At 45.3% G+C, this 115,343-nt stretch carries 93 protein-coding genes and 1 pseudogene (2 of these 94 cut by a window edge); 57 read left to right on the top strand and 37 right to left on the bottom strand.

Annotated elements, in window-relative coordinates:
- From ACLHR0_RS29815 to ACLHR0_RS29790, 6 genes are all read left to right on the top strand, one after another.
- Positions 1-1,043 carry the 3' end of a SusC/RagA family TonB-linked outer membrane protein gene (locus ACLHR0_RS29815; RefSeq protein ID WP_436491473.1) on the top strand. It extends 2,050 nt beyond the left edge of the window, so the window shows 1,043 of its 3,093 coding nt (coding positions 2,051-3,093); its start codon lies beyond the left edge, outside the window; it ends in the stop codon at positions 1,041-1,043.
- Positions 1,044-1,072: 29 nt separating this feature from the next.
- Positions 1,073-2,485: a RagB/SusD family nutrient uptake outer membrane protein gene (locus tag ACLHR0_RS29810; protein WP_436491472.1), complete on the top strand. Its 1,413-nt coding sequence runs from the start codon at positions 1,073-1,075 to the stop codon at positions 2,483-2,485.
- Positions 2,486-3,078: 593 nt separating this feature from the next.
- Positions 3,079-6,159, top strand: coding sequence for a SusC/RagA family TonB-linked outer membrane protein (locus tag ACLHR0_RS29805; RefSeq protein WP_436491471.1), 3,081 nt, complete (start codon positions 3,079-3,081; stop codon positions 6,157-6,159).
- Positions 6,160-6,170: 11 nt separating this feature from the next.
- The gene (locus ACLHR0_RS29800; protein ID WP_436491470.1) at positions 6,171-7,601 is read left to right on the top strand and encodes a SusD/RagB family nutrient-binding outer membrane lipoprotein; all 1,431 of its coding nucleotides are present in this window, start codon (positions 6,171-6,173) and stop codon (positions 7,599-7,601) included.
- Between the two features lie 635 nt (positions 7,602-8,236).
- Positions 8,237-11,368 (top strand): SusC/RagA family TonB-linked outer membrane protein, encoded by a 3,132-nt coding sequence (locus tag ACLHR0_RS29795; RefSeq protein WP_436491469.1) that lies wholly within the window; start codon positions 8,237-8,239, stop codon positions 11,366-11,368.
- 12 nt (positions 11,369-11,380) lie between these two features.
- Positions 11,381-13,009 (top strand): RagB/SusD family nutrient uptake outer membrane protein, encoded by a 1,629-nt coding sequence (locus ACLHR0_RS29790; protein WP_436491468.1) that lies wholly within the window; start codon positions 11,381-11,383, stop codon positions 13,007-13,009.
- 76 nt (positions 13,010-13,085) lie between these two features.
- On the opposite strand, the gene ACLHR0_RS29785 is transcribed toward ACLHR0_RS29790, so the two are convergent.
- Positions 13,086-14,246: a redoxin domain-containing protein gene (locus tag ACLHR0_RS29785; RefSeq protein ID WP_436491467.1), complete on the bottom strand. Its 1,161-nt coding sequence runs from the start codon at positions 14,244-14,246 to the stop codon at positions 13,086-13,088.
- A 67-nt stretch (positions 14,247-14,313) separates the two neighbouring features.
- Positions 14,314-15,765: an Asp-tRNA(Asn)/Glu-tRNA(Gln) amidotransferase subunit GatB gene (gene gatB / locus ACLHR0_RS29780; protein ID WP_436491466.1), complete on the bottom strand. Its 1,452-nt coding sequence runs from the start codon at positions 15,763-15,765 to the stop codon at positions 14,314-14,316.
- A 104-nt stretch (positions 15,766-15,869) separates the two neighbouring features.
- Here gatB and ACLHR0_RS29775 point away from each other — a divergent pair, with 104 nt between their 5' ends.
- The gene (locus ACLHR0_RS29775) at positions 15,870-17,252 is read left to right on the top strand and encodes an aldehyde dehydrogenase (protein ID WP_436491465.1); all 1,383 of its coding nucleotides are present in this window, start codon (positions 15,870-15,872) and stop codon (positions 17,250-17,252) included.
- Between the two features lie 2 nt (positions 17,253-17,254).
- Here the strand turns inward: ACLHR0_RS29775 and ACLHR0_RS29770 are convergent, their stop codons facing one another.
- Positions 17,255-18,283: a PDZ domain-containing protein gene (locus ACLHR0_RS29770; protein ID WP_436491464.1), complete on the bottom strand. Its 1,029-nt coding sequence runs from the start codon at positions 18,281-18,283 to the stop codon at positions 17,255-17,257.
- 509 nt (positions 18,284-18,792) lie between these two features.
- Complete coding sequence (alaS, locus tag ACLHR0_RS29765) at positions 18,793-21,414, bottom strand: alanine--tRNA ligase (RefSeq protein ID WP_436491463.1); 2,622 nt, start codon at positions 21,412-21,414, stop codon at positions 18,793-18,795.
- Positions 21,415-21,765: 351 nt separating this feature from the next.
- Between alaS and ACLHR0_RS29760 the strand changes: the two genes are divergently transcribed.
- The 3 genes from ACLHR0_RS29760 (at position 21,766) to ACLHR0_RS29750 (ending at position 23,898) form a co-directional block, all read left to right on the top strand.
- A complete protein-coding gene (locus ACLHR0_RS29760) occupies positions 21,766-22,737 on the top strand; it encodes a M23 family metallopeptidase (RefSeq protein WP_436491462.1) in 972 nt (323 codons plus the stop codon).
- 137 nt (positions 22,738-22,874) lie between these two features.
- Positions 22,875-23,393 carry a MerR family transcriptional regulator gene (locus ACLHR0_RS29755; protein ID WP_370909193.1) on the top strand — a complete coding sequence of 173 codons (519 nt, stop codon included), beginning with the start codon at positions 22,875-22,877 and terminating at the stop codon, positions 23,391-23,393.
- A gap of 10 nt (positions 23,394-23,403) precedes the next feature.
- Entirely contained in the window at positions 23,404-23,898 is a 495-nt protein-coding gene (locus tag ACLHR0_RS29750) for a thioredoxin domain-containing protein (protein WP_079469869.1), read from the top strand.
- 214 nt (positions 23,899-24,112) lie between these two features.
- On the opposite strand, the gene ACLHR0_RS29745 is transcribed toward ACLHR0_RS29750, so the two are convergent.
- The gene (locus ACLHR0_RS29745; RefSeq protein ID WP_436491461.1) at positions 24,113-25,219 is read right to left on the bottom strand and encodes a mechanosensitive ion channel family protein; all 1,107 of its coding nucleotides are present in this window, start codon (positions 25,217-25,219) and stop codon (positions 24,113-24,115) included.
- Between the two features lie 8 nt (positions 25,220-25,227).
- Positions 25,228-26,373, bottom strand: coding sequence for an amidohydrolase family protein (locus ACLHR0_RS29740; RefSeq protein WP_436491460.1), 1,146 nt, complete (start codon positions 26,371-26,373; stop codon positions 25,228-25,230).
- Between the two features lie 97 nt (positions 26,374-26,470).
- On the opposite strand from ACLHR0_RS29740, the gene prfA reads away from it, so the two are divergent.
- The 3 genes from prfA to ACLHR0_RS29725 all read left to right on the top strand — a co-directional run bounded on the left by prfA (position 26,471) and on the right by ACLHR0_RS29725 (position 29,203).
- Entirely contained in the window at positions 26,471-27,535 is a 1,065-nt protein-coding gene (prfA, locus tag ACLHR0_RS29735; RefSeq protein WP_079469866.1) for a peptide chain release factor 1, read from the top strand.
- Between the two features lie 169 nt (positions 27,536-27,704).
- Positions 27,705-28,298, top strand: coding sequence for a hypothetical protein (locus ACLHR0_RS29730; protein WP_370909197.1), 594 nt, complete (start codon positions 27,705-27,707; stop codon positions 28,296-28,298).
- Positions 28,299-28,597: 299 nt separating this feature from the next.
- Complete coding sequence (locus ACLHR0_RS29725; protein WP_436491459.1) at positions 28,598-29,203, top strand: OmpA family protein; 606 nt, start codon at positions 28,598-28,600, stop codon at positions 29,201-29,203.
- Positions 29,204-29,273: 70 nt separating this feature from the next.
- On the opposite strand, the gene ACLHR0_RS29720 is transcribed toward ACLHR0_RS29725, so the two are convergent.
- The 4 genes from ACLHR0_RS29720 to ACLHR0_RS29705 form a co-directional block, all read right to left on the bottom strand.
- Positions 29,274-29,666 (bottom strand): VanZ family protein, encoded by a 393-nt coding sequence (locus tag ACLHR0_RS29720; protein WP_436491458.1) that lies wholly within the window; start codon positions 29,664-29,666, stop codon positions 29,274-29,276.
- A gap of 117 nt (positions 29,667-29,783) precedes the next feature.
- Positions 29,784-30,164 carry a glycine cleavage system protein GcvH gene (gcvH, locus tag ACLHR0_RS29715; protein ID WP_370909200.1) on the bottom strand — a complete coding sequence of 127 codons (381 nt, stop codon included), beginning with the start codon at positions 30,162-30,164 and terminating at the stop codon, positions 29,784-29,786.
- A 100-nt stretch (positions 30,165-30,264) separates the two neighbouring features.
- The gene (locus ACLHR0_RS29710) at positions 30,265-30,927 is read right to left on the bottom strand and encodes a peptidylprolyl isomerase (RefSeq protein WP_429043807.1); all 663 of its coding nucleotides are present in this window, start codon (positions 30,925-30,927) and stop codon (positions 30,265-30,267) included.
- 9 nt (positions 30,928-30,936) lie between these two features.
- Positions 30,937-31,275, bottom strand: coding sequence for a hypothetical protein (locus ACLHR0_RS29705; RefSeq protein WP_429043809.1), 339 nt, complete (start codon positions 31,273-31,275; stop codon positions 30,937-30,939).
- Positions 31,276-31,520: 245 nt separating this feature from the next.
- Here ACLHR0_RS29705 and ACLHR0_RS29700 point away from each other — a divergent pair, with 245 nt between their 5' ends.
- The 5 genes from ACLHR0_RS29700 (at position 31,521) to rsgA (ending at position 36,728) form a co-directional block, all read left to right on the top strand.
- Positions 31,521-32,522: an AAA family ATPase gene (locus ACLHR0_RS29700; protein WP_429043811.1), complete on the top strand. Its 1,002-nt coding sequence runs from the start codon at positions 31,521-31,523 to the stop codon at positions 32,520-32,522.
- Positions 32,523-32,581: 59 nt separating this feature from the next.
- Complete coding sequence (locus ACLHR0_RS29695; RefSeq protein WP_429043813.1) at positions 32,582-33,448, top strand: DUF58 domain-containing protein; 867 nt, start codon at positions 32,582-32,584, stop codon at positions 33,446-33,448.
- A gap of 24 nt (positions 33,449-33,472) precedes the next feature.
- Entirely contained in the window at positions 33,473-34,468 is a 996-nt protein-coding gene (locus ACLHR0_RS29690; protein ID WP_436491457.1) for a hypothetical protein, read from the top strand.
- Positions 34,469-34,496: 28 nt separating this feature from the next.
- Positions 34,497-35,507: a vWA domain-containing protein gene (locus tag ACLHR0_RS29685; protein WP_436491456.1), complete on the top strand. Its 1,011-nt coding sequence runs from the start codon at positions 34,497-34,499 to the stop codon at positions 35,505-35,507.
- A gap of 285 nt (positions 35,508-35,792) precedes the next feature.
- Positions 35,793-36,728, top strand: a complete 936-nt coding sequence (gene rsgA / locus ACLHR0_RS29680; protein WP_429062036.1) for a ribosome small subunit-dependent GTPase A — start codon at positions 35,793-35,795, stop codon at positions 36,726-36,728.
- Here rsgA and ACLHR0_RS29675 read toward each other — a convergent pair whose 3' ends face one another.
- The 3 genes from ACLHR0_RS29675 to ACLHR0_RS29665 are packed head-to-tail and all read right to left on the bottom strand — an operon-like array spanning position 36,729 to position 37,617.
- A complete protein-coding gene (locus tag ACLHR0_RS29675) occupies positions 36,729-36,875 on the bottom strand; it encodes a hypothetical protein (RefSeq protein ID WP_370909207.1) in 147 nt (48 codons plus the stop codon).
- A gap of 9 nt (positions 36,876-36,884) precedes the next feature.
- A complete protein-coding gene (locus tag ACLHR0_RS29670; RefSeq protein WP_370909208.1) occupies positions 36,885-37,034 on the bottom strand; it encodes a hypothetical protein in 150 nt (49 codons plus the stop codon).
- Positions 37,035-37,080: 46 nt separating this feature from the next.
- Positions 37,081-37,617, bottom strand: coding sequence for a gamma carbonic anhydrase family protein (locus tag ACLHR0_RS29665; RefSeq protein ID WP_370909209.1), 537 nt, complete (start codon positions 37,615-37,617; stop codon positions 37,081-37,083).
- 91 nt (positions 37,618-37,708) lie between these two features.
- Here ACLHR0_RS29665 and ACLHR0_RS29660 point away from each other — a divergent pair, with 91 nt between their 5' ends.
- Positions 37,709-38,890 carry an aspartate aminotransferase family protein gene (locus ACLHR0_RS29660; RefSeq protein ID WP_436491455.1) on the top strand — a complete coding sequence of 394 codons (1,182 nt, stop codon included), beginning with the start codon at positions 37,709-37,711 and terminating at the stop codon, positions 38,888-38,890.
- Between the two features lie 12 nt (positions 38,891-38,902).
- Here ACLHR0_RS29660 and ACLHR0_RS29655 read toward each other — a convergent pair whose 3' ends face one another.
- Entirely contained in the window at positions 38,903-39,295 is a 393-nt protein-coding gene (locus ACLHR0_RS29655; RefSeq protein ID WP_429043825.1) for a hypothetical protein, read from the bottom strand.
- Between the two features lie 10 nt (positions 39,296-39,305).
- The gene (locus tag ACLHR0_RS29650; RefSeq protein ID WP_429062032.1) at positions 39,306-41,825 is read right to left on the bottom strand and encodes a DUF5686 family protein; all 2,520 of its coding nucleotides are present in this window, start codon (positions 41,823-41,825) and stop codon (positions 39,306-39,308) included.
- A gap of 123 nt (positions 41,826-41,948) precedes the next feature.
- Between ACLHR0_RS29650 and ACLHR0_RS29645 the strand changes: the two genes are divergently transcribed.
- From ACLHR0_RS29645 to ACLHR0_RS29625, 5 genes are read left to right on the top strand one after another with little or no spacing between them, the layout of a single operon-like run.
- Entirely contained in the window at positions 41,949-42,587 is a 639-nt protein-coding gene (locus ACLHR0_RS29645) for a hypothetical protein (RefSeq protein WP_436491454.1), read from the top strand.
- Positions 42,588-42,595: 8 nt separating this feature from the next.
- Positions 42,596-42,892 (top strand): winged helix-turn-helix domain-containing protein, encoded by a 297-nt coding sequence (locus ACLHR0_RS29640; RefSeq protein ID WP_079469850.1) that lies wholly within the window; start codon positions 42,596-42,598, stop codon positions 42,890-42,892.
- Between the two features lie 53 nt (positions 42,893-42,945).
- Positions 42,946-44,271 carry a cell envelope integrity protein CreD gene (creD, locus tag ACLHR0_RS29635; protein WP_436491453.1) on the top strand — a complete coding sequence of 442 codons (1,326 nt, stop codon included), beginning with the start codon at positions 42,946-42,948 and terminating at the stop codon, positions 44,269-44,271.
- A gap of 8 nt (positions 44,272-44,279) precedes the next feature.
- Entirely contained in the window at positions 44,280-44,645 is a 366-nt protein-coding gene (locus ACLHR0_RS29630; RefSeq protein WP_429043833.1) for a diacylglycerol kinase family protein, read from the top strand.
- Positions 44,646-44,659: 14 nt separating this feature from the next.
- Positions 44,660-45,331: a DUF1361 domain-containing protein gene (locus ACLHR0_RS29625; RefSeq protein WP_436491452.1), complete on the top strand. Its 672-nt coding sequence runs from the start codon at positions 44,660-44,662 to the stop codon at positions 45,329-45,331.
- A 227-nt stretch (positions 45,332-45,558) separates the two neighbouring features.
- Here ACLHR0_RS29625 and ACLHR0_RS29620 read toward each other — a convergent pair whose 3' ends face one another.
- Positions 45,559-48,966: a hypothetical protein gene (locus ACLHR0_RS29620; RefSeq protein ID WP_436491451.1), complete on the bottom strand. Its 3,408-nt coding sequence runs from the start codon at positions 48,964-48,966 to the stop codon at positions 45,559-45,561.
- A 61-nt stretch (positions 48,967-49,027) separates the two neighbouring features.
- Here ACLHR0_RS29620 and ACLHR0_RS29615 point away from each other — a divergent pair, with 61 nt between their 5' ends.
- A complete protein-coding gene (locus ACLHR0_RS29615) occupies positions 49,028-49,669 on the top strand; it encodes an MBL fold metallo-hydrolase (RefSeq protein WP_429043839.1) in 642 nt (213 codons plus the stop codon).
- Here ACLHR0_RS29615 and ACLHR0_RS29610 read toward each other — a convergent pair.
- The 3 genes and pseudogenes from ACLHR0_RS29610 to ACLHR0_RS29600 all read right to left on the bottom strand — a co-directional run bounded on the left by ACLHR0_RS29610 (position 49,666) and on the right by ACLHR0_RS29600 (position 52,276).
- Entirely contained in the window at positions 49,666-51,204 is a 1,539-nt protein-coding gene (locus ACLHR0_RS29610) for an oligosaccharide flippase family protein (RefSeq protein ID WP_436491450.1), read from the bottom strand. The two genes, ACLHR0_RS29615 and ACLHR0_RS29610, sit on opposite strands and share 4 nt — an antisense overlap.
- Positions 51,205-51,281: 77 nt before the next feature.
- Positions 51,282-51,665: pseudogene (gene arfB, locus ACLHR0_RS29605) on the bottom strand (alternative ribosome rescue aminoacyl-tRNA hydrolase ArfB); the annotation flags it as partial.
- Between the two features lie 155 nt (positions 51,666-51,820).
- Entirely contained in the window at positions 51,821-52,276 is a 456-nt protein-coding gene (locus ACLHR0_RS29600; protein ID WP_370909221.1) for a hypothetical protein, read from the bottom strand.
- Between the two features lie 97 nt (positions 52,277-52,373).
- Here ACLHR0_RS29600 and dtd point away from each other — a divergent pair, with 97 nt between their 5' ends.
- From dtd to ACLHR0_RS29580, 4 genes are all read left to right on the top strand, one after another.
- Positions 52,374-52,826 (top strand): D-aminoacyl-tRNA deacylase, encoded by a 453-nt coding sequence (dtd, locus tag ACLHR0_RS29595; protein ID WP_079469840.1) that lies wholly within the window; start codon positions 52,374-52,376, stop codon positions 52,824-52,826.
- Positions 52,827-52,863: 37 nt separating this feature from the next.
- Entirely contained in the window at positions 52,864-53,193 is a 330-nt protein-coding gene (locus tag ACLHR0_RS29590; protein WP_079469839.1) for a nucleotide pyrophosphohydrolase, read from the top strand.
- A 43-nt stretch (positions 53,194-53,236) separates the two neighbouring features.
- A complete protein-coding gene (locus tag ACLHR0_RS29585) occupies positions 53,237-54,178 on the top strand; it encodes a YihY/virulence factor BrkB family protein (RefSeq protein WP_436491449.1) in 942 nt (313 codons plus the stop codon).
- A gap of 69 nt (positions 54,179-54,247) precedes the next feature.
- Positions 54,248-55,675 (top strand): glycine--tRNA ligase, encoded by a 1,428-nt coding sequence (locus ACLHR0_RS29580; RefSeq protein WP_436491448.1) that lies wholly within the window; start codon positions 54,248-54,250, stop codon positions 55,673-55,675.
- A 167-nt stretch (positions 55,676-55,842) separates the two neighbouring features.
- Here the strand turns inward: ACLHR0_RS29580 and ACLHR0_RS29575 are convergent, their stop codons facing one another.
- Positions 55,843-56,562 carry a ferredoxin--NADP reductase gene (locus ACLHR0_RS29575; RefSeq protein WP_436491447.1) on the bottom strand — a complete coding sequence of 240 codons (720 nt, stop codon included), beginning with the start codon at positions 56,560-56,562 and terminating at the stop codon, positions 55,843-55,845.
- A 164-nt stretch (positions 56,563-56,726) separates the two neighbouring features.
- On the opposite strand from ACLHR0_RS29575, the gene mfd reads away from it, so the two are divergent.
- Complete coding sequence (gene mfd / locus ACLHR0_RS29570) at positions 56,727-60,098, top strand: transcription-repair coupling factor (protein ID WP_436491446.1); 3,372 nt, start codon at positions 56,727-56,729, stop codon at positions 60,096-60,098.
- Positions 60,099-60,290: 192 nt separating this feature from the next.
- Positions 60,291-60,995 carry an SIMPL domain-containing protein gene (locus ACLHR0_RS29565; protein WP_436491445.1) on the top strand — a complete coding sequence of 235 codons (705 nt, stop codon included), beginning with the start codon at positions 60,291-60,293 and terminating at the stop codon, positions 60,993-60,995.
- Positions 60,996-61,074: 79 nt separating this feature from the next.
- Here ACLHR0_RS29565 and ACLHR0_RS29560 read toward each other — a convergent pair whose 3' ends face one another.
- The 3 genes from ACLHR0_RS29560 to ACLHR0_RS29550 all read right to left on the bottom strand — a co-directional run bounded on the left by ACLHR0_RS29560 (position 61,075) and on the right by ACLHR0_RS29550 (position 65,659).
- Positions 61,075-64,302: a TonB-dependent receptor gene (locus ACLHR0_RS29560; protein ID WP_429043856.1), complete on the bottom strand. Its 3,228-nt coding sequence runs from the start codon at positions 64,300-64,302 to the stop codon at positions 61,075-61,077.
- Positions 64,303-64,617: 315 nt separating this feature from the next.
- Entirely contained in the window at positions 64,618-65,076 is a 459-nt protein-coding gene (locus ACLHR0_RS29555) for a hypothetical protein (protein ID WP_429062022.1), read from the bottom strand.
- Positions 65,077-65,260: 184 nt separating this feature from the next.
- Positions 65,261-65,659, bottom strand: coding sequence for a VOC family protein (locus tag ACLHR0_RS29550; protein WP_429062020.1), 399 nt, complete (start codon positions 65,657-65,659; stop codon positions 65,261-65,263).
- A 91-nt stretch (positions 65,660-65,750) separates the two neighbouring features.
- Between ACLHR0_RS29550 and ACLHR0_RS29545 the strand changes: the two genes are divergently transcribed.
- Both ACLHR0_RS29545 and ACLHR0_RS29540 read left to right on the top strand, forming a co-directional pair.
- On the top strand, positions 65,751-67,079 hold the full coding sequence (locus ACLHR0_RS29545) for an AAA family ATPase (protein ID WP_429043862.1): 1,329 nt from the start codon (positions 65,751-65,753) through the stop codon (positions 67,077-67,079).
- Between the two features lie 5 nt (positions 67,080-67,084).
- A complete protein-coding gene (locus tag ACLHR0_RS29540; RefSeq protein WP_436491444.1) occupies positions 67,085-68,305 on the top strand; it encodes a tetratricopeptide repeat protein in 1,221 nt (406 codons plus the stop codon).
- 85 nt (positions 68,306-68,390) lie between these two features.
- Here the strand turns inward: ACLHR0_RS29540 and gyrB are convergent, their stop codons facing one another.
- The gene (gyrB, locus tag ACLHR0_RS29535) at positions 68,391-70,373 is read right to left on the bottom strand and encodes a DNA topoisomerase (ATP-hydrolyzing) subunit B (protein WP_370909233.1); all 1,983 of its coding nucleotides are present in this window, start codon (positions 70,371-70,373) and stop codon (positions 68,391-68,393) included.
- Positions 70,374-70,496: 123 nt separating this feature from the next.
- Positions 70,497-72,176 carry a hypothetical protein gene (locus ACLHR0_RS29530; RefSeq protein ID WP_436491443.1) on the bottom strand — a complete coding sequence of 560 codons (1,680 nt, stop codon included), beginning with the start codon at positions 72,174-72,176 and terminating at the stop codon, positions 70,497-70,499.
- Between the two features lie 118 nt (positions 72,177-72,294).
- Here ACLHR0_RS29530 and ACLHR0_RS29525 point away from each other — a divergent pair, with 118 nt between their 5' ends.
- Together ACLHR0_RS29525 and ACLHR0_RS29520 are read left to right on the top strand one after the other, a co-directional pair.
- Positions 72,295-73,257: a helix-turn-helix domain-containing protein gene (locus ACLHR0_RS29525; RefSeq protein WP_370909235.1), complete on the top strand. Its 963-nt coding sequence runs from the start codon at positions 72,295-72,297 to the stop codon at positions 73,255-73,257.
- Between the two features lie 140 nt (positions 73,258-73,397).
- Entirely contained in the window at positions 73,398-74,249 is an 852-nt protein-coding gene (locus ACLHR0_RS29520) for a hypothetical protein (RefSeq protein WP_436491442.1), read from the top strand.
- A 461-nt stretch (positions 74,250-74,710) separates the two neighbouring features.
- Here the strand turns inward: ACLHR0_RS29520 and ACLHR0_RS29515 are convergent, their stop codons facing one another.
- Complete coding sequence (locus ACLHR0_RS29515) at positions 74,711-75,175, bottom strand: PepSY-like domain-containing protein (RefSeq protein WP_370909237.1); 465 nt, start codon at positions 75,173-75,175, stop codon at positions 74,711-74,713.
- Between the two features lie 256 nt (positions 75,176-75,431).
- Between ACLHR0_RS29515 and ileS the strand changes: the two genes are divergently transcribed.
- A complete protein-coding gene (ileS, locus tag ACLHR0_RS29510; protein WP_436491441.1) occupies positions 75,432-78,758 on the top strand; it encodes an isoleucine--tRNA ligase in 3,327 nt (1,108 codons plus the stop codon).
- 6 nt (positions 78,759-78,764) lie between these two features.
- Positions 78,765-79,808: a TraR/DksA C4-type zinc finger protein gene (locus ACLHR0_RS29505; RefSeq protein ID WP_429043878.1), complete on the top strand. Its 1,044-nt coding sequence runs from the start codon at positions 78,765-78,767 to the stop codon at positions 79,806-79,808.
- Between the two features lie 76 nt (positions 79,809-79,884).
- On the opposite strand, the gene ACLHR0_RS29500 is transcribed toward ACLHR0_RS29505, so the two are convergent.
- Positions 79,885-81,399, bottom strand: a complete 1,515-nt coding sequence (locus ACLHR0_RS29500) for a glycosyltransferase (protein WP_436491440.1) — start codon at positions 81,397-81,399, stop codon at positions 79,885-79,887.
- A 215-nt stretch (positions 81,400-81,614) separates the two neighbouring features.
- On the bottom strand, positions 81,615-83,447 hold the full coding sequence (locus tag ACLHR0_RS29495; protein ID WP_436491439.1) for an ABC transporter ATP-binding protein: 1,833 nt from the start codon (positions 83,445-83,447) through the stop codon (positions 81,615-81,617).
- A gap of 197 nt (positions 83,448-83,644) precedes the next feature.
- Here ACLHR0_RS29495 and rbfA point away from each other — a divergent pair, with 197 nt between their 5' ends.
- Together rbfA and ACLHR0_RS29485 are read left to right on the top strand one after the other, a co-directional pair.
- Entirely contained in the window at positions 83,645-84,025 is a 381-nt protein-coding gene (rbfA, locus tag ACLHR0_RS29490; RefSeq protein ID WP_370909242.1) for a 30S ribosome-binding factor RbfA, read from the top strand.
- Between the two features lie 43 nt (positions 84,026-84,068).
- Positions 84,069-85,292, top strand: coding sequence for an FtsX-like permease family protein (locus ACLHR0_RS29485; RefSeq protein WP_370909243.1), 1,224 nt, complete (start codon positions 84,069-84,071; stop codon positions 85,290-85,292).
- An 82-nt stretch (positions 85,293-85,374) separates the two neighbouring features.
- On the opposite strand, the gene ACLHR0_RS29480 is transcribed toward ACLHR0_RS29485, so the two are convergent.
- Positions 85,375-86,211, bottom strand: a complete 837-nt coding sequence (locus ACLHR0_RS29480) for a transketolase (RefSeq protein ID WP_429043889.1) — start codon at positions 86,209-86,211, stop codon at positions 85,375-85,377.
- Between the two features lie 163 nt (positions 86,212-86,374).
- On the opposite strand from ACLHR0_RS29480, the gene ACLHR0_RS29475 reads away from it, so the two are divergent.
- Both ACLHR0_RS29475 and frr read left to right on the top strand, forming a co-directional pair.
- Positions 86,375-87,517 (top strand): glycosyltransferase family 4 protein, encoded by a 1,143-nt coding sequence (locus ACLHR0_RS29475; RefSeq protein ID WP_370911256.1) that lies wholly within the window; start codon positions 86,375-86,377, stop codon positions 87,515-87,517.
- A gap of 107 nt (positions 87,518-87,624) precedes the next feature.
- Entirely contained in the window at positions 87,625-88,188 is a 564-nt protein-coding gene (frr, locus tag ACLHR0_RS29470; RefSeq protein WP_370911255.1) for a ribosome recycling factor, read from the top strand.
- 90 nt (positions 88,189-88,278) lie between these two features.
- Here frr and ACLHR0_RS29465 read toward each other — a convergent pair whose 3' ends face one another.
- Positions 88,279-89,166, bottom strand: a complete 888-nt coding sequence (locus ACLHR0_RS29465; RefSeq protein ID WP_436491438.1) for a DMT family transporter — start codon at positions 89,164-89,166, stop codon at positions 88,279-88,281.
- Positions 89,167-89,284: 118 nt separating this feature from the next.
- Here ACLHR0_RS29465 and ACLHR0_RS29460 point away from each other — a divergent pair, with 118 nt between their 5' ends.
- The 11 genes from ACLHR0_RS29460 to ACLHR0_RS29410 all read left to right on the top strand — a co-directional run bounded on the left by ACLHR0_RS29460 (position 89,285) and on the right by ACLHR0_RS29410 (position 97,821).
- Positions 89,285-90,031 carry a PPK2 family polyphosphate kinase gene (locus ACLHR0_RS29460; protein ID WP_436491437.1) on the top strand — a complete coding sequence of 249 codons (747 nt, stop codon included), beginning with the start codon at positions 89,285-89,287 and terminating at the stop codon, positions 90,029-90,031.
- 76 nt (positions 90,032-90,107) lie between these two features.
- Positions 90,108-90,536, top strand: a complete 429-nt coding sequence (gene mscL / locus ACLHR0_RS29455) for a large conductance mechanosensitive channel protein MscL (RefSeq protein ID WP_370911252.1) — start codon at positions 90,108-90,110, stop codon at positions 90,534-90,536.
- An 86-nt stretch (positions 90,537-90,622) separates the two neighbouring features.
- Positions 90,623-91,567: a DUF3078 domain-containing protein gene (locus ACLHR0_RS29450; protein WP_429043898.1), complete on the top strand. Its 945-nt coding sequence runs from the start codon at positions 90,623-90,625 to the stop codon at positions 91,565-91,567.
- Between the two features lie 131 nt (positions 91,568-91,698).
- Positions 91,699-92,493, top strand: a complete 795-nt coding sequence (locus tag ACLHR0_RS29445; protein ID WP_079469813.1) for a segregation and condensation protein A — start codon at positions 91,699-91,701, stop codon at positions 92,491-92,493.
- Positions 92,486-93,394 carry a helix-turn-helix domain-containing protein gene (locus ACLHR0_RS29440; RefSeq protein ID WP_436491436.1) on the top strand — a complete coding sequence of 303 codons (909 nt, stop codon included), beginning with the start codon at positions 92,486-92,488 and terminating at the stop codon, positions 93,392-93,394. Before ACLHR0_RS29445 ends, ACLHR0_RS29440 begins: the two co-directional genes overlap by 8 nt.
- 103 nt (positions 93,395-93,497) lie before the next feature.
- Entirely contained in the window at positions 93,498-94,370 is an 873-nt protein-coding gene (locus ACLHR0_RS29435; RefSeq protein WP_436491435.1) for a pirin family protein, read from the top strand.
- 35 nt (positions 94,371-94,405) lie between these two features.
- The gene (locus tag ACLHR0_RS29430) at positions 94,406-94,933 is read left to right on the top strand and encodes a YceI family protein (RefSeq protein WP_079469810.1); all 528 of its coding nucleotides are present in this window, start codon (positions 94,406-94,408) and stop codon (positions 94,931-94,933) included.
- Between the two features lie 229 nt (positions 94,934-95,162).
- Positions 95,163-95,573, top strand: a complete 411-nt coding sequence (locus tag ACLHR0_RS29425) for an OsmC family protein (protein ID WP_079469807.1) — start codon at positions 95,163-95,165, stop codon at positions 95,571-95,573.
- 176 nt (positions 95,574-95,749) lie between these two features.
- A complete protein-coding gene (locus ACLHR0_RS29420) occupies positions 95,750-96,463 on the top strand; it encodes a pirin family protein (protein WP_429043906.1) in 714 nt (237 codons plus the stop codon).
- Positions 96,464-96,582: 119 nt separating this feature from the next.
- Positions 96,583-97,296, top strand: a complete 714-nt coding sequence (locus ACLHR0_RS29415) for an HAD-IIB family hydrolase (RefSeq protein ID WP_436491434.1) — start codon at positions 96,583-96,585, stop codon at positions 97,294-97,296.
- A 147-nt stretch (positions 97,297-97,443) separates the two neighbouring features.
- Positions 97,444-97,821 (top strand): hypothetical protein, encoded by a 378-nt coding sequence (locus tag ACLHR0_RS29410; RefSeq protein ID WP_436491433.1) that lies wholly within the window; start codon positions 97,444-97,446, stop codon positions 97,819-97,821.
- On the opposite strand, the gene ACLHR0_RS29405 is transcribed toward ACLHR0_RS29410, so the two are convergent.
- From ACLHR0_RS29405 to dxs, 3 genes are all read right to left on the bottom strand, one after another.
- Entirely contained in the window at positions 97,822-98,859 is a 1,038-nt protein-coding gene (locus tag ACLHR0_RS29405; protein WP_436491432.1) for a PAS domain-containing protein, read from the bottom strand.
- Positions 98,860-99,068: 209 nt separating this feature from the next.
- A complete protein-coding gene (locus ACLHR0_RS29400; protein WP_436491431.1) occupies positions 99,069-100,115 on the bottom strand; it encodes a flavin reductase family protein in 1,047 nt (348 codons plus the stop codon).
- An 82-nt stretch (positions 100,116-100,197) separates the two neighbouring features.
- Entirely contained in the window at positions 100,198-102,123 is a 1,926-nt protein-coding gene (gene dxs, locus ACLHR0_RS29395; RefSeq protein ID WP_429043916.1) for a 1-deoxy-D-xylulose-5-phosphate synthase, read from the bottom strand.
- A 222-nt stretch (positions 102,124-102,345) separates the two neighbouring features.
- Between dxs and ACLHR0_RS29390 the strand changes: the two genes are divergently transcribed.
- Both ACLHR0_RS29390 and ACLHR0_RS29385 read left to right on the top strand, forming a co-directional pair.
- Positions 102,346-103,374, top strand: a complete 1,029-nt coding sequence (locus ACLHR0_RS29390) for a sensor histidine kinase (RefSeq protein ID WP_429062004.1) — start codon at positions 102,346-102,348, stop codon at positions 103,372-103,374.
- A 91-nt stretch (positions 103,375-103,465) separates the two neighbouring features.
- Positions 103,466-104,194 (top strand): LytR/AlgR family response regulator transcription factor, encoded by a 729-nt coding sequence (locus ACLHR0_RS29385; RefSeq protein WP_079469799.1) that lies wholly within the window; start codon positions 103,466-103,468, stop codon positions 104,192-104,194.
- Positions 104,195-104,291: 97 nt separating this feature from the next.
- Here ACLHR0_RS29385 and ACLHR0_RS29380 read toward each other — a convergent pair whose 3' ends face one another.
- On the bottom strand, positions 104,292-105,047 hold the full coding sequence (locus tag ACLHR0_RS29380) for a geranylgeranylglyceryl/heptaprenylglyceryl phosphate synthase (protein ID WP_079469798.1): 756 nt from the start codon (positions 105,045-105,047) through the stop codon (positions 104,292-104,294).
- A 327-nt stretch (positions 105,048-105,374) separates the two neighbouring features.
- On the opposite strand from ACLHR0_RS29380, the gene ACLHR0_RS29375 reads away from it, so the two are divergent.
- The 3 genes from ACLHR0_RS29375 (at position 105,375) to ACLHR0_RS29365 (ending at position 110,230) form a co-directional block, all read left to right on the top strand.
- Entirely contained in the window at positions 105,375-108,671 is a 3,297-nt protein-coding gene (locus ACLHR0_RS29375; protein ID WP_436491430.1) for a vitamin B12-dependent ribonucleotide reductase, read from the top strand.
- A 549-nt stretch (positions 108,672-109,220) separates the two neighbouring features.
- Entirely contained in the window at positions 109,221-109,721 is a 501-nt protein-coding gene (locus ACLHR0_RS29370) for a hypothetical protein (protein ID WP_370911238.1), read from the top strand.
- Positions 109,722-109,741: 20 nt separating this feature from the next.
- Positions 109,742-110,230 carry a YcxB family protein gene (locus ACLHR0_RS29365; RefSeq protein ID WP_370911237.1) on the top strand — a complete coding sequence of 163 codons (489 nt, stop codon included), beginning with the start codon at positions 109,742-109,744 and terminating at the stop codon, positions 110,228-110,230.
- Positions 110,231-110,241: 11 nt separating this feature from the next.
- On the opposite strand, the gene ACLHR0_RS29360 is transcribed toward ACLHR0_RS29365, so the two are convergent.
- The 3 genes from ACLHR0_RS29360 to ACLHR0_RS29350 form a co-directional block, all read right to left on the bottom strand.
- The gene (locus tag ACLHR0_RS29360) at positions 110,242-110,958 is read right to left on the bottom strand and encodes a DUF2490 domain-containing protein (RefSeq protein ID WP_429043923.1); all 717 of its coding nucleotides are present in this window, start codon (positions 110,956-110,958) and stop codon (positions 110,242-110,244) included.
- A gap of 110 nt (positions 110,959-111,068) precedes the next feature.
- The gene (locus ACLHR0_RS29355) at positions 111,069-112,559 is read right to left on the bottom strand and encodes a SusD/RagB family nutrient-binding outer membrane lipoprotein (protein WP_370911235.1); all 1,491 of its coding nucleotides are present in this window, start codon (positions 112,557-112,559) and stop codon (positions 111,069-111,071) included.
- Positions 112,560-112,570: 11 nt separating this feature from the next.
- On the bottom strand, positions 112,571-115,343 hold the 3' portion of the coding sequence (locus ACLHR0_RS29350) for a SusC/RagA family TonB-linked outer membrane protein (RefSeq protein ID WP_436491429.1). It continues 752 nt past the right edge of the window; 2,773 of the gene's 3,525 nt are visible here — the last part of the coding sequence; its start codon lies off the right edge, out of view — the gene reads right to left on this strand; it ends in the stop codon at positions 112,571-112,573.

Here is a 115,343-nt window from a genome sequence, read left to right as displayed (position 1 = left end):
GATCAGTTGCTTATCTGAAGCAACCAGGCAACATGGCATTGAGCTGGGAAAAACAAAACCTGTATGATGTGGGATTGGATATCAGTGTACTGAAAAAACGTTTATACGGTAGCGTAGGATATTACGACAAGCGCTCTTCCGCATTACTGATGCAGCTGCCATTATCTATGACCAGCGGTTTTGATGTAATGACGATGAACGTGGGTAAGATGCTGAACCAGGGCTTTGAAGTAACAGTGGGTGGTATCCCGGTGTCTACTAAAAACTTCCAGTGGACTTCAGATCTGAATTTTGCTACGCTGAAAAACAGGGTACTGTCACTGGGCGGCCAGCAATTTATCCCGGCAGGTTCCCGCCAGCGGATTGAAGTAGGTATGCCATTTGGCTCCTGGTACATGCCGGTTTGGGCGGGCGTTGATCCTGCTACCGGTGCTGCCACCTGGGAAGGCGCTGATGGAAAACCAACTTCCGATTATAATTCAGCAGTGAGAAAATATGTTGGCCAGGCGCTGCCTAAAATTACAGGCGGTTTTACCAATAAATTCTCTTACAAGGATTTCGACCTGTCTGTATTCATCACATTCAGCGCTGGAAATAAAGCGTACAACTATAACCGTTCTTTCCTGGAAAGCGATGGTAACAACACTACCGGAAATCAGGCAAAAGATGCCGGCAGCCACTGGGAAAAGCCAGGCGATATTGCTGACAGACCAAAAGTTATCTGGGGCAATGGTACCAACTCTAATGCTTCTTCTACCCGTTACCTGGAAGATATCTCCTATGTACGTTTGAGAAACCTTTCACTGGGTTACAATCTCCCAAAAAACACTTTAAGCAGATTGAAAATGCAGGGATTAAGAGTATATGCACAGGCAGAGAACTTATTTACGCTGACAGGATATAAAGGATGGGATCCGGATATGAGTACCAACCCTATTTCTCCGACCAGCACTGCGTCTCCGGCTACTACCAATGCAGGAACCGATTTTTACCGTTATCCTACTTCAAGAGTGATCACGTTTGGTATTAGTGTGGGACTGTAATGAAGTAACAACAAAAATTTAGTTTAATTATGAAATATTCAAAACTCTCCATATTAGCATTGGCTACGGCTGGTTTGTTTTCAGCTTGTTCCAAGCTGGATCAGAATCCACAGTCATCATTGAATGAAGGTGATGCCGTAACTGAAGGGAATGCACGTATTCTTGCAAACGGAATGTATGAGCGTATGCAGGCGCTGGAATATTATGGCCGCGACTTCATGATCGTAACAGACCTGGGTGGCAATGATATGAAGATTACTTCCCAGAACTCCAACCGGTTTATTACAGAATTCCAATTGAACTACACACCGCTGCTGGCGCCACAAACAAATACCTTCCTGAATGCTTACAGGGTGGTAAACCAGGCGAATGTGCTGATTGATAAACTGCCTGAAACGGAAAAAACCGGTGCGATCCGCGGAGAAGCTTATTTTCTGCGTGCACTGGCTAATTTCGACCTGGCCAGAAGGTACACAAGACCATATACCAATATAGGAGCAAAAGTAAATGAGCCTAACACCGGGATTACCCTGGTGACCAAAGCGGTGGATGCACCCGGTACATTCAAGCCTGGTCGTAGTACGCTGGCTGAAACTTACGCGGCTATTATCAGCGATCTGAAAGTGGCGCAGCAAACCGCTCCTGCCGGTAAATCTGAGAGCAACAGCGCGAATGTGTTTAATGCTACGAAGGATGCAGCAACAGCCTTGCTTAGCCGTGCTTACCTGTATAAGGGCGACTGGCAGCTGGCTATTGACGAGGCAGATAAGCTGATCGGGAAGTATCCTTTATATGAAGCGTCTGAAGTGGCGAAAGCATTTAATTTAGATGCAGCCGGTTCTGAAGAAATCTTTTCCCTGCGTTTTCTGACACCGGATGGCGGTGGCTCCAATAACTTCGGTTATATGTATGTGCCTGCTAAATTAGGTGGGTATGGAGATATCAGGCTCACAGATGGCTTTATGGAACTGTTGGATCCAAAAGATGCGCGTAATGCACTGGTGGAGAATCTTGATGGCAGTAACTACCTGATGAAATTTTCAGGTAATGAAGCTACCGGCCAGGTGGGTCTTGTAAACGTAAAGATCCTGAGAATAAGTGAGGTGTTGCTGAATCGTGCAGAAGCTTATGCTGAGCTGGGCAACCTGCAGAAAGCCACGGATGATGTGAATATGCTGAGAGCGAAACGTGGACTGGATCCATTTACTGATGTGGCCAATATCAAAGCTGAGATTATTAAACAGAGAAGATTGGAACTGGTGGGTGAAGGTTTTGGTATGTCTGATCTGTTCCGTAAGAACGGGCAGCGTAATATCAAAGATGCTAATGCGCTGAGTACAAGGGTTACAGAAGCAAATGATTTTCGTGTAGCTTTCCCGATTCCGCAGGCCGAGATGGATGCAAATCCAAATATGGTGCAGAACCAGGGTTATTCCAATTAGTATTATTATATGATTTGAAAGGTGCCTTCAGCGAAGGCACCTTTTTTATTTCACCGGAGACTACTGGATAAGAAGAAGCGGACCGGATACCCATTATTTATTTAAGGAGTACTAGGTGAGGCATCTTTTTAAATGAAAAGGTATATAAGATAATTAATTATATATTATAATTAATATACTATTAGTTGAATAGTGATCCTCAGAGGCCAGCAGGTGTTGGATATATCGGGAACGGATATTTTAAAAAAAAGCCAGTTTTGCACTAGTATTTTTTAAATTTCCTATATTGCAGTAGAATTTAAACAATATTTAACAAATACGTATCAGAATCTAAAACAGAATCTAAAGAACAAAATCTTAATTAAGTTGGTGCTTGTGTTGATTTAACCGCCATTTCAATCTATACCGGAAACAGTTTCTGATATAGTTAGGAAGAGAACAGAGGAGAGAAACTGGAATTTGCTTTGAGAAAATACGAATAAGGAAGGATGGGTTATGAGGAAAACGATTTACGGAATAACCTTTGGCTAAATGAGTACAGCACTCCCATTTTTATTAGTTAACTGACAATATCTTTCAAATCTAAATTGCTTATGAAAAGAGGACTACTCTTATGGTTGCTCGTGGCCATCAGTGTTGTGCAAGCCTATGCACAAACAAAATTAATCAGCGGCAAGGTTACGGATGCTAAAGACGGCTCCGGACTCCCTGGTGTATCTGTCGGAATTAAAGGTACAGGTAAAGGTTCCCTAACCACCAACGATGGCACTTACAAACTCGAAGCTCCTGCGGGTTCCGTGCTTGTTTTTTCTTTTATTGGGTATGCTTCCAAGGAAATTCCTGTTGGAGCCGAAGGCACTATCAATGTGGCTCTTGGCGCCGACAATAAAGATCTTAGCGAGGTAGTAGTTACCGCGCTGGGTATTAAACGTGAAAAACGCACCCTGGGTTATACTACGCAGGAAGTAAAAGGTGATGATATCGTGCAATCCAAGGAAGTAAACTTCCTGAATGGTATGCAGGGTAAAATTGCTGGTGTGCAAATCAGTAATACTTCTGGTATTCCCGGTGGTGGTACCCGTATCGTTATCCGTGGTGCGGCCTCTTTAACCGGAAATAACCAGCCACTTTTTGTAGTGGACGGTAACCCGATTGATAACAACCAGATTGGTGCAGGTGACACTGACGATGATCCGGTTCTGGCAGGGGGTACTACTCCCAACAGAGGTATTGATATTGATCCGAACATCATTGAATCAGTAAATATTCTCCGTGGCGCTTCTGCAACCGCATTGTATGGTTCCAGGGCAGCTGGTGGTGCGGTAATCATTACTACGAAAACCGGCGCTGGTTTAAAAGGTAAAGCTTTCAGCCTGACAGTAGGTTCCAGTGTGAACATTGACAAAGTGGTATTGCCTGAATTTCAGACAGGTTGGTCACAGGGTAACAACGGCGTATTCTTTGATGGAATAAACAATAAAACTTCCCGTTCCTGGGGTGCCAAAATGGATACCTTAAAGGTGGATGGCAAGCCAGCTGTTAACTATGATCCACGTGACGCGTTCTTTAAAACAGGTACTACCTGGGATAATAACATCAGCCTGAACGGATCTACAGAAAAGTCAAATTACCTGATGTCCTACTCTTCTTTAAGACAGGAAGGTGTGGCTCCCGGTACCGACTATTACCGTAACTCCTTTTACGCAAATTTCTCTACCCATCTTACTGATAAGTTAACTGCGACTACTGGTATCAGTTATATTGACTCACGTAACGACCGCTTGCTGGAAGGTAATGGTAGTGGTGGTACTTCTTACCTGGCTAACCTTTACAATGCGCCGGTAAGTTACAACCTGTTACCATATGAAAACCCGGTAGATAAGTCACAGAATATGTATAAGGTTAGTGCTAATAACCCTTTCTGGACCGCGGCTAATACCGGCCTGCAACTGAATGTATCCCGCTTCATTCCTAACTTCAGCCTGGTATACAATCCACTGAATTGGTTAACATTAACCGAAAGAATAGGTGCGGATATTTATACAGATGAACGTGTATTTCATGAAGCAATCGGCTCCTTCGGTGGTTTCCCCAATGGTCGTATGTACAATGAAATCATTAACAACAAGCAAATTAACCACGATTTCTACGCTACTGCCAGGAAAGAATTTGATAAATTCGATCTGACTGTAATGGTAGGTAATAATATCATTTCTGAACATTATACCGACCAGTTTTCAAAAGGTGTAGGATTATCCGTACCTGGTTTCTATGATATTACCAGTGCGGAGTCTGTAACCTCCACCAAATCTTTCTACGATAGAAGAAGGGTGAGTGTTTACGGACAGGCAATCCTGGAATATAACCGCATGTTATCTTTAACATTAACCGGTAGAAATGACTGGTCATCTTCCATGCCGGCTAAGAATAATTCCTACTTCTACCCTTCTGTGACTGGTGCATTTGTATTCTCCGAACTGGAAGGATTAAAAGACAGCAAAGTATTATCATTTGGTAAAGTGAGAGTTGCTTACACCGCCATTGGTAATGACGCACCTCCTTACAAGGTAGCAACGCCTTTCAATAAAACGGTAGTGGGTGATGGTCTTCGTGGCTCACTGGATCTTCCTTTCAACGGTGTAAATGGTTTCTCCAAGAATAACGTGTTGGGTAATCCTGACCTGAAACCAGAGAAAATTAAGGAATTTGAAGTGGGTCTGGAAACAAAATGGTTGGACAACCGTATTGGTCTGGAAGCAAGTTACTATAACAAGGTTAGTACCGACCTGATATTCCAGACAGCAGTATCTGCTGGTTCCGGTTATACCCAGGCTGTAATCAATGCCGGTAAGATCACCAATAAAGGTCTGGAAGTAACTTTAAATGCCAACCCGATCAGATCAAAAGATTTCAACTGGAATATTTCTGCTAACTACTCCAGGAACAAAGCAATGATCAATGAGTTGACAGAAGGTGTAACTTCTATCCAGATAGGTGGTTTCACTACTCCCGGTATATACCTGGTGGCCGGTCAGCCTTATGGTACTATCAGAGGTTCACGTTACATGAGAAACGACCAGGGTAAACTGTTGATCGATGATGATGGTTATCCTACCCAGGAAGATGGAACTTCCTTTGATATTGGTAATACCCAGCCAAGATGGATTGGTGGTGTAACCAACAGTGTATCTTATAAAGGTATCAACCTGTCGTTTACTTTCGACGGCCGTTTTGGTGGTCAGGTGATCAACTTTGATGAATACTACATGACCTTCTACGGTACCAGTGGTCTTACCAGCAGCCGCGACGGATCAATGGTATATGACGGTGTAACTGCCGATGGTAAGCAAAATACCAAATCCATTAAAACTGATCAGGCTTACTGGCAGGCATGGGGTGATACTTATGAAAACCTGATCCAGGATGCAACCTTTGTAAAACTGAGAAATGTTACACTGGCCTATAATTTTAGTCCGAAGTTGTTAAAACGTACTCCATTTAAAGCAGCAGTATTTTCTGTTGCCGGTCGTAACCTGTGGATCTACACCCCACACTTTACCGGTTCAGATCCTGAATTGAGCACTTATGGAGCAGGTAGTAACTCCGGTGGTTTTTACCATTACGTTTCACCAAGCACCAGATCTTACAATGCAACTTTGAAGTTAACTTTCTAAACTGAGTAATGATGAACAAGAAGATAATTATATCCATTATAGCGGGAAGTGTAATGTTAGGGGGTTCAGGATGTAAAAAATTCCTGGATGTAAACGATGACCCGGCTGCAGCCACAAACGTAACTGATGCCCTGTTGGTGGGCGGCGCCGAATTAACTACTGCATTTAATATTGCGGGTGGTTATCCTGCCAGAACCGCCGCTTTCTGGACCCAACAATTGGGTTATGATCAACCCGCACCCGAGTGGGATACTTATAAGGTAACAGCTTCCGATGTGGATAATACCTGGTCTTTTGACATGTATCCCCAGATCCTGAATAACCTGAAGATCCTGCAGGACCAGGCTACTACCGCAAATCATCCACATGCCGCTGGTATGGGAAAAATATTAATGGCTTATAACCTGGCTGTTACTACTGACTTGTGGAATGCAATTCCTTATTCACAAGCATTTACCGGCTTTGAAAACTTTAAGCCGAAGTATGATTCACAGGAAAGCATTTATACCAGTATTAATACGCTGTTGGATGATGCTATCGCTCTACTGGCTAAAGAAGATGCTTCCGCATCAGTTGGCGATAAAGATCTGATATATGCTTCTGATCCCGAAAAATGGACAGCATTCGCTTATTTCCTGAAAGCACGTTTTGCTTTACGTTTAACATATGCACCTGGTAAAGTGGCTGCCACACAGGCACAGGCAGCTTTAACTGCATTGACAAAAGCTTTCCCTGATGAAAGTTATAATCCGGGCGTGAAATTCGAAAGCAAATCAGGAGCGCAGGCGCCTTGGTCCCAGTTTACTGATAATAATAAATGGGGTAGTGTTGCAGTATCCTCTACTTTCATTCAATTATTGAAATCAACAAATGATCCCAGATTATCCGTAATGGTAGACACAGCTTTGTTGGGAGGCGGTTATAGAGGCAGGATAATAGGCGACGAGCAGATTAATATTGATTCACTTTCAGCTGTAGGTAAATTTTTTGCTGCTGCTGATCAATCGGTTTATTTGGCTACATATGATGAACAACTGTTTATTAAGGCAGAAGCTACCTTCCTGACAGCTGGTTTTGTAGCTGCACAACCAATTCTGAACAGTGCAGTTCAAGCAACCTTCACAAGATTTGGAATGAAACCACTTGGCGCAGATAGTACAGCGTTTAAGACCTATTTGGCAGCTAAATGCAAGCTCACTGCTGCTAATGCTTACGAGGTGATCATGACACAGAAATATATCTCTAACTACCTGTCTCTTGAATCATACAACGACTGGCGCAGAACCAATTTCCCTAAGCTGACTGTTGTACAGAATGCTTATCAGGGTATTACAACTGTTCCACGCAGATGGGTGTATCCAGCATCAGAGAATGAAACAAACGCGCAACCAGAACAGCCTGCCAAAGTTACTGATCGCGTTTGGTGGGATACCAAACAATAATCAGTACTTCATTTAACTAATAATAGAAAGCGGTTGTCTCTTTTCGAGACAACCGCTTTTTTTATGCCCATTTTCTACTCCCCCTAAAATGTTATTTTTTACTTGAAAGGTTTACTTATATTTGCTCCCGTCATGAAAATTTTCATGAAGCCAAAATCGGGAATCAAGATTCATTTTAGCGTAATCCAATACAACAAACAACGAATACATTTTTTGCTTATCGGGAATTTATAACGGGAATATTTGCTTATGGGGAGCGGCTTACAGCCAGATTTTCCATCTAATTTAATGAGATTCAATAGTTGCCACCCTGCAGTTTACGCAGTAACGGAACCGTATTTTCTGTAACCGCAGAAAATACCTGGCAACCCGTTTACAGCAATCTGTATAAAATTATCTGGTTATTCAGTGGCATGCCACTACTGTACGCTTATTCACTTGTTTTTATAATGTTAGGATTGCTTATGAGTTTTGGAATGCTTATGTAGAATTGTGCTTTGCGAAGGTTGCCGCAAAAGCAATACGATTGTTTCGTTTAGTCTTTACTGTTAGATAATAATAGCACTTGTGCTAAATGGCCATGCTATGCCTGGACATGTCTGTATTACATTTATTTTTTCAAATCAAAATCGCTTATGAAGAAAGGATTGTTTCTCTGGTTATTTGCGGCTATTACCGCGCTGCAGGCGCTTGGCCAAACCAGGGTCATCACAGGTAAGGTGACAGACTCCAAAGATGGATCTCCATTGCCTGGCGTTACCGTAAAAATTGTTGGTACTTCCAGTGGCACTATGACCGCCTCCAATGGTGAGTTTAAGCTCAGTGTAGGAGAAAAAGCTGCCGCCATTGAATTTTCTTTTGTAGGATATACTGCCCAACAGGTAAGTGTTTCCGGCAAATCTACTGTGAACGCTCAGTTGTCGGCCGATCTTAAAGGACTGAACGAAGTGGTAGTAGTTGGTTACGGTACTATTGAGCGTAAAAACCTCACGGCTTCTGTATCCAGCATCAAAGGAGCTACATTGAAAAATGTGGCTGCATCCAGCATCGATCGTCAGTTATCCGGACAGGTAGCAGGCGTACAGGCTACCGTTTCCAGTGGTATTCTGGGCCAGCCGGCACGTATCCGCATCCGTGGTACCAACAGTATTAGCAGCGGCACCGATCCGCTGTATGTAATTGACGGAGTGCCTTATATCACCGGCAACCAGAGCACGATCACCTCCAACAACCCGTTGGGAGATATCAATCCGAATGATATTGAAAGCATGGAAGTGCTGAAAGATGGCGCCGCTACTGCTATCTATGGTTCCAGGGCCGCTAACGGCGTTATCCTTGTGACCACCAAAAGAGGTAAAAGCGGCAGGCCACGCCTCACCTACGATATGTGGATGGCTGCAGCTACGCCTTCCAAATTATTTGATCTGCTGAATGCAGATGAATTTGTAACCATCGCTAACGAGAAAAAGCTGAACGCCAAGCCAGCAGCTGCACCGGATGCTTTCCCTACACCCAATCCTGATGGTGGTTTTTATGATACCGATTGGCAGAAAGTAGTGACCAGAACAGGGTTCCAACAGAACCATGCTTTGTCGCTAAGCGGCGCCAATGATCAAACCAACTACTACGTTTCCCTGGGGTACACCGATATGAAAGGTATTTTGGTTGGTAACGATCAGCGCAAGTACCAGGTACGCCTGAAACTGGAACAGAAAGCTTTTAATGTGGTAACTGTAGGCGTAAATGCCGGTGTTTCGCACATTACCAACAATGGCCTGAACGTTAGCCAGAACGGGCTTTCCAGCAATCTTTCCAACGCTATCCGTGCTTTACCTAACGTACCTGCACAGTGGAATGATGGCACCTATAACCTGAGCAACACCAATACGCTCGGCAGTGGCGCCAATAAAGCCACTATCGCTGATAACTATACCAACATTAAATACGTACTGGATCATAACATCTACCGTAACAAAAACCTGAACTTTACCGGTAATACTTTTGCCAGCGTAAAAATTCTGAAAGATTTTGATCTGAGAACGCAGGTAGGTGTAAACTATATGAGTGGAGAGGACTACCAGTACTGGAACCCTATCCATGGTGATGGCCGTGGTACCAACGGTTTTATCTACCAGCAGTCTATTCCAAGTTTCCGTTATAACTGGGTAAATACTTTAAGCTATAACAAAACGATCGGTGCGCATAATATTGGCGCTGTAATTGGAACCGAAAATCAGAAAACAAGAGAAAGAAGTTTCTATGCGCAGGGTACTAACCTGATCAGCCCTTTCTTTGGTACTGATAACCTCATCGACAATAGCACCGGTACTCAAACTGTTGGCGGAACACTGGTGGAGCGCGCATTCCAATCGTACTTTATCCGGGCTAACTACAGCTACAAAGACCGCTACCTGGTATCTGCCACGCTCCGCAGAGATGCTATTTCCTCCCTGCCTATCGGCAAACAGGATGTAACATTGCCAGGCGTTTCTGTGGGCTGGAGAGCTTCACAGGAAAGTTTCTTCCAGGAAGGCGGTATCGCCGACCTGATCAGCAACCTGAAGATCCGTGGCGGTTATGCTAAAGTAGGTAACGTGGATATCGGTGCATACCCTTATGCCGGTACTTACAAACCAGCACTATACGGATCTTTACTGGGTATTGCTTTCAACCAGGTGTACAACCCGGACCTGACTTTTGAAACCAGTAAAAAAATGAACATTGGCCTGGACCTCGGGTTACTCCACGACAGGATCACAGTAACAGCGGATTATTTCAGGAATGATATTGATAACATGATCCTGGCATCTCCGCTGCCGCCGTCATTAGGTGTTCCAAGTGCTACCAAACCGAATGTATTTTATTCTAACGTGGGTAAAATGTATAACAAAGGTTATGAGCTAACAGTGAACAGTACTAATATTCAGCGCGGTGATTTCTCCTGGACCACTTCCTTCAACATCTCTTTTGTAAAAAATAAAATTACCGCACTGGTAGATAATGCAGATATCGTTTATCCATATAACATTACCCGCGTAGGTGAATCTATGGGTGCTTTTTATGGTTACGAGTCAATGGGTGTGAATCCTGCAAATGGTAACCCGCTTTGGAAAAAAGCCGACGGCTCCATTATACAGGGCGATGCATCGAAAGGTGTTTACTATGCCTATAATGCTTCAAAGCCTGAGGACATCTCTACTTCTGCAAAAGCATTATCATCTTCCGACAAAAAAATCCTCGGTAATGCTACGCCAACCTATTATGGTGGTTTGAACAATACCGTTAATTACAAAGGGTTCGATTTTAACCTGTTCCTTTCTTTCTCCGGCGGTAATAAAGTATACAGCGTAACGCGCCAGGAAGGCCTGAACAACCAGAAGTTCCTGAACAACGGTAAAGAAGTTTTAAACAGATGGACTACTCCTGGCCAGGTAACAGATGTTCCTAAACTGTACCTGGGCGCAGATAACTTTATCCTGCAGAATGGTAATGTTAACAGCCGTTTCCTGGAAGATGGCAGCTTTATCCGTGCACAGAACATCGGCCTGGGTTATACCCTGCCTAAAGCAATGCTGGAAAGAATTAAACTGAGCAGCATCCGGATTTATGCGCAGGTGCAGAACGCATTTATCATTACAAAGTATTCCGGTCTTGATCCTGAGTTAAATACTTATGTGGATGCAAGAGCTAACACGCAACCTGGTTTGGATTACAACACCAACCCGGTTCCCCGCAGCTATACTTTTGGTATTAACGTAGGATTATAAAAAATAATGAACATGAGAAATACAATGGCATATAAATATAACAGAAGCATGAAAGCAGTAGCAGCAGGATTACTGGTGTTATCACTGGGTGCTGCGTCCTGTTCAAAATACACCGAATTATCACCAAAGAACGCCTTGCCACAAGACGCGGTATTTTCGGATTCATCCACTATCGAGCTGGCTGCAAATGGTATGTATAATACAGCTGCGCTGGGAAGTTATAATGATGATTATACCCTGGGCCGTGGTTATCCCTTCGGTGCTGCTTCCATTGAGCAAAATGAGATGCGTGGAGAGGATATGGTGAACCTGGCTACGTTTTATGATATCACTTATAAAGGCAGTTACAGCCCTACTTCTGCCAATAATGTCCAGATGTGGGTAAATCTTTATGCGCTGATCAACCAGGCCAATACACTTATTGATGGTGTGCGGAAAGCCGCTGCCAATAACGTGATTTCACAGGGTAAGGCGTTGCAGCTGGAAGGTGAAGCCCGTTTTCTGCGTGCACTGGCACATCATGAAGCAGTCATTCATTTCAGCCGCCCATATGCAGATGGTGCAGGTGCACAAGTTGGGATTCCTTACAGGGATATGCCTGTAAGCACACCAGCTCAAATCCAGGAAGCCCTGAAAATAGGCCGTGGTACAGTAAAAGAGGATTATACCAAAATATTGGCGGACCTGGATTTTGCAGAAACCAACCTGCTTCCCACCACTGCTAATCCTATCAGCAGAGCTACTAAAGGAGCGGCTATTGCTTTGAAAACAAGAATTAAGCTCCATATGGCCGATTGGCAGGGTGTTATCACAGAAGCCGCAAAGCTGGGTGCAGATCAAAGTGCGCCATTTGTGAGCCCGGTGAAAGGTTATAAACTTACCGACAGCCCGGATGGCCCGTTCACAAAAGCAGATAATAACACAGAATCTATTTTCTCTATTGCCAACAGTGCCATCACCAACGGTAATTCCAATGGTGCGCTGGCAGCGATGTTTGGCCCTTCTGACCAGAAAGGCCGCGGCCTGGTAGCTACCAGCCCTAATTTGTACAACGCCTCTTTCTGGGCAGGCGATGATATGCGTCGTGTTTTATTACAGGTAAAGCAGGTGACTGTATCAGGCGGCAAACCCGTGCAGAACTTCTACTTCAATTATAAATACCGTGATTATCTGAATAAGTCCGACTGGGCGCCGATGATCCGTTATGCAGAAGTACTGCTGAATGCGGCAGAGGCATATGCACGTGCAGGAAATATCGTACAGTCGTTTAAGTTATACAACGCAGTTCGCAACCGTTCTTTACCGGAAGGCAGTCCGAACCGCATCACCATTGCTCCGCTCGACATGATCCAGGCGGTATTGGACGAACGCAGGGTAGAATTTGCAGGCGAAGGACGCCGCTGGCCCGACATTACCCGCCTTGCACTGGATGCAAAGTATGGAACAGGTGGTATCCCTGCAAAGGTGATCATCGATGATCTGAAAGATGATGGCAGCAATTATAACACGGTAACCAGACCGGTAACACCGTCTGGTTACGGCAGCATTAAGTATGCTGATTACCGGTTTATCTGGCCGCTGCCAGCTACTGAAATCTCTGCTAATCCAGCGTTGAAAAATGCGCAGAATCCGCAATACTAAACTTTTCCTTGACCTGCAATAATAAAAAAACTCACCGGTGTAATGCCGGTGAGTTTTTTTTATGGAGATAGATAGCTTATTTCAGTACTTCCTGCAGCTTCGCTTCCAGCGCAGGTCCTCTCAGGTTGGAGGCAATTACTTTTCCCTGTGGATCCAGCAGAAAATTAGTAGGAATAGCGTTAAGACCGTATAAAGGTACCACCGCGGAATCCCAGAATTTGAGATCGCTTACATGGTTCCAGGCCAGTCCATCTGCTTTGATGGCTTCCTGCCATTTATCTTTCGTTTTATCCAGTGATACGCCGAGAATGGTAAAGTTTTTTCCTTTGTATTGCTGATAAGCTTTTACCACATTCGGGTTTTCCTGGCGGCATGGACCGCACCAGCTGGCCCAGAAATCCACCAGTACATATTTACCGCGGAAAGAGCTGAGGCTGATCATTTTGCCGGATGGATCCGGAAGGGAGAAGTCGGGTGCTACCTGGCCTACTTTCACAGCAGAAGGTTCTTCACCACCGGCTGCATCACCGCCTGCGGCGCCCGCGCCCTGGTTCTTTTCCAGTTCCAGGATTTTATCTGTCATACTTTTTACCAGCGTGTTTTTAGGGAAACGGGTAGCAAGATTGGTGATCACCTGTTTGTGTGCAACAATCTCTTCTCCGCTTCTTACCTGGCTGATGGCAAATACTGCGGTAGCAGGATTTTTTGTTTTATCGGCCATCAGGAAAAAGCCGTTTTCAAAATCTTTTTCTTTTTTCTGGAAGGCAGCTACTTTAGACTGGAATGCACTATCAGGCAGTATTGTATGGAGACTGTCCAGGCTGCGCATTTCTTCCGTGAGTGCAATAGACTGTTTGCTGATATCGCTCATAAACTGTTGCAGTTCGGCGGTTGGTTCGGAGCCGCTGATCTTTACATCTTCCAGTTTATCTATATCTCCATCTATTTTCATATCGCCGGCATCGAGTGCGAGCAATATAAATTTGCCGTTTTCGAAGCGTACACGGTACAGCCCCTGTTCGGCTACCATTCCTTTCAGCGTGAATTTGCCGCTGGCGTCCTTTACATTGGTAGAATCTACCACTTTCACATTGTCAAGTGTCAGTTCTTCCAGTAATACCGGACCCAATGGTAAATTGTTCAGGTGCCCGTCTATTTTAAATTCACCTTTTTCCGTTTGTCCGGCGCATCCTGCGAGGAAAGCGGCGGCGGAAATCCATAATAAGTATTTTTTCATGCTATTATTTTTTGAACATTCATCTGACCTAAGCCACTCAATATAGGATAAATATTTTCAATGCTATTTAGCCTTTGAGCTTCTCTGCCAGCAATTCGTTGGTAAGCCGGGGATCAGCCTTGCCTTTGGACAGCTTCATCACTTCTCCCACGAACAACGACATCAATCCTTTTTTGCCACCTTTAAAAGCAGCTACTTTATCCGGATATTTTGCCAGCACCTCATCAATAATGGGAGAAATGTTATCGGCATTATGATCCTGTAATAAATTCAGCCGGGTAGCGATATCCATCGGATGATCCGCGGGTGTTTGGATCATTTCCGGCAATATGCGGGAAGACGCGATGGAGAAGCTGACTTTTCCTGCATCGGTAAGCGTAATCAACGCCGCCAGTGCCTGTGGTGTTACCGGGAAATGACTTATTTCCGCCGAATGTTCATTCAGCCAGGATTTAACAGGGCCCAGCATCCAGTTGGCGGCGGCTTTGTATTGCGAGGTAACGGCGATAAGACTTTCATAATAATCTGCCGTGGATTTATCATCGCAGATAACACGCGCATCATATTCCGGCAGGCCAAAATCGGTGGTGTATTTACGGATGAGTTCTTCCGGTAATGCAGGTAGTGTGGCCCGCACGCTGTTGATGAATTCATCTGTTAGCCTGAATGGCGCCAGGTCTGGTTCCGGGAAGTAGCGGTAATCGTTGGCTTCTTCTTTGGAGCGCAGGGAAAAAGAGCTGCCGTTGGAGGCGTCAAAGCTGCGTGTTTCCTGCACCAGGGTACCGCCGGCTTCTATGAGATCTATCTGTCTTTTTACCTCGTTATCAATAGCCCGCTTTACGTTGCGGATAGAGTTCATGTTTTTTACTTCCACCTTTGTACCCAGGGTGGTGGTGCCTTTCGGGCGAACTGAAATGTTGGCATCGCAGCGCATGCTGCCTTCTTCCATGTTACCATCACATACGCCGAGGTAGCGCACCAGGCGGCGCATTTCAGTGAGATAAGCGTAGGCTTCCTCGCTGTTATGCATGTCCGGTTCAGTTACTATTTCCACGAGGGGAACGCCCGCGCGGTTTAAATCCACGTAGCTGTTGTCGGGGTCCTGGTCGTGCAGGAGTTTACCGGCATCTTCTTCCAGGTGGATGCGGTTCAGCTGTACATTGCGGGTGCCTGCATCTGTAATAATGGTAATATAACCGCCTTTACAGATAGGCGCCGTATGTTGAGATACCTGGTATCCTTTTGGAAGATCCGGGTAGAAATAATTCTTACGGGCAAAATAATTGTCCTTTTCAATTTCACAATGGCAGGCAAGACCCAGTTTGATGGCATATTCGGCCGCTTTACGGTTCATACGGGGCAAAGTACCCGGGTGCCCCATGGTAATGGGACTGATATGCGTATTTGGAGCGCCGCCAAAAGCTGCGCTGTCGCTGCAAAATAATTTACTTTCGGTAAGCAGCTGGGCGTGCACTTCCAGCCCGATCACTGTTTCATATTTGCTGTATATATCGCTCATTTTCCGTACTGATTCCCACAAATATATTCAAATAATACCGTGATTTCAGGCTATTGGGTGCCAATAAATCCCTAAATTGAGATACACATCAAAATTTCTTCCCTATGATCAGCAAGGCCCAGGCAAGTCAGCTTTATCAGGCGCAACAGGTTTATTTCGACTCCGGCGCCACACTTTCTTATTCTTTCCGGAAAACGCAGCTAAAGCGTTTAAAGAACGGGATTAAAAAGTTTGAAGATAAAATTACCGCTGCCCTGCATGCTGATCTGCACAAGCATCCACTGGAATCTTATGGTAGTGAGATAGGATTTTTATATGAAGAAATCAGTTATATCCTGCAAGGGTTGAAGCAGTGGATGGAGCCGGAGCTGGTTACCTCTCCTTTTGTTACCTATCCCAGCAGCAGCCGGGTGTATAAGCAGCCGTTAGGGCTTACGCTGATCATTGGCCCCTGGAATTATCCGTTTATGTTGCTGCTCAGTCCTTTGCTGGGAGCCATTGCCGGCGGCAACTGCGCTATTATTAAGCCATCGGAGCTGGCGCCGCATACGGCCGCGGTAACCGCTGCCCTGATAAAAGATACTTTTGATCCGGCTTATATTACAGTAGTAGAGGGAGATGGAACAGCAGTGATTCCTACCCTGATGAGTTTCCGGTTCGACCATGTATTTTTTACCGGAAGCATCCCGGTGGGCAAGAAGATCCTGGAAATGGCGGTGCCGCATCTCACACCGGTTACGCTGGAATTAGGCGGTAAATCGCCCTGCGTGGTAGATGAAAAGGTGAATGTAACGGTGGCGGCTAAACGAATAGTGTGGGGTAAGTTCTGGAATGCCGGTCAAACCTGTGTGGCGCCGGATTACCTCCTCGTACACCACAAAGTGAAAGATGAACTGGTAGCCGCACTCAAGGCGGCGATAACGGAATTTTTTGGAGAAGATCCCTCCCGCAGCAACGATTATGCGCGTATTATCAATGCCAGGCGGTTTGATACGGTGGCAGGCTACCTGGGCGACGGCCATGTATTACACGGCGGGCAAACCAACCGCGAACAGCTTTATATAGCCCCTACCCTGCTGGAAGATGTGGAATGGACAGACCCGGTAATGCAGGACGAGATATTCGGCCCCGTGCTGCCCATACTTACTTATACCGGCCTGCCGCAGGCCATACAAGCCATCAAGCAGTTGCCTTATCCACTGGCATTATATGTTTTTACAAAGAGTAAAAAAACGGAGAAAGCGCTGATAGAGCAGGTGCGGTTTGGCGGAGGTTGTGTAAATAATGCGCTGGTACATCTCACCAATCCCGAATTACCCTTTGGTGGCGCCGGTTACAGCGGGATGGGAAAGTATCATGGCAAATACAGCTTTGATACTTTTACCCATCAGAAAGGAATGCTGAAAACGGCTACCTGGCTGGATGTTCCCATGAAGTACCCGCCGTTTAAAAATAAATTGAAGATGATGAAGATGGTGATGAAGTAGGCTTATATATCTGCCTTATTCAGTTTCACCGGTAACTTAATGATCAGCGTTTGATCGGCGCCATTCCGGCGGATTTTCGCTGGAGCATCGCCTTTTACTTTGGCTTGTGTTTCACGGTAAGCTTTAGACAGCTCCGCGGCGTTTTTAACCGGTATACCGGCAAGTTCCAATACGATATCATCTTTTTGGAAACCTGCTGCTGCAGCTGCGGAGGAAGGCGCCACCTCGATTACCTGGGCGCCTTCATTTTTTTCAGTATCCTGTACGCGGAGGCCAAGTTTTTCGTTATTATCCCAACTGTCGCCAAATCCCTGGAAGCCGCGTGGCATTGGGAAAGAGAAAGATCTCGGTCCGTTCTTCGGCAGTGCAGATAAAGGTGGGTGCATAGTCCAGCCATTATCTATTTCCTTTCTTTCATCCAGGGTAACAGCCACTTTGTTTGTTTTGGTATTACGTATGTACGTTACCGTTACTTTGTCTGCCGGTTTATGTTTGCCGATCTCTTCAAATAATTCTGCGGGTTCATTGATCTTTTTATCATCTACAGAAGTAATGATATCGCCGGTTTTTATTCCTGCTTTATCTGCGGGAGTACCTTTTGCTACTGATTTTACGGTTACACCGCTGGCGGCTACTTTTTCAGTGATCACACCGAGAATGGCTTTATTCATCACCGGCATTTCTATGTCATTTTCGTCATCACCGTCGTTGTCGTTAAACAAATCAAAGCCGCCTCCCTGTAAACTGTTGCTGTCAAACGTGATGGTGTTGCCATCCCGCGGCGTGATCTTCCTGCGGAAAACGGAGAGATCGGAATTGTCGTACCGGTCCAGTTTTTGACCATTGATGAAAACATCGCCGTTTTTAATTTCCACGGTCACTTTGCCGTCTTTGTTGCCTTTGTGTTTGATCACAATTTCATCGAACTCTCCCAACTGATTTTTGGAAGAATCTTTCGTTTGCGCAGATACCGCGCTCATAGTGAAGCAGGAAAAACCTGCTATGGTGAGGATTTGCAGTAACCTGGTCATGGTAATTAGGTATTTTGTTGATTAAATTTAAACTAATGCGGCAAAATTAAAGGGTGGGTCAGGAAAGAAAAAGTTAAAATCTATGGTTTTGGGGCAAAAAGAATACGCTTTACAGGGTGTTTTTTTATTATTTGAAGAAGGTGCCGCCCTTACTTCCGGGATACTTCTCCGATACTTCTGGGATACTTCTCGGATACTTAGGAGTAGCGTATGTGTCGTACTCCCCATACATTCCCCATACATTCCCCATACACTTCCCATACACTCATGATACACTTATCATACACTTCCCATACACTCCCCATACACTATGCCGCCCTGGATAGAATGGTCACGTCCTGAAAAAGGTTTACACTTTAGTTAGATAACCCTGTTTAAAGTTTACAATATAAGTGTTAAATCCTGGAAAAGGTTTACGGTGTTAGTCACGTCCTGGAATAGAAAGGGCTGGCTTAAAAGCCCAATTTGACTTTTTAGCCAGCCCTCATTTTTATGCTGTGAGCATTATTTTAAGTTGTGAGCAGTTTTTTTACCGCAGCAATCACCTGGTCCAGTTTGTCTGTTTCCTGTCCGCCTGCTGTAGCAAAGGTTTTCTGGCCACCGCCGCCGCCTTTTATCAGCGGAGCAATGTGTTCTTTAATGATCTTTGGCGCTTCCCATCCTTTGGATGCCACCAGTTTCTCATCTATACTGAGCGCCACGCTGGCTTTTCCGCCAATATTGGCAATAAACAGCAGTACATGATCCGGGATATCGTTTTTCAGTTGGAAAGAAAGCTGTTTCAGTCCCTCCGCGTTGCTTACATTCACCACTTGTCCGAGGAAGTTAACTCCATTGATGTTTTCCGCCTGGTGGCGTATAGTGGCTGCCATTGCCCGTACCTTTTCCTGTTCCAGTGTTTCCAGTTGTTTTTCCAGGGAAGATTTGTCCTGGATCAGGGTTTCTATGGATTTCACCAGTTCTTTCGGATTTTTCAGGGCAGCTTTAATTTCTTTCAGTTGCTGTAACTGCTCGTTAACGAAGGCTTCTGCTTTAGCACCAGTTACTGCTTCCACGCGGCGCACGCCGGCGGCCACAGCTCCTTCGGAAACAAATTTAAACTGGCCTAATTCGCCGGTTGAGCTGATATGTGTACCGCCGCAAAGTTCCACACTATAGGCGGGGTCAATAATTACCACGCGTACGGTATCGCCGTATTTCTCGCCAAAGAGGGCCATCGCACCCAGTTTCAGGGCTTCCTCCTTTGGAAGTTCACGGATCACCACTGGAATGTTTTCACGGATTTTTTCGTTCACAATGGCTTCTATCTGCGCCAGTTCCTCGTCGGTTACTTTGGCGAAGTGGGAGAAGTCGAAGCGCAGGGCATCCGCATTTACCAGCGAACCTTTCTGTGCCACGTGTGTACCCAAAACCTGCCGCAGTGCAGCGTGCAGTAAGTGGGTAGCCGAGTGATGACGCTCTGTATTGTGGCGTTTATCTTTAGCTACGGCGGCCTTTACGGTTGCAGTTGGCTGTGCCGGCAGCTTATCCGCGAAATGTATGGTGAGGTTGTTTTCTTTTTTGGTATCGGTTACATGAATTACCTCATCGCCGAAGTGCAGGGTACCGGTATCACCTACCTGTCCGCCACTTTCAGCGTAGAAGGGTGTTTGGCCCAGTACCAGCTGGAACTGCTCTTTACCTTTTGCTTTCACGGTCCGGTACTTCAGCAGTTTGGTGGTGCTTTTCAGTTGTTCGTAACCTACGAAAACGGAGTTAGGCGTTTCGTCGAGTACTACCCAATCGCCCATATCCAATTCTGTGGCGGCGCGGGAGCGGTCTTTCTGTTGTTTCATGGCGGCATCGAAGCCCTCTTTGTCAACAGTGAAGCCATTTTCGGAGGCAATCAGGCTGGTAAGGTCATAAGGGAAGCCGTAGGTGTCGTATAATTCGAAAGCTGTTTGACCATCTACTGTTTTGGTGGTGGCGTTTTTGATATAGTCTTCGATCCGGCGGATACCACTTTCCAGGGTGCGCAGGAAGTTGTTTTCTTCTTCAAACACTACTTTCTTCACGAAGTCCGCCTGTTGTTGCAGTTCAGGGAACACATGTGAAAACTGTGCCGCCAGTACGGGTACCAGGTCGTGCAGCAGGGGTTTTTTCACATCGAGGAAAGAGAAGTAGTAACGTACCGCCCTGCGGAGAATACGACGGATCACGTAGCCTGCGCCGGTATTGGATGGCAGCTGTCCGTCGGCGATGGTAAAGGAAATTGCGCGGATGTGATCTGCGATTACGCGGAAGGCTACATCTTTCTTATCATCAGTGCCAGCGTATTTTTTACCGGTAAGTCCTTCCGTGGTGTGGATGGTGCCCATGAACAGGTCGGTGTCATAGTTGGAGGTTTTATCCTGCAATACTCTGACGAGGCGTTCCAGGCCCATGCCTGTATCTACGTGTTGGGCAGGCAGTGGCTCCAGGGATTTATCTTTCAGGCGGTTGAACTGCATGAATACGTTGTTCCATATTTCAATCACCTGTGGATGGTCGGCATTTACGAGGGTTTTACCGTCTACCAGGTTTTTCTCTGCTGCAGGGCGGCAATCTACGTGGATTTCCGAGCAGGGGCCGCATGGACCGGTATCGCCCATCTCCCAGAAATTATCTTTTTTATTACCCAACAGGATACGGTCTTCCGCGATATGTTCTTTCCAGAAGTCGTAGGCTTCCTGGTCTTTTGGCAGGTTTTCTTTTTCATCTCCCTGGAAAACAGTCACATAGAGTTTGTCTTTAGGGATTTTATATACTTCTGTGAGCAGCTCCCAACTCCAGGCAATGGCTTCTTTTTTAAAGTAGTCGCCAAAGCTCCAGTTACCGAGCATTTCAAACATGGTATGGTGGTAAGTATCAATACCCACTTCTTCCAGGTCGTTGTGCTTGCCGCTTACCCGCAGGCACTTTTGCGTATCTACCACCCTTTTATTGGGAGGAACCCTGTTACCCAGGAAGTAATCCTTGAACTGGTTCATGCCCGCGTTGGTGAACATCAGGGTAGGGTCGTTTTTAATAACGATGGGGGCAGATGGGACAATCTGGTGCCCTTTTGACGCAAAAAAGTCCAGGAATTGCTGTCTTATTTCAGATGCTGTCATAAATATTGATACGAATTAATATGTATTTTATATCTTATAAGCCATAACCGGTTAGGGGCTTGTAGCTGTATTTCAAGTCCTTATGAAGTAGTTAGAAAATTGACAATCAAAAGGTTGATGTTTTAATCTAATTACAGTAGGTTTGTGCGCCTTATTTTCCCGCCGTGTTAAAGGGAGTGCAAAAATATCGAAACCTGTATGATTATGCAAAACAGGTTGTGTTACCCGGCAAAAATAGTTTAGTGGGAAAAGAAATGCCAATGATTACCCATCCATAAGTTTGTGCCTCGTGAAATAAATCGGCTGTCATAGCGTTCACTGCACTATGGCGCATAAAGTACACCCTGGTGCATGAAGAAGGTTAAATATTTTTATAATACCCAAACATTAAAATACGAGAAGCTCGTGGTTTCCCTGCGGGTAAAAATCCTGAGAATACTGGGGTTTGTGTCTGCGGCTATCGTGACCGGGGCTATTTTTCTTTCCGTGGCATACCGGCTGGTAGACTCCCCAAAGGAGAAATCACTTCGCCGCGACCTGGAAGGTATGAAAGAAAAATATGATGCGTTGCAGGGCCGGATGAGGGAAGTAAAGGGAAAACTGGCGGAGCTGGAAGACCGTGACAATGAAATTTACCGGGTGATATTTGAAGCCTCTCCTATTCCGGATAGCACCCGTATGGGTAAAGTAAAGCGGGAAGAAGAAGCCGCCCAGCTGCAATCCTTTGCCAGCAGCGAGATTATCGCCTCCACGGCTGTACTTCTGAAAGAACTCAATAACCGCGTAAAAGCGCAGGAAGCATCTTACAATGAAATTGATAAGATGGTGAAGAACAAACAGCAGATGCTGGCCTCTATCCCTGCCATCCAGCCGGTTTCCAATAAAGACCTTAAACATATTGCCTCCGGTTTCGGGTACCGGATCGATCCTATTTATAAGACCATGAAATACCACGCGGGGCTCGACTTTGCAGCACCCAGCGGCACTCCCATCTATGCTACCGGCGACGGTGTGATTGAAGAGGCCAGCCTGAGCGATGTGGGATACGGCAACCACGTGATTGTACGACATGGATATGGCTATAAAACCCTGTACGGACACATGCTCCGTATGAAAGTGAAGGCCGGCCAGGCGGTAAAACGCGGTGATGTATTAGGCTGGGTAGGCAGCACCGGTAAATCTACCGGACCGCACTGCCACTACGAAGTCATTAAAAACGGAGACAAGGTGGACCCCGTGTATTTCTTCTTTAATGATCTTACCCCGGAACAGTTTGACCGCATGCTCAAAATGGCCAGGTCAGGGAACCAGTCGTTTGACTAAAGTTATAGTTTTTAGCCAGTTGCGGGCTTTCCGTAACTTGTCTAAACCCAAAAAATGAGGTGGGAATGTTACAAGCTACAAGCTAAAAGCTTAACTTCATCTTGTAAAAGATATTTGTCACCTCGTTTTTTACTACGATGCACCAGCTAGACCTTTTTTCGACATCTGGAGTACCGCATCCCACAGAAGCTGCGGTAACAAGACCAGTTAAAGTAAAAGCAAAGGCCAGCAGCAAGAAAGCTGCCGTAGCAACCACCATACCTGGGAAAAAACGGGGGCGTAAATCATTGAAAGAGTTATCGGAGGACCCGGATCTGATTATGGAATTGGATAAATTGGTATTGGAGAAACAGTATTATTCTATCAGTGAGGTTGCAGCCATGTTTAAGGTGAATACGTCGCTGATACGTTATTGGGAAAATGAGTTTGATATACTGCAACCCAAAAAGAACCGGAAAGGCGACCGCCTTTTCCGGCAGGAAGATATTCACCACCTTAAATTAATCTACCATTTACTGCGGGAAAGAAAATATACAATTGAAGGAGCCAAGCAAAAACTGAAAGAAGATCATAAGCTGGCTGCCCGTAATTTTGAAATGGTACAGGCTTTGCTAAAGGTACGTGGTTTCTTAACGGAACTGAAAGATCAATTATAAAAACAACATTATGCGATTGAAAACATTACTACTGGGTGGTGGCCTGTTATTCTCATCCCTGGCATGGGCACAGAACGAAACAGTACTGAAGGGCAAGATAGATATGAAAACACTGATGAATGACACCTCCGCAACGTGGTTCTACAAAGGTGTAAACAGCTACCAGCCTAACGATAATATGCTGAACTATATTAAAACCAACCGCGCTAACTTCAACATGGTAGTGGTGATGGGCACCTGGGACAATACCAGCCGCGAAGTAGTACCAGCCCTGTATAAAGTAATGATCACCGGCGGCAGCCCCGACGAACAGATCGTAATGTTTGCAGCAGATAAGAAACTGCAGACAGATGCTCCGGTAGATTATAAAGTAAAGAAATTACCTACTATCATCGTATTCAAAGACGGTAAAGAAGAAGGCCGCATCGTAGGTGCGCCCAAAGAATCCATAGAAGCCGACATTTCCCGCATCCTGCTGAGCAGCACGAAGAAGGAAAAGGAATAGCGGATTTTGTCTTGGCTCAGGATTACGCTGATTTTACTGATTAGCTGGATTTTTACTTTTGGATTTTATAAAAGATTAAGGGAGATAGAAGCGGATATTCGCTTTTATCTCCCTTAATTATTTTAAGAAAATCAAGAAATCTAAAAAAATCCAACAGTAAAAATCCAGCTAATCAGTAAAATCAGCGTAATCCTGAGCCAAGACAAAATCCGCACTACTCCGCCCGCAGGTCGCTCAGGGTAACCGTTGTGGAGGTAGTAGGCAACTTGAGCTCACGGGCCTCCATCAGTTTTATCACACCAAGGTTCACTGTTTCCCTCAAAGCATTATACTGGGTGCCATCAATAATGTACGTGTTGAAAATGATCTGGATCACGTAGGTATCTTTGGTGAAATCATTCAGGTTTACCACCGGGTTTTCCAGTACGTTGGGATTGTTGTTCAGCATTTGCCGCACGTCTTGTAAAAACAACAGCAGGGTGTCTGCTGGTGTGTCTGTACCCAGTTCCAGCTTTAAGGCTACCCGTTGCTGGGTACGCAGCGAAAGGTTATCCAGGATACTGTCTACCATTTTTTTGTTGGGGACGGTGACAAAAGTCTTTTCCAGTGTGCGGATACGCGTGCTGCGCAAGCCAATTTTTTCTACAGTGCCCTGCCAGGAATCCACTTTAACGTTATCGCCTACACGGAATGGTTTATCAAAGAAGATAATAAAGGAGCCAATCAGGTTTTCTATACTTTCTTTTGCTGCCAATGCGAGGGCAGCAGCACCTATTCCCAAACCGGCGATGATCTTCTCTACCAGGCCGGGACCAAAAAGGATACGGATGAAGGCAATGGCGCCCATGATAAATATAATGGCCTTGAAAAAATCCCGGAAGAAAATAATGAACTGGTTATCGGTTTTATCTTCTGTGAGATCGGCTTTCTTTTCCAGTACCAGTGCGATGAAATCGATCAGCCGCAGCATGATCCAGATAATACTCATACTCAACGCCAGGCTCAGTAAGGTATTGGTAACATCGTGCAGCGTTGCCTTGTTATAAACATGAACATTGAGAACCTGCGGAAATGTAAAGCGGTCGATCGTCAGCATGAAGGTGATCAGCAGGAAGAAATATTCCAGCGGACGTAGCAACAGGCTGATAAAGTCTTTTTCTTCAATTTGCGGCGACCAGTGCCGGACCAGCCTGAACAGGATGGTGGCCAGTCCCTTTGAAATATACCGTTTGATAATAAACACAAACAGTAAAACACCGATCAAAATCAGGTAATCCTGTACGGGGTTGTCTAAAATTACTTTGTTCAAAAATTCGTTCATAGTTATAGCTAAATGATTCTGCTGGTTTCCTGGTTAATCAATATTACACCCGGTTTACTGCCAGTGGTAAAACTGCCATAGGTGTTTTGTATGCCCAGGGCGTTTGCGCCGTTAAATGTAGCCCATTGGAGTATTTCTTCCAACGGAATTTCCGGAAAATGTAGGCGGATGGTTTTTATTTCTTCCCAAATAGACAGGCGGTGATTGGATGCGAGGCTGTCGGTACCAAGGGTGATGTTGCATTGCTGCTGCCGGAATTGTTGGATATCCGGTAAGCGGTTTTCGATGTACAGGTTCGCCTGCGGGCAAAAGCACCACCAGGTTTCCACGGGTTGCTGTTGTGTAAACCGGATATCGGCTTCAGAGGTAAAGGTGTTGTGCACCAGCAGGATTTTATTCCGGGAGAAATAGGGAAGATAAGCTTCCAGGCTGTTGGTGCCGGTTGGTTGGAATCCGCTGATATCCATTCCGAAGTGCTGGTAAAAAGAAAGGAACTCCCCTGTTTTGTGCTGATACAATTCATTTTCAGCCGGTGTTTCCTGGTTGTGGATACATACGGGCGCATTGTCCGGTGTGCCGGCCAGTAATGAAAACAGCGCATTGCTAACCGAATAGGGGGCGTGCGGCACAATGGAGCAGCTGTGATACGGGCCGTTGATTGCCCGGAATGATGCCAATACTTCCATACTATACTGATAACGGCTACCGGCGCCCGCAGGTGCTACACCCATGCATTCCACGAAAGTATGGTAGTACATCCTGCCCTGTTGTTTCTTTACGAGGGTGGCGGCACTGTTGCAGATATCGCCTACAGCCGAAATGCCGCTTTCCCACATTTCCTGCTCGGCCCTGTCTATAATGGCGTCATAATCGCCGGGGGCCTGGTTCCTGGTTTGCATCACCTGGGTGAGGAAGGCAGGCAGACCGGTTTTTTCCGGAATCACCCCTTTCATATGGGATAATTCCAGGTGACAATGGGTATTTATGAATCCCGGACAAAGAATTCCGTCCAGTTCCCTGACGCCGGGGCCGGCATCGGATTCGGCTACAATGCCCGTCACTACGCCATCTTCAGTGAGTGTCAATACTTTCCCGGGACCCAGCAGATGCGTACCGTTAAATATATCTTTTCCCTTTAATTTGATCTGTTTCAATTACCTGCTGTTTAATTAAGTTAATGGTGTTAATTTTGCAACCCGATTGGCAGTATCATTTCCGGTTGGAAAGGGTACTCAAAAGTCAAATATAATTATGATAGACAAACTGGAAGCTATAAAAGGTCGTTTCGAGCAGGTATCGATGGCGCTTACCAACCCGGCGGTTGTTAGTGATAACAAGAAGTTTGGTCAGCTCAGCAAGGAATACCGGCAGTTGGAAAAGATCGTGAAGGCATATGATGCCTACCGTAAATTGCTGGACAATATTGCGTTTAACAAAGAAGTACTGGACAGTGGCGACGATGAGATGCGCGAACTGGCTAAAGCCGAAACGGAAGAATTGCAGGAGCAGAAAACAGCCCTGGAAGCAGAGATCCGTAACCTGCTGATACCAAAAGATCCCCAGGATGAAAAGAATGCCATCCTTGAAATCCGTGCCGGTACCGGCGGTGACGAGGCAAGTCTTTTTGCGGGAGACCTGTTCCGCATGTATCTCCGTTTTTGTGAGCTCAAAGGCTGGACCACCAGTTTGCTAAGTGAAAATGCCGGATCTGCAGGTGGTTATAAGGAAATAGTAATGGAAGTAAATGGAGATGATGTATATGGTACCCTGAAATTTGAATCAGGCGTACACCGGGTGCAACGCGTACCGGCTACGGAAGCTTCGGGCCGCGTACATACGTCGGCGGCTACTGTAGCTGTATTGCCGGAAGCTGAAGAGGTGGATGTGGATGTAAGGGAAGCAGATATTAAAATGGATACCTTCCGTTCCTCCGGTGCGGGTGGTCAGCACGTAAATAAAACTGAATCGGCGGTGAGGTTAACGCATATCCCCACCGGTGTGGTAGTGGAGTGCCAGGAAGGACGCAGCCAGCACTCTAACCGTGAAATTGCTATGAAGATGTTACGTACCCGTATATACGAAGCGGCGGTGCGTAAGCATGAAGATGCCATTGCCTCTCAGCGTAAAAGCCTTGTATCTACCGGCGACCGGTCTGCTAAAATACGTACCTATAACTATCCGCAGGGACGTGTAACGGATCACCGTATTGGTATGACCGTATATAATATGGACGCCTTTATGAATGGCGATATTAAAGATATGATAGATGCCCTTCAATTTGCAGAAAACGCAGAAAAGCTGAAGCAGGGCAGTTAATGATCACCGGTTTTAAATTTGTGGAAAGTGACGGGTGTTTCCCTGCTGTTATCTTTCCACAAATTTCCTCCGGGTTAAGTCGTAATCACACAAAATATCCTACATTTAGTTAGCGGTCACAAGCCGTAGCACTAAGGAAAACCTTTTTCTTCCCCTAAATCATCATCAAATGTTAGAGCAATTAATGGACCTCGTCCGCGAAAATGCCCAGGGTACTGTGGTAAACAATCCTGCTATTCCTAACGAACAGAATGAAGCCGTAATAGGCGCAGCCACTTCTTCCATTGCAACGGGTTTGCAACAGGAACTGGCCAGTGGTAACACAGAAGGCGTGTTATCTTTACTGGGTGGCGCCGGCAGCGATACTTCCGCCGCTAATCCCGTAGTAGGAAATATCTCCAACAATTTTATCGGAACACTCCTGGAGAAATTCCACCTGGATAAAGGTACAGCTACACAACTGGCGGCTACCCTGATCCCAACTGTATTAGGCTCCCTGGTAAATAAAACAAAGGATCCCAACAATAGCAGCTTCAGCCTGGATGGTATCCTGAACTCACTTACCGGTGGTTCTGCACAGGGACTTAACCTGAACGGTATACTGGGCGGGCTTTCCGGCGGTTTGGATAAAAACGGCGACGGACAGGTGAACCTGGATGATTTAAAGAGCCTGTTATCAAATGGCGCCCAACAGCAGCAACAGCAACAACAGGCCGGCGAAGGCGGCGGTATCGGCGGATTATTAAAAAATCTGCTTGGATAATCTTTTTACCACTTTGCTTGTTATATAGTCGTACACGTTACATTTTACATGCCCAATTATTGTTATGTGATTTATGCCTGCAATTTTTTTATTGCTTATTTAATTCTACTTATCAATATGTTGTGACTGTTAAATCAAGTTGGCAAACTATTTGCATACAGGATTTCAATTAGTTTTGTCAACGGAATTAATGCTAAAAACCCTTCATGTCTAAATTTATTATGATGAAAAAAATCAATGTTCTGGTAGCCTTGGTCTTGTCTGCAACCATGTTGTTCAGTTGTAAAACCTGGCAGGGCATGGACAATACTAAAAAAGGTGCTGCAATTGGTGTTGGTGGCGGAGCTGCCGCTGGTGCTGTAATTGGTAAAGTAGCCGGTAATACTGCATTAGGAGCTATTATTGGTGCTGCATTAGGCGGTGCTGGTGGTGCTTTGATCGGTAAAAAAATGGATAAACAGGCGCAGGAAATAAAAACGGAAGTACCAAATGCAACCGTAGAGCGTGTGGGTGAAGGTATCAACGTAACATTTGATGCAGGTGTATTATTTGGTTTTGATAAGTCTAACCTGTCTGCCGTAGCACAGGACAATATCAAACAACTGGCTGTTATCCTGAACAAGTATCCTGACACTTATGTACGTGTGGAAGGTCATACCGACGACAAGGGTACAGATGAGTACAACATGGGTTTATCTGAAAGAAGAACCAAGAGTGTAATGTCTTATCTGGAAGCACAGGGTATTGCTAAGAGCCGTATACAGGGATTCTGGTATGGTGAATCACAGCCTAAAGTGCCAAATGATTCAGACGCTAACCGCGCTACCAACCGTCGTTGTGAGTTCTCTATCTTCGCAAATGATAAGATGAAAAATGACGCGAAGAAAGAAGCTGGTCAACAGTAATAAAAAACATTAAGAATACTTATTTCTCATAAGCAGATATACATTCCCCCCTGGTTACAGGGGGGATTTTTTATTTATCAGCGTTTTTGAAGAACAGGGATCTGACAATTTTAAATACCCATACGCCGGCGATAGCACCCAGGGTGTCGGCCAGCACGTCAAACATATCAAAGCTGCGGCCAATAGCCCAGTACTCCTGGATAAATTCTATAGCAAGGCCATACCCTGCAGCACAAATCACCAGCAATACAAGGGTGCCCGCAGAGACGTGTTTTTTTTGCCAGTAGATGCCGAGGCTCAGGAATAAAACAATGCCTCCGAACAGGCCGAAGTGAACGAATTTGTCAAAATGGATTTTATCAAAAAATGAGTTGGAGGGAATGTCCTTCCCTGGCAGGGTACACAAAACCAGGATCAGGATGATCCATAGAATAGCTGGCGTATAATATCTCAGGAGTTTCATGATCCTTTTTTAATTAATGAACGGGTTATAGTACTACCAGTAAAAAGGACAACAGGCTGACCGTTCAATAACGTAGCCTGTTGTCCTTTCTTATATAAAAGATTATTTTGGTCGGAATTATTCCCCTACCAGCGCCTGGTAAGCAGCAGCATCCAGCAGTGCTTCCACATCAGCCGGGTTGTTAACAGTTACTTTCACCATCCAGCCTTCCCCATAAGGATCCTGGTTTACCAGTTCCGGAGAAGCCTCCAGTGCAGGATTCACTTCACTAACGGTACCGGCAACAGGCATAAACAGATCAGATACTGTTTTTACTGCTTCCACTGTACCAAAAACTTCTTCGGCGTTCACTGGCTTGCTCAATGAATTGATATCAACGAAAACTATATCGCCTAATTCGCGTTGTGCAAATTCAGTTATACCGATGGTAGCTACGTTACCTTCTAATAAAATCCATTCGTGATCCTTTGTGTAACGCAGATTTGACGGAAAATTCATATCAAGTTTGATTTTGAGCCGTAAAAATACAGAAACTATTATGATTTTGACGGGAAGCTATCTTAAATTTTGACTTTCTCCGGACATGGTATTTTTTTATTTAGAAGATCAGCCATTTCTTTATGACACGGATCTTCACAGGTACGTCCTGCAATGGTCTGTCGTGGCTGTCGGTTTTTAGTGCGGCGATTTTATCGATCACGTCCATGCCTTTAATTACCTGGCCAAACACCGTATAGTTTTGATCGAGGTGTGGGCTGCCGCCTTCCGTTTTATATACCTGCCGCTGATCTGTTGGGATTTTGCGGCCTTTGAGCCTTGTTTGCTCCAGCTTATCCAGTTGCTCATCGGTAAATACCTTGCCCTGCACGATGTAAAACTGGCATCCGGAAGAAGCCTTATCGGGACGGTCGTCCCGGGCTGCTCCCAGTGCGCCTTTGCGGTGGAATAAGTCCAGCTGGAACTCAGGTGGTATGGTATACCCCACATCGCCGTTGCCCAATGTATCGCCCGCATGGGCGTGTTTGGAATCCGGATCGCCGCCCTGGATCATAAAGGTCTGGATAACCCGGTGAAACAGCGTGCTGTCGTAAAAGTGCCGTCTGGCCAGCCTGATGAAATTATCCCGGTGTTTCGGGGTTTGATCATATAACCGGATGATCATGGTACCATAAGGGGTGGTTACTTTTACTTTCCGGTCTTTGGCAGTTGCCAGGTTAACAATCAGCAAAAACAGGGTACCCAGCAGTAGCAGTTTCTTCATAAAAGTGTATTAGGCTTCTTCGTGACCGGTAAAGTAAGCAATTACATGTTCTTTCAGAAAGGTTTCCTGTTCCATCATTTCCATTTTCGGAACGGGTTGTAACTCTTTGAAATGCGGCCATCCGTCTTCGTCGTAGCCATCCAGCTCAAAGTAGCCGCTCTGGCTCAGCAGCGTACATACTGCCACATGCATCAGATCCTGCTTCTGTTCTTTGGTATATTTCTTCTTTAAATTATTTATTTCATTTACGCCGATAAGGAAAAGAATGGCTTCCATATTGGGCTTTTTACCAAATCTTTCGGTAAGCATATCTTCTACCGGTTTCCAGCGCTTCTCAAAATCTTCCATATTACTGTTGCTTTTAAATTGTTGGCTTTTTGCCAGACGCTTATTCCCCGCAAAGGTACGTTATAGGGAAAAATATTATATAAATATGCAGGGCTTTATTAATTTAGGCAGCGTCATAGAATGATTATTTGCCGGAAATGAGCCATAGTGGCAAGTTTAACAGCATTTTAACGGCCCATTCACATAGTGATAAGTTTTATTTGACCAGAGAATGTTTATTTTAGCACACCTGAAAAATTATTAGCATGGAAAATACATCGTCCGACATCCGGCAACTGAATGAGAAGATTCACCAGGCAAGCGCCTTCGTGGACCTGCTCACAATGGAGTTAGGTAAAGTAATTGTTGGCCAGCGTTATATGGTGGAGAGACTGCTCATCGGTTTGCTGGCCCAGGGCCACGTACTGCTGGAAGGCGTACCCGGTCTGGCAAAAACATTGTCTATCAAGTCCCTGTCGTCCGCTATCAACGCGAAATTCAGCCGTATCCAGTTTACGCCTGACCTGTTGCCTGCGGATGTGATAGGTACCATGATCTATAACCAGCAAAAGAATGAATTTGTAGTACGCAGAGGCCCCATCTTCGCCAACTTTATCCTGGCGGATGAAATCAACCGTGCCCCGGCAAAAGTACAGAGCGCCCTGCTGGAAGCCATGCAGGAAAGACAGATCACCATCGGCGATACTACCTTCAAACTGGACGAGCCCTTCCTGGTACTGGCTACCCAGAACCCGATTGAGCAGGAAGGTACTTACACCCTGCCCGAAGCACAGGTAGACCGTTTCATGCTCAAAGTGGTGATTGGCTATCCTACCAAGGAAGAAGAAAAACAGATCATCCGTCAAAACCTGAACCCGGAACTCTCGGCTCCCATCCGTCCCATTATCCAGCCTTCCGATATCCTCGAAGCGCGTAAACTGGTAAGGGAAGTGTATATGGATGAGAAGATCGAAAAATATATCCTCGATATCGTTTTTGCCACCCGTAATCCGGAAGAATATAAACTCAATAAACTGAAACCGCTCATCGCATACGGCGGTTCGCCAAGAGCCAGCATCAACCTGGCCTGGGCTGCCAAAGCCTACGCTTTCATGAAGCGTCGCGGCTATGTGATCCCGGAAGATGTACGTAATATATGCTTCGACGTTATGCGTCACCGCGTAGGTTTAACCTATGAAGCAGAAGCAGAAAACGTTACCAGCGAAAATATCCTGAGTGAAATACTGAACGCAGTAGAAGTACCATAGCAGCCAAAAGCTGCCGGACCGGGCATTTATTCGTAATTCACAACTCAAAATTTTTCCCATTGGATACGGCTGAAATATTAAAAAAGGTAAGGCAGATAGAGATTAAGACGAAAGGGCTTACCAACCATATATTTGCGGGGGAATACCATAGCGCCTTCAAAGGCCGGGGTATGTCGTTCAGCGAAGTAAGGGACTATCAGTTTGGTGATGATGTGAGATCTATCGACTGGAATGTAACAGCACGGTTCAACCATCCTTTCGTAAAGGTTTTTGAAGAAGAAAGAGAACTTACCGTGATGCTGCTGGTGGATATGAGCGAAAGCTCTTCCTTCGGCACCAAAAAGCAGGACAAACGTGACCTGATCACGGAACTGTGCGCTGTACTCGCTTTTTCTGCCATCAAAAATAATGATAAGGTGGGCGTTATCTTTTTCAGCGATGGGATGGAGAAATATATCCCTCCTAAAAAAGGTAAATCACATATTCTTTTCATCATCCGTGAACTACTATCATTTACGCCTAAACGAAAAGGAACTAACATAAAAGAAACCCTGCGTTTCTTTAACAATGCTACCAAAAAACGCAGCATCGTTTTTATGCTAAGCGATTTCTTATCCGGAAATTACCAGGACGCACTGAACATCGCCGCAAAACGGCATGATGTAGTAGGGGTGCAGGTATATGACCAGCGGGATAAAGACCTGCCACCGGTAGGACTGATCCAGGTAGCAGACGCTGAAACGGGCGCTACGCAATGGGTTGATACCAACGACCGCCGCGTACGCCAGTATTATGAGCAGCAATTCCTGCAGCATTCACAATATTGCAAAAATGCGTTTATGAAAAGTGGCGCAGAATTAGTGAGCGTACGTACCGACGAGGACTATGTGAAAGCGTTACAAACATTTTTCCTGAACAGGGCATAAGATTTAAAGGAGAGCAAATTAAACATGTATAAACAACAAGTGATAAGGCGTCTGTTTTTATGTTGCATACTGGGGTTGTTATTTCCTTTCTCCCTGCTGGCACAGCAGGCCGTGGATGTAATCGCCAAAGCAGATACCAATAGTATCAGGATCGGTGAGCAGATAAAACTGCAGCTTACCGCTACGCTGACAGCGCAACAGTTTAAGGACGCTAACTTTAAAGTGCTCTTCCCGGTATTACCCGATTCACTGGATCATTTTGAGGTGGTAACCCGCTCCAATCTTGATACCGTGGTAAACCAGGATCAGCGCATCCTTCACCAGACTTTTACCCTTACCAGTTTCGACTCCGGCCATTGGGATATTCCTTCCATGCGTTTCGAGGTTTTCAGCGGCGCCAATGCTACCCCCGATTCTGCCATTACATTGCCTATCGGTATTGATGTAAACACCGTAGCAGTAGATACCACTAAAGCATTCAAACCAATTAAAGAAATAAAAGGCGTAGCCTGGAGCATCTGGGACTACTGGCTGTATATCGTTATAGGCGCCGCAGCTGTGCTCATCATCGGCGGACTCATATGGTATCTCCGTACCCGTAAAAAAACGCCGCCGGTTATACAAACGCCTACCGTTTCCCCATACGAAATTGCAGTACAGGAGCTGAAAGCGCTGAAGGAAGAAAAGGTATGGCAACAGGGCGATATTAAACAATACTATACCCGGTTAACGGATATCCTGCGTACCTACTTTGAGCATCAGTTCAGCATTGCTGCGCTGGAGCAAACCAGTGAGGAATTACTGCAGAATATCAAGCCGGTGACTAAGCTGAACCAGCAAAGGGACAAACTGCGTTCGCTGTTGGCGATTGCGGATCTGGCAAAGTTTGCCAAATTGCAACCAACGGCAGATGAACATGAAGAATGTATGCGGAAAGCCGAAGAAATCCTGGAGTGGACCAAACCAAAAGCGGGTCCGGCTGAGGAAACCGGTACCGATGCTACCCTCGAAAAAGCATAAAGTCAGCATGGATCTTAATTAAAAATTGATGGATTTTTCAACCTGGAAAAATATTGAATTTGCCTACCCGGTTGTCCTGTGGCTTCTGCTGCTGGTACCGGTGTTGATATACTGGTACTTTGCACGGCGCAGAGGCAGGCAAAGTGTAATGATGGTATCTTCCATTGAAGGTTTGAAAGGACTGCCGGTATCCTGGAAAGTGCGTTTCAGACCCCTGTTACTGGTGTTGCGTATCCTGGCGGTAATTGCACTCATTGTAGCACTGGCAAGACCACAAACTTCCAACACTTCTGAAAGCATCGACAGTGAAGGCATCGACATTGTAATGGCTATCGATATCTCCGGCAGTATGCTGGCGGAAGATCTGCAGCCCAACCGTATGGAGGCAGCGAAAAAAGTGGCCTCCGATTTCGTGGATAAACGCATCAGCGATCGTATAGGACTGGTGGTGTTTTCCGGGGAAAGCTTTACACAATGTCCTATCACTACGGATCATGCGGTGCTGAAAAACCAGATCATGCAGGTGAAAAGCGGCATGTTGCAGGATGGTACCGCCATCGGTATGGGACTCGCTACTTCGGTAGACCGCCTGCGTAACAGTCATGCTAAAAGTAAAGTGATCATCCTCCTCACAGATGGGGTGAATAATACCGGTCTCGTAGATCCGCTCACCGCACTGGAAATTGCCAAGGCATTTAAGATCCGTGTGTACACCATTGGTGTGGGTACTATTGGTAAAGCGCCGTTTCCCATGCCCATGTCTGATGGCAGCGTGCAAATGGTGATGCAGGATGTGCAGATCGACGAACCACTGATGAAAAAGATTTCAAAAGAGACCGGTGGTAAATACTTCCGGGCCACCAATACAAACGATCTGAAGAGCATCTACAGTGAAATTGACCAGCTGGAAAAAACAAAGGTGGAAATCACTTCCTATAAACGTTTTGCAGAACACTTCTTCCTGCTGGCGATGATTGCCTTAGGTTGCATCCTGCTGGAAACCGTGCTGCGGTATACGCTTTTCAAGAGCCTGCCATAGCGCCTTCGGCGCTGGAAATTGTCTTGGAGCAGGATTACGCTGATTTTACTGATTAGCTTGATTTGATTATGTTTTGATTTTACTTTTTGATTTTATAAAGATGAAGGGAGATACGAGCGAATATATCCGCTTATATCTCCCTTCATCTTTATAAAATCAAAAAGTAAAATCAAAAGTGATCAAATCAGTGTAATCAGTAAAATCAGCGTAATCCTGCTCCAAGACAATTTCCAGCGCCGAAGGCGCTCCCCCATAAAACAAAATTCGCTTACCTTTGGGGATCTTATGCAAGCAACAGTATATAAATCAACGGGAAGCTGGTATGTGGTTAAAACGGCCACTGGTGAAACATTCCAGGCGAGGATGAAAGGTATCTTCAAAAAGAATGAAGATATTACTTCTACTAATCCTATCGCTGTGGGCGACGTAGTGGAAATTGTGGAAGATGACAGTGATGCCAACGCCAAAAATGCCATGATAACGGAAATAGGCCCCCGGAAGAATTATATAGTGCGCAGTTCCCCTCATGGTAAAAATAAAAAACATATTGTAGCGGCTAATATGGATCAGGCGATGCTGGTGTGTACCGTAAAAGAACCACGCACTTCGCAGGGCTTTATTGATCGTTTCCTGGTTACAGCAGCAGCTTATCATATCCCGGTGATACTTGTTTTCAACAAGCAGGATATTTATAAAGAGAAGGAAAACGAAAAATTTGAGGAACTGGAAGAGCTGTACAGCAGTATCGGCTACCAGGTATTACTGATCTCTGCAGCGAACGGCAACGGGGTAGATACGGTAAGGGCGCAGTTGAAAGACAAAACCACCTTAATGGCGGGGCATTCCGGGGTGGGTAAATCTTCCCTGATCAATGTACTGATGCCCGGTCTCGATCTGCGGACCAAAGCAGTGAGCGGCTGGAGTGGCAAGGGATTGCACACTACTACTTCTGCTGAAATGTACGACCTGCCTTTTGGCGGTTGTTTGATAGATACCCCCGGCGTCAGGGAATTTGGGATCGTGGATATTCCAAAGCCGGAACTCTCCCACTATTTCCTTGAAATGCAACCTTATATTGCCCAATGCCAGTTTAATAACTGTTTGCATATCAATGAGCCCGGTTGTGCGGTGAAAGTAGCCGTGGAGGAAGGGCATATTGATGTAGACAGGTATGTGAGCTATGCTACCATCCTGGAAACCATTGAGGAAGAACAATACTGATCAGCCTTTTCTGGGTTTGCCTAATTCGTCCAGCACTTTTTCTGCCCCCCAGTTCCGTTTGGGTTGCGGGCAGCCTTTTTTTTGTGTTCTGCAGGCAGTAAAGCACATGATAATGGCCACCAGGGCCAGTGGGATGACTTTGCGCATAGGATAGGTTTAAAACAGCCGCATTTGTTTGCCAGCCTTACGGTTTTGTTGCTTTATATCTTTGGTGTAGTAGTTGGAAGCAGGGCATCCTGTTTTCTGCGATGAACAGCTGGCAAACAGGATGCTTCCCAATGTCAGCAGGCATATGAGTATTTTCATAGGAGGGTATTTGCCTGCAATATAACATTTTTTTGTAAGATGATTACTAAGGCACTTTTACTTCCTCTGCGTTCTGGTACCAGGAAGCGTACATGCTGTAGTTTTTTGAAATACGGTTGATTTCCCCGCTGATGAGGGCCATATCAATATCTTTTACTTTGCGGGCGGGTACACCGGCGTAAATGGTACCTGGTTCCACATGCGTGTCGCTCAGTACAACGGCGCCGGCAGCAATGATGCTGTTGCTGCTTACACGGGCATTGTCCATAACAATGGCGCCCATGCCTACCAGCACATTATCCTCAATGGTACAGCCATGCAGAATGGCATTATGGCCTATAGACACATTATTGCCTACAATCGTTTTGGTTTTCTGATAAGTACAATGAATCACTGCACCATCCTGTACGTTCACATTTTCGCCGAGGCGGATGCTGTTTACATCGCCGCGAACAACAGCGTTGAACCATATCGTGCAACCTTTACCCATTACTACATCCCCTACTATAGTAGCATTGGGGGCAATGTAACAGTCTTCAGGAATTTGAGGAGTAACTCCGTTCAGTGGAATAATGTGCGCCATAATTAAATGTTTTAGTGCTTATGTTACAAATATAACAATTACTAATTAGCAGTTGTTTTCTAACTTCGCAAAGAACAGAGCAGTTAGTGATATGAACAACAGGCAACTTTTTTTGCAGCACGTAGCGCAAACCTCCGATGCTCCTCTGGCATTGGAGATCGTGAAAGCGGAAGGCATGTATATGTGGGATGTAAACGGGAAAAGGTATCTCGACCTGATTGCCGGTATCAGTGTATGTAACGTAGGACATTGCCATCCTGCCGTTGTAAAGGCCATACAGGAACAGGCGCAGCAATATATGCACCTGCTGGTGTATGGTGAGTTTGTACAATCGCCGCAGGTGGCCTTTGCCAGCCTGCTCACCCAGCATCTTCCGGAACAGTTAAACTGTGTATATTTTACCAATTCAGGAGCCGAAGCCGTGGAAGGCGCCATGAAACTGGCCAAACGGTATACCGGCCGGACGGAAATTGCTGCTTTTAACCGTAGTTATCATGGATCTACACAAGGAGCGCTGAGCATCCTTGGCGATGAATACTGGCGCAACGCTTACCGGCCTTTGTTGCCGGGTATACAACACCTGGAGTATAATAACTTTGCGTCGCTGGAGCTGATCACCGGAAACACCGCCGCCGTGATCGCAGAAAGTGTGCAGGCGGAAGGCGGCGTAATAGTGCCACAACGGGAATGGCTACACGCGCTGCGCGAAAAATGTTCGGCTACCGGCGCCTTGCTTATACTGGATGAAATTCAGTGTGGTTTTGGGAGAAACGGTACGTTGTGGGCTTTCGAACAATTTGGTATTGTACCCGATGTATTACTGCTTGGTAAAGCACTCGGCGGGGGCATGCCATTAGGCGCTTTCATCGCCTCCCGCGACATCATGTGGACATTGACCAACAACCCTGTGTTAGGCCATATCACTACGTTTGGAGGCCACCCTGTAAATTGCGCCGCAGGCCGTGCAGGCTTCCAGGCATTGCTGGACCAGGATCTGTTGAAAGAAGTGAATGCAAAAGGTCAGTTGTTCCTGGAACACCTGAAACATCCGGCTATTAAATCGGTACGCTCATTAGGATTGATGATCGCAGTAGAATTTGAAAATTTCCCGGTAAATAAAAAGGTAATTGATTATTGCATCGATAAAGGTGTGCTCACCGACTGGTTCCTCTTTGCCGCAGAATGTATGCGCATCGTGCCTCCCCTGATCATTACGCCCGAAGAAATAAAATGGGCCTGCAGCATTATCTGCGAAGCAGCTGATCATGTTTAATGACAGTTTAATTCAGGAATTCAACCGGCTTAAAGATAGGGTAACACGTTTGGCAAACAGCTCTATCGCATCGTTGCCGAGGAAAGATAGATAGTAATAGTATTTGCCTTGTGCCGTTATTTCGTGAAGGTTGTTATTGAACTTGAATTGTCCCCGGTAGAAGCTTGTCAGCGAGGTACTGCCGCTGCTTTTTTCAGGCAGGATGGTGAAGCACGTTATCGTAGTTTGATGAAACTCAAGAATGATTTTATAATCATCATTAATAAACCTCAGCTGCAATTTTTTCTCTGCTCCATCCAATTGCATTTTGATACATTGATAGTCATTTTCCAGGTCGTACGAGCTGCCGTCTATTTCTCCCCGCAGGATGCATTCAAACAGCGGGGTATGTGTTACATCTTTCATGAGCAGCAGGTTAAAACTGTAATTTGAAGCTACCGAATACGCCAAAACGCTTGTTGGCAGGTTCTCCCGGTGTCACATCCGGTGTTACTCTCCATATAAAATCTACCCGCAGGAATTTAAAAATATTTTCTATGCCCGTACCCAGTTCGAGGTAAGGATTACCTTGTAATGTTTTGAATGCAAAGCCGTTGTTGAGATTCAGTTGTTTGTTGGATTCCGATAAGGAACCTATTACGCCTTTGGCGGTCCAGAACTGGCGCCATTTCAGTTTTTTAATCAGTGGAATATAACCGAAGATACCATTACCAATGGTATGCTCCACGTTAAAGCCTGCATATTGATCACTGATGAATTCAAAGCGGTTCATCATGTTGAAAGCATACTTATTGTAGTAGTAAATTTCGTTACCGGGATGCACTTCAAGCGAAGTATAAGGTACTGTACCAAAAATTTTACCGCCAAAAACATTATAGTAAAAAGAGCCGAAAGGTGGCAGTTTTACATAATCTGATACGCTGAGTGAAAGGCGTTGATATTTTTGTCCGCTGTTGGCTACGCCTGGTATACCGGCAGCAAATTTCAGTTCTGCAATGGGATATTTGCTACCCAGGCTGATCCGGTAATAATTCCCTTCCAGGAATTGTTCATGGAAGGCATAGCGGAATTTCAGTTCTACCTCCATGCTGGTCAGCGGATCGCGGCCATCGGGCGCTTTCGGATAAAAAGCAGCGGTTGGAAGCGGTTCGAATGGTCTTACCTGTTTGTGTGTGAGTGATATCTGGTGGGAAAAACCGCTGTAGTATTCTTTGAAAAATTCAAACCGTTTTTCATTCACCATTAAGAATTTCTGCGGTACCCCATTTTTCCGGATGGCGAGGGTAAAGATGTTATCCGTACCTACTTCATCATAGTAGTGGGTGCCATTGTCCAGGTCTTTTGTGAAAGATGCATACAGATAGGTACGCGGATGTCTTTTCAGCAGCCATAGCGCCGACATTTTCCCCTTGTATACATGATCCGTGAAGCCATAGGCCAGGTAACCGTACAGGTACAGATCTTTATTGAACTGCGGGGTGGTACCGAGGTCCAGTCGTAAACGGAAACCTTCCAGCCTGTTTTGGGAAAACAGGTAATAGTAAGGTCCCCATTCAATAGGGCCAAAGGGCTTATAGCCGGTAGCGAGGAACCGGATTGTATTTGAATAGCTCCGGAAAAGCGGCATTTTCTGAAGGGTATCCACCATTTTGTAGATGCCTTCTTCATTTTTGCTGAGATTTTCCGGGCGGTTATCCATCCAGAAGGAATCCTTCCGTGCTCTTGCGCTATCCAGCACCATTACATTTTCCGGATATTTTTTATCACTGAAGATGTTGGTAGCAGCGGTATCATTCGTAATTACGTCATCATAAGTCGTGGTTTTACGGCCTATGAAGTCAAACGTTTTCCCCGGCTTGGGGCTTGGCGCCCAGAAGTCGGCAATAAATTTATCTTTATAGAGGAACCAGGAGCTATCGGGTAATTGCCGGAATTCCTGTACCATGCTGATTTTGCGGACGAAGTTGATGTTGGCGTCCCGGGGTACCGACAGCGTAGTTTTTTGTACGGCGTAAGTGGTATCATGTACCCAGATATCACCAATAAAAGTATTTTCTCCTTTGCGTTTAGGCGTGAAGTTTAGTTTAATAAACCGCTGGCTGTTGACGTATTGTGTATCTGCAATGGAGTAATCGTAGTAGAAGGCGCCGTTGTGGTGAATGGGACTTACAAACAGTTTATCGAATACCGGGATGAAGTTGTCGTATACATTTACATTCTGGTACATCCCTCCCAGGAATTTGGTCACGCTTTCATTATCTATTCCCGACGTTCGGGCGGCCTTGATGATTTCTTTTGTTTTGCGGGGGCTCGACTGGAAATAATAATCCGATAATGTTTCCGTGAGGAAAATGGGTAGGAAAGGTTTGTCTTCAGAAGTACTGTCTATGTTATCAAGAATAAACGCAAACGGTTTGGTGAAGCGGTTTTTCCCGAGTTTCTCTTTGTTGAGATTCTTCATGTCCAGCTCCAGCTTATTATATACCTCGTATTTGTAGTTATCGAGGCGATTATAATTATTCTCCGGTTTATGTTTAACGATTTGTTTCAGGAGAATGAGTGCCCAGTTGACGTTGGCTTTCACCTCGTATGTTTTCAGGGAAACATCTGAGCGGGTTACCTCAAAGTTGATGACCTGTTCTTTCTGATCTTTGTTAACCGGCAATTTAAGGATGTTATATCCCATTACCCTGACCAGCAATGAATCTGATGGGATAACATTTAGTTCGAAGAGGTATTTCCCTTCCGCGTTGCTAACCATACCTGTTTGGGTACGCACAAACTGAAGAGTGGCGAACGGAATGATTTCCTGTGAGTGCGCGTCTCTAACCACTCCACTAACCTTGTACTGCTGCGCCATCAAACCCGAACCCCAGCCGCTTACGCCGATGATTATTGCTAATATTCTTTTCCAGCCAACCATATCTGACAACAATATTATATCATTTATTGCGATTCTGGACAGTCAGTATCCTATAGGTAACGCAGTTATAACAAAAAATTATATTTTGTGATTCGGATTTTTCTATTAGCTTTGTATTGCAAAGTACTTTTTTGTATGACAGACCAACAACATCTGCAGGCATTAACAGACATTAAGCGAATGATGGAACGCAGCAGTCGTTTCATTTCGCTGAGTGGATTAAGCGGTATCTCCGCCGGTATCTGTGGCCTGATCGGCGCATTTATTGCCAATATGTGGCTGAATGAATATTATTTCAGGTGGAACACTACCGGTGTACATAGTCATTCAGATTTCATAGTGCTGAAGTACCGGTTAATTGTTTTGGGATTTTCTGTGTTAGCGGCAGCGCTTATCGCCGGAACTTTTTTTACCTGGCGCAAGGCGAAGAAAAATAATTTACCGATCTGGGACTTAACGTCGCGGAAAGTGCTGATCAACACAGCGATTCCTTTGGCGGCGGGCGGCGCTTTTATAGCCGGGTTATTATTTAACCACCAGGAAGGACTGATAGCCCCTACCTGCCTGGTATTTTATGGGTTGGCCATCATCAATGCCAGTAAATATACTTTGCCCGATGTGAGGTACCTGGGAATCTGTGAAGTTGTTCTCGGTATACTTAATCTTTTCTATTTGAACGATGGTCTTTATTTTTGGGCTATAGGTTTCGGTTTACTGCACATCATTTATGGAGCGCTGATGTGGTGGAAATATGAACGGAAAGGGACAGTTTAATCAATCGCATGAACCCGATAGGTAACTTAAATAAGATTTTCGAGAGCCGTATACGCCTGGGCGTTATGAGTGTATTGATGGTGAACGAGGAAGTAAATTTCAACGATCTCAAACAGATGCTGGAAGTAACCGATGGTAACCTGGCATCGCATCTCAATACACTTGAAGAGAACGGGTATCTCAAAGTGCATAAGGGCTTTATTGGCAGGAAAACCAATACTACCTATGCTATTACCGCGGCTGGCGAAAAAGCTTTCAAAGGCCATATCGCGGCGCTTGAGCATATGATCAAATTCACTAAATAAATTTTTTTTGTCTTTTTACTTTGAAATACAAAGTACTTTTAAAAATAAAAAATATGGAACCTTCAACAAACGGATCTCCTTCTTTCTTTGACCGCTACGCCTACGCTATTAAAGCGATCATCATCTCAGTATTGACGCTGGTACTGCTCGTACCAGCGGCGATGATTCAAAACATTATCTGGGAACGCCGCGACCGGCAAAATGAAGCCACCCAGGAAATCGGCAGCCGCTGGGGAGGCGAACAGAATATTACAGGACCAGTGCTGGCCATTCCGTATAAAGCCGGAACCGACGAAGCAACCTATGTGTACCTCCTGCCGGATAGTTTACGGATCAACGGAGAGCTGTTGCCCGAAAAACTGCACCGCGGTATTTTCAATGTAGCCGTGTACAATGCCAGGTTGCAGCTGAGCGGCACTTTTAACCGCAATGAACTGTTGTCGCTTAATATCCCTCCTTCCGCCTTAGATTGGGAACATGCGTCAGTACTCATTGGCATCAGCGATTTGCGGGGCATTGGCAACCAGGTGCAGATGATGTGGAATGGTAAATCCTATTTATTTAACCCCGGTTTGGTCAGCAAGGACCTGTTTGATAATGGTATCCAAACCCCGGTATCGGTTGTCCCCGGCGACGCCGGCGCCCTGGGCGGTAGCTTCTCCCTGGAGCTGGGGATAAAGGGCTCCGGACGGATCAGTTTTTCTCCCATTGGTAAAACAACCATGGTAGGCATCAATTCCAGCTGGACTGATCCCGCATTCGATGAAGCGTTCCCGCCGAAAACCCGCCGGGTGGACGATAAAGGCTTTGCCGCTACCTGGCAGATACAACACCTGAACCGCAACTATCCGCAAAGCTGGGAAGGCAAGAAATTTGACATCCATTCCGCCGATTTCGGGATTAAGTTATTCATGCCTGCCGAAAGCTACCAGATGTCTATGCGGGCGGTAAAGTATGCCGTCATGATCATTGGGTTAACTTTTTTTGTCTTTTATTTTATTGAGCTATCACAACGCCGCGCCCTTCATCCATTACAATATGCCCTCATCGGGTTAGCCCTCTGTATTTTTTATACCCTGCTCATCTCTATTTCAGAACAAATTAACTTTACTATGGCTTATCTTATTGCCAGTGTGCTCACAATAGGTCTGATTATTGCGTATACGGCTGCTGCCTTTAAAAGCGGCCGCATTGCAGCCGGCATCGGGGCTACGCTTGCCATCCTTTACGGATTCATTTACGTGATTATCAGTGCAGAAGATCAGGCACTGCTGATGGGAAGCTTAGGACTCTTTATCATCCTCGCCCTGATCATGTATTTCAGCACCACCATCAAATGGGATAAATTAGGACAGAAAAACACCAATATCCAGCAATAAAAACAAACATGGGAAACTCTTATATCAGCAAACGGTTGGCCAGCTTCGGATACGCATTCAGTGGTATTGCCGCTTTCCTGCGCAGTGAGCCACATGCGCGTATTCACGCCCTCGCTACCATCGTGGTGGTGGCAGCCGGTTGCTGGTATAAAATAGCAACGCCGGAATGGATTTGGATCATCCTCGCCATTACATTGGTGTGGATTACAGAAATGCTTAATACAGTTATCGAAAAAATAATGGATCATCTTTCGCCACAGCTGCATCCGAAAGTGAAGTTCATCAAGGATGTAGCGGCCGGCGCTGTACTGATAGCGGCTGTGGCAGCCGTTATTATCGGGGCTGTCGTATTTATTCCCTATATTTTAATTTGACTAAAAGTAACCATATGCAATTGATGAGAACCATTCGTTTATTACAACACCGTATAGGCCGGTCGCGGCACCAATACACCCTGTATACATCTGTACTGTTCAGTATGGCGTTGCTTCTTTGTCGTGTAGTTCATACCGGCAGCTATCTGCGGGTATCACTGATCTGGAACCTTTTCCTGGCCTTCATTCCTTTTGCTATCACCGGCTGGATGGAAAAGCACCCGGAACAAATCAAAAACCGGTATAACTGGTACGGCTGCTTTATAGTATGGCTGCTGTTTATTCCCAACGCCCCCTACATCCTTACGGACCTGTTTCATTTATTTGATGGCGGCGTGCCATTGTGGTTTGATCTGTTTGTGATTTTCTCTTTCGCCTGGAACGGCATGATGTTCGGGTATATGTCTATCCGCAGCATGGAGAAATTATGGAGCAACCGGCATAGCCGCTGGCCTGCATGGTTATTTACTTTCCCTGTAATGTTCCTATGCGGAATGGGCGTATATATTGGCCGGTATCTTCGCTATAACAGCTGGGATATTGTAAAAGACCCGCTTACGCTGCTGGGAGATATGAGGGACATTTTCCTGCATCCCGTGGAAAACCGGCATGCCTGGGCTTTTACCGTCTGTATGGGAATATTCCTGAGCTTAATGTACCCGCTGGTGAAAAAGCAACACGCGTAGGATCGCCTTCGGCGATGGAAATTGTCTTGGAGCAGGATTACGCTGATTATACTGATTGCACTGATTTTATTTTCTGGGATTTTATTTAACAATTAGGGGAGATAAAAGCGATATCCGCTTCTATCTCCCCTAAATCTTTTAAAAATCAAACAGGATCAAATCAGTGCAATCAGTATAATCAGCGTAATCCTGCTCCAAGACAATTTCCATCGCCGAAGGCGATCCGTTTAAAAGTCGACGCCCATACCGAAGTACCAGATCGGACTGCCTCTGAAAAACGCTACAGCAGGCCAGCCTGCATCTGCGCGGAGGAAGTAGCCGGCAATGGTGGTGCGAGCACCAAAACCATAACCACCTACGAAAGGTCCGAGGAAGCCTTCTTTGATGCGGGTGGTTATACCCTGACCATCGTCATAAGTAGTATAATTGGCGTCTTTAAAGCTCAGCTTTTTATTCCAGGCGGTACCTATGTCAATGAAAGAGGTAACCTGGAAATTGCGCAGGAACGCAGAGTTGATCGGTTTGTCGATGAAAGTGGCAAACACCGGTAAACGGAGCTCTGTGTTCAGCAACATCACATTGTTACCATTCCTTGCATTCTGTTTGTAGCCGCGCAGGTTACCCGCAAGGGTCTGGAAAGCATAGTTTTCACTAAGGTTTACCGGAGTCCTGGTGTTGATCTGAGGGTTCAGCCAGTTGTCGATACCGCCCAGGTAATACAGCAGTTTACGTGTTCCCCACGACATATCCATTGCAAAACGTGTAGCCCAGATAAAGTTGCGGTAAATCTTTGTATAGTGACGGATATCTACTCCCATGTTATAGGTAAACCTGCCCTGGGCGCCGGCGGAAAGACCCGGATTGAATAACTCATTCAGTCCGCCATTGGTCAGCTGTGCATTGGTTTCTCCATAAATTTTATAACGGGTACCATTCCAGATATTAATAGCCGGGTTGATCGTATTGTCGTATACGTATTCCAGGCGCATTAAAGCATACGTTTCCTTGTAATCAGGCGCTATCAGTGATTCTTTGTTCTCTGACTGGACTACCAGTTTATCGGTACGTATACCTGCTGATAAACGGATACTCCTCACCTGGTCGAAAGGATACCTCATTTCGCCCTGGTAAATGTTGGTGATCATTTTGGTAGGAACAAAAGCGGAATCGTTACCAGACTGGTCACGGATGGCAAATCCACTGCTCTTATCCACTTTACGGTAGTAAGTGAATTTATAGTCGAAGCGTTTCTTCAGGTAATTGGCCGTAAAGAAGTATTCCGATCCCTGCAGGGAAGACGGAATACGGAAGCCGCCGTTGAATTTCAGATCTTCAAACAAATCGCTTACTCCAATGCGGATTAACCCGTTCACCGGGTCGGTAAGGCGGATAGGACCGCTGGGAGGACCGGTAAATGGCTGGTATTTATTTACCAGGATGGAGTTATCCAGTTGCAGGATCAGGTAATCGGAAGCGAATTTGAATTTATATGGGAACAGTTTCGATTTTTTAAGGATCGATTCATTTTCTTTCCTTTTTTCAAACAGCGCCGGTTCGTTGGCCGTATTAGCGTTGTTGCTGGTATCGGCCGGCTCATTCCCGAACTCGTTCTGGAAGAAATTAGGATGTGTGGAAGTATCTTTTGACGGCGCCAGGTAAGTAGGCAGGCCTAAACGTAAACTGTCGGCATGCATCTGGGCTTTCCTGAAATTGGTATTTTTTGCCGTTATATTCCTTTTTTTCAACACCACAGTATCTACTTTCAGCTTCATCAGCCGTTTGATATCCGCATACTGCACTACTTCCGATACTTCTCCCTTTTCACCGGTAATCCGTGATTCCTGGATACCGTAAGGATAGTTAGAAATAGGGAAAGTATAGGTAGAATCTTTGGTGATAGTGATCGCCTCTACTGAATCCGGGGCGGTAGAACCATAGGCGGCCATCGCTGAATCCAGTTCTTCCTGGTCGGGGTTATGGAGGATTTCAGAGCCTACATAAAAGAGGGAATCCACGCCATCTGCCTGCGACTTGAAGAAGCCGGCATAACGGTTACGGATACCGTTGGCATCAGAAACAAAGGTAAAGTGGGTGGTGTTATACTGCATGGGCAGTTTGGCATTGCCATACTGCAGGTCGGTCAGCTGGGTGATCTGCTTTTCAGAGCTCCTGTTCCAGTTGTCCACCATAAAGATGTTGAAAGGATTGTTCAGCAGTGAAGTATCGCTGCCCCTTCCTTTTGGGCCGGGCCTGTTGGAAGAATAGAGAATACCGCTTTTGCCGGGGAATGCGGCAAAGGATGGATCCAGGTCATCGTACACGTCGTTGGTGATCTGGTCTGTTTTAGAGTTGCTAATGTTATAGGTAAAGATGTCGGTGTGTCCGTTTTTCACGGCAGACAACAACAGGGTATTTTCCTGTACCGGCATGTATTTAAAGTCGATGATCCGGTCAAACTGGTTCAGTTCCTGGCGTATAGTCGTGCGGGTGATCAGGTCATAGATCATCAGTTTGGTTTTGCCTTCGTGCTCGTACACAACGGCCAGGCGGTTGCCTTTGGTGTTCCAGGCCATCTGCGGATAGTTTGGATCTACCTGGTTGGCCAGTTGCATTACACCGCTATGCAGCAGTACTTTTGGCTTATTCCAGCCAAGTTGGATCTGTACGCGGTAAACTCCTTTTTTAAACTCAACTACTGCGTAGGAATTATTTTTAGGATTCGGGTTAAAGCGGTAGTAGTCGGCTTTCGGCGTAATTTCCTGGGCTACGATAGTACGGCCTTTGGCAGAAGTTTTCCTTCTGCGGTTATCTTCCTGGAATCTTTTCTGATAAAATACAAAGAAGTCTTTAGTGGCTTTCTTCGGCGTTTGGTTAAGTACCTGCTCAAAGCCTTTTTTCAATCCACGGTTAATGCGGGTGATATACATGAGATAAGGCACGGCATCTTTGCCGTACTTGCTTTCCACATAGTACCAGAACGCCTGGCCGGCTAAAAGGGGATGGTCATATGCGAGGGAATTGAAGTTGCTGTATTTGCCGGACATGATGATGAGCTTCAGTTCCTCATCCTGCCTGGCGGTCCAGTTTTCGGCGGCATAGCCAATAAAGCCATCGGTGAACCATTTCGGGAAGTCGATCAGGGCAGCATTACCGGCAAATTCGCCGATATCTTCCCCAAACAGCAGCGTTTCCAGCATGATGCGGGCAATCCCCTGCCGGATCTGGCGGCGGAGGTTTTCATGGTTACCGTCGAAATAGACGATCATTTTGTTACCCACCAGTTTGGTCACTCCTCCTGTGTTCTGCCAATCCACGCCAATACCGATATTGGACTGCTTCATTTCCCCGAAAGAGTTGTAAACCACAATATTAATACGCTGTCTGGGGTTGGATTCCATGAACTGTTCCAGCTGGGGTAATTCCTTTTCGGCTACCTGTGCCGCATACTTACCAAGTTCCAGCCCGTTCTGGGCGAAATAGGTGTTGAAATGCCGGCTTTGATAGTATCTCCACTTGAAGTTCTTGAATTGCACACGATTTTGTCCGAATTCTACTGTATTGGTCTGGGCCTGGGATACTATCGTTCCAAGTAATAGGGTACCGTGGAATAATAACCTGGTAATAAATCTGTTCATACAGAAAGTATTGATAATATTGTGATCTGTTTTAAAATTAGCCTAAAAAAATCGGGTTACAATGATTGAAATACAACAATTCACTTTTGGTCCACTACAAGAAAACACTTTCCTGCTTATTAACGGAAAAAAGGAATGTATAATTATAGACCCAGGGTGTTATTTTCAGGACGAAAGAAAAGAATTATTACAATATATACAAACGCACGGGTTAAATGTTATAAGATTATTGAATACGCACTGCCACTTTGATCATATATTCGGTAATAAGCTCGTATCAGATACGTATAAAGTGCGTCCGGAGTTTCATGAGCTGGAACAGCCGGTACTGGACAATTCCCAGCGGGCGGCGGGGATGTACAACATTCCTTTTGATCCCTCCCCGGAGGCCGGCCGTTACCTTACAGAAGGGGAAAAGATTCTTTTTGGCGCCGATGAGTTAACGGTATTGTTTACCCCTGGCCATTCTCCGGGAAGTGTAGCCTTTTATTGCCCGGGCCAGCATTTCGTAATTGGGGGCGACGTCCTGTTTTACCAGAGCATTGGCCGTACCGATCTGCCGGGAGGTAATCATGCCACCCTGCTGAAAAGCATCCGGGAGCAAATGTTTGTATTACCGGATGAGGTAAGGGTATTCCCCGGCCACGGACCAGCCACCACTATAGGCTTTGAAAAGAAACACAATCCTTTCCTGGTGGATTAGCCTACTTTAATAAACTTCCCGATCACCGGTAAACGGGCAAACTCCTTCTTCTCCATACGGAAAATAAACCAGGCATAAGCCAGAAAGAAAGCCGTGGCCACTGCGAGCGGAAGGGGTTTGAGGGCATAAATGTCTTTCGGCGACAGCACCGTGGCATTGAGCCAGCTGAATATATAGTAAATGCCGGCGGCCAGCCCCATGTAGGTAATGAGTTTAGGAAGATGGTAAGGGATGGGGTAATACTTCTGCCCCCACACATAGCAGATGACCATTTGTACAAAATAACATACCATCGTTGCCAGTGCAGCGCCATAATAGCCCATCACCGGTATCCACCAGTAATTGAGCAGGAAGGCCAGTACGGCGGTAATGATGGTAATCACCGCGCCCGTTTTGGTGCGGTCCGTGAGCTTAAACCAGATCGTGAGATTGTAATAAATACCCAGGAACATGTTGGCCAGCAGCAATACCGGTACAATACGCATCCCCTGGTAGTAGAACGGTACCCGGAGGAACGCCTTCCAGATATTCAGGTAAAGACTTACAAACAGGAACATGAAGCAAAGCATGATCACAAACAGCTTCATGATCCGTGCATACATTTTCCTCGGATCGCCGCTTTCCGCCTGTTTAAAGAAAAAGGGCTCGGCTCCTAACCGGAATGCCTGTATAAACATGGTAATCAGGATGGCCAGTTTATAGTTGGCGCTGTACAGCGCAATGACTTCTTTTTTGGCTTCCATGTTATCGCCTGGCAGGAACTGCGGTAAAAACCAGGCCCTGTCGAACGTTTCATTAACCATGCCCGCCATTCCCACAACGATCAGCGGAAGGGCATAGTGCATCATTTGTTTCCATAAACCGGTATCAAACCTCCATTCTATTTTGCGGATCTGGGGAAGAAACAGCACCAGCGTAATGGCGCTGCCCAGCATGTTGCTCAGGTAAATATACCCCGTCTGGTCGCTGCCGCTTTGGAGATCCGGCAACCAGTGATGGCCGGCAGCATACAGTTTCGGGCAAATGACCAGGAAGAAAATATTGAAAAAGATGGTAGTAACTATTCCGGCTATACGAATGGCAGCATATCTCATAGGCCGTCCTTCCAGCCGCAGTTGCGCAAAAGGAATGGCTGTGAGCGCATCAAACGCCATCAACAGCACTACATAGGTGTAATAGGTGGGATGGCCATTCAGTCCTGCCAGCTCGCCGGCATACGAGTTAATGACCGGCGACCGCAACAACAACAGTAAAATGGTAATGCTGATAGTGGAAAGTAAGAGGGAAATGGTGGAAGTACCCAGTACATGGGCTTTGTTCTCCTTTTTGGCGAAACGGAAAAAGGCCGTTTCCATGCCATAAGTCAGCACAATATTGGCAAACGGTATATAGGCGTATACGTTGGACATCTCCCCGAATGATGCACGGGTTAAGATGGTCAGATAAAAAGGAGTAAGGAAATAATTGAGCAATTTGCTCACTATGTTACTCAATCCGTAAAATACCGTTTGTCCTGCCAGGTTCTTAATACTCAATTCCCAAATATTTTGACGCAAATTACGAATTACGGATTACGAATCGCGGATTTATGAGGATTGACCGGTGACCTGGCTTACTCAAATCCCCCTCTCCGTTGCTGCTTTTTATCGGAATGCTTCTTTTTCGACTGGATGCGTTTTTCCTTAGCAGCTTTGGAGGGCCGCGTAGGTACGCGCTTTTTGCGTGGTATCAGCGCTTTGTTGATCAGGTCATTCATTTTGGAAATCACTGTTTGTTTGTTCCCCAGCTGGGTGCGCTCCGTCTGCGACTTTACCTGGAGCAGGCCATCTGCGTTGATACGGTTCGATAACTTCTCCGTCAGCACTGTTTTTTGTTCCTGGGTTAAAAGGGCAGAAGCCATGATATCGAAGTAGCCTTCCACCATCGTTTCCACCTTATTCACGTTTTGTCCGCCGCTGCCACCGCTGCGGGCCGTGCGGAACGTGATTTCGGGGGTCACATTGATATTCATCTTGATTTAATTTATAATATAAAAAATGCCTTAGGAAGTGCAATTTATTACAAATTACGGCGAATACGTGCTGTTTTTACCAGGGGCAGCGGTTTCCCTGGTTTAACATTTAATGCAGCGGCATCGTTTTATAACGGCATTTATAAAGTATAAGGGATCAGGAAAACACCGGCGGAATCCCGGGGCACTGCAACCGGGTTGTCGTTTAACTGCAAACTGTATAGCTCCGTGCCGCAGCAGCCAACTGATCTTGACAGGAAAGTCAATTTATCCAGGGTAACCTTAGCCGGCCTGCCAACCCGCAGGGTTTGAGGCCCCAGCACATAAAAATATAACAAGGCGGTATTACTGGGTGTATCTATCACTTGTTTAACCTTTATAGTAGTATCCTGCATCAGTATTTTGATACTATCTACGGGAATGCGGGCATAGGGACCATAAACAAGATCGCGACCGGTTCCAGCTTCTACCAGTTTGAATTTACAGGCAGGAGCCATATAGTCGCACACGATGCCCTCGCAGGGATTTTTCTCGGAAGATGTGGTACAGGCTGTAAATAAAAGTACGCTGATAAACAGGTAACAGATACGGGTCATAGAACATTGATTTTGGTTCCTGTTAAACGCAAACGGGGTGTAATATGTTACAGATACAAACGATTTGCCTTAATTTTCCGGCGTTAAATAAAAATCCATGAGAGCAGTTATACAACGTGTCAGTTCCGCATCTGTTACAGTAGACGGGGCCGTAACCGGTGAAATCCAAACCGGCCTGCTGGTGCTGCTGGGTATTGAAGATATCGATACGGAAGAAGATATTCAGTGGCTGAGTGCTAAAATAGTGAACCTCCGGATCTTTAACGACGATGAAGGAGTGATGAATGTATCTGTGAAAGATGTTCACGGCGATATTCTGCTCGTCAGCCAGTTCACCCTGCACGCCTCCACCAAAAAGGGAAACCGCCCTTCGTATATCCGTGCCAGTAAGCCGGATGTTGCGATTCCGCTGTACGAAAAAATGATCGTGCAACTGGAACAGGATATGGGCACTACCATTCAGCGCGGTATTTTCGGGGCTGATATGAAAGTGGCGTTGTTAAATGATGGTCCCGTTACGATCATCATAGATTCACACAACCGGGAATAAAGTCAATCCATTATCTTTAATAAATAAAAACTAATTCATGACCATTCAGGAAGCCCAGCAAAAAATCGATAACTGGATCAATACTACCGGTGTGCGCTATTTCAGTGAGCTCACCAACATGGCCATCCTTACAGAAGAAGTAGGGGAAGTGGCCCGTATCATGGCCCGTAAGTATGGGGATCAGTCGTCGAAGGAAAGTGATAATAAAAAGCTGCTGGCAGATGAACTGGCCGATGTGATGTGGGTGTTGCTTTGTATTGCCAATCAAACCGGTATTGATATGACAGTAGCCCTGGAAAAGAATTTTGAAAAGAAGAATATCCGTGATGCGCAACGGCATCATAACAACCCTAAATTAAAGTCTTAATACAGCCTGCATACTTTTTGTTTACTGTTACTAAAATGCTGCTATGAAAAAACCGAGCAAGCTTAAAATCATCTGGCAGGTACTGAAGCAATCCGGTATTGATTTTATAGATGATAAAGTGATGAAGCTCAGTGCCGCCCTGGCCTATTATACGATCTTTTCCGTGGCGCCCATGCTGATCATTATTATCTTTTTATGCGACCTGTTCCTGGGCAGGGATGCTATCGAAGGAAATATTTACGGCCAGATCCGCGGGCTGGTAGGCAATGATGCTGCCATACAGATACAGTCCATGATTAAAAACGCCTCTCTTTCCGGTGATATGAGCTGGGCCACTATGGTAGGGTTCATTACCCTGATCATTGGCGCCACCGGGGTATTCGCGGAAATCCAGGACTCCATAAATTTCATCTGGCGACTGAAATCCAAACCTAAAAAGAATGGCTTGTTACGGATGATACTGAACAGGTTGTTATCGTTTTCACTGGTTGTAAGCCTGGGGTTCATTTTGCTGGTATCACTGGCCATCAACGGTTTGGTGGAATTGTTCTCCGCGCTGGTGGTGAACCTGCTTCCGGGTAAGCTTACATCAGGTATCCTCTTTTCCCTGGCCGACTTTGTAGTGCCGTTTGTGGTGATCGCTACATTGTTTGCCATCATTTTTAAAGTGCTGCCCGATGCACGGATCAAGTGGAAAGACGTACGGGTGGGCGCTATTGCCACGGCCATCCTTTTTATGATCGGTAAATTTGCGATCGGTTATTATCTGGGCGCCAGCAGGGTGGGCTCTACCTACGGCGCTGCCGGCTCCATTGTTATTATATTGTTGTGGGTATACTATTCCGCGGCCATCCTGTATTTTGGGGCCGTATTTACCCGCAATTACGTACAATATTTCGGTGCACAGATTTATCCCAATGATTATGCGGTTTGGATCAAACAAATTGAAATTCCACATGAGCCGGAGATCGTCCAGGAAGGCTAATCACCAGTTTATAAATTATTTAATAATCGCATACGTATTTTCAAAATAGCCCTTTATCTTTGCGCCACTATGTCTACAGATCAGAATAAATTCCAGGCGATCATATCGCATTGTAAAGAATATGGTTTTGTTTTTCAGTCCAGCGAAATTTACGATGGACTCAGCGCCGTATACGACTACGGTCAGTACGGTTCAGAATTGAAGAAAAACATTAAGGATTATTGGTGGAAAAGCATGACCCAGTTGCACGAAAACATCGTGGGGATCGATGCTGCCATCTTTATGCATCCTACTACCTGGAAGGCGTCCGGACACGTGGATAATTTCAGCGACCCGATGATCGATAACAAGGATAGCAATAAACGTTACCGTGTGGATCACCTGATTGAAGGTTATGCAGAAACATTACCACAGGAAGCCGGCAATGCCCTTCTGGCGCAGATGGATGAACTGCTGAAAGAAAATGATTTTGCAGGTCTCAAAACACTGATAGAAAGCAACAAAATAAAATGCACAGTAAGCGGTACTTCCAACTGGACCGATGTACGTCAGTTTAACCTGATGTTCTCCACCCAGCTGGGCAGCGTAACAGATGAAGCCAGCGAAATATACCTGCGTCCGGAAACGGCCCAGGGTATCTTCGTAAACTTCCTCAACGTGCAGAAAACCGGCAGAATGAAAGTGCCGTTTGGTATTGCACAAATTGGTAAAGCTTTCAGAAATGAAATTGTAGCCCGCCAGTTTATTTTCCGCATGCGCGAATTTGAGCAGATGGAAATGCAATTCTTTGTACGTCCCGGCACCCAGCAGGAATGGTATGAGAAATGGAAAGAAGAACGTATGCAGTGGCACCTGAGCCTCGGCATCGATCCGGCAAAATATCATTTTAAAGATCACATCAAATTAGCGCACTATGCAGATGCCGCTGTGGACATTGAATACGAGTTCCCATTCGGCTTCAAAGAAGTAGAAGGTATCCACTCCCGCACTGATTTTGATCTGAAACAACACCAGGAATACAGCAAGAAAAAAATTCAGTACTTCGACACAGAAATCAATCAGAACTATGTTCCTTATGTGATAGAAACTTCTATCGGTTTGGATCGTATGTTCCTGCTGACCATCTGTAATGCTTATGCAGAAGAGGATCTGAGCACACCGGAAAAAGAAGATAGCCGCGTGGTACTTCGCCTGCCTGCTAAGCTGGCGCCTGTGAAACTGGCCATTTTCCCGCTGACGAAAAAAGATGGTTTACCCGAACTGGCAAGAGAGCTGATGAATGATTGCAAACAGGCATTCTATTGTTTTTACGAAGAAAAAGATGCCATCGGTAAACGCTACCGCCGCCAGGATGCCATTGGTACGCCTTTCTGCGTAACCATTGATCATCAGACAAAAGAAGATGGTACAGTGACCATCCGTCACCGCGACAGCATGGAGCAGGAACGCATTCCGCTGTCTGAAGTGAAAGCACTGGTATTAAATAAAATTCTCTAGTAAAAGATAAGGGCTACAACCGTTATATTTAGTATAAGCACTCTTTATGCCTATACGAAACTATATAACTGTTGCAGCCCTTTAACGAAGTGAGGGTTTACAAATATCATTTCCTCCAGGTATGCTTTTCCGCTGTCTATTCCTGAATTTGGAATGGGATACCGCTTTTAGCCATACAATTCCTGGTGAATATCATGCCGGTCGTAACCCATGGCTTGTATCCGTTGCTTAGCCTCGTCGATCATGGCTTTCCAGCCGCAAAGAAAGAAGTTGGCAGGACGCTTGTTCTGCAGCAGTTCTTCATAAACAGCATGCACATAACCTTTTTTGCCGCTCCAGTTTTCTTCACGCGATAAAGTGGGAATGTAGTTGAAATTGGGTAAAGAGGCCGCTAATTGCTCTAACTCAGCTGCATAGAGCAGGTCGTGCTGGTAGCGGACGCCGAAAATAAGGTGAATAGGCGCATGCGGTACGCCATGCAGTTGAATGTAATGCGCCATAGAACGGAATGGCGCTATGCCGGTACCTGTGCAAATCAGGAATAATTCCTTGTCTAACTGTTCGGGCAGTATGAAAACTCCCTGTGGACCACGCAGCAACAGTTCGCTTCCTTCCTTTATTTCATTGAACAGGTAAGTACTCCCCAACCCTCCCTCCAGTAAAACGATCACCAGCTCAATTACATTGGTGCCGTCCGGATGGGAAGCAATGGAATAACTACGCCAGCGTTTGTTCTTTTTCTCGTGAATAGGAAGGTCCAGGGTTACAAATTGTCCTGGTTTGAAATCAAACCGTTCCATGTCCGGTACCTGTATCCAGAAACGGCGCGTATTGTGGGTTTCATCCACCAATTTAGTTACGATTCCGGTATGCCATACGTCCAGCATGGAAGTTGAGTTTGGTCTTATTGAATATAGCGAAAATTTGGCATTCTACTAATGGGATCTCTTCTTATTTGTTTTTTTTATTATGAAAAGCGGAAGTATCTTCTCTAAATATCTTCCCTGATCAAATCTCAAAATCGGTAAATCTTCGTACCTTTGCATTCTTCATGAATTTACAGGCTGTATTACAACTATTTCAACGTGATGCGCGTCTGCAGTCGCTGGTGAAGGGGATTCAATCACCCACCCCACAATACTTTCAGCTCTCCTCCATTAGTGGAAGCGCAATAAATTTTGTGGCAGTCAGCACCTGGGCGCATGCAGATGCAAACCATCTCTTCATCTTAAACGATAGAGAGGAGGCAGCCTATTTCCATAACGACCTGGAGCAACTCAGCCAGGCACTGGATATTTTCTATTTCCCCGACTCATTTAAGAAAGCCGGTCAGTTCCATGAAATCAACGGCAGCCATAGTATGCTCCGTACGGAAGCGCTCATGAAATTTTCCGGGGATACCGTGAGGAAAAAGATCCTGGTCACCTATCCGGAAGCACTCTGGGAGAAAGTAGCCGGGAATCAGGCCTTCAGCGCCAATATGGTGCAACTGAAAGTAGGCGATGTACTGAAAGTAGATCCGCTGCTGGAACAACTCATCGGCTGGGGTTTTCACGCCACCGATTTTGTGTATGAACCCGGTCAGTATGCCGTAAGGGGAGGTATCCTGGATATCTATTCCTTTGGTAACGAAAAGCCCTACCGTATTGAATTATTTGGAGAAGATATAGATTCTATCCGCCTGTTTGATCCGGAATCACAGCTTAGTGAACGCAGGCTCACACAGGTAACCTTAATCGCCAACATGGACACCCATGCGGCAGACCACAGCAAAACACCACTCACAGAATTCCTGCCCGCCAATACCGTAGTATGGATGAAAGATCCTTCCTATGTAAAAGGCGTGATAGAACAAATGGAACAGCGGCTGGATGATTTCCTGCTCACCGGTCAGAAAGTGAAAGTGGATGAAGATGAAGAAATGGTGCTGAAGGAAGAGGATTTTGTGAAAGCCACCCCACTACTGGAACAACTGCTGCAAAAGCCAACAATTGTTTTTGGTAATAAAGATTGGTTGACAGACAACGGCTACCAGCCTCAGCTCATCGCCTTCGATACACAGGAACAACCCGTGTTTAACCGGCAGTTTGATCTGCTGATTAAAGATCTCGGTAAACATAACAGCAATAAATACTCCCTCTTTATATTCTCAGACAACCCGCGTCAGCTGGAACGTTTGCGCAGTATATTCGAGGACCTTAAAGCAGATTTTGTATTCTTCCCCATCCCGGTTGCCATCAGCAGCGGGTTCATTGATCATTCGCTGAAACTGGCCTGCTATACCGATCACCAGATCTTCCAGCGCTTCCATAAATACAAGGTAAAACAAGCCTACAACAAGAATAAGGCGATTACCATGAAAACCTTGCGGGAGCTGCAATCTGGCGACTTTGTAACGCATATTGATCATGGCGTGGGCATGTACAGCGGTCTCCAGAAAATTGAAGTAGGGGGTAAAATGCAGGAAGCTATCCGCATCATTTACAAAAACAACGACCTGTTGTATGTAAATATCAACTCCCTGCATAAAATCAGTAAATACACCGGCAAAGAAGGCGTGGAACCTAAAGTAAATAAACTGGGCAGCGATGCCTGGGATAAGCTGAAGGAAAAAGCCAAAACGCAGGTAAAAGATATTGCCAAAGACCTGATCAAACTATACGCGGTACGTAAAGCCCAGCAAGGCTTTGCGCATACGCCGGATACCTATCTGCAAACAGAACTGGAAGCCTCTTTCATCTACGAAGATACGCCGGATCAGAGCAAGGCTACCGCCGATGTGAAACGCGACATGGAATCGCCGGCGCCGATGGACCGGCTCGTGTGCGGAGATGTAGGTTTCGGTAAAACAGAAGTCGCCATCCGCGCAGCGTTTAAATCTATTGTAGATGGTAAGCAGGCTGCCGTACTGGTGCCTACCACCATCCTTGCATTCCAGCACTATAAAACATTTGCCGACCGCCTGAAAGACTTTCCCTGCACCGTTGACTATCTCAACAGGTTCAAATCTTCCAAAGAAAAAAAGGAAACGCTTAAGCGCCTTGAAGAAGGAAAGATCGATATCATTATCGGCACGCATGCTTTACTGGGCAAAGAAGTGAAGTTTAAAGACCTCGGCGTGCTGGTAGTAGATGAAGAACAAAAATTCGGTGTTTCTGCCAAAGAGAAACTGAAACAGATCAAGCACAACGTAGATACCCTTACACTAACGGCAACGCCTATACCGCGTACGCTCCAGTTTTCACTGATGGGCGCCCGCGACCTCTCTGTTATCAATACGCCGCCGCCAAACCGCCAGGCCATTGAAACAGAAGTGCAGGTGTTTAACCAGGACCTGATCCGCGAAGCCATTTATTATGAAGCCGAAAGAGGCGGACAGGTGTACTTTATCCACAACAGGGTAAAGGGCCTGAAAGAAATGGCCGGCCTGATCCAGGGACTTTGCCCGGATCTGTCTATTGCTACGGCACACGGACAACTGGAAGGACATCAACTGGAAGAAGTGATCCTCGATTTCATTGACCGCAAGTACGATGTGCTGGTGTGTACCAATATCGTGGAAAGTGGGGTGGATATTCCAAACGCCAATACCATCATCATTAATAACGCCCATCATTTCGGGTTGAGTGACCTGCATCAGCTGCGTGGTCGCGTGGGCCGCAGTAATAAAAAAGCTTTCTGTTACCTGCTGGCGCCGCCTATGAGCACGCTGCCTTCAGATAGCCGGAAACGCCTGCAAACACTGGAACAGCACAGTGAGCTGGGCAGCGGTTTCCAGATCGCTATGCGCGATCTCGATATCCGTGGCGCTGGTAACCTGCTGGGTGGTGAGCAGAGCGGCTTTATGGCCGAAATTGGCTTTGATATGTACCAGAAAATCCTGGATGAAGCCATCCGCGAACTGAAACAAAATGAATTCCGCGACCTGTTTAAAGATCAGCTGGAAGAGAAGAAAGATTTCGTGAGCGACTGTACCATTGATACAGACCTGGAAATACTGATCCCTGATACTTATATTGAAAGCATCCAGGAAAGACTAAACCTTTACCAGGAGTTGGATAATATCACAGAAGAAGGCAAACTACAGGCTTTTGCCAATGATATGATAGACCGCTTCGGCCCTATGCCGGAACCGGTGAAAGACTTGCTGACAGCTATCCGCTGCCGTTGGATGGCCATCCAGCTCGGCTTCGAAAAAATGATGCTGAAAGAAGAAAACCTGCGTTGCTACTTTATCAACAACCCGGATTCCCCTTACTTCGAATCCCCCACGTTCAATCATATATTAACGTATATACAAACCCGTACCAACAATGCCAAGCTAAAACAGGTTGGTAAAAACTTTATGTTGGTGGCTTCCCGTATCCGTCATATGAACGACCTGTACGACTTCCTGAAAGCCATGACCGATAGCCGGAAATAATTCTTTCCCCTGTAACATAATTCCTTTGTAATCGTTTCATAACTAATATGAAATGTATAATTCTATTTCTGTAACTATTGCATTAACAAAATTTTATAAATCGCCCTTTGTGGAAACACTTTTAAACCCCGCATCATGAGGGTGTAAATAACAACAAACACTAATTTTTTTAACAATAGAAAACATCGACACATGAAAAAGGTAATGTTATTAGCAGCAGGATTATTTTTTGCACTGAGCACCTTTGCACAGCAAACAGATAAGCAACAGCCGGTAAAAAAGATTGAAGTAAACGGATCCGCAGAAATGGAAATCACACCGGATGAAATTTATTTCAACATCTCTTTAAGAGAATATCTCAAAGGAAAAAACAAAGTAGACATCAGCACACTGGAAAAACAACTGCAGAAAGCTGTATCTGACGCGGGAATTCCGAAAGCCGATTTCACCATTGAGAATGTATATGGCAACAACTTTGAAATTTTAAGGAAGAAGAAAGATCCGCTGGAATTTATGGCGCGTAAACAATACCGTCTTAAATTAAGCAAGCTGGATAAAATCAACGAAATCCTCGCCGCAGTAGATGCTGAAGGTATTGAAAATGCAAGGATAGCTTCTTATTCTTCCAGCAAAATGGAAGCATACCGTAAAGAAGTAAAAATAAAAGCTTTACAGGCCGCGAAAGAAAAAGCGGAGTATATGCTTTCCGCTATTGGTAACAAAACAGATGGTGTGATCGAAATCCAGGAAATGAATACAGATAACTATTCTGATGTTCGTCCCGTAATGGCTAACTACATGGCTAAATCTGCAGATAGTGCCGAAGCAGCGAGTGATATTGATTTCAAAACTATTAAGATCCGTGCAGAAGTAAGAGCAGTATTTGCTATCAAATAATTACACTGGAGATGTAATACAAAAAAGAGGTTGTTCCGTATGGAACAACCTCTTTTACATTTTATTAAGACAAGCTGAATTAGAAGCTATATCTCAGGCCCAGCTGCATCTGATGACGGGATGCAAAGAAATCTTTTGAATAAGGAGTGCCTGGTTTGCTGAAAGTATAAGTAGGATAATTGTTAACTACTTTACCAGTAGGATTCAAACCAACGCTCGCCATAGAGTTAAAGGTGTTGGGCGTGAAGTATTGAATGCCCCAGTCTTTGTTCAGCAGGTTAGTAACGTTCACGATGTCGTAAGTCAACGTGATGGTGTGTACCTTTTTACCGGCTTTAAAGTTGTAGTCCTGCGCGAAGCGGAAGTCGGCCTGGGTGTTCCATGGTGTGCGGCCGCCGTTACGTTCAGTAAACTGACCTTTACGGCCATTCAGGTAGCTGTTGCTGTTAACATAGCTCATGAAATCATTCGCCTGTTGAGCAGCTGTTGGTCCGCCTGCTTTATCTGTAAAGAAGTTAGTCGCTTCAGCCACATCTTTCGGGATGTAGGTGAGGCTCACCTGCTGTGGTGTACCGTTGATGGTAGCATTCACTAAACCATAAGAGAACGGTGTTCCGGAAGAAGTATTGAAGAAGGCAGAGAAGTTAGATACCCATTTGCCTTTAGTGCCCCAATCCTGTTTGTAAGCAACAGTAGCTACGATACGGTTACGGATGTCGAAGTTAGAGTAAGCAAGGCCGGGGTTGTTAGGATTCAGCGCCTGGTTCAGCTGCCAGTTCGATTCCATGGAGTTGCGGATACCATTGGTGATATCTTTTGCCTGGCCGTAAGTGTAAGCCACCATGAAGTTCAGACCAAAAGGGAACGATTTGGATACCTGACCGGTGATGCTGTAACGGTAACCTTTATCGGTGTTGGATAACAGGTAAGCGTTAGTATATAAAGGATTGATTTTAGAACCGGTGTAGATAGGCTGTTGCTTGTTTACATCGTATGCAAAGTAAGTTGGATTATCCGCCAGGTTCACCTGCTGGAACATCAGATCCTTGATTACCTTGGTATAGATACCTTCAATGGAGAACTTCCACTGGTCGTGGGTCGTGTAATCCAATGCGAGGCTGCTTCTCCATACCTGCGGCATTTTGAAGTTGTTGTCGATCATATCCACCTGGGTGGCGCCGGCTGCATTTTTAACATCTACGCCATTCTGAGACGCGAAGTCTGCGATACCATTCTGTGATGGTTTTGCTGCAGGCAGCGGCGTGTTGACAAATGGTTTGGTGCTGCTTCTCTGATCGTAGGCACCGTAAGTAACGCCATTGTTATAATATGCATAACCGATCCATGCGAAAGGAATACGGCCGGTAAATAAGCCGGAACCGCCACGCAGTACCAGGCTGTTATCGCCTTTAATATCATAGTTGAAACCTAAGCGCGGAGAGATCTGCACATTATTCAGGAAGTCGTTTTTGATATCCTTTGGTTTCGTATAGCTGTAAGTGTTACCGTAGTTAGGATCTTCCGGTGATTTAATGGTTTTATCACTCAAAGGCTGTTTGTTGGGAATGCCCGTGTAATCCAAACGGATACCTGGCGTAATCCTGAAACGATCAGACAACTGGATCTCATCCTGTCCGTAAACGCTCAGCAGGTTTGCCTTGAATTGAGCAGGAGGATTAGCCATGATGTAATCACGGGAGTTGTTGGTGTAGTTGTAGTTACCACGTACACGTGCGGGATTGTTAGCCAGGAAGTCTTCAATACTGTTGTAGTCTAAACGGCCATTCCAGGAGTTTACAAAACCATAGGTGATGTTGTAAAACTCATTGTGTGTACCCAGGGTAATCGTGTGATTTCCTTTGAACAGGGTAACGTTATCTGTTATTTCAAAAGTTTTTTGCTTCATGTTGAAGATACTGGCTTCACGGTCGGTACCCAGAAAGATGGTAGAACCTGGTGTTCTTCCTTTGATCTGGATCTGTGGTGTAGCCGGATCTGACAATGGCTCCCTGTAATCGTGTACATTGGAATAACCGAGGATCAGGCTGTTGGAGAAACCGCTGTTAAAGTTACTTTTCAGTTCAGCCACAGTAGAAGTCTGGTTATTTACCTGTTTGAAGTCAATGCCCTTGAAACGGAAGTTTTGCTGATCGCGTTCCAGGTTGGTAGCTTCAGAAGTGATGGTGTTGTTACGAACAGACAACTGGTGCTTTCCATTGATATGCCAGTCGATCCTGTTGAAAAATTTATTGGAGTTGGAATAGATGCTGGTGTTACCTGAGGTACCCGGATCTACGCCGTATGTTTTCATCAGTGCGGTGATGTCAGCAGCGTCTTTTTCTGTTAAGATGCCACCACCATCAGCGGAGCCTGCGCCGAGGATCACGGGATCTACGCGGCGGGTAATTTCTTCATTGGTGAAGAAGAACAATTTGTTTTTGATGATAGGGAAGCCGAGACGAACACCGGTTTGGTACTCATGAAAATCGCTCGGTAATTTAGAACCGTCGCCAGCGTTGTTTTTACCAACCAGTGAAGCATTGCGGCCAAATCCATAGATGGAACCGTGTACTTCGTTGGTACCGCTGCGCGTTACTGCGTTTACGCTACCACCAAGGAAGTTACCAACTTTCACATCAAAGGGAGCCAGTAATACCTGTATATCCTGGATCGCATCTACTGATACGGGATTGGTACGGGTGCTGCTGCCCGGCTGACCGCTGGTGTTGCTTTGTCCGCCCAGTGAAGGGCTAAAGCCAATGGCGTCGTTATTGATGGCGCCATCTACAGTTACGTTATTGTAACGGTAGTTGGTACCCAGGAAGGAGTTGTTGTTGCTCTGTGGTGTTACTTTGGTAAGATCCTGCAGGCTGCGGCTCAGTGTGGGGAGCGCTTTAATTTGCTCCTGTCCTACCCTGGTACCGGATTTACCTGCACCCGCATTACCTGTTACCACTACTTCACTCAGTGCGGTTGATTCTTCCTGTAATTTAAAATTGAAACTGGTGGTTCCCAGTCCGAGGTTAACATCTGATTTTACTTCTTTCTTATATCCAATGAATGAAACAGTGATAGTGTAAGGACCGCCTGGATTCAGGTTAGGCAGATTATAACGGCCATCAGTGTTTGTTTGTACGCCTGATTTGGCGCCGGTGCTGTTATTTACTATTACTACTGTAACGCCGGGAATGGCCTGTCCACCCGGATCGGATACTTTACCCGATATAACGGAAGTGGTCACCTGTGCGTTCGCGCTGTAACATAGAATTACAATGAAGCTAGCTAATAGCGTAAAGAATGATTTCATAAACTGTTTTGTAAGTATTTACAGGTGCAAAGGAAACAGTCTGATGCAACCAGAATGTTAACAGATTATTACGGAATTGTTAAGAAGTGCATAAAACATCCTGAAACGGAGCTATTGATAGTCTTTTTGTGTTTAAATACTATCAGAAACGAGGCATTTGTTTGATTTCAATGTTAACAGTCGCTAAAATTGAGATAGGAATTAATTGTTAACCCAGGGTAAACAACAAACAATATAATATAACCTTAACGTGCCTACGAAGTAAAAAGCCCCGCCTTTAAAGGAGGGGCATGTGAGAAAGTTCATCAAATGTGTTTAGTAAATCCCGACTTTAAAAGTCCCGTCCGTTAAAGGTTTTTCTGTTTCACCACTTATTAATACACCGGAGAATGTTCCCTCCGCGTGTTTACTATTAATGCTCGTTATAATTACTTTGATATTTTTACTCAGGTAACCCGGCTCTTTTTCCTGGATATTCATCAGCGACATTTCTACATCTTCTATATAAGTACCGGCTTTCAGGGAATCCGGAAAGGTGATCATCAGTTCCATATGATGGCCGAAGTTATTGGTAACACCATCTACTACCAAGGTCTTTTTGCCGGCGTATACGGTATCAGTGAGGTATGCCTCTGTGGCGTTGGACTGGTATTGAACACCGTCCATTTTAAAGGAGAAGCTGCTGACCGGTGTGGTCTCATTTTTTTTATCACAGGAACAAAGCACTGTTCCTAAAGCGGCAATAACGGCAACCATTAAGAATTTCATTCTCATAACATTAAGTTTAGGCATGCCGTTGTTGATGAACGAAACCAGTGCCGGCCGCTTTCTGTGCAGCCGGCAATTAATTTAATTTGACATAGGATACTGGTTAGGTTCTGTTGGCATAGGGATAATAGGCCTGCAATATATATAAATATTTATTAATTAAATAAAATATATATAGATAAGGGCTGGTTCATTGTTTCTTCCCGGCAAGTTGCACCAGAATGATTTCATTGCCGTATAAATCCAGGAAATGCAGGAAGGTGGCTTCGGGTGTATTCACCGGTGCACGGCAAATGGTGACGCTCTTATTCACCAACTGTTGATGATAATCCTTGAAGGAGTCAGTATATAAAACCAGGAACGGTTGTTCTCCTGCCTGCTTGCCTACCAGCGCTTCCTGTTCTGCGCCCATTGCCTGCAGCAGCCAGATACCGGTGGTTTCACCGGGCGACGGCGCCATATGCAGGTACCTTTGTCCGTTTGTGGTGGTATCATACAACTTATGGAAGCCCAGTTTGCTTTCATAAAAAGCAGCAGCCTCATCGTAGTTGTGGATCAGTATTACTACCCTGCCAAGTGTATTTTTCATATGCGTGGGGATTTAGGCACAATTAACACTTTTTTTGCGGCCGAATTGCGTATTATTACGGGGTTACTGAATAATTAAACAGAAGCACATTATGTCATCGGAAGTAATAAAGCAATTACAGGAGGCGGTGCAGTTTTCGCCGGAGAATGTGCCTTTACGTATGCATCTGGCGCAGGTACTGCTGCAGGATTATGAATATATCGCCGCAGAAGAACAATACAGGAAAGTACTGGAACTGTCGTCATCCAATACCGCTGCTCAGCTTGGGCTGGCGCGCACTTTTTATCATCAGCACAAATATTCCGCTGCCATTGTAGTCCTGGAGCAACTGGAGAACCGTGAACCGGATCATTTCGATGCGCTGTTGCTGCATTGCCGTATCCTGGTGAAGGAACAATCTATGCCGCCGGCAAAGGAAATATACCAGCATTTACTGCAAATAAATCCGGGCTTCCGTGATGAAGCGTTAGACGGGCTTTTCCGGGTAGCCCAGCAACCCTCCGTTTCTTTTAACGGAGAAGATGAGGAAGAGGAAGAAAGCGAGAGCCTGTTCATGCTGGAAAAACCTGAAATTAATTTTTCAGATGTAGGCGGTATGGAAAGAGAAAAACAGGAAATAGATCTGAAGATCATCAAGCCTCTGCAGTTCCCTGATCTTTATAAAGCCTATGGAAAAAAAGCCGGTGGCGGCATTTTACTGTATGGCCCCCCGGGATGTGGTAAAACCTACCTGGCTAAAGCTACAGCCGGGCAAATACAGGCAGAATTTATCAACGTAGGCATTCATGATGTGCTGGATATGTGGGTGGGTACCAGCGAAAAAAATCTGCATAGCCTGTTTGAGCTTGCCCGTCAGAGTAAGCCCTGTGTTTTGTTTTTTGATGAGGTAGATGCTTTAGGCGCCAACCGTGCGGCACTCCGGCAGTCGGGCGCAACGCATATTATAAACCAGTTCCTCGCAGAAATGGATGGTATTGCCGCCAGCAATGAAAATATTCTCATTATCGGCGCTACCAACGCTCCATGGAGCCTTGATCCCGCATTCCGCCGTCCGGGCCGTTTCGACCGGATCATTTTTGTGGCGCCACCGGAAACGGAAGGCAGGGAAGAAATCCTGAAGCTGCAGTTACGCAATAAACCCGTAAGCGATATTAATTACAACGCGCTCGCAAAGGCCACTCCGGGTTACTCCGGCGCCGACCTCAAAGCAATTGTAGATATTGCGATAGAAGAAAAACTGCTGGAAGCCCTGCAAAAAGGCGTACCGCAACCTATTACACAGAAAGAATTATTAAAAGCCGCTAAAATACATAAACCCACCACAAGGGAATGGTTTAATACTGCCCGTAATTATGCGCTGTATTCAAATGAAACCGGTCTTTATGATGATGTATTGAAATACCTGGATATTAAGAAATAACGTTTATGGCTGTATTAATTCAGCGCGCTCAGATTTTAGTTCAACAAGGCCGCTTCCAAGATGCCTTTGCTGCTTTACGTCAGCACCTGAGCACCAATGCCCATGATACCGACGGATTGTACCTGCTGGCGATCTGCTACCTGGAAACAGGCAACACCGCAGAAGCAACACAAATAGCAAGCAATACCCTCAGCTTTGCTCCATACGATGATCGTTTCCTGTACCTGTTGTCCAGGATTGCTTTTGCAAAAAATCAGTTTAATGAAGCTATCAGGACCATCAGTAATGCAGTAGCTATAAATCCCTACCGGGTGAATTATTTTGCTATGTGGAGCCAGATTTTGTTGTCGAGGAAAGAATATGAAGCCGCACTTCACAAGGCGGAAGAAGGATTGGCTATTAGCCCGGAAGATGAAGCCTGCCTTAATCTCCGTTCCCATGCCTTGTTCCGGCTGGGAAAAAAGGAAGAAGCTTTTTCCAACCTGCATGAAGCACTGGAGCACAATCCTGAGAATGCTTATACCCACGCCAACCTCGGGCAGAAGTGGCTGGAAGCCGGTGATCACCGTAAGTCGCTGGAGCATTTCAGGGAGTCATTGAAACTGGATCCTAATAATGAATGGGCGCGCCAAGGTATGGTGCAGGCGATGAAAGCGCGGTACTGGCTGTACCGGCAGTTCCTGAACTACGCTTTTTTCATGGCGCGGCAAAAAGCCCGTACGCAATGGATCATTATCATCGCCATTTTTATATTGACGCAGATCGCCAGCCAGGTGTTCTTCCCGGTGTACGTGCTGTTGGCATTCCTGGCGCTTTCTACCTGGCTGATTACGCCGGTGAGCAACCTGTTCCTGCGCCTCAATCCATACGGCAGGTATGCACTTAGTAAGGAGCAAACACAGGTGTCTAATGTAGTGGGGATCCTGTTGTGCGTGTCGTTAACGGCAGGTGTGGCGTTTCTGTTTACTCACTTGCAGGGATTGCTGGCATTGTGTCTTTGCAGTGGCATCATGTTGCTGCCTGCGGCAGGATTTTATATACCGGAAAGCAAAAAGAACCGCCGGATTATTACATGGTATACGGCGGGACTGGCGCTGCTGGGCGTATTGGGCACTGTGCTGGCATTCATCATTAATGATGCCTTTAATATAGTGGTTACCGCTTTGCTGATAGGTGTGTTCCTGTACCAGGTGCTGGCAAATTATATTCTTACGAGAGAAGGATAAAGAGATTATTTTCAGAAGATAAACAAAAAATCCTGCCGCTGAAACGGCAGGATTTTTTGTTTATAACTATAACGTATATACGTAATTAAGCATCAATCTTAGCATACTTCGCATGTGATTCGATGAACGCCCTGCGTGGAGGAACTTCATCACCCATCAGCATACTGAATACGCGGTCTGCTTCAGCAGCGCTTTCAATGGTTACCTGTTTCAGGGTACGGTGTTCCGGGTTCATGGTAGTATCCCACAGCTGTTCTGCGTTCATCTCACCCAAACCTTTATAACGCTGAATGGTTACGCTGTCTTCCTTACCGCCGCCAGCGAGCCTTTGGGTCGCTTCTTTACGCTGTTCTTCTGTCCAGGCGTAAGTTTGTTCTTTACCTTTCTTCACGAGGTACAGAGGTGGTTGTGCAATGTACACGTAGCCCTGTTCCACCATTGCTTTCATATAACGGAAAACGAAGGTCAGGATCAGTGTGGCAATGTGACTACCATCCACGTCGGCATCCGTCATGATAATGAGCTTGTGATAGCGCAGTTTGGAAAGGTTCAGTGCTTTATCATCTTCTTCTGTACCGATGGTAACGCCCAAAGCGGTAAAGATGTTTTTGATTTCATTATCCTCGTAGATCTTGTGCTCCATTGCTTTTTCCACGTTGAGGATTTTACCACGGAGCGGCAGGATGGCCTGGTAGTTACGGTTACGTCCCTGTTTGGCTGTACCACCTGCGGAGTCTCCTTCGACAAGATACAGTTCACATTTGGTAGGATCGTTATCGGAGCAATCGGCCAGTTTACCTGGTAAGCCGCTACCGGTCATTACGCTTTTGCGTTGTACCAGCTGACGTGCTTTACGGGCAGCTTCACGGGCCTGAGCCGCCAATACTACTTTGTTGATGATGGTTTTGGCTTCGCGTGGATTTTCTTCCAGGAATGCCTCCAGTACTGCAGCAACAGAACTGTCTACCACACCCATCACATCGGAGTTACCGAGCTTGGTTTTGGTTTGTCCTTCAAATTGCGGTTCAGGAACTTTCACGCTGATAATAGCGCTCAGTCCTTCACGGAAGTCGTCGCCGGTAACTTCGATCTTCGACTTCTCAAACATTTTATTTTTATCACCATAAGATTTAAATACACGGGTAATAGCGCGGCGGAAACCGGCTACGTGTGTACCTCCTTCAATGGTGTTGATATTATTTACGTAGGAGAAAATGTTTTCACTGAATGCGTCGTTATATACCAGCGCAACTTCTACTGCTACATTTGAAACCGGTTCATGTACTTCTACATAAATAGGATTCAGCAATATCGGGTTACGGCGGCCATTTTTGTCGAGCATCTGTATAAACTCGCGGATACCACCTTCACTGTAGAAAATTTCAGAGAAGAAGTTGCCTTCTTCATCTTTTTCACGTTCGTCGGTTAAAGTAATCTTGATTTTGCGGTTCAGGTAAGACAGCTCACGTAAACGACCGGCAAGGATTTCGCGGTTGTAGGTGGTATCTTTAAAAATCTCACCATCGGGTTTAAAGTGAATGGTGGTTCCGGTTACTTCACTGGTACCTATTTCACGTGCAGGATACTGTGGGGCGCCACGGTGAAATTCCTGTTCAAATAATTTGCCTTCACGTTCTACGGTTACATAAAGCCTGTCGCTCAATGCGTTCACGCAACTCACACCCACACCATGCAAACCTCCGGACACCTTGTAGGTGTTCTTGTCAAATTTACCGCCGGCGTGGAGTACTGTCATTACTACTTCCAGGGCAGAACGACCCTCCTTGGGAATGATGCCGGTTGGAATACCACGGCCATCATCCTTTACACGGATGGAGTTATCTTCCAGGATGGTAACATCAATATTTTTGCAGTACCCGGCCAATGCTTCATCGATAGAGTTATCTACTACCTCATAAACAAGGTGGTGGAGACCCTTGACGCCAATATCGCCGATATACATGGCCGGACGCTTCCTAACGGCTTCCAGTCCTTCCAATACCTGTATACTCCCTGCATCATATCCGTTGCTGCTGGGGCTGGGTGCTTGCACTAATTCTTCGCTCATATGTTGGTGTAAAATCTATTAGAAATAAAATCGGTAGACAATCATGCAAATGTACGAAAAATAAGCCTCATTTCCACAAAAGAAGGGCTGTTTTTATGTGGTGAGGATCCACCATTTTTTCCACTAGAGATTTCCAGCACCAGCAATGTCTTTTACGCCTGTAAATAAAGTTTTCCACACCAGGTTAAAAAAAGACTTCTTGATGTCTCGGGTATAGGTAACATCGGCCGTGCGGGGTTTTTCGTCTTTGGATGGGTTTTCTGACTTGATTACCAATGCATTAGCCACCAGGCTGATGAGTCCTTTGCGTTTAAACCCATCATGATCCTTATTTTGCTTTAAAACGGCAATTTTAAGGTTTTGGTACAGCAGTTTTACATGGCCACTGGCGCTTCGCTCACCTCCATTGATATTAAAGGTCAGGTCCTGGATATCGCACGACCTGATTTCGATCTTCCCCATTGGCTGGGTAATTACATTCAGATCTTTGCCGTTCATATTACTCAGCCGGCCGGAAACGCCAAACCGGCCACCCTTGTCGTTCAGCACAAAATCAAAACGGGCGGTGAGTTTACCGCTTTTCATAAATACCGCGTCAAGGTCGGCCGTGAGGTGCCTGTTTTTGGCCACCAGGCTATCGATATTGGTGATGTTGCGGAATAAACCATGTACATGACTGAAATTGATATACCCGGTTTGTTCGGTAACCGGGCTCAATTCCGTATATCTGATATCAACATTATTGCCGGTAAGCGTATCTATATTTATGGGAACATCCAGCTTTGCCAGCAACTGGTGTGGATATTGGCCCAGTTTATTGCCGGGAGGCATAGGCATCATACGGTTCCTGTAAATATCTAATCTGCCATTCTGAATATTTACCCGGTCGGCCCAGATCTGTTGTTCCTGTAATAACAGGCGGGGATTAAGATTGCGCAGACTTATATCATTAAACACCACTTCAAACCGGTCTTGCTGCACGCCTGTTTTTTTCTGGAAGGCCGTTTTATCATAACGGGGTTGCAGTTCAAACCGGCCCACGTGCAGGGTACGTTCCGCCGCATCGTACCGTATTCCGCGGATATACATCCAGTAAAGACTATCCCGCGTCCGGTTCATATAGTCCTTCATCCCGATTTCGTAATTGCGGGCGTATAAAAAACGGGTGGGGTCGTCCAGGGCAACCGAGTCTATCAGGAAATCATTGATCCGGACCCTCAGATTGTGGAATTGATGGATCACCCGGGAAGAATCTTTCCGGGTAAAAATATATTTGAAATTGGTGCTGTCCAGTACCAGTTTGCCTATGAAAATGGATTTCATTTTGGCCGAGATATTCTGGTAGGCCGTTTTCGGGGTACTGGTATCTTTTACGGTAGCATTTTGATCCAGGATAATACTGGGACCCGTTACAGTAAGGATTCCTGCGTTGAGATGCTTCCCAAAGAAGTAACGCCACGGCTTAAAGTACCTGAGTTCCAGCCGGTCAACGCTGATGGTGTAAATATCGGCCGGCGCCCTTTGTTGTGCCAGCAGGCGCTGATATACCGCAGAATCGGCCGTCATACTGGCTTTGTCGATAGTGACACTGCCGGAAAGTACGTCCAGGTGCAGGTCTTTGAACTTAACGGTATACAAACTGTCCGACAAATCGGTCACATAGCCCTGAAGCTCCCGTTTCAACAACTTATTCCAGTGTTGATTGAGATACCAGCCTGTACCCACTACCAGCAGGGTAAGTATACCGGCTACAATGAGTATGATTTTTACCAGTCTGCGGATATTAAAGCCATTTTTTGCCATCCCTAAAGGATATACGAAATTTATACCAAGTAAATCGCTGTTTTAAGGGGAGAAGGATAGTTGTGTTTGTAACTGTATTGTCAAAACGTATTTGTTTAAAAAACGAATCACTAAATTTGTGACTTCTATAACAGCACGGCGTTTAAAAACAGATAAAGTGAAAGAAATACAGGAAATATTGTCTTTGGCCATTCCGCAGCCCGCGATGAGCGACCAGTTACAGCTGGCGGAGCAGGATAGTGTGTCAGTACCTGACTGTCTTGATTTTACCTTACAACGTTTTACTTACGATAAGCCGTTACCTGTTGAAGATGTGGCGATGGTCATTTACCAGCCGGCCAAAAGGGGGCAATCTGCCGCCATAGAGCTCCGGTATTGCGTTGCCGGCAGCAAGTATTGTAAAAACCCTTCCTGTACCGATCAGCTTTGTTCAGAAGGAAAGAAGGAAGCCTGCAATGACAGGGTGCCATCTGTAGATCTTATCACCGTTCGCTTCCAGCCTGCATTCATTCAATCGCTGCAAAAGGGTACCACTACCTTTTCCTTATTTGAAAATCAGTCCCGCAAACCTTTCGTGAAAACCATCCAGCCCTGTACGAAGTCAAAATCCGTACTGGAAACAATGGTACATCACGATTACGAGGGCATGCTGAAAAATATATTCCTGCAAAGCCGGGCGCTGGACCTGTTACTATACAGCTCCGACCAGTTTATGCAGAACGACACCGACGAACGCTATGGTTGCCGCTTCCTCACCCACCTGGAAGACCGTGAAAAAATAGAGAATGCCCGGGGTATCCTCCTGGAGCAGCTGGACTCTCCTATTACCATCAGGGACCTGGCCCGCCGGGTAGCCATGAACGAATGTTACCTGAAGAAAGGCTTCAAAGCCATGTACGGCACCACCATATATGATTACTTCCAGAAAGAGAGAATGGAAAAGGCCAAGGGGCTTTTATATGAAAAGGGGATGTCTGTTTCTGAAGTAGCTATGCTGATGGGGTATTCCTGCATTTCCCACTTCTCCACTGCCTTTAAAAAGCACACCGGGCTGAAACCCTGTGAGCTGTTGCTGCGCTAAACAACAGCTTCTCCTTTCTTTCTACGTCACTTCTATGATTTTTCCGTAAGGTGAAGTGCTTCTGCGTTAAATAACCTAACTATCTTCATATAATCTTTAATCATCTGTTCAAACTCATAGCAGATGATAAAACAGCACACATGTTGAATGACATCTATATATATGAAAACAGGGATCTCATCTATTTAAAATTATATGAACGAAAAGCTCGGCGTTTAAGCCTGAACATTACAGTACTTGGTCCTGATAGGTTGAAAGGCAACGCCAGGTATGAGAAATTCCTGTCTCTTTATGAACATTATAGTGTCAATTCGTTTGGGTTTGAAGTAAGTTGTTTCGCCCGTTATTTCGCCATTGCGGAAGCCCATAAAAGTGAGGATGCTTTTATTCTTTCCGACTCAGACATTTACCTGGTAAACAACCTGCAGCACATCCGGGAAGATACATCGCTGCAAGGCATATTTATAGGGAGTGAAGGGTTTTACGGAGAAGGCAGCGAACACCAGATTTCGCCACATTTTTCGTTCTGGAATAAAGCGCTGATCAATAGTTTTACTGATTACCTGCTGGAAACCTATGAGAGAAATAAGCAGGATCATTTCCTGGCCAGGCATTACGAAATGCAGCAGGAAAAGATAGGAAGAACGGCTATTTCAGATATGACCCTGCTCTATATGTGGGTAAAAGAGAAGAGAATTCCCTACCTGAACTCCAATGCCATCGGTAATTCACTGGGCATTGACCATAACATTTCGGCTGTTTACAGCGAAAACGGCGTTTACCAGTCCTTTGGCGACAGGAAGGCGATCACTTTAAAGGGAGAGACGGTGTATTGTAGGTCCATCGACGGAAGGGTGCAACCTATGTCTGTATTACATTTCCAGGGTGAATATAAGTGGGTTTTGAAGTATTTCTACCGGGGATCGCTAGCCCGGTTTTATTGGTTTACCGTTTCCCGGGCCCTGAAAAGAGGTTTGAAGCCGGGCAAATGAGCTGGTATTTTCCCTTTTCGATCATTTGTTTTCCCGATTTGGAAAATGGAAGATAAAATATAGGTGTTTCTTTGTAACACGATAGGCAGATATCCATTTGCGTTTCCTATAAGCTTCCTTATCAGATTTGACCTTGGAAGAAGCTTGGCTGGCAAAGTAAGTAAAGCCATAAATCATACTTGCATGAATATCAAACACCATTGAAGTGCAATATGCCAGAAAAGTTTCTACCAGATTTTATAAAGTCGTTCGCTTCTGCGGGCGACTTTTTTTGTTTGGATAAAGCAACCTGCTGATATGTGGTTGTGGAATTTGCAGGTTCTACCGTTGGGAAAAATTCACATGTTGGGAAATGATAGCCTGCAAAAACAGAAGTGAGGAGTCATAACAAATAAAAAACCCCGCCCAAAAGAGCAGGGTCTGTCCTATTTATCCCTATACCTATGAAATACTTGTTTGTGTTATTCAGTGATGGTACCAGCTTCATTCAGCAACACTGCCTTGTCCGTACCGTTATCCTGAATATTGATTTTGTAGTATGCAGCTACATCTGATCTCTCAATTTTCCAGCCATCTTTTATGGTTGCCGCCGGATATTTTGTTTTCAGTGTACCAGCCACTGATTCCGGAAGGTTTTGAGCATCATATGCGCTTCTTGTGGCAACCCATTTGCCATCTGCATCATACTCTGCAATTGTATTTATATTGTCTTTTTGGAAACTTGCTGTCCAATGTCCCGCACTTGTCTTTGTCCACTTAGCAGCCGCTGTTCCCGCAAAATTCTGATCAAAAGAACTCTTAACTGCCTCAGGTGCTTGCACCGCTTTGGCAACTATCTTTGTTTTTTTAACTGATTTTTTTTGCTGTGCAAAAGTTATGCCGGAAGTGAATAGAACCGCGCAAAATATTAACGTCAACTTTTTCATACTCGATATGGTTTTTTCCGTTGGGCTAAAATTAACTACTAGGTTTTTCTAATTCTTCCTGGCAAGTTAGCTAAAACAATGCCAAAAACGCAGCTTCTGTATTCTTTATTGCAAATTACAAAAAAAACAATAAAAAATATTCAAAAAGCATGGTTTTTAGCAAAGATGGCTATTTAGGAGCCAGCGTATTTTCTTAACTTCGCACAATTTTAATCAATTATTGTCTAAATAACATCAAAGGGCGGGGAATTGTTTTATGTCCAGCAAATATCAGGAATATAGCCAGTTGAATTTACCTCAGATAGAGAAAGATATACTGCAACACTGGGAGCAGCACCAGGCTTTTGAAAAAAGTGTGGACGTGCGCGAAGGCGCCACTCCTTTTGTATTTTATGAAGGACCTCCAAGCGCCAATGGCTTACCCGGCATTCACCATGTTATTTCACGTACATTAAAAGACCTGGTATGTCGTTATAAAACGATGCGCGGTTACCAGGTAAAGCGTAAAGGCGGATGGGATACCCATGGTTTGCCGGTGGAATTGGGTGTTGAAAAAACTTTAGGGATTACCAAAGAAGACATAGGTAAAAAGATTTCTGTTGCTGAATATAATGATACCTGCCGCCGGGAGGTATTGAAATATAAAGATATGTGGGATGACCTGACCCTGAAAATGGGGTATTGGGTAGACCTGAAAAATCCGTATATCACTTTTGAGAATAACTATATTGAAACACTCTGGTGGTGTCTTCAAACGCTTTATAAAAAAGGATTCCTGTATAAAAGTGTAAGCATCCAACCTTACTCGCCCGCGGCTGGTACCGGCTTGAGTTCCCATGAACTGAACCAGCCCGGCACTTATAAGGATGTAAAGGATACTACGGTAGTGGCGATGTTTAAAGCCCAAAAGGCAAGTAATTCCCAATTCCTTTTTGATGCTGCGGGTTCAGATGAGGTGTTTTTCCTGGCCTGGACGACCACTCCCTGGACTTTGCCATCCAACCTGGGTTTAACAGTGGGGGCTAATATAGAATATGTATTGGTAAATACTTTTAACCCTTATACTCACCTGCCGGTAAATGTGATAATGGCAAAAGTGCTGTTAGGCAAATATTTCAAAGCAGAAGGGGAAAACGCTGACTTTGCAGCTTATCAGGAAGGCGATAAAGTAATTCCATGGAAGATACTGACCAGCTTTAAGGGCAGTCAGCTTGAAAATATCCGTTACGAACAGTTATTGCCATTTACCCAGCCGGAAGAAGGCGATCCGTTCCGGGTACTCCTCGGTGATTTTGTTACCACGGAAGATGGTACTGGTATCGTTCATACTGCGCCTGCTTTTGGTGCTGATGATAACCGGGTGGGTAAGAAATATGGTATAGGCATTTTAACACTGGTAGACCGGACCGGTAAGTTTACCGAGAATGTGGGTGAATTTTCAGGCAGATATGTAAAGAATTATAAAGATGATCCCGATTACAAAGATGTAGACGTGGATATCGCTGTGAAACTGAAGAAGGAGAACCGTGCATTTAAAGTAGAAAAGTACGAACATACTTATCCGCATTGCTGGCGTACTGATAAACCAGTGTTGTATTACCCGCTGGATGCATGGTTTATAAAGACTACTGCGGTAAAAGACAGAATGGTGGAGCTGAATAAAACGATCAACTGGAAGCCGGCTTCCACCGGTACTGGTCGTTTTGGCAACTGGCTGGAAAATATGGTCGACTGGAACCTCAGCCGCAGCCGTTACTGGGGTACGCCGCTGCCTATCTGGCGTACTGAAGATGGCAAGGACGAGATCTGTATCGGTGGTATTGAGGAACTGAATGCCGAAATCCGCAAAGCGAACCAGGTATTGGGTGGAGATGTGAATAAGTCTTATCTCCATGAAGGTATCCTGGATTTACACAAGCCATATGTGGATGATATTATCCTGGTGAGCCCGTCAGGTAAACCAATGCGTCGTGAGCCTGATTTGGTAGACGTTTGGTTTGACAGTGGCGCGATGCCGTATGCGCAGTGGCATTACCCTTTTGAGAATAAGGAACTGATAGATAAAGGACAGGCTTTCCCCGCTGATTTTATTGCGGAGGGAGTAGATCAAACCCGTGGCTGGTTCTATACTTTACACGCCCTGGGTGTGATGCTTTTTGATAGCGTAGCGTATAAAACAGTAGTTTCCAATGGATTAGTGCTGGATGCGAAAGGGCAGAAAATGAGTAAACGCCTGGGCAATGTGGTAAACCCGTTTGAGACCATTGAAAAGTTTGGGGCAGATGCCACCCGTTGGTACCTGATCACCAATGCTTCGCCCTGGGATAGTTTAAAGTTCGATGTAAAAGGTATAGGGGAAGCGCAGCGCAAGTTGTTCGGTACCCTGTACAATACATATAACTTCTTTGCTATGTACGCCAATCTTGATAAGTTTACTTTCAAGGAAGCATACATTCCTTTAGAAGAACGCCCGGAAATTGACCGATGGATTATTTCCGTGTTGAACACCCTGGTAAAAGACGTGACCAGCAGCTTTGACGATTACGAGCCTACGCAGGCAGGCAGAGCAGTGGAGCGGTTTGTGGATGAGCAGCTGAGTAACTGGTATGTGCGGTTATGCCGCCGCCGGTTCTGGAAGGGAGAATACGAGCATGATAAGATTAGTGCTTACCAGACATTATACGAATGTTTGGAAAAAATTGCACAATTGATGGCCCCGGTTTCCCCATTTTTCACCGATTGGTTGTTTAACAACCTGAACAGTGTGAGTGGCCGTAGCAAGGCTGCTTCCATCCACCACACTGATTTTCCCGTGATAAATGAGGGTGCGGTAGACCTTGATCTGGAAGAAAGAATGCAGCTGGCGCAGGATATTTCCTCGCTGGTATTATCCTTGCGTAAAAAGGTGAACATTAAAGTTCGCCAGCCTCTGCAGAAGATTTTAATTCCGGTGGCAAATGGCAGGATGAAGGAGCAAATAGAAATGGTAGCCGACCTGATAAAAAGTGAAGTTAATGTCAAAGGGATTGATTATCTTACGGAAACGGAGGGTTTTATCAAGAAAAAGATTAAGCCTAACTTCAAGTCCCTCGGTGGTAAAATGGGAGCAAAGATGAAATCTGTAGCAGCCGCAATCAGCGCGTTTACAGAGGCAGAAATTACCACCATTGAGCGCGACGGCCATTTCAACCTGGTTGTAGAGGGAGAGCAGTTGCAAATCCAACTCTCTGACGTTGAAATCATTTCCGAAGACATTCCGGGATGGACAGTAGCTAATAAAGGCGCCTTAACGGTAGCGCTCGACATTACTATTACTCCACAGTTGCAAGACGAAGGTAATGCCAGGGAACTGGTAAACCGGATACAAAAGATCCGTAAGGATAGTGATTTTGCTTTGACTGACAGAATTGACGTAACGATTGAAAGTGTAGACACGCTCAAGTCGGCCATTGTGAACTATAATGATTATATTTGCACGGAAATTTTGGCAGATAGCCTGGAATTAGTGGAGCGATTACAAGATGGTACAGAAATAGAGGTAAATGACCTTAAATTTAATGTATTAGTTAACAAAAAAAGCTAATCCCCCATGGCAACAAAAAAGAAGGTTGCTAGTAAAACGACCCAGAAAGCAGCTCCGGCTAAAAAGACTGTGGCAAAGGCATCACCAGCGAAGAAAGCTGTTAAACCTGCTCCGGTAAAGAAAGCGGCGCCTGCTCCAAAAAAAGCAGCTGCAAAAGCAGCCCCTAAAAAGGCGGCCCCTAAAGCAGCAGCAAAACCAGCAGCCGGAAAAGCCGTGGTAGCTAAAAGCACTGCCAAAAAAGTCGCTCCGGCGCCTAAAAAAGCAGTGAAAAAGGCCTCTGCCTTACCAAACAGTAAAACATCATCCGTCAAGAAAGTTGCTGTACCTGCGAAATCGACCGTTAAAAAAGAGCCTGCTGTAAAGCAGCAAGTGGTAACGAAAAGTGTTTCCGCTGAAAAAGAGAAACCATTTATTTCTAAGTCAGAAGAAAAAGAACTTAAAACGATGGCAGTAAAGAAAGCAGATACTAAGGTAGAAGTTGCTAAGGAGAAAGAATCCACAAAAAAAGCAGCCGAAAAGCCTGTTGTTAAGGCTGAAAAGTCAGTAAAGGCGGAAAGATCCGAAAAACCCGAAAAAACTGAAAAATCTGAGAAAAAAGGTGGAAAAGCTACCCTGGTAACTTATCAACCTGAATTCACCAAGTCAGTGCTGGATCAACCGGCACAACCTACTGGTCCTATATACAGATATAGTGATTCAGACCTGCAGGAGTTTAGAGAATTGATCCAAAAGAAGCTGGAATCAGCTAAAAAGGAGCTCATCTATCTGCAAGGCCTGATCACCCGTAAAGACGAGGCCGGTACCGACGATACAGAGAACAAATACATGAGTATGGAAGATGGCAGCGGCTCCCAGGAAAGAGAGCAACTGAACCAGATGGCCAGCCGTCAGATCCAGTTCATTGATCACCTGGAAAAAGCAATGATGCGTATTGAAAACAAAACCTATGGTATTTGCCGCGTAACCGGTAAACTCATAGATAAAGCACGCCTCAGGGCAGTTCCTCACGCTACATTGAGCATTGAAGCTAAACTGGCTAAAAGTAAATAGTCTTAGTACTAATTAAGACAGAAAAGGCGCAGCGGTTATCCGCTGCGCCTTTTCCTTTATAGCTGAATGAATATCATCAACAGGTGGCCATCTCTTTTTTATTACGTATTTGTCGCACAGCGAAGTAAATTAACCCAGCTCCAGCCAAACCTATCAGGCTGCCTACTCCAATTGTACGCGCCTGCTTTTTACTGATAGCCGGCAATTTAATGCCAAACTTCGCCGGGCTCGCCTGCGCAATATCCAACAGGGGCGCTAATGATAAGCCGCTGATAATTTTATCGGCAACCTTTTCTACAACATTGCCCGGATACTGTGGACAAAAAGCAACGCCGATGCCGGCCTCTGATAATAATTTGCTGTCGCGTTTTCCATCTCCCACATAAATGATATTCTGTGTATTAATATGATACTGCTGCGCGATGTAGGGAAACATATTACTCCGGGAGTATTCCTCTCCTTTCATAAAGTAGTCTGCAATAGTAAACTCGCCGGTAGCCACGCTGTTAACCAGGTGCAGCTTATTGGCAAATACGAAATCCATTCCCAGCTGATTCTTGATATGACGGGCTACGGTACCAAAACCGTCGGTGATCAGACCAACAGCATAACCCCTTTTTTTCAGTTCACGCACTATTTCGCGGATGCCGGGTACCAATGGAATAGCATCCGCTACTTCCAGTAATTCTGCAATATTGCGCCCTTCAAAAAGCGTGGCTTTTAAATGTAATGTAGTTACCGGATCATGCCCGGAAGATTCAATTTCCTGTAGCCCTTCCTCCTGTCCGAAGGCCACTGCAGCCCATTGCATGTAGTCTTGTGTAAACACGGCATGGTCCAGGTTAAAGATGACCATCTTCTGCAGTTTATCAATAGACTCGAGGATGGAATACTCCATTTGCTCCCGTATCAGGTTAATGTTGCCCAGTGTTTCAAGATTTTCCTGTGGTATATTTTCCGCTTTGCGGAGAATAGTGCGGGATACTTCTCTCGACATTTTGCTCAGCTGTTCCCAGGTTTGCATGGCATTTTCCACCTTTCCGATATTTGCTTCTGTGATACGGGCGCCCAGGTGATGCATATCTATCAGCAGACCGATATCCACGCCATAATCGTTCTCAAAATGCACACGGGAAAGGAATGATTTGCGCGCAGCAATCATCCCGCTGAGCGGTTGCTGGAAATGAGCAATCTCGGGGAATAATATACTCAGCAGTGGCTTGGCCACCAATTGGGTGACCCTGCCTGCCTGCCTTTCAAAGTAGGATTTGACGAAGTCGGCTTCGTCTTTTTCGATAGGACCAGTTAATAGGTCTATAATATTGTCGGGGTAAGTCAGGATGTCGCCATCAACATAGGCAATAATATCGTGTTTGGCAGCCATCATACCTTCACGCATAGATATTCCCTTCCCGCGCTGGCTGCTGGTAATCACTCTCACATGTTCTTTCATCGCCTCTTCCACTGTGTTATCTGTAGAATTATCGTCTACTACAATGATCTCAATTTTCCGGGACGTTTTCTTTACGGTTTTAATAACCTGGCGTATGGTAGCACCTTCGTTTAATACAGGAATTACGATAGATATCATAGGAGTTCGCTATGTTAAAGGTTAAAAAATAAGTGCTGCAAAGAGCTGGTGTTGGCATTGTCAGGGCGCTTCAATAACAAAAACCATACCTATTACGGGTTTTCGATAAGAAGAAAATGTTACCGAAAGCCATGCGGAGACTGGTTAAACGGGCACGTTCCACTTTTGAGCGGAACGTGCCACATTTACGTATATTCTTTAACGTTAGTGATTATCTATTTAAATTCCTGCATTTCCACCAGTTTGTGATAGATGCCGTGTTGTTTCAGCAATGCGTCGTGCGTACCACGTTCTTTGATTTCACCGTGATCCATTACAATGATTTCACTGGCATGTTGTATAGTGCTCAACCGGTGGGCAATCACAATAGTGGTGCGGTTTTGCATGAGTTTATCCAGTGCAGCCTGCACCAGTTTTTCGGACTCGGTATCGAGTGCGGAAGTGGCTTCATCCAATATGAGGATAGGCGGATTTTTGAAGATGGCACGTGCAATGGTAAGCCGCTGACGCTGGCCCCCGCTGAGTTTCAGCCCACGGTCGCCGATAATGGTATCATAACCGTTGTCCAGGTGTTCAATAAATTCATGCGCATTGGCAATCTTTGCAGCGGTGATTATAGCGTCCCTGTCGGCATTGGGCTGACCAAAAGCAATATTGTTCAGCACTGTATCATTAAAGAGAATGGCTTCCTGTGATACAACGCCGATCAGGCTGCGGAGATCATGCACTTTCAGGTCGCGTATATCGGTGCCGTCTATACGAATTGCGCCCTCATTTACATCATAGAAGCGTGGTAAAATATCTGCCATCGTGGATTTTCCTGCACCACTGCGGCCTACCAGCGCTATCATCTGTCCCTTATTAATAGTAAGCCGGATGTGTTTCAGCACATATTGCTGTTCGTATTTAAAGGAAACATCATCGTATTCCACGCTGCTGTTAAACCCGCTCACAGCGCGTGCATTCGGCTTTTCGTGGATGGTTACCGGGGCGTCCAGTATTTTGAAAATCCTTTCACTGGCTACCATTCCTTTTTGTATCGTGGTAATGGAAGTAGATACATTTTTTGCCGGCTGCATGATCTGTGAATAGAAAACGAGGTATGTCATGAAAGTGGCGCCGGTAAGCAGTTCGCTGCCGGATAATACCAGGCTGCCTCCATAAATTACCAGGATTACAATAACGATCACGCCTAATATTTCAGAAATAGGAGAAGCGAGTTCGCGCTGGTTGTACATCGATTTGCTCACTTTCACAAACCGGTTGTTTACCTCGCCAAATTTATTTTTCATGAAACGCTCTGCTGTGAAGGATTGTATGATCCGGATACCGCTAAGTGTTTCTTCTGTTACCGAAAGAATTTTTCCTAACAGGTCTTGGCTGAATTTTCCTTTTAATTTTAATTTCTTGGATACATAAGATATCAGCAGGCCGGAGATAGGAAAAAATACAATCGTGAACAGGGTGAGTTTTACGGAAAGATAGAACAGTGCCGCGAAGTAGCCGATTATAATGAACGGGTCGCGCAACAGTGTTTGTATGGCATTGATTACGCTGTTTTCTATTTCCTGTACATCGTTGGTCATGGAAGAAAGCAAATCTCCTTTTTGCTGATCGCTGTAAAATGACAGTGATTGCTGCGTAAACTTTTCATAGAGGCGTATACGTAGCCGGGAGAGTACGGTCATTTTAAGGCGTACCATTACCCTGGCGCTCATGTAGCGACCGAAGTTGGCAATTACGATACACACGCCTATCACTGCACAAACGAAGTACAGGGCGCTTTGTTTGGAGCCGCTGGCCCTGATAAAGTTGTAGAAATAATAGTTGAACAGATCTATAAAATAATTGATAGAAAAGGTGAAATGTGGTTCAGGGAGTGCCTGTGGAATTTCGCCCACCTGGTTGAAAATAACGGTCAGTAACGGGATCAGCATAGCAAAATTGACCATACCGAATATGATACCTATAAAGGTATATATAACATATTCCGGCAGATAATGGTGCAAAGGCGTGGCAAATCTTAGTAATCGCTTGAATGTCTTCATTCCTGGTAGTCTGTTTAACTTGCTGGCAAAAATAGCATAATTAAGGTATGAGGGGGTGTAAATGCGGCTATTCTTTCCCGGAAATGGTTAATTTCGCAACTGACGGGCTGCTGGCAGCCGGTTATGGTTTGGCGGGGCGGGGTAATTATGTTATTATCGTACGCAGACTGTTTTACTAACGATTAAAACTGAATGAGATGCAGGAAACTAAAAGGCAGAAACAAATAGGACAACTTGTGCAGCAGGAGCTGAGTGGTATTTTTCAGCGGTTGGGATTTAATGTAGTGGAAGGGGGAATGATATCTGTTGCTGCCGTGAAGATGACCCCAGACCTGCTGGAGGCGAAGGTATACCTGAGTATGTTCCAGATCAAAGCCCCTTCGGAGATGCTGGAGCGGATCAAGGAAAGAATGGGTGAGATCAAGAAGTTACTGGGAATAGGATTAGGCAAACAATTGCGCAGGATCCCCGAGTTGAGCTTCTTTTTGGATGATACACTTGATTACGTGTTTAAGATGGAAGAGTTATTCAAGAAAATCAAGGAAGATGACGCCAATATCAAGGATGGCAAGAAATAAGGGTTACGGATTCTTTATTCTTCATTCGTAATTCTACAAATACATGGTTTGGCAATTTGCTTCCCGTTACTTCCGGGCCAAAAAATCTACCAATGCTATCAATATCATTGCCTGGGTAAGTGTGGTGGCAATTGCAGTTGGCGCTGGCGCCCTGATTGTGATACTGAGCGTGTTCAATGGCTTTGAGGGCCTGGTAAAATCCCTTTATTCCTCTTTTTACCCTGCAGTGAAAATTGCGCCGGTTACCGGTAAAACAATTATCCTTACGCCTGCGCAGCTGCAGCAAATAGCAGCGGTGCCGGGTGTAGCCCATTTCTCCCGGGTAATTGAAGAGAAGGCAGTACTCCGTTACGGTGACGAGCCTACGATTGCCGTATTGAAGGGAGTGGACAGCAGTTATAACTATGTTACCGATGTAAAAAGCAATATTATCCGCGGACGTTTTGACACCGGCGACAGTGTGGCCTACCGGGCAGTGCTGGGATTGGAGCTGGAAGGTGCGCTGGGCGTGGATGTGGTGCATAGCATTGCACCTGTAACCGTATATCTTCCCCGCAGGAATGTAAATGCTTTTGTGACCCCGGAGGATGCGCTGAACAACGGCGTTTTATATCCCGCCGGAACTTTTGCAATTCAGCAGGAGTTCAACAGTAAGTATGTTATTACAAACATTGAATTTTTACGGGGCCTGTTGCAGATGGGGGCCGATGAGATGTCGTCGCTGGAAATCGGGACACGGGCAGGGATAAACGATAATGTGCTGAAAGTGCAACTGGAAAAGTTGCTGGGCGGCCGGTATAAGGTGCAAACCCGGTATGAGCAGAATCAGTCGCTATATGCCATCATGCAAACAGAGAAGTGGGCAGTATATGTGATACTTAGTTTTATTATGATCATTGCCGCTTTTAACATGATTGGGTCGTTATATATGCTGGTAATTGAAAAACAGAAAGATATTACGATCCTGAAGGCGATGGGAGCACGTAAGTCGCTGATTATGCGCATTTTCCTGGCCGAAGGATTGATTATTGCCGGTATTGGAACGGTGCTGGGCTTTGGGCTGGGAATCACCTTTTGTTTGTTGCAGCAGCATTTTGGGATTATTAAGCTGGAGGGGACTTCTTTCCTGGTGGATTCATACCCTGTGAGTATGCATGCGGCAGATTTTGGGTTGGTGTTTGTTACGATTATTGTGATAGGCGTGGCTGCCAGCTGGTATCCGGCGAGAAGGGCAGCGGTGGAAGCGATTACCTTGAAGGCAACCTGATATGGACTCATTAAGATATTAAAAAAAAGAGGCGCATGAATTCATGCGCCTCTTTTTTTAATATCTTAATGAGTAACTGCTATTAGTAGTCACCTAAAGTTTCCGGTAACTGAGCCAGTGCTTTGGCCAGCTGGTCGTCGCTGGGGGCGATACCGTGCCATTCGTGGTGACCTTCCATGAAGTCAACACCCTGACCCATAACGGTTTTCATGATGATGGCAATTGGTTTACCCTGACCGGTAAGGCTTTTAGCTTTTTCCAGTGTGGCAACAACATCATCCATATCATTACCATTCATGTGAAGTACGAGCCATCCGAATACCTCGAATTTGGCGCCCACGTCGCCAAGGCCGGCAACATCATCAGTAGTCCCATCAATTTGCTGACCGTTCAGATCAACAGTGATGATAAGGTTATCTACTTTATGATGAGGAGCAAACATTACAGATTCCCAGATTTGTCCTTCTTCCAGTTCGCCATCTCCGTGCAGGGAGAATACGAGGTTTTTATCGTTATTGAGTTTTTTTGCAAGCGCAGCGCCGATTGCCACACTCATGCCCTGGCCCAGGGAGCCGGAAGCAATGCGTACGCCCGGTAAGTGTTCATGGGTGGTAGGGTGGCCTTGCAGGCGGGAGTTCAGCTTACGGAAAGTGCTCAGTTCCTGTACGGGGAAATAGCCGGAACGGGCAAGTGCGCTATAGAACACCGGGGAAATGTGGCCATTGGACAGGAAAAACAGGTCCTGGTTTTTACCATCCATATCAAAAGGTTCCGGTTTATGATCCATTACCTTGAAATACAAGGCAGTCAGGAAGTCGGCGCAACCTAATGAACCTCCGGGGTGACCGCTTTGAACGCCATGTACCATCCGTACAATATCTCTCCTTACCTGAGTAGCAATATCTTTGAGCTGTGGCATGATAGTTGTTAATTTTTGTGCCGCAAAACTAATAGAATTTCGTAGATTTTGTGGCTGTTGAATGTTTTTTTTGCGATCTCAAAGTATTAAAAAAGTTGATTTTTTTAACGTTTCTTTTCATATTTCGTTGAAATTAATATCTTTGCACAATTAAGCCCCACTAATGGAGAATGTATTAATTGCTACCGTCCTAAGTTTTGTTGTTACCTATTTTTCTATTCCAATACTGATCAGAGTGGCGGAATTAAAGCACTTATACGACGAACCGGACGAAAGAAAGACGCATAAACAGCGTATACCAACGCTGGGAGGAATCGGTTTTTTCTCCGGATTTATAATTGCCACGGCTATCTGCGTACCCGCGTTAGCCAATTCGCCATTTCAATACATGATGGCGGCGTTCTTTATCATTTTCATGGTGGGCATGAAGGATGATATCGTAGGGTTGTCTCCGTTAAAGAAATTAATCGGGCAGCTGGCGGCATCTTTCGCTATTATTTACCTCGGCAATCTTCAGATAACCAGCATGTATGGCTTCATGGGAATTTATGCCATGCCTCCGAATATCAGCCTGATGCTGACTTATTTTACTTTTATTGTGGTAATCAATGCTTTCAATCTGATAGACGGCGTAGATGGCCATGCCGGTAGCATCGGATTGTTGGTGAGTGCCGTGCTTGGTGCTTATTTCCTGCATGTGGGTGAAATCACTTATGCCGTAATAGGCTTCGCATTGGCGGGTGGATTAGCCAGTTTCCTTATATATAACATTTCTCCTGCCCGTATTTTTATGGGAGATACGGGATCCTTACTGATAGGCCTGGTAAATGCGGTGCTGGTACTGAAATTTATTGATGTGGCTGGCAATCCTGCCGGTAAGATGCCTATCGGGGCTACACCAGCTGTAGCATTTGCTATCCTGATCGTACCTTTATTTGACACCTTACGCGTATTTGCGGTTCGTATGTTACAGGGAAGATCTCCTTTCTCTGCCGACAGGAACCATATCCATCATTACCTGCTGGACCTGAAGCTCAATCACAGGCAAACCACGCTGGTTTCTGTAGCAATCAATGCTACCTATATCGTTGGTGCATTTGTGTTACAGGGAATGGGCGCTACCTGGCTGCTAATGGTTGTAATAGGTTCTGCTACCTTTTTTACAGGGGTATTGTACCTGGCACGCCGGAAGAAACTGGCGGTGAAGGCTATTCCAGAGCCGGTAATACAGCCAGCAGTGGCAACAGCAAAAGAAGCCACCAAAATATTGCGTGTTACAACAGAGGGTGTATTGCAAGATAAATAATCCTTTTGTTGTGGTTATTTGTAAGCATTTCTACTTCCATTATCAGGGCGTTACTTTGACGATTAAAAGAAAACCTGTAGGTTTGCACGCACTTAACTATTTATGTTATGCAAGATGATCTAACGCTTATCATTGATGAAGCAGCGGACTCGATGAAGAAAGCTATCGGGCACCTGGAATCGGAACTTACAAAAATCAGAGCCGGGAAAGCCAATCCGCAAATACTGGATGGTATTTTTGTTGACTATTATGGTGCACCAACTGCACTGAACCAGGTTGCTAATGTAAGCATTGCAGACGCCCGCACCCTAACCATTCAGCCCTGGGAAAAAAATATGCTGCAGCCTATTGAAAGAGCCATTATTGCATCTAATATTGGTCTCAATCCTCAAAACGACGGGGTTATCATCCGTTTATTCCTTCCGCCATTAACCGAAGAACGCAGAAAAGAATTTGTGAAAAAGGTGAATAACGAAGGTGAACAGGCAAAGGTAGCCATCAGAAATATCCGCAGGGATGCTATTGAAGCAGTTAAAAAGTTACAGAAAGACGGTTTAAGCGAAGATACTGCCAAGGATGCGGAAGCCGATATCCAGCAATTAACCGACAAGCACATTACGCTGATCGATAAGCATTGCGAAGTAAAAGAGAAAGAAATTATGGCTATTTAAAAAGTATAGCCTGAAAATATTGTAGCGGAGATATTAACGGATACCGATCCTGTTAATATCTCCGCTCCTTTTAGTGGTGGGCAGCATGCCTTATTTTGCTGTAGACACCCTGTTGGCCCTGTTTACGAGATACACCCCCAACAAAATAATGCCCATGCTTCCCACCTGAATCAAGGTAATTGTTTCATGTGCCAGCAAGCCCCATCCCACGGCTACTAACGGTAACGCATATGCTACCATAGAGGCCAGCATAGACCCCGCTCTTTTGATGAGCAGGAAAAAGAGCACAGCTGCCACGCCGGTTCCCATCACACCCAGTACCAGGCCTGCGGAAAGTGAGCGCCAGGGCGCATCCGGTTGGGAAAACTGTGGAAAGAAGTTACTGTACCACAGAATCGGAAATGTGAACACGGCACAAAAGAACATAGCCAGAGATCCCAGCTGCAGAGAACTGAAGCCCTGCAGCTTATGATGTACCATGCTGATATTTACGCCATAGCTTACTGTAGCCAGGATTACCAGCAGCGCATAATACCAGTGGCCATTTGTATTGATGCCTTTGGCAGCGAACAGTAATACTACCCCGGCCAGCCCTACGAAAATGCCGGTGAGCTGCGCTTTTTTAAATGGACTTTTAAAGATAATGATACCGGAAAGCAGGGCCATTAACGGCGTTAAGGCATTAAGGATACCCGCCAGGGAGCTGTCGATTTCTGTTTCTGCAAGGCAAAATAGAAAAGCCGGGATACCGTTGCCCAGGATGCCGGAAAGTATAATAAGGGGAAGCTTATTTACGGGCGTTTGCCTGAATGCCTTTGGTAAAAAAGGTGAGAGGGCTACGCCGGCAGCCGCCAGTCTTAAACTGGCCACCTGGTACGAAGTAAATGATTCCAGGCCTATTTTCATCAATATAAAGGAGCTGCCCCATGTGAGTGATAACAGGAGAAACACTCCCCAATGGGCGAAACGTTGGTGCATAGCTGTTGTTTTTCGAGTACAAAGGTGCAGGTATCCTTCATATTCAGCAAAATATAAATCATGATAACGCAACACTTCTGTCCCGATTTTGTTAAATTTATTTATAAGAATACGCTACATGGGTAAAATCAAATTGTCTGCTATCAGTACATCGGCTCCCAAAAAGCTGGATAAAGAAACAATAAAGGCGGTAACCCGGGAAATTCTGGAGGAGCTGGATGAACTCCAAAACCTGCTGTATGCACAGCATAAACACTGTGTATTGCTGGTAGTACAGGGAATGGACGCCAGCGGGAAAGACGGCGTAATCAAAAACGTTACCGGTACCTTAAATCCGCAGGGCTGCACGGTCCACTCTTTCAAAGCACCCAGCCCCGAGGAATCAGAACACGATTTTTTATGGAGGATACATCAGCATGCGCCGGGTAAAGGCATGATCCAGGTGTTTAACCGCTCACATTACGAAGATATTCTTATACAACGCGTACACAAGTGGATCGACGATAAGATGGCCTTTAAGCGGATGGAAGCCATCAACGATTTTGAGAAATTGCTGACGGTTCATAATAATACGCACATCATAAAATGTTACCTGCATGTATCACAGGAAGCCCAGCAGCAACGCCTTGTAGAACGGACAGAAGACCCCCGCAAGATGTGGAAATATAACGAAAATGACCTGACAGAATCAAAGCTGTGGAATAAATATATGGATGTTTATGAAGATGCAATTAACCACTGTAACTATGTGCCCTGGCTGATTGTTCCGGCAGATCAGAACTGGTATAAGGAATACCTGATTGCGCTAACGTTGAGGGATACACTGAAATCATTAAAGATGAAATATCCCCGGTTAAAGAAATAATAGCTTAATAATTAACGTGTTCGGGTATTATGCTTTAATTTTGTTCACTTATTTTAACCAATAAAAACCTTGCATTATGTCGTTCATCAAAGAGTTTAAGGAGTTTGCCATGAAAGGCAATGTAATGGATCTTGCAGTGGGTGTGATTATAGGTGGTGCGTTTGGAAAGATTGTTACATCCCTGGTAGATAATATCCTGATGCCTATCATCGGATTATTTACCCGGGGAAAGAATTTTAACGACGTCTTTTATGTATTAGACACAAGTAAGGGAGACGTGGCCACACTGGCTGATGCGAAAGCTAAAGGCATAGCGGTATTTGCTTATGGCGCTTTTATACAAAGTGTGATTGATTTCCTGATTATCGCCTTCTGTATTTTCCTGCTGGTGAAATTTATGAATAAGCTTACCAAGAAAAAAGAAGAAGCCCCAGCCCCGGCTGAACTGTCTACCCAGGAAAAACTACTCATGGAAATCCGTGATGAACTGAAAAAATCCAGATAAAAATTTTTAGAAATACCCTTACCATTCCATTTTTCCTTCCGGAAAAAGTGGGGTGACTTATTACGTACTCATTTAAACACAAATTGATGAAAAAATTTACTTTATCCATTGCCTGCTGTATGCTACTGTTTACGGCGGTACACGCGCAAAATGACTGGATGAAGAAGTCGAGAGAAGAAGCTGCCGGTAAGATCAAAAAAGACCCTAATGACACCATTCCCAAATTGTGGAGAAAGGGGATGAACATTAATGTAAATATCAACCAGGGATCCTTGAGTAACTGGGCTGCGGGCGGTGATAATTTTGCTTTCTCTATCGGGTCCAATCTTTTTGGCTGGGCGTTTTATAAGAAAGGAAAACATTCCTGGGACAACATCGCCGACCTGGCTTATGGCTATATTAATACCACCAGTTTGGGAGGACGGAAAAATGACGACCGCATTGACCTTACTTCCAAATATGGCTATGAGATTGGCAAAAACTGGTATTTAAGCGGTTTGGTGAATTTACGTACCCAGTTCACCAATGGTTATTTGTATCCTTCGGATACTACGCCGCAGTTGTCCTCAAAATTCTTCTCTCCTGCTTACGTGCTGGTGTCGCCGGGTTTTGATTATAAACCGGATAATTCATTTTCTTTATTCCTGTCGCCAATTACTTCCCGTTTTGTGTTTGTAATGGATGACGTACTCTCTAAACAGGGCGCTTACGGAGTGGATACAGGGTCGCATTTTAAATATGAAATAGGCGCTTACCTCTCTGCCAACTATATAAAGACCTTTGCAAAAAACATGACTTATAAAGGCCGGCTGGATTTATTTTCCGATTACAGGCACAACCCGGGGAACATAGACGTGTTTTTTACCAACGCATTGGAACTGAAGGTAAACAAGTGGATTTCTGCCCTGCTGACCGTAGATATGATATATGATGATGATGTAAAAGTATTTGAGAATAAAGAAACCGGTGTGATGGGTCCCCGGCTACAGATAAAACAGGTGATCGGGATTGGCTTTGCTGCCAAGTTCTGATTCGCCGGAATTTTGTTATTTTTGATATCGCACAGCGGCATGGAGACAGGAAACCGGTTATCTAACCGGGCATTTAATGACTCCGGGCAATTGTGCGATATCTTTTTATAAAAAATCTTTAAAAACATTACGTGAGCGAACAAGCACCTGTCTATAAGATCAAATTACCGCAATTTGAAGGTCCTTTCGACCTGCTGCTGTTCTTCATTGAACGTGATGAGCTGGATATCTACAATATCCCTATCAATACCCTCACGCAGGATTTCCTGGACTATATTCATCATATTGAAACGTTGAATATAGAGCTGGCCAGTGAATTTATTCTCTTTGTGTCTACCCTGATGCGTATCAAAGCAAAGATGCTGTTGCCGCGCAAGGAACTGGATGAGCAGGGAAATGAAATTGATCCGCGGATGGAGCTGATAGACAAAATCCTGGAATATAAGCGTTACAAGCTGGCGGCCGCGGAACTGGCAGAAATGGAAGCAGACCGTATGCTGTCTGTAAAACGTGGAAATATTGCAAAGGAACTGGCCGAAATCGGGGAAGTGACCAGTGAAGGTACTGAAGTGCAAACCCTCACACTCTTCAAGCTGACAAAAACCTTTGAGAAGGTGATTCAGCGCATGAAAGAACGCGATAACAAGCCCCAGCACGTGGTATACAAGTACGATTATACAATGGAGGGCTCCAGGATGTATATGGAAGAGCTGGCACGAGCAGAGCGTACTTTATCTTTTGAAAAAATATTCGATCACTGTAAAGACCGTGTGCATGCCATTTTCCTGTTCCTCAGTATGCTGGAACTGGTGCAAATGAAGCATATGGGGATTATGGTGGGCGAAGGCAGGAATAACTTTATTATTGAATACATTGATCCTTCCGAAAGGGAGGAAGAAACAGCAGGAACCTTAATAGATGGCTGAGAAACGTGAAAATATCGGGATTGTTTCCTTACCGGAGTACTCACATGTAGATCCGGGATTTGTGGTGTCTGGTCTTTGTGAATTAGGTAACTCTTTTTTTGATCAGATCGGCGTACCTCACCGGCACGACTTCTACACCATTTACTGGATTAAGAAAGGTAAACTGCTGCATACCATTGATGCGGTGACGCATGAGGTAAAAAAGAACACGCTTTTTTTTGTGGCTCCCGGCCAGGTGCATAACCTGCAGGCAACCGATAAAATAGACGGATACATGATCGCCTTCCGCGATGCTTTCATGTGTTTAAAGGATCAGACGCAGGTATCCGGCATCAATTCAGGGTTGTTTTTCAATAACCAGTTCAGCAGCGTAATTCATATTGATGATGAACAGGAGAAAGATATTGACGCCATTGTTCGCCTGATGATGAAGGAGTTAACCCTGCGTGAACCTGAATATGAAATGGCCCTGCACGGCCTGCTGCGTTATTTCCTGGTATTGGCTTCCCGCATAAAGGGAGAAAATGTAGCCATTACCCCTGAACAGCATGCAGCGCATAATAGTTCCATCTTCCTGAAATTCAAAAACCTGATAGAGGAAAAATACCAGGAATTAAAAACCGTATCTGATTACGCCGGCCTTTTACATATCAAACCCGTGCTGCTGAATGAAATCAGCAAGCAATTATCCGGTATTACCGCCGGAGAACATATCCGCAACCGGGTGATCCTGGAAGCGCAGCGGTATTTGTACAATACAGACCTTACCGCCAAAGAGATAGCCTATAAGCTGGGTTTTGATGATCCGCACTACTTCAGCCGCTTTTTTAAGAAGTATACCAACCAGAGCCCTTCTGAATTTAAAGAGGCTTCCCGCACATCTGTAGGCCCTTCCGTCTGAATTTTCCGGAATTTTAAAAAAAGTCCATCACTAGGAGTGTTTTATCCATTCTTAACCGATGTTGTAACATGTACTTTTGTGTTGTCTTAAGGAGGCAAATAATATGAAAACACAAAAACATGTAAGCCAGATCGTAATTGCAGCCGCACCACACATGGTAGGCGATGGATTCAGGGTGCAGAGCACCTTACCGGGCGGAACCCGTTCTGAAGGTAACAGGATCAGTCCTTTTATCATGATGGACTATGCAGCTCCCAATTACATCCCACCGAGTGTAAGACCCAAAGGTGTTGGCGAACATCCGCACAAAGGCTTTGAAACCGTTACCATCGTATACCAGGGCGAACTGGAACACCGGGATTCTACCGGTAGTCGTGGTTTGTTGTTTCCCGGTGATGTGCAGTGGATGACAGCTGCCAGCGGCATCTTACATGAAGAAAAATACAGTGAAGCATTCAGTAAACAAGGCGGGAAGGTGGAGTTTGCCCAGTTATGGGTAAATCTTCCTAAAGCATTTAAAAATAATCCTCCCTCCTATCAGAACCTTACCAAAGCAGAAATTCCTGTGGTAAAGGTAAGTGCAGAAGGATATGTGAGAGTGATTGCAGGTGAGTATGATGGTGTGAAAGGCGCCGCCAGTACTTTTTCCCCAGTGAATGTTTATGATATTCATCTTAAAAAAGATGATAAAATCACTTTAAGCATACCGGAAAATTTTAACACGGCAGCCGTCGTATTCCAGGGAGAAGCTGATGTGAATGGCCAGTCACTCAAAGGAGTGGAAACCGCTCTCTTTGAAAAAGAGGGTACCGAAGTAATCATCACCGCGCTGAAAGACACTGCTATGGTGGTGCTGAGTGGCGAACCGATTGATGAACCCATTTTTGCTTACGGTCCGTTTGTGATGAATACCGAAGATGAAATCAGAACGGCGATAGATGATTTTAACGCCGGTAAAATGGGAGTTTTAAACTAATTAAACATTTAATAATACTAAAAAAACAAAGCTATATGACAACCTGGAAAATTGATCCGTCACACAGTGATGTACAATTTAAAATCAAGCACCTGATGATTACGACCGTAACCGGTCAGTTTGCCAAATTTGATGGTACCATGCAAACTGTTGATAATGATTTCAGCACTGCCAATATCACATTTGAAGCAGACATCAACAGTATTTCCACACAGAATGCGCAGCGTGATGCTCACCTGCAGGCAGGAGATTTCTTTGAAGCAGAAAAGTATCCAAAGCTCACATTCGTGTCTAAAGAAGTAAAGAAAATAGATGCAGATACATTTAAACTGGTAGGTGATTTAACCATCCGGGATAATACCCGCCCCGTAGAGCTGAATGTTGAGTTTGGCGGCGAAGTGGTGGATCCTTATGGCCAGACTAAAGCAGGATTTGAACTGAGCGGTAAAATTAACCGTAAAGATTTTGGTCTTACTTTCCACGCTACTACTGAAACCGGCGGATTATTGCTGAGTGATGAAGTAAAGCTGTTGGCCAGTGTACAAATGGTAAAGCAACAATAATATGGCACTTGCCTGTTGCAGGTCAGGATCTGTAACAGGCTATAGCAATATTAATAGAAAGAATATAGGAATCAATTGACAGGAACCATGTATAGCCGCGCAGGAAACTGTGCGGCTTTTTTTATGTGCTTTTACGTTCCAGGAAGCTCCGGCGTTTTTTATTGCCGATTAATTTGTAATTTGGGCCTCCGCACTGATTTTTCTAACTGGAAAAAATAAAAAATTAAACATGAAAAGATTTGCATCTGCCAATTGGCAAGGTACCGGTAAAGAAGGTAAAGGCACTTTAACTTCCCAGTCAACTGTATTAAACAAGACCCAGTACTCTTTCAGCAGCCGTTTTGAAGATGGTATTGGTACTAACCCTGAAGAACTGATTGCAGCAGCCCACGCCGGTTGTTTTACCATGAAGCTGAGCTTTGTGATCACTGGCGCAGGTTTTACTCCCGGTAACATTGATACCAAATGCACTATTACTTTAGATAACGGTGCTATTACTACCAGCCACCTGGAAGTAACTGCCAGCGTAGAGGGCCTGGACGCTGCCAAATTCGCTGAATTTGTAGCGGATGCTGAGGCTAACTGCCCGGTAAGCAAGGTGCTGAATGCTACTATTACTACAGATGCGAAACTGGTGTAAATAGCTACCAGGCATCGTTACAGCTTTTACGGATTTTTCATATGCATGCCGTTTTTTAAACGGCTACTGTATAGAAAGATCCGTATTTTTTTGTCCACTTTTTTCAACATATGATCCATTCTTCCCCCCTTCGTTTATAGCGATATTTGTAGTGTTAAAACAAAGGAGATTTAGTTATGAAGAAAGTTATTCATCGCGCAGATACCAGGGGATACGCCAATCATGGTTGGCTGAAAAGTCATCATACTTTCAGCTTTGCTAACTACTACGATCCTAACAGGATCCACTTTGGCGCACTGCGTGTGTTAAATGATGATGCCGTAAAAGGCGGAATGGGTTTTGGCGCCCACCCGCATGATAATATGGAGATTGTATCTATTGTGTTGGATGGTGAACTGGCCCATAGCGATAACACGGGTAATAAAGAAGTGATCCGTAAAAATGATGTACAGATTATGAGTGCCGGAACAGGTGTAGTGCACTCTGAATTTAATGCATCTAAAACGGAAGAAGTGAGTTTCCTGCAGATCTGGGTAATTCCAAAAGAAAGGAACGTAACGCCCCGTTACGACCAGCAAACATTTGATCCTGCCGCGCGTGAAAACGCTTTACAGGTGGTGATTTCACCGGATAAAGAAGCCAATGGCCTGTGGTTAAACCAGGATGCCTGGTTTACGCTGGGTAAATATGAAGCGGGCAAAACACTGGACATTACCGCTAAGGCCACCAACATGGGAACCTACCTGTTTTTGCTCAGTGGTGAATTGAATATAGATGGAGAAACATTAACAACACGTGATGCGATCGGGTTATCTGAATATAACAAAGTAAGTATTGAGGTAATCAAACCGGCAGAGTTTTTGCTGATAGATGTACCAATGCTGAACTAATCACATCGTTATATACTAACCCATTATATCTAAAAGAAGATCAGTCGTTACGGCTGGTCTTTTTTTTATATTTTTATCGGCATCCGTATTCATTGAAATCATTAAAGCAACCAGGACACATGTTATTAGCTACAGATCTGGACGGTACATTTTTAGGAGGTACAACGGCAGATAAGGAACAACTATATAGTTTATTGCAGCAGCAGAAAGATATACAGCTGGTGTTTGTAACCGGGCGGGGCATACGCAGTGTATTATCGTTACTGGAAAATAATAATTTACCGCGGCCCGAATATATTATTTGCGACGTAGGCGCCACTGTTACCCATTTGCCTACGCTAACGGCGGTAGAGCCGGTGCAGTCGCACATTGCGGCCAAATGGCCCGGTGATCACGTGAGGGAAACATTGAAAACAGTGAAGGGATTACTGCACCAGGAAGCACATCAGCAATACCGGTGTTCTTACTATTATGATGATAGTACAGATATTGAAGGCGCCCGTGAAATTGCGGCATCGCTGCAATGTGACCTGATTTTATCTGCCGGAAAATACCTCGACATATTACCTTCCGGTGTGAACAAAGGCTTTACCTTGAAACAGCTGTTGCAAGTGCTGGCATTGCCGCATCAGAATGTGCTGGTAGCCGGGGACTCTATGAATGATTATTCCATGTATGAAACCGGATTTAAAGGTGTGGTAGTAGGTGATTCGGAGCCCGAATTAATAGCGCGCACTGCAGGAATGACGCACGTATTGCAGGCACAGCGGCCGGGCGCCGGCGGCATCCTGGAGGCGATGGCTTTTTTTCCTGAGTTTGGCATTTATCTGTAAAAAGAAGTGCAAAAGTGAGGGGTTGAATAGAAAAAGATTGTACCTTGGAAGAGGTCTTTTCTGGTAAATTAATATGGATATTGACAACAGCGTTTGGTATGATGAATAGTTTTTTAATCATCATTTAAATTGATAAATCAATACACCATGGAAATCACAACTCCCACTGAAGAACTGCACCAGCAGTTGAATTCCTGGAAAGAAGAAGTAAACGAAGTAAGAACTGAAGTAAAAATGATGCGGGAGCGGTTGGAACAGATCGCCCTCAGCAAAGCCTCCAGGGATATAATGACACAGGTTGAACATTTTGAAAACCGTTTACTGCGCCAGCGCGAAGTAGCTGATGAAATGCATCATGACATCAAGCAATGCGCTAAAAGAGTGGCCAACACGCCGGTAACCGTGGTGCATGACGACCGTCCTATTGATGACTTTCAAACCATACAGCACCGTATGGAGATTTTCCGGAAATTATATTTATCACTAAAGGAAGACTTCAACCAGTTTATACCTTGTGAGGTATAGCTATTGGAGGGCTTTTACTTTATGCTCAATTTTATGAATGATTTCATCCAGCTGAAGGGTGGATTCATGCAGCCATTCCATGAGCTGGGTGTTGAGATGCAGGTCCTGATTGCTTTTATCAAATAAGTCTGCGATGCTGAGTATAGATACTACCGGCCTGCGTATTTCGTGAGAATTGATCCAGGCAATTTCCCTGAGTGTTTCATTTTGTTCTTCCAGTTGCCTGGCTTGTTTTACGAGCTTGTCGATATCCTGTATCATGCCTATCATGCGATGGGGGATATTGTTTTCGTACATGATGAATGCCCGGTCCACCACATATTTATGGCTGCCATCTGCGCATTTAAAGCGGTATTCTTCCGACCAGTAATTCAGGTGTGCCAGTTTGCAGGCATCAAGTGAAGTAACGATCCTGGCATGATCTGCCGGGTGAATATTATTCTGCCACCATTGCACCAGGTCGGTTTCATCATGGTTGTTATAGAGGAAAAGATTATGCAGGCCGTGGTTCCAGGTAACAACGTTTGTCAGGAGGTTTTTGTCGTATACCGCGTCGTTGGTTGCCTGTGCAAGTAATTCATAGCGGATACCCAGTTCACGCGCTTCTCTGGTGGCTTTCACCTGTGCATCCACATCCCTGGCCATGATGAAGCGGGCATTTTTACCAAAATATACTGCAGGAAGCGAGTATATCTCCACAAAAAAATTGGTGCCATCTTTTTTACGGTGTTTCCAGATGCCCCTGTATTCATCTCCATTACACCGCTCCGCGGCATTTTCTACCAACAGTGGTATATCTTCTTCATTCCGTATATCCAATAACGTTAGATCCAGAAATTCTTTTCTGCTATAACCATATTTTTCTACCGCGGCATTGTTAACAGACAAAAAGCGCATCGTGGCTTTTTCGTAGATCCACATGGGGATGGGATATTCATTAAAGAGATGTTCGAACTGAAGGGGACGTTTGTCTGATAAGAATGTGGCGACGATCAGCAGGGCACATACACTGCAAAGCGTTAGTATGCTGAGTGACAATAATAATGAAGAATGCTGGAAACCGTTTTTAAACAGGAGGTAGCTGTTAATAATGATAACAACAATCAGAAGCGATAAGCAAGTAAGCTTTATTGGGATTGGGGTATTCCGCATCACCTGATTTTCCACATAATTTAGCTAAAATTTTAGCAATCCAAAAAATAATATCAGATCGTTATGATTGATAATATTTTTTATATTATATGATTTTATAATTCTAGTATTATTTCATTACTTGCCGGATATCCGACGCAGGTAAGTATAAGCCCTTCGGCCAGTTCTTTATCCGTTAGTACTTCGTTTACCGGCATCCATACTTTGCCGCTCACACACTGCGCTGTGCAGGAACCGCATACACCGCCCTTGCAACTATAAGGTAGTAATACTTCATTGGCGAGGGCGTAGCTAAGGATGGTTTGATTCGCGGGAACAGCGAGCTTATACTCTGCATTGCGATAGCGGATGATTACCTGTTTCGGATCGTGATCCTGCGGTAACGGTGTTTTGGCAATCCGTGCATCTGTATTCACTACAAAGTTTTCCTTATGGAGTTGTGATTCCCGGAAGCCCATAAAGGTGAGCGTAAGCAGGATGGTGCGCATATAATCGGGAGGACCGCAGAGAAAGAACTGTGCATGCTCCCGGTGATAACGGATATGCGTGTTCACCAGTTGCTCCAGTAAAATATTGTTGAGCCTTCTGTAGGTATGGTGACTATCCGGATCATTGCTGAAAAGCCAGATACATTCCAGTTGATGCGGGTAACGTTTTTGCCACGCCAGCAACGCTTCATAGAAGATGGTTGTTTCGGGCGCAGCGTTGCTGTAAATCAGTTTAACATGCGCGTGCGGCTCCGTTGTTAATATATGTTTCAGCAGCGAGAATACGGGTGTTATACCGCTTCCTGCGGCCAGCAGGAAAATGTCTCTTTCTGCAGTATCTGACTTTTCGTAAGTGAAGCGGCCGGAGGGCTCCAGTGCAGTAACGATATCATTTACTTTCCAGGTATGGATAAGATGGCGGGATATCTCGCCGTTTTCTTTTTCGCGGATCGTTACCGACAGAAAGGGATCTACACCTGGTGTGGAGCTAAAAGAATAAGAGCGCCTGTATTCTTTGTTGTTGAGCGTAATGAGAAAGGTGAGGAATTGTCCGGCCAGATATTCCAGTGGCTCCGGCGATGTATTTTCCAGCTTATAAGTATAAGTACCGGGTGTTTCGCGTATGATCTCCGTTATCCTGAGCTGAAAGTACATGGTATAAAAAAGTTTAGCTACCTGAATATTCAATTCCTGTGGAAATTAAATATTCAGGTAGCTAAATAACTAAATTCTTTTATTAAATAGTGACGGTAATTTTTTCTTTCAACATATCCCTGGTAGTGCGTGCAATGCCGGCGGCATCATAACCACATTCGCGGTATAATTCGTCCGGCTTGCCATGTTCCACAATTCTATCGGGTATGCCCAACCTTTTAACGGTTGCTTTATAGTTGTTGTTAGCCATGAATTCGATGACTGCGCTACCGAAGCCACCTACAATTGTACCATCTTCTACGGTAATTATTTTGTCGAACGACTGGAAGATATCGTGCAGCATTGCTTCATCCAGTGGTTTTACAAAACGCATATCGTAGTGAGCGGGTTGCAGGCCATCTCCAATCAGTTCTTTACATGCTTCAGCCACGAAGTTACCGGTGTGTCCGAGGGAGAGGATCGCGATATCTTTTCCGTCGCGGATTTTCCGGCCGGTACCTGCTTTAATGGCTTTAAACGGCGTACGCCACTCCGGCATTACGCCTTGTCCGCGTGGATAGCGGATTACATAAGGCATATCATTTTCCGGCAGTTGTGCGCTGTACATCAGGTTGCGCATTTCTTCCTCATTCATGGGTGCGCTGATGATCACATTGGGGATACTGCGCATGTAAGCAATATCGTAGGCGCCATGATGGGTAGGTCCATCTTCTCCTACGAGTCCTGCCCTGTCGAGGCAGAATATCACCGGCAGTTTTTGGATGGCTACGTCATGTACAGCCTGATCGAAGGCACGTTGGAAGAAAGAGGAGTAGATGTTACAGAAAACGCGCATGCCCTGCGTTGCCATGCCGGCAGAGAGGGTAACGGCGTGTTGTTCGCAGATGCCCACGTCGAAGGCTCTTTGCGGCATTTTCTCCATCATAAATTTGAGGGAAGAGCCGGAAGGCATCGCTGGGGTGATACCGATAATTTTATCGTTTTGTTCTGCGAGTTCAATAATGGTATGGCCAAAAACGTCCTGGTATTTAGGAGGTTGCGGGCTGGTGACCGGTTTTTTGAATATTTCGCCGGTAATTTTATCGAAGAGACCTGGTGCGTGCCAGGTGGTTTGGTCCTTTTCTGCGAGTGCATAGCCTTTACCTTTGGTGGTAACGATGTGCAGCAATTTCGGACCGGGAATATCTTTCAGGTCCTGCAGGGTATCGGCCAGTTTGGTGATGTTGTGTCCATCAATGGGACCAAAGTAGCGCATCTTCAGTGCTTCGAAGAGGTTGCTGGATTTTGACACTACACCTTTGAGGCTGGCTTCCAGTTTGGAGGCCATGTCGCGGGTAAATTTCTTTCCTACCGGTAATTTGCCCAGCAGGTTCCACACATCATCCCTTACCTTGTTATAGGTGGGGGAAGTGGTGATATCTGTGAGATATTCTTTCAGCGCGCCCACATTAGGATCTATGGACATGCAGTTATCGTTCAGTATAATGAGCACGTTGGCGTTTGCCACACCGGCGTGGTTGAGGGCTTCGAAAGCCATACCTGCTGTCATGGCGCCATCGCCGATTACTGCAATATGCTGGCGGTCGAATTCGCCTTTGTAGTGGGAAGCCATTGCCATGCCTAACGCGGCAGAGATGGAAGTGGATGAATGTCCTACGCCGAAAGTGTCGTAACGGCTTTCATCTCTTTTAGGAAATCCGCTGAGTCCTTTATATTTCCTGTTGGTAGGAAATGTTTCCCGGCGACCGGTGAGAATTTTATGGCCATAGGCCTGATGGCCCACGTCCCATACCAGTTGATCGTAGGGGGTATTAAAAACGTAATGCAAAGCGACTGTTAGCTCCACAACACCGAGACTGGCCGCGAAGTGGCCACCATGCACACTTACCACGTCAATAATGTATTGACGCAGCTCCTCACATACCTGGTGAAGCTGTTCTTTATTCAGCTTTCGCAAATCAGCGGGATATTCTATCTGGCTCAACAGTTGACCTGCCTTTATATTCATAATTGGGCTCAGGGTTTATATGAAGTAACAAAAATACATAAAAATATGTGGTAAATAGTGTAAGGATGACAGGAAAATAGGACAGTTCTGTGATATTTCACCATTCAGATACAGCCATCTGCCATTTACCTTTTTTGATTCACCATTTATAACATTTAGGTTTCTGCTGGGGGCGCTGTAGGGTATTTTTGGAATATAGGTGAAGTTTACTAATTTGATTGAATGTTTAAACAAATAAACAAATATTGGTGGTGCCAGATATTGGGGTGGTCGGCATATTTTCTGATCAATGTTTTCTTCGCCTTTTCTGTTTACAGGAAAACGTCTCCGGACGCGGCTTATTATCTGAATCTGGTAATTTTTGTGTTATTCGGTTTTATCGCCACTCATCTTTTCCGCAACCTGATCCATCGGTTTGCCTGGGTGAATTATAATTTTGAGAACCAGATTCTGCTGTTTATCGGGTTAATGACGGGGTCGGGGCTGGTGTCGTATATTGGATATTACTTTTTTGGAATATACCTGTTACACTTATCGGATACGCCCATCCAGGTGGGGATTGTAGGATCTTTCCTGATCACTACCATCTGGTGGTTTCTATATTTCATATGGCATTACATTGAAAGGAACCGGCGGTCGCAGGTGGATCAGTTAAAGCTGGAGACTACTGTGAAGGAGCTGGAGTTGAAAACGATTAAAGCGCAGCTGAATCCACACTTTATTTTTAATGCGCTGAACAGTATCCGGGCGCTGGTAGATGAAAACCCACAGCGGGCAAGAACTGCCATCACAGAGCTTTCCAATATCCTGCGGAGCTCTATGCAAACGGAGAAGGCGGAAACGGTGAGTCTGGAAAACGAATTGAATATAGTAAAGGATTACCTTGCATTGGAACATATCCGGTTTGAGGAGCGTTTGAGTGTTAAGTATGAGATTGACCCGGATACGCTGGAGTTACAGGTACCACCGATGATGTTGCAAACGTTGGTGGAAAATGCCATTAAGCATGGGATTTCCCGGATCATCCGGGGAGGCTCGGTTTATATTCATTCTTCCCTGAAGGGTATGCAGCATGTAATTACCATTGAAAATACCGGTCAGATTATAGAAAACAATATGAACGGGCATGGCTTTGGATTACAGAGCACCCGGCAGCGGTTGAGCCTTTTGTTTGGCAGCAGGGCTTCTTTTGAAATCAGGAATAAAGATGAGCAAACGGTGGAAGCTACTGTAGTGATGCCCTTGCTCTAAATCACTTGTTATAAACTGCTGTAGCCGGATTAACTGGTTATAGCTATTATTTTTAAATCAATTAAATCATCAACCAAACTTCATATTGCCAATGAAAAAAGCATTGATAATAGATGATGAACGCCTGGCCAGAAGTGAATTGAAAAAATTACTGGCAGATCACCCGGAAATAGTGGTGGTGGGGGAAGCTGTGAACGCGAAGGATGGTATAGAGAAGATAGAAACGCTTCATCCTGACTTACTGTTCCTGGATATCCAGATGCCTGATAAAACAGGTTTTGATTTGCTGGCAGAGCTGGAGAAAACGCCGCAGGTGATTTTCACTACTGCATATGATGAGTATGCGCTGAAAGCATTTGAGTACAATGCACTGGACTACCTGTTGAAACCGGTAGAGCCAAAGCGGCTGGCAGATGCGATCCATAAACTGCATCAGCAGGATGAGAAGGACCGTTTGGCGGCATCTGGTGGTATCCGTAATTTATTGTCTGAAAATGACCAGGTTTTTGTGAAAGACGGCGACAGGTGCTGGTTTGTGAAGCTGCAGGAAATCCGGCTTTTTGAAAGTGTGGGTAACTATGCGCGGGTTTATTTTGAAACCAACAAGCCTTTGATCCTCAAATCATTGAATGCACTGGAAGAAAGACTGGACGAGCGTACTTTTTTCCGTGCAAACCGTAAACATATTGTGAATCTGCGGATGATTGAGAAAATTGATACTTACTTTAATGGCGGCTTGTTGCTGGAAATGCGCGGGGGCGAAAAAATTGAAGTAAGCCGCAGGCAGGCAGTGAAGTTTAAGGAGATGATGAGCCTGTAAGTATTTAGCGGTCAGCTAATAAAACGAATGACAGCAGGAGACAGCAGATCTCCTGCTGTCTCCTGCTGTCATTCGTTTTATATTTTATGCTATATCTTTAGGCTTTTACAGGAACAGAATGCACGGCGTCTGCCAGTTCCTTAATGAGAGAAAGGTCTTTCTCAATGGCGTTGCCTACTACGAGGATATCCGCGCCTGCTTTACAATTCAGGTAAGCTTTTTCTGCATCTCTTATACCTCCTCCTACAATAATAGGAGCCTGTACCTGGCTGGCCACCCTGCTGATCATACTTTCTGTGATAGGTACACGGGCGCCGCTGCCGGCATCCATATAAATCACTTTCATTCCCAGCATTTCCCCTGCTATTGCGGTACACATGGCAATATCTGCCTTGTCTGCCGGGATAGGCATGGTGTTGCTGATATAAGAAACTGTAGTGGGTGCTCCGCCGTCGATTACCATGTAACCGGTGGAAATTACTTCCAGTCCGCTTTTCTTCACAGCAGCGGCAGATACCACATGCTGTCCAATCAGTAATTCAGGGTTTCTGCCGGAAATTACAGACAGATAGAGTAAGGCATCAGCATATTTTGATACCTGGGAAGGGCTTCCGGGAAATAATACAACGGGAATGTTGCAGCTGGCTTTCAGCTGTTGTACGCATTCATCAAGGTGATCAGAGATCACCAGACTACCTCCAAGGAAGATATAATCAACTTTGGCAGCAGTGCATTTATCAGCAATCTCTATGATGCCGGCAGGTGTTACCTTATCCGGGTCAATTAAAACCGCGAATGCCTTTTCCTTTTTAGCCTTTCTTTCGATGAACGAAGTGTATATGTTATTGTACATCAATAGCGCATTGTTCCGGTTGTCGCAAATGTATAATATTTTTATTAATAACACACATTGCTAAATAAATATGCATTCAATTCATTTTCTATTCATGAACTTCATGATACCTAGCGGATTATGTGTAACGCAACTGTAAACGTTTTGTTAATGACAAATTTTAAGCCGGATTTCTTTTTGGCTTTATAACAAACGTGTTGGCAAACTGTTTGCGCAATTATCCACAATCTGTGCAAAATAAATGGGCCGCTCCAGGCATTTTAAAATTAATTTTAGAGTACTCCGCTATACTAACTCATTTATATCATCTAAGAAAAATTTACGGGCATGGAAAATCCAGTCAATAGTAAGAATGGGCTTGCGTTTACCCGCCATTTTACCAAAGAAGGTGTGAGTCCATACGATCAGTTTGCCTACGAACTCCGCTCTTCTGTGATCCGGAATCCCGGTGGCGATGTAGTATTTGAAATGAATAACGTGGAAGTACCGGCTGCCTGGTCGCAGATTGCTACCGACATCCTGGCGCAGAAATATTTCCGCAAAGCAGGGGTGCCGCAGGCTGATGGCACTTCAGGGAGGGAAACTTCGGTGAAACAGGTGGTGCATCGTATGGCCAACTGCTGGCGTGCCTGGGGTGAAAGATATGGCTATTTCGCTTCCGCGGAAGATGCCCGGATTTTCTATGAAGAGCTGACCTACAGTATGCTCAACCAGTCGTGTGTGCCTAACTCCCCCCAATGGTTTAATACCGGCTTATTTGAGAGCTATGGTATTAAAGGCAAGCCACAGGGGCATTACTATGTGGAGCAAAATACCGGCAACCTGGAAAAGTCTACTTCTGCTTACGAGCGGCCTCAGCCTCATGCCTGTTTTATTTTAAGTGTAAACGATGACCTGGTGAATGAGGGTGGAATTATGGATTTATGGATGCGGGAAGCCCGCATCTTCAAATACGGTTCCGGTGTGGGTACTAATTTTTCGCATATCCGGGGAGATGGGGAAAAGCTCAGTGGTGGCGGAACTTCCAGTGGATTAATGAGTTTTCTGAAGATCGGGGACCGGGCCGCGGGAGCAATTAAGTCGGGTGGCACCACCAGGAGGGCCGCAAAAATGGTGTGCCTGGATCTTGATCACCCGGAGATTATGGAATTTGTAAACTGGAAAGTAGAGGAAGAAAAGAAGGTGGCAGCGTTGATTGCAGCTGGCTATTCTTCTGATTATGAAGGAGATGCATATAAAACGGTATCTGGCCAGAACTCCAATAATTCTGTCCGGGTACCGAATTCTTTTTTCCGGGTGTTGGTGGAAGATGGCGAATGGGAACTCAAAGCCAGGAGTACCGGCAAAACTACAAAAACGGTAAAAGCAAAGGATTTATGGGATCAGATTACTTATGCTGCCTGGCGTTGTGCAGATCCGGGTACGCAATATGACACGACTATCAATGAGTGGCATACCTGTCCGCAGGGCGGGCGTATTAACGCCTCTAATCCGTGTTCAGAATATATGTTCCTCGATAATACAGCCTGTAATCTGGCGTCCGTGAACCTCCGGCGCTTTTTCGATGATGAAAGTAACCTGTTTGATGTTCCCGGCTTTGAGTACACCGTGAGGTTATGGACAGTGGTGCTGGAGATTTCTGTGCTGATGGCACAGTTCCCCTCTAAAGAAGTGGCACAGCTTAGTTATGAATACCGCACGCTGGGGCTGGGTTATGCCAACCTGGGCTCTATGCTGATGGTGAGCGGCATTGCCTACGACAGCGAGGAAGCGCGTGGCATATCAGGAGCGATATCCGCTATTATGACGGGGATTGCCTATAAAACTTCTGCGGAGATGGCTGCACATCTGGGCGCCTTTCCCCGGTATGAAGAGAACCGGGAAGATATGTTGCGGGTGATGCGGAATCACCGGGCGGCCGCATACGATGCCTCTGATGCGTATGATGGACTGGAGATAAAGCCCAGGGGCATTGATGCACGGTATTGCGCGGATTACCTGCTGAAATCGGCCACCAAGGCATGGGACGAGGCAGTGAAGCTGGGTGAGCAATATGGTTACCGGAATGCACAGGCGACGGTGATTGCACCTACCGGCACTATTGGCCTGGTGATGGATTGTGACACTACCGGCGTGGAGCCTGATTTTGCATTGGTGAAATTCAAAAAGCTGTCTGGTGGCGGCTATTTTAAGATTATTAACCAGTCTATTCCTACGGCGTTACAAAACCTGGGCTATTCTTCCCACGAAATAAAGGCGATTGTGGATTATGCAAAAGGAACCGGCAATTTTGCGGGGGCGCCTTATATTAATCATCAGTCGCTGAGTGAGAAAGGATTTATGGGGGAAGAGCTGAAAAAGCTGGATACCGCCGTTTCTTCTTCCTTTGATATATCGTTTGTATTTAATGTTTATACATTGGGAGAAGAGTGTTTGCAGCGGTTAGGGTTTAAGGCGGAGGATTATTACAGTCTTGAGTTCAGCCTGTTACATGCTTTAGGATTTACGGATGAGCAGATAGAAGCGGCGAATGATTATGTGTGCGGAACAATGACGGTGGAGGGGGCTCCTTACCTGAAAGATGCTCATTTACCTGTATTTGACTGCGCCAATAAATGTGGAAAGCATGGAGAGCGGTATATACATGCGCATGGTCACATCAGGATGATGGCGGCGGTGCAACCTTTTATTTCAGGGGCTATTTCCAAAACCATTAACCTGCCGAATGAGGCGGCTGTGGAAGAAATTGCGGATGCTTACAAGCTCAGCTGGCAACTTGGGTTGAAAGCCTGTGCTTTGTACCGGGATGGTAGTAAGTTAAGTCAGCCTTTAAGCAATAAGAGTGATAAAAGGAAGAAAGCGGAGCCGGTGAACGAGGTGGCTGCCGGGCAGGACCTGCAGCAGCTGACGATTGATGAGTTGCTGGAGGAAGTGAACAAACGGATGCTGGCCAGCAGGGACACCACCTTAAAGCGCCAGTTGTCGAGGATTGTGGAGCGGCAAAGTTTGCCATCCAAACGGGGTGGGTTTACGCAAAAGGCAAATGTAGGTGGCCAGGTAATTTTTGTGCGTACCGGAGAGTACAACGATGGTACGTTGGGCGAAATATTTATTGATCTGGCGAAAGAGGGCTCTACTTTACGGAGTTTGATGAACTGTTTTGCCATTGCCGTTTCTGTTGGATTGCAATACGGGGTTCCGTTGGAAGAGTTTGTAGATAAGTTTGTCTTCACGCGGTTTGAGCCGGCCGGAATGGTAGATCATCCCAATATTAAATCGGCCACCTCGCTAATCGATTATATTTTCAGGGTGTTAGGATATGAGTACCTGGGCCGTACCGACCTGGTACATGTGCTGGATTCACCTGGTAATACGGGTGAAGGGGATGCGGATGAGGAGGCGCCGGTTCCATTGCCAGGAAAGGTAAACAATAGTGGGCAAGCTGCTCCGCGTATTCCCAGGATGCAGGCGGCTACAGCATTTCAGCAGGAAAGTGGTACGCAGGATTACCTGAAAAGTATGCAAAGTGATGCGCCGGCATGTAATACCTGTGGACATATCACGGTGCGTTCGGGTACTTGCTATAAATGTTTGAATTGCGGTACCAGCATGGGTTGCAGCTGATTGATGTTACAACTTCTTGTTAATGATATGTTATTTAGGCTCTAAAATTTCAAAGAAAAATAACATGCCCTTACCTTTGTATTCAAATAGGGTTTTCATAGGATAGTAACAAATTGAGGGCGCTTTTCTAGGCGCCCTTACTTTTTTCAAAAAACACCTGTTTTTCTTCTCTTTATCCAGGCAATATTTAGGTCCTGATTCTTTACAACATATTTTTTTCATTTGATATTTTTCTAAAAAGATCAATCTAATTGCATCTTTTTTAAAAACGTGCAGAAATATTAATATATTTCTAATATTTAATCTTTCCCCTAACTCACGATATAATTTTATTATATTTGTTATTGTATTAATTTTTATTATGGTTACTGTCCTATGAAAAACCAAATATTCCTACACCGCATGATTCATCATGCACTGTAAATGACTCTCGAAAGCAATGGTTCGCCCATTGCTTTTGTTTTTTTCAGGGGTTTTTACGCATATTTTGGAATCTACTAGAAATCTCAAAATATAATTGTATTTTTAAACTCGAAAATTTGACGCCTTATGAAAAAGCTGTTGTTTATGCTGTTGGTAGTTTTGGCCGCAGCCGCATCAGCAAATGCCAGCACTGGTTTCAAAAACGGGGATAATAATGGTGATAAAAACGGAGACAACAACGACAACCGTAATAACGCCAAAAACACGAATAATGCCAAGCCTGTAAGGGTAGAAGAGTTTGTGTTAATGTTTCCGCGGGTAGAGACAACTGAGAAAGTGGATGAAGCAGAGTTGGAGAAAGCTATTGTGGACTTATACAAGTGGTATTTACAAAACGAGACTAAATTAAATACAAACGACTTCCTCAAAGGGAGTGGTAAGGAAATGGCTTTTCCTTTCAAGGTAGATCCAAAAACCTTGCAGCAATATTTTCTGTTCATCAAGAAGAACTTCCCCGGATTCAGCGAGGACGATCTGTCTAATGTAAAACGCAGCCGGAAGAAGGAAGCACCTGTTACTGTGCGTGATGAAATGGATAATCCGATGTCGATTTCAGTTAACAGATAAAATAGTTTTGCCAGGCGATAATGCATTTAGAGTTTAACTACGATAAAGGGGATGTGTTGCATGCATTGCGCTATCATTTTATGCGAAGAGGCGAGATTAAAGTCTTCCGCAATACCCTTATCATCTTATTACTTGCTACTTTAACAGGTTATTTTTTTAGCGTGGTGACCACCGGTGCGCTTACTGGTATTGTTATCATGATACTGGTGCTTGGCTGGGTATTCTGGTACCTTTTACCTGTTTCCATTTACAATAAGGCGGCTACTTTTAAAGACAGTATACATCTCAAGTATTCTGACGAGGGATTATTGATTACCACCCGGGGGAGTGATCATCCGCGTAATATCAGCTGGAGCAATTTTTCCAGGGTAGTGGAAACTGAAAAATTCTTCTTCCTCTATCGTGATAAGAAAACTTTCTTTCTCATTCCCACCAGTGCTTTCCAGACAGAGGAGGCCTACCGCAATTTCGCGGGCATACTCAAATCGAAGTTTAGTAATTACCGGTAAGACTTTCTGCGTTACAGGTTAATATTCTGGAACACGCTGAAATGCAGGATATGGTTCATGGTTTTAGCGCCTGACGTAACCTGGACCAGCTGGTTCATATAGCCTATATCTGCTTTGAGATTAGGATTGAACTGATATCCAAAAGCAACCAGGAAGCGATTCTGATCGAACAGCAGGTTGCTGATATCATTTCCCCAGAGATTTAAAAAGATTTCGTCCTGTAGGGCCACGTAAAACGGGGTGGCTGCTTTTTTATGAAGGATGGGTAGTTGTGTGCGGTTGAAATAGCGGGCGCGGTTACCATATTTCCAATTACCGATAGCATGCGGATCTCCGGGAGCTGACGGTTGGGATACCCAGCGTTGTTCCAGCCGTACCCGGTGGGTCATATCCAGTTTTTTTGCTTTATGGATGTATTGTTCAAAGATGCGTTGTTCAGGCAGCCATGTATTGCTGGTGGCATTGTAAGTGGGCACATATGCATATCCCAGTAAAATATGATCCTGTTTGGTAAGGGAATATTGCAGACCGCCGCGCATGAGCAGCTGACCTTTGTTACTGATACCATCCCTGATGCGTAACTGCACATCAAAAGGCACCGCCCATTTACTGTTAATTTTCATGGTGCCGAAATAAGTATACCAATTCTGGTAGGCATGTGTTGTTTCCTGTGCTGATACCAAACGGACAATAGCCAGCAGGGCCATTGTTAGCAGTACTTTCCTCATGATCGTTGAATATAGGTGGGGTTAAAGATAAATAAATCGGTATAAAAAAAGAAAGCGCCTGCAGATGCAGGCGCCGGTAGATTGTTGTTTAGCTATAGTTGATTGTTGTATCAGAATTTGTTATACCACAGTTTGGTGCCTTTTGTGTCGCCACCGATGTCGGAAGCGGCTTTTTCGTAGCTGGCCTTATTCTGTGTTTGCTCGGTCTGCAGGTAAGTTAACCTGTAGGGCACCATTGTAACGCTGGGATCCAGTGAACCGGATACCGGAGCTATGAATAATGGTTGTCCGCCTGGTTTGCTAAAATGAAGCCTGGTTCTTTCAAACCATGCCTGGAAGCCCTGCGGATAAAGCGCGAGCCATTTTTGCGTACCGATCACATTTCTCCAGTCGGCGGCTACGTAAGGTACTTTCGCTATATATGCCTCGATAGCAGCATCCGTGATATCTGTGTTGTTGGTAAGTGTACGCCAGTAGCTGATAGAAGCGGTGATGCCTTTTGCATAGTGCGTAGCCGCATCATCGCCCACATTCATGCCTCTGGCAGCAGCTTCCGCCAGGATAAACTCTACTTCTGCATATCCCATTAGAATGCCTGGCATTGTGGCGCTATATATTTGTGTGCCGGGAAAGGAGTAGTTGTCTATAGGAAGCCTGTCCGGATTTGAAGCGGACGAGCCGTAAGGCATACCTTTGATGGTATCGCTAATGGCTGAAGGCCGGGCGTAAATGCTGAGGCGGGGATCATTTACACTTTTCATATAATCCACCAGGGTGGCGCTTACAGAAAAGTCGATGATATCGCGTTCAGAGTCATTATAAGGGAATTTGTTGGGTGCTGCATTCAGGTATTCGAACTCGGCATTGTCACTGTTATCGCTAAGGGCATCCTGATAGTGCGCTTCAATGATCTGTTTGGCTTTTTGTGGGTTGGCGTCTACCATGCGGATGGCCAATCTGAGCATCAGCGAATTTGCCAGTTTCTTCCATTTTTCTACATCTCCGTTATAAATAATATCCCCGGTTTCAAAGCTAATCTGTGATGTGTCCAGCACATTTATCTGCGCCTGCAGGGTGTCGAGCAGGGAGTTATAAATGGTTTGGGCATCATCGTATTGAGGGGTAATATTACTGCTACCCTGGAAGGTTTTTGTATATGGAATATTTCCGTAGGTATCTGCCAGGATCTGGTAGATCCAGGCGCTTGTGATTTTTGCGATGGCACTCTGGTTAGTCGCGCCGGGCAGCCCCGGGTTAGCCGCGTTTTGTTTAACCAGGTCATCAAGATTATGCAACGAGATACGGTATAATGTATTCCAGAAGGCGGCATTATTACCTTCATCGAGATTGAACTGGCTATCATTTGTCCTGGAGTTTCCAGTCCAGAATTGTGCATAGTTCATGGCGATGAAACCGTTTTGTAATCCGCTGTAAAGCATGTCCATCGTGCTTTTCTGGGCGCCCGTGAGCAGGTTTGCCGGCGAAGCGGTAGTTGGCCTGGTTGGATCAGTGTTCATATCATCCAACTTTTTACAGCTGGTAACTGCCAGTGAAGCCAACAAGAACAGGATGCTGCTATATTTAAAAATCTTTTTAGTCATCTTCACAAAATTTAGAATGATACATTCAGGTTTAATCCATAAGACCGGAGTGATGGCAGCGCACCACCTTCAATTCCCTGCACATTGGAAGCGGAATTGAGGATATTGGATGGATCTACATTCGGCGCATTTGATTTAATTAACCAGAGGTTACGGCCATAGAGAGAAAGGCGGGCGGCCTGGGCTCCTATTTTCTTATACCATGATTCCGGCAGATTGTAGCCGATTTTTGCCTCTCTCAGGTAGATATAGCTGGCATCATACAGGTTGGCCTTGCTGATCACATTTCCACCGTTGTAATTGAAGTGATCCTGTGCACTGATGTTTGTTGTATTGGCGTGGCCATCTGCTGTAACGCCCGGAACGACGATACCATTTTCACGGATACCATTTTCTACAGTGGTTTCCAGCAGACCGGATTTATTTCCGTATAGGTTAGTATAGGAAAAGAAATCGCCGCCGTGTTGGAAATCAACCAGTGCAGACAGGTAAATACCTTTATAAGTAAAGGTGTTGGTAACACCGCCTACATAGTCGGGATAGGCGTTACCGATAGGTTTGATTTCACTGGGCACATAACGTCCGAGCGCATCTACTACTTTCTGGCCGTTAAGGTAAGTATAATCGGTACCGCGGATAGTTCCCAGCGGCTCTCCTACTTGTCCTACCACCGATACCTTCTGTGTACGGCGGTCGGTGCCGATTGTCAGGAAGTCCAGTGATGTATTGTACTGTGCAATATCCAGGTTGAGCACCTTGTTCCGGTTGCGTGCGAGGTTGGCGCTGATATCCCAACGGAAGCCATTTTTCAGGCGGATGGGGTTCAGGTTCAGCCCTATTTCAATACCTTTATTTTCCACGCTACCACCATTTACGTAGGCTCCTGTGAAACCGGTAGCTGTAGGCAGTGCCAGTGTGATGATCTGATCCTTGGTAACGCGTCTGTAGTAGGTGAAATCAACACCAACACGGTTATCCAGGAATTTCAATTCCACGCCTGTTTCCACTTCCGTGGTACGTTCAGGTTTCAGGTCTTCGTTGTATAATGTTGGAGAGAACTGGATAACCGGATTGCTGCCGAAAGGAGGAATGAAGTCGTATGTGTTGTAAATCCGGTACGGATCGGCATCATTACCTACCGCAGCGAGGCTACCTCTTAATTTACCAAATGACAGCCATTTCCATTCTTTCAACAGGTCTGAGAAAACAAAGGAAAGGGAAGCCGATGGATAGAAATATTGGTTATTACCTTTTACCAGGGTAGAGGACCAGTCGCTACGACCCGTGAGGTCGAGGAACAGCAGGTTCTTATATCCCAGGTTGGCGGTAGCAAAGACGGAGTTGATCTGTTTTTCGTAGTACTGATCAATGGCCTGAGCGGGTTGCGCAGAGTTGAGCAGGTTGTACACATCTTTAGTGATCAATCCACCCACGACGCTTCCGCCGGTAACGGTCCATTTACGATGCATCACGTTTCCACCAACTGTTGCATTCAGCTGGAAGTCGGTACCGAAATCTTTTTTGATATCTGCTGTTAACTGATAGTTCATTTCGCGGTTACTTCTCACGCGTTTGATATATCCTCCTATTGCATAATCTTTTGCTGTTCTTTCTTCTTCGAGTGTACTATAGTCGTCCATGAATACGCGACCGGAGAAGGAGAGCCATTTTGTGGCGTCTATATCCAGTCCGGCAGATCCGAAGAGCCTGTTGCGGCTATCTGTTTCGTAATCCATATAACGGTTCCAGTATGGTCCATTGCTGGAGGAAACAGTTGGATCGTCCCATGACCGGCGGTTCCAGGTGATCTGGGAACCGTCATCGTACTTGTATCTTTTCTCCATTTCCAGATCGAGCTGGCGCTGACCATACATCGTGAACTGCAATGTAGGATTGGGACCGGTAAAGCCGGTACCTGGACGGCCTTTTACTTTTAAGGAGGTGTAGTTCATGGAGGCTACGGCTTTTACTCCCTTTGTTAATTCATAGCTACCATTGAAAGAGAGATTGTTTCTTTTGTTGGTGGCATTGGGGAGTACGAAGGTTTGATCCATGTTACCATACGACAAGCGGAAACTTCCTTTATCGTCGCTGCCTGCCATTGATATATTGTTGGTAAGTGTAAAACCTGTTTTATAGAAGTCTTTTACATTATTTGGATGTGGTGACCAGGTATCAGTTTTGCCGAAGTATGGATTTTTTTTATCCTTATCCCATGACCAATAAGGGCGAATTATTTGTCCGTTCAGTTTGGGCCCCCATGATTCATCCACTGCATATTGTGGCATCAGGTCGTAGCGTCCTTTGCCGTTGTTGTCGTCGTAGGTAGCGCTTTGTTCATTGAGGAAGCCTTCCGGATGCTGATTGTAATAGAGGGTATCAAATTTTCCTGCACTACCGCCGCCGTAAGTATTTTGATAATCGGGGAGTACAGCTACCTGGTCTACCTGGGCGTTGAGGCTATAGGTAACCCCGATTCCTTTTTCGGTATCCGGGCGTTTCTTGGTGGTTATCTGGAGAACGCCGTTGGCACCGCGGCTTCCGTAGAGGGCGGTTGCAGCTGCGCCTTTGAGGACAGAGATGTTTTCAATGTCTTCCGGGTTGATATCCTGCATAGGGCTACCGTAGTCGTAACCGCCGCCACCGTTTTGCTGTCCGGGATCGTTTGTTACGTTATTGATCATCGGTACACCATCCAGTACAAAGAAGGCATTGTTATCACCCAGGATGGATTTTACCCCACGGATGGTGATTTTGCTGGCACCGCCCATGGAACCTGTGTTA

It is taken from the genome of Chitinophaga sp. ARDCPP14, from assembly GCF_051362515.1.
Classification (GTDB): Bacteria; Bacteroidota; Bacteroidia; order Chitinophagales; family Chitinophagaceae; genus Chitinophaga.
The sequence above is the reverse complement of the archived record's forward strand: the minus strand, read 5'-3'. Positions and strand labels throughout refer to the sequence as shown.

What these genes read in the sequence shown, in the direction of transcription:
- ACLHR0_RS29640 (WP_079469850.1), top strand. Translation starts at nt 42,596, where the DNA reads ATGAACCCGATAGGTAACTTAAATAAGATTTTCGAGAGCCGTATACGC.
- rbfA (WP_370909242.1), top strand. Translation starts at nt 83,645, where the DNA reads ATGCAGGAAACTAAAAGGCAGAAACAAATAGGACAACTTGTGCAGCAG.
- ACLHR0_RS29615 (WP_429043839.1), top strand. Translation starts at nt 49,028, where the DNA reads ATGATTGAAATACAACAATTCACTTTTGGTCCACTACAAGAAAACACT.
- ACLHR0_RS29500 (WP_436491440.1), bottom strand. Translation starts at nt 81,399, where the DNA reads ATGATATCTATCGTAATTCCTGTATTAAACGAAGGTGCTACCATACGC.
- ACLHR0_RS29590 (WP_079469839.1), top strand. Translation starts at nt 52,864, where the DNA reads ATGACCATTCAGGAAGCCCAGCAAAAAATCGATAACTGGATCAATACT.
- ACLHR0_RS29450 (WP_429043898.1), top strand. Translation starts at nt 90,623, where the DNA reads ATGAAAAAATTTACTTTATCCATTGCCTGCTGTATGCTACTGTTTACG.
- ACLHR0_RS29790 (WP_436491468.1), top strand. Translation starts at nt 11,381, where the DNA reads ATGAGAAATACAATGGCATATAAATATAACAGAAGCATGAAAGCAGTA.
- ACLHR0_RS29645 (WP_436491454.1), top strand. Translation starts at nt 41,949, where the DNA reads ATGACAGACCAACAACATCTGCAGGCATTAACAGACATTAAGCGAATG.
- ACLHR0_RS29785 (WP_436491467.1), bottom strand. Translation starts at nt 14,246, where the DNA reads ATGAAAAAATACTTATTATGGATTTCCGCCGCCGCTTTCCTCGCAGGA.
- ACLHR0_RS29775 (WP_436491465.1), top strand. Translation starts at nt 15,870, where the DNA reads ATGATCAGCAAGGCCCAGGCAAGTCAGCTTTATCAGGCGCAACAGGTT.
- gatB (WP_436491466.1), bottom strand. Translation starts at nt 15,765, where the DNA reads ATGAGCGATATATACAGCAAATATGAAACAGTGATCGGGCTGGAAGTG.
- ACLHR0_RS29515 (WP_370909237.1), bottom strand. Translation starts at nt 75,175, where the DNA reads ATGAAAAAGTTGACGTTAATATTTTGCGCGGTTCTATTCACTTCCGGC.
- ACLHR0_RS29410 (WP_436491433.1), top strand. Translation starts at nt 97,444, where the DNA reads ATGGAAATCACAACTCCCACTGAAGAACTGCACCAGCAGTTGAATTCC.
- ACLHR0_RS29585 (WP_436491449.1), top strand. Translation starts at nt 53,237, where the DNA reads ATGAAAAAACCGAGCAAGCTTAAAATCATCTGGCAGGTACTGAAGCAA.
- ACLHR0_RS29485 (WP_370909243.1), top strand. Translation starts at nt 84,069, where the DNA reads ATGGTTTGGCAATTTGCTTCCCGTTACTTCCGGGCCAAAAAATCTACC.
- mfd (WP_436491446.1), top strand. Translation starts at nt 56,727, where the DNA reads ATGAATTTACAGGCTGTATTACAACTATTTCAACGTGATGCGCGTCTG.
- creD (WP_436491453.1), top strand. Translation starts at nt 42,946, where the DNA reads ATGGAACCTTCAACAAACGGATCTCCTTCTTTCTTTGACCGCTACGCC.
- frr (WP_370911255.1), top strand. Translation starts at nt 87,625, where the DNA reads ATGCAAGATGATCTAACGCTTATCATTGATGAAGCAGCGGACTCGATG.
- ACLHR0_RS29385 (WP_079469799.1), top strand. Translation starts at nt 103,466, where the DNA reads ATGAAAAAAGCATTGATAATAGATGATGAACGCCTGGCCAGAAGTGAA.
- ACLHR0_RS29440 (WP_436491436.1), top strand. Translation starts at nt 92,486, where the DNA reads ATGGCTGAGAAACGTGAAAATATCGGGATTGTTTCCTTACCGGAGTAC.
- mscL (WP_370911252.1), top strand. Translation starts at nt 90,108, where the DNA reads ATGTCGTTCATCAAAGAGTTTAAGGAGTTTGCCATGAAAGGCAATGTA.
- alaS (WP_436491463.1), bottom strand. Translation starts at nt 21,414, where the DNA reads ATGACAGCATCTGAAATAAGACAGCAATTCCTGGACTTTTTTGCGTCA.
- dxs (WP_429043916.1), bottom strand. Translation starts at nt 102,123, where the DNA reads ATGAATATAAAGGCAGGTCAACTGTTGAGCCAGATAGAATATCCCGCT.
- ACLHR0_RS29565 (WP_436491445.1), top strand. Translation starts at nt 60,291, where the DNA reads ATGAAAAAGGTAATGTTATTAGCAGCAGGATTATTTTTTGCACTGAGC.
- ACLHR0_RS29755 (WP_370909193.1), top strand. Translation starts at nt 22,875, where the DNA reads ATGCACCAGCTAGACCTTTTTTCGACATCTGGAGTACCGCATCCCACA.
- ACLHR0_RS29435 (WP_436491435.1), top strand. Translation starts at nt 93,498, where the DNA reads ATGAAAACACAAAAACATGTAAGCCAGATCGTAATTGCAGCCGCACCA.
- ACLHR0_RS29685 (WP_436491456.1), top strand. Translation starts at nt 34,497, where the DNA reads ATGGATTTTTCAACCTGGAAAAATATTGAATTTGCCTACCCGGTTGTC.
- ACLHR0_RS29465 (WP_436491438.1), bottom strand. Translation starts at nt 89,166, where the DNA reads ATGCACCAACGTTTCGCCCATTGGGGAGTGTTTCTCCTGTTATCACTC.
- ACLHR0_RS29670 (WP_370909208.1), bottom strand. Translation starts at nt 37,034, where the DNA reads ATGAAAATACTCATATGCCTGCTGACATTGGGAAGCATCCTGTTTGCC.
- ACLHR0_RS29750 (WP_079469869.1), top strand. Translation starts at nt 23,404, where the DNA reads ATGCGATTGAAAACATTACTACTGGGTGGTGGCCTGTTATTCTCATCC.
- ACLHR0_RS29475 (WP_370911256.1), top strand. Translation starts at nt 86,375, where the DNA reads ATGGAGAATGTATTAATTGCTACCGTCCTAAGTTTTGTTGTTACCTAT.
- ACLHR0_RS29365 (WP_370911237.1), top strand. Translation starts at nt 109,742, where the DNA reads ATGCATTTAGAGTTTAACTACGATAAAGGGGATGTGTTGCATGCATTG.
- ACLHR0_RS29600 (WP_370909221.1), bottom strand. Translation starts at nt 52,276, where the DNA reads ATGACCCGTATCTGTTACCTGTTTATCAGCGTACTTTTATTTACAGCC.
- ACLHR0_RS29625 (WP_436491452.1), top strand. Translation starts at nt 44,660, where the DNA reads ATGCAATTGATGAGAACCATTCGTTTATTACAACACCGTATAGGCCGG.
- ACLHR0_RS29655 (WP_429043825.1), bottom strand. Translation starts at nt 39,295, where the DNA reads ATGAAAGATGTAACACATACCCCGCTGTTTGAATGCATCCTGCGGGGA.
- ACLHR0_RS29390 (WP_429062004.1), top strand. Translation starts at nt 102,346, where the DNA reads ATGTTTAAACAAATAAACAAATATTGGTGGTGCCAGATATTGGGGTGG.
- ACLHR0_RS29375 (WP_436491430.1), top strand. Translation starts at nt 105,375, where the DNA reads ATGGAAAATCCAGTCAATAGTAAGAATGGGCTTGCGTTTACCCGCCAT.
- ACLHR0_RS29575 (WP_436491447.1), bottom strand. Translation starts at nt 56,562, where the DNA reads ATGCTGGACGTATGGCATACCGGAATCGTAACTAAATTGGTGGATGAA.
- ACLHR0_RS29380 (WP_079469798.1), bottom strand. Translation starts at nt 105,047, where the DNA reads ATGTACAATAACATATACACTTCGTTCATCGAAAGAAAGGCTAAAAAG.
- ileS (WP_436491441.1), top strand. Translation starts at nt 75,432, where the DNA reads ATGTCCAGCAAATATCAGGAATATAGCCAGTTGAATTTACCTCAGATA.
- ACLHR0_RS29425 (WP_079469807.1), top strand. Translation starts at nt 95,163, where the DNA reads ATGAAAAGATTTGCATCTGCCAATTGGCAAGGTACCGGTAAAGAAGGT.
- ACLHR0_RS29705 (WP_429043809.1), bottom strand. Translation starts at nt 31,275, where the DNA reads ATGGAAGATTTTGAGAAGCGCTGGAAACCGGTAGAAGATATGCTTACC.
- ACLHR0_RS29770 (WP_436491464.1), bottom strand. Translation starts at nt 18,283, where the DNA reads ATGACCAGGTTACTGCAAATCCTCACCATAGCAGGTTTTTCCTGCTTC.
- ACLHR0_RS29505 (WP_429043878.1), top strand. Translation starts at nt 78,765, where the DNA reads ATGGCAACAAAAAAGAAGGTTGCTAGTAAAACGACCCAGAAAGCAGCT.
- ACLHR0_RS29730 (WP_370909197.1), top strand. Translation starts at nt 27,705, where the DNA reads ATGTTAGAGCAATTAATGGACCTCGTCCGCGAAAATGCCCAGGGTACT.
- ACLHR0_RS29355 (WP_370911235.1), bottom strand. Translation starts at nt 112,559, where the DNA reads ATGACTAAAAAGATTTTTAAATATAGCAGCATCCTGTTCTTGTTGGCT.
- ACLHR0_RS29725 (WP_436491459.1), top strand. Translation starts at nt 28,598, where the DNA reads ATGGACAATACTAAAAAAGGTGCTGCAATTGGTGTTGGTGGCGGAGCT.
- ACLHR0_RS29560 (WP_429043856.1), bottom strand. Translation starts at nt 64,302, where the DNA reads ATGAAATCATTCTTTACGCTATTAGCTAGCTTCATTGTAATTCTATGT.
- ACLHR0_RS29620 (WP_436491451.1), bottom strand. Translation starts at nt 48,966, where the DNA reads ATGAACAGATTTATTACCAGGTTATTATTCCACGGTACCCTATTACTT.
- ACLHR0_RS29545 (WP_429043862.1), top strand. Translation starts at nt 65,751, where the DNA reads ATGTCATCGGAAGTAATAAAGCAATTACAGGAGGCGGTGCAGTTTTCG.
- ACLHR0_RS29360 (WP_429043923.1), bottom strand. Translation starts at nt 110,958, where the DNA reads ATGAGGAAAGTACTGCTAACAATGGCCCTGCTGGCTATTGTCCGTTTG.
- ACLHR0_RS29795 (WP_436491469.1), top strand. Translation starts at nt 8,237, where the DNA reads ATGAAGAAAGGATTGTTTCTCTGGTTATTTGCGGCTATTACCGCGCTG.
- gyrB (WP_370909233.1), bottom strand. Translation starts at nt 70,373, where the DNA reads ATGAGCGAAGAATTAGTGCAAGCACCCAGCCCCAGCAGCAACGGATAT.
- ACLHR0_RS29805 (WP_436491471.1), top strand. Translation starts at nt 3,079, where the DNA reads ATGAAAAGAGGACTACTCTTATGGTTGCTCGTGGCCATCAGTGTTGTG.
- ACLHR0_RS29760 (WP_436491462.1), top strand. Translation starts at nt 21,766, where the DNA reads ATGAAGAAGGTTAAATATTTTTATAATACCCAAACATTAAAATACGAG.
- ACLHR0_RS29710 (WP_429043807.1), bottom strand. Translation starts at nt 30,927, where the DNA reads ATGAAGAAACTGCTACTGCTGGGTACCCTGTTTTTGCTGATTGTTAAC.
- ACLHR0_RS29720 (WP_436491458.1), bottom strand. Translation starts at nt 29,666, where the DNA reads ATGAAACTCCTGAGATATTATACGCCAGCTATTCTATGGATCATCCTG.
- ACLHR0_RS29810 (WP_436491472.1), top strand. Translation starts at nt 1,073, where the DNA reads ATGAAATATTCAAAACTCTCCATATTAGCATTGGCTACGGCTGGTTTG.
- ACLHR0_RS29540 (WP_436491444.1), top strand. Translation starts at nt 67,085, where the DNA reads ATGGCTGTATTAATTCAGCGCGCTCAGATTTTAGTTCAACAAGGCCGC.
- ACLHR0_RS29420 (WP_429043906.1), top strand. Translation starts at nt 95,750, where the DNA reads ATGAAGAAAGTTATTCATCGCGCAGATACCAGGGGATACGCCAATCAT.
- ACLHR0_RS29690 (WP_436491457.1), top strand. Translation starts at nt 33,473, where the DNA reads ATGTATAAACAACAAGTGATAAGGCGTCTGTTTTTATGTTGCATACTG.
- ACLHR0_RS29550 (WP_429062020.1), bottom strand. Translation starts at nt 65,659, where the DNA reads ATGAAAAATACACTTGGCAGGGTAGTAATACTGATCCACAACTACGAT.
- ACLHR0_RS29370 (WP_370911238.1), top strand. Translation starts at nt 109,221, where the DNA reads ATGAAAAAGCTGTTGTTTATGCTGTTGGTAGTTTTGGCCGCAGCCGCA.
- ACLHR0_RS29800 (WP_436491470.1), top strand. Translation starts at nt 6,171, where the DNA reads ATGAACAAGAAGATAATTATATCCATTATAGCGGGAAGTGTAATGTTA.
- ACLHR0_RS29530 (WP_436491443.1), bottom strand. Translation starts at nt 72,176, where the DNA reads ATGGCAAAAAATGGCTTTAATATCCGCAGACTGGTAAAAATCATACTC.
- ACLHR0_RS29400 (WP_436491431.1), bottom strand. Translation starts at nt 100,115, where the DNA reads ATGTACTTTCAGCTCAGGATAACGGAGATCATACGCGAAACACCCGGT.
- rsgA (WP_429062036.1), top strand. Translation starts at nt 35,793, where the DNA reads ATGCAAGCAACAGTATATAAATCAACGGGAAGCTGGTATGTGGTTAAA.
- ACLHR0_RS29495 (WP_436491439.1), bottom strand. Translation starts at nt 83,447, where the DNA reads ATGAAGACATTCAAGCGATTACTAAGATTTGCCACGCCTTTGCACCAT.
- ACLHR0_RS29430 (WP_079469810.1), top strand. Translation starts at nt 94,406, where the DNA reads ATGACAACCTGGAAAATTGATCCGTCACACAGTGATGTACAATTTAAA.
- ACLHR0_RS29415 (WP_436491434.1), top strand. Translation starts at nt 96,583, where the DNA reads ATGTTATTAGCTACAGATCTGGACGGTACATTTTTAGGAGGTACAACG.
- ACLHR0_RS29630 (WP_429043833.1), top strand. Translation starts at nt 44,280, where the DNA reads ATGGGAAACTCTTATATCAGCAAACGGTTGGCCAGCTTCGGATACGCA.
- dtd (WP_079469840.1), top strand. Translation starts at nt 52,374, where the DNA reads ATGAGAGCAGTTATACAACGTGTCAGTTCCGCATCTGTTACAGTAGAC.
- gcvH (WP_370909200.1), bottom strand. Translation starts at nt 30,164, where the DNA reads ATGAATTTTCCGTCAAATCTGCGTTACACAAAGGATCACGAATGGATT.
- ACLHR0_RS29675 (WP_370909207.1), bottom strand. Translation starts at nt 36,875, where the DNA reads ATGCGCAAAGTCATCCCACTGGCCCTGGTGGCCATTATCATGTGCTTT.
- ACLHR0_RS29520 (WP_436491442.1), top strand. Translation starts at nt 73,398, where the DNA reads ATGTTGAATGACATCTATATATATGAAAACAGGGATCTCATCTATTTA.
- ACLHR0_RS29555 (WP_429062022.1), bottom strand. Translation starts at nt 65,076, where the DNA reads ATGAGAATGAAATTCTTAATGGTTGCCGTTATTGCCGCTTTAGGAACA.
- ACLHR0_RS29700 (WP_429043811.1), top strand. Translation starts at nt 31,521, where the DNA reads ATGGAAAATACATCGTCCGACATCCGGCAACTGAATGAGAAGATTCAC.
- ACLHR0_RS29480 (WP_429043889.1), bottom strand. Translation starts at nt 86,211, where the DNA reads ATGCCACAGCTCAAAGATATTGCTACTCAGGTAAGGAGAGATATTGTA.
- ACLHR0_RS29745 (WP_436491461.1), bottom strand. Translation starts at nt 25,219, where the DNA reads ATGAACGAATTTTTGAACAAAGTAATTTTAGACAACCCCGTACAGGAT.
- ACLHR0_RS29580 (WP_436491448.1), top strand. Translation starts at nt 54,248, where the DNA reads ATGTCTACAGATCAGAATAAATTCCAGGCGATCATATCGCATTGTAAA.
- ACLHR0_RS29660 (WP_436491455.1), top strand. Translation starts at nt 37,709, where the DNA reads ATGAACAACAGGCAACTTTTTTTGCAGCACGTAGCGCAAACCTCCGAT.
- prfA (WP_079469866.1), top strand. Translation starts at nt 26,471, where the DNA reads ATGATAGACAAACTGGAAGCTATAAAAGGTCGTTTCGAGCAGGTATCG.
- ACLHR0_RS29460 (WP_436491437.1), top strand. Translation starts at nt 89,285, where the DNA reads ATGGGTAAAATCAAATTGTCTGCTATCAGTACATCGGCTCCCAAAAAG.
- ACLHR0_RS29665 (WP_370909209.1), bottom strand. Translation starts at nt 37,617, where the DNA reads ATGGCGCACATTATTCCACTGAACGGAGTTACTCCTCAAATTCCTGAA.